General features: G+C 72.7%; 98 protein-coding genes, 2 tRNA genes and 1 pseudogene (1 of these 101 running past the window's edge). 55 read left to right on the top strand and 46 right to left on the bottom strand.

Annotation, left to right across the window (positions count from 1 at the left end; all coding sequences use genetic code 11):
• Positions 1–47: 47 nt before the first annotated feature.
• A tRNA-Ala gene (locus ACFYMO_RS12055) sits at positions 48–120 on the top strand.
• A gap of 144 nt (positions 121–264) precedes the next feature.
• Here the strand turns inward: ACFYMO_RS12055 and ACFYMO_RS12050 are convergent.
• The gene (locus ACFYMO_RS12050) at positions 265–1,890 is read right to left on the bottom strand and encodes a PLP-dependent aminotransferase family protein (protein WP_388545902.1); all 1,626 of its coding nucleotides are present in this window, start codon (positions 1,888–1,890) and stop codon (positions 265–267) included.
• A gap of 46 nt (positions 1,891–1,936) precedes the next feature.
• On the opposite strand from ACFYMO_RS12050, the gene ACFYMO_RS12045 reads away from it, so the two are divergent.
• On the top strand, positions 1,937–2,425 hold the full coding sequence (locus ACFYMO_RS12045) for a carboxymuconolactone decarboxylase family protein (protein WP_366772604.1): 489 nt from the start codon (positions 1,937–1,939) through the stop codon (positions 2,423–2,425).
• Positions 2,422–3,870, top strand: a complete 1,449-nt coding sequence (locus tag ACFYMO_RS12040; protein WP_388545899.1) for an MFS transporter — start codon at positions 2,422–2,424, stop codon at positions 3,868–3,870. The genes ACFYMO_RS12045 and ACFYMO_RS12040 overlap by 4 nt, the downstream gene beginning before the upstream one ends.
• Positions 3,871–4,002: 132 nt before the next feature.
• Here the strand turns inward: ACFYMO_RS12040 and ACFYMO_RS12035 are convergent, their stop codons facing one another.
• Positions 4,003–6,171 carry a regulator gene (locus ACFYMO_RS12035; protein WP_366774316.1) on the bottom strand — a complete coding sequence of 723 codons (2,169 nt, stop codon included), beginning with the start codon at positions 6,169–6,171 and terminating at the stop codon, positions 4,003–4,005.
• A 227-nt stretch (positions 6,172–6,398) separates the two neighbouring features.
• Here ACFYMO_RS12035 and ACFYMO_RS12030 point away from each other — a divergent pair, with 227 nt between their 5' ends.
• Positions 6,399–6,956, top strand: a complete 558-nt coding sequence (locus ACFYMO_RS12030; protein ID WP_366774315.1) for an STAS domain-containing protein — start codon at positions 6,399–6,401, stop codon at positions 6,954–6,956.
• A gap of 265 nt (positions 6,957–7,221) precedes the next feature.
• On the opposite strand, the gene ACFYMO_RS12025 is transcribed toward ACFYMO_RS12030, so the two are convergent.
• A complete protein-coding gene (locus tag ACFYMO_RS12025; protein WP_366774314.1) occupies positions 7,222–7,965 on the bottom strand; it encodes a DUF5324 family protein in 744 nt (247 codons plus the stop codon).
• 203 nt (positions 7,966–8,168) lie between these two features.
• On the opposite strand from ACFYMO_RS12025, the gene ACFYMO_RS12020 reads away from it, so the two are divergent.
• A complete protein-coding gene (locus ACFYMO_RS12020) occupies positions 8,169–8,696 on the top strand; it encodes a peptidylprolyl isomerase (protein ID WP_366774313.1) in 528 nt (175 codons plus the stop codon).
• 154 nt (positions 8,697–8,850) lie between these two features.
• On the top strand, positions 8,851–9,750 hold the full coding sequence (locus ACFYMO_RS12015; RefSeq protein WP_366774312.1) for a rhomboid family intramembrane serine protease: 900 nt from the start codon (positions 8,851–8,853) through the stop codon (positions 9,748–9,750).
• 292 nt (positions 9,751–10,042) lie between these two features.
• Here the strand turns inward: ACFYMO_RS12015 and crgA are convergent, their stop codons facing one another.
• A complete protein-coding gene (gene crgA, locus ACFYMO_RS12010; RefSeq protein ID WP_276476333.1) occupies positions 10,043–10,303 on the bottom strand; it encodes a cell division protein CrgA in 261 nt (86 codons plus the stop codon).
• A 102-nt stretch (positions 10,304–10,405) separates the two neighbouring features.
• Here crgA and ACFYMO_RS12005 point away from each other — a divergent pair, with 102 nt between their 5' ends.
• From ACFYMO_RS12005 to ACFYMO_RS11985, 5 genes are all read left to right on the top strand, one after another.
• The gene (locus ACFYMO_RS12005) at positions 10,406–11,143 is read left to right on the top strand and encodes a DUF881 domain-containing protein (RefSeq protein WP_366774311.1); all 738 of its coding nucleotides are present in this window, start codon (positions 10,406–10,408) and stop codon (positions 11,141–11,143) included.
• A gap of 232 nt (positions 11,144–11,375) precedes the next feature.
• Positions 11,376–11,585, top strand: a complete 210-nt coding sequence (locus ACFYMO_RS12000; RefSeq protein ID WP_366774310.1) for a hypothetical protein — start codon at positions 11,376–11,378, stop codon at positions 11,583–11,585.
• Complete coding sequence (locus tag ACFYMO_RS11995) at positions 11,582–12,277, top strand: aminodeoxychorismate/anthranilate synthase component II (protein WP_019356778.1); 696 nt, start codon at positions 11,582–11,584, stop codon at positions 12,275–12,277. Before ACFYMO_RS12000 ends, ACFYMO_RS11995 begins: the two co-directional genes overlap by 4 nt.
• Complete coding sequence (locus ACFYMO_RS11990; RefSeq protein WP_388545892.1) at positions 12,274–13,662, top strand: class E sortase; 1,389 nt, start codon at positions 12,274–12,276, stop codon at positions 13,660–13,662. Before ACFYMO_RS11995 ends, ACFYMO_RS11990 begins: the two co-directional genes overlap by 4 nt.
• 380 nt (positions 13,663–14,042) lie before the next feature.
• Complete coding sequence (locus tag ACFYMO_RS11985; RefSeq protein ID WP_366774319.1) at positions 14,043–14,702, top strand: class E sortase; 660 nt, start codon at positions 14,043–14,045, stop codon at positions 14,700–14,702.
• A gap of 257 nt (positions 14,703–14,959) precedes the next feature.
• Here the strand turns inward: ACFYMO_RS11985 and pknB are convergent, their stop codons facing one another.
• The 6 genes from pknB to ACFYMO_RS11955 all read right to left on the bottom strand — a co-directional run bounded on the left by pknB (position 14,960) and on the right by ACFYMO_RS11955 (position 23,082).
• Entirely contained in the window at positions 14,960–16,921 is a 1,962-nt protein-coding gene (gene pknB / locus ACFYMO_RS11980; RefSeq protein ID WP_388545889.1) for a Stk1 family PASTA domain-containing Ser/Thr kinase, read from the bottom strand.
• A 180-nt stretch (positions 16,922–17,101) separates the two neighbouring features.
• Positions 17,102–18,586, bottom strand: a complete 1,485-nt coding sequence (locus tag ACFYMO_RS11975) for a penicillin-binding protein 2 (RefSeq protein ID WP_366774306.1) — start codon at positions 18,584–18,586, stop codon at positions 17,102–17,104.
• The gene (locus ACFYMO_RS11970; protein WP_366774305.1) at positions 18,583–20,019 is read right to left on the bottom strand and encodes an FtsW/RodA/SpoVE family cell cycle protein; all 1,437 of its coding nucleotides are present in this window, start codon (positions 20,017–20,019) and stop codon (positions 18,583–18,585) included. The genes ACFYMO_RS11975 and ACFYMO_RS11970 overlap by 4 nt, the downstream gene beginning before the upstream one ends.
• Positions 20,020–20,033: 14 nt before the next feature.
• Complete coding sequence (locus ACFYMO_RS11965) at positions 20,034–21,719, bottom strand: Stp1/IreP family PP2C-type Ser/Thr phosphatase (protein WP_366774304.1); 1,686 nt, start codon at positions 21,717–21,719, stop codon at positions 20,034–20,036.
• Between the two features lie 21 nt (positions 21,720–21,740).
• Positions 21,741–22,253, bottom strand: coding sequence for an FHA domain-containing protein (locus ACFYMO_RS11960; RefSeq protein WP_366774303.1), 513 nt, complete (start codon positions 22,251–22,253; stop codon positions 21,741–21,743).
• 10 nt (positions 22,254–22,263) lie between these two features.
• The gene (locus ACFYMO_RS11955; RefSeq protein ID WP_366774302.1) at positions 22,264–23,082 is read right to left on the bottom strand and encodes a DUF3662 and FHA domain-containing protein; all 819 of its coding nucleotides are present in this window, start codon (positions 23,080–23,082) and stop codon (positions 22,264–22,266) included.
• A 435-nt stretch (positions 23,083–23,517) separates the two neighbouring features.
• Between ACFYMO_RS11955 and ACFYMO_RS11950 the strand changes: the two genes are divergently transcribed.
• Positions 23,518–23,601, top strand: a tRNA-Leu gene (locus ACFYMO_RS11950).
• 246 nt (positions 23,602–23,847) lie between these two features.
• Here ACFYMO_RS11950 and ACFYMO_RS11945 read toward each other — a convergent pair.
• Entirely contained in the window at positions 23,848–24,504 is a 657-nt protein-coding gene (locus tag ACFYMO_RS11945; protein ID WP_366774301.1) for an NAD(P)H-dependent oxidoreductase, read from the bottom strand.
• 108 nt (positions 24,505–24,612) lie between these two features.
• Between ACFYMO_RS11945 and ACFYMO_RS11940 the strand changes: the two genes are divergently transcribed.
• The 3 genes from ACFYMO_RS11940 to ACFYMO_RS11930 all read left to right on the top strand — a co-directional run bounded on the left by ACFYMO_RS11940 (position 24,613) and on the right by ACFYMO_RS11930 (position 26,406).
• Positions 24,613–25,011, top strand: a complete 399-nt coding sequence (locus ACFYMO_RS11940) for a helix-turn-helix domain-containing protein (RefSeq protein ID WP_366774300.1) — start codon at positions 24,613–24,615, stop codon at positions 25,009–25,011.
• A gap of 145 nt (positions 25,012–25,156) precedes the next feature.
• Positions 25,157–26,062 (top strand): J domain-containing protein, encoded by a 906-nt coding sequence (locus ACFYMO_RS11935; RefSeq protein WP_366774299.1) that lies wholly within the window; start codon positions 25,157–25,159, stop codon positions 26,060–26,062.
• On the top strand, positions 26,059–26,406 hold the full coding sequence (locus ACFYMO_RS11930) for a rhodanese-like domain-containing protein (RefSeq protein ID WP_019356790.1): 348 nt from the start codon (positions 26,059–26,061) through the stop codon (positions 26,404–26,406). The genes ACFYMO_RS11935 and ACFYMO_RS11930 overlap by 4 nt, the downstream gene beginning before the upstream one ends.
• A gap of 231 nt (positions 26,407–26,637) precedes the next feature.
• Here the strand turns inward: ACFYMO_RS11930 and ACFYMO_RS11925 are convergent, their stop codons facing one another.
• Genes ACFYMO_RS11925 through paaA form a run of 5 tightly spaced genes read right to left on the bottom strand, consistent with a single transcriptional unit; the run spans position 26,638 to position 30,293 of the window.
• Positions 26,638–27,747, bottom strand: coding sequence for a 2Fe-2S iron-sulfur cluster-binding protein (locus ACFYMO_RS11925; protein ID WP_388545881.1), 1,110 nt, complete (start codon positions 27,745–27,747; stop codon positions 26,638–26,640).
• Positions 27,711–28,262, bottom strand: coding sequence for a 1,2-phenylacetyl-CoA epoxidase subunit PaaD (paaD, locus tag ACFYMO_RS11920; RefSeq protein ID WP_366774297.1), 552 nt, complete (start codon positions 28,260–28,262; stop codon positions 27,711–27,713). Before paaD ends, ACFYMO_RS11925 begins: the two co-directional genes overlap by 37 nt.
• Entirely contained in the window at positions 28,256–28,978 is a 723-nt protein-coding gene (paaC, locus tag ACFYMO_RS11915) for a 1,2-phenylacetyl-CoA epoxidase subunit PaaC (RefSeq protein WP_366774296.1), read from the bottom strand. Before paaC ends, paaD begins: the two co-directional genes overlap by 7 nt.
• Positions 28,975–29,259 (bottom strand): 1,2-phenylacetyl-CoA epoxidase subunit PaaB, encoded by a 285-nt coding sequence (gene paaB / locus ACFYMO_RS11910; protein WP_360295143.1) that lies wholly within the window; start codon positions 29,257–29,259, stop codon positions 28,975–28,977. Before paaB ends, paaC begins: the two co-directional genes overlap by 4 nt.
• Complete coding sequence (gene paaA, locus ACFYMO_RS11905) at positions 29,256–30,293, bottom strand: 1,2-phenylacetyl-CoA epoxidase subunit PaaA (protein ID WP_366774295.1); 1,038 nt, start codon at positions 30,291–30,293, stop codon at positions 29,256–29,258. The genes paaB and paaA overlap by 4 nt, the downstream gene beginning before the upstream one ends.
• A 235-nt stretch (positions 30,294–30,528) precedes the next feature.
• Between paaA and ACFYMO_RS11900 the strand changes: the two genes are divergently transcribed.
• From ACFYMO_RS11900 to ACFYMO_RS11890, 3 genes are all read left to right on the top strand, one after another.
• Positions 30,529–31,164, top strand: coding sequence for a DUF5819 family protein (locus ACFYMO_RS11900; protein ID WP_366774294.1), 636 nt, complete (start codon positions 30,529–30,531; stop codon positions 31,162–31,164).
• Between the two features lie 17 nt (positions 31,165–31,181).
• Complete coding sequence (locus ACFYMO_RS11895; RefSeq protein ID WP_366774318.1) at positions 31,182–32,633, top strand: HTTM domain-containing protein; 1,452 nt, start codon at positions 31,182–31,184, stop codon at positions 32,631–32,633.
• 102 nt (positions 32,634–32,735) lie between these two features.
• A complete protein-coding gene (locus tag ACFYMO_RS11890; RefSeq protein ID WP_366774293.1) occupies positions 32,736–33,479 on the top strand; it encodes a TrmH family RNA methyltransferase in 744 nt (247 codons plus the stop codon).
• A 153-nt stretch (positions 33,480–33,632) separates the two neighbouring features.
• On the opposite strand, the gene ACFYMO_RS11885 is transcribed toward ACFYMO_RS11890, so the two are convergent.
• The 10 genes from ACFYMO_RS11885 to pdhA (ACFYMO_RS11840) all read right to left on the bottom strand — a co-directional run bounded on the left by ACFYMO_RS11885 (position 33,633) and on the right by pdhA (ACFYMO_RS11840) (position 44,693).
• Positions 33,633–34,199 (bottom strand): bacterial proteasome activator family protein, encoded by a 567-nt coding sequence (locus tag ACFYMO_RS11885; protein WP_366774292.1) that lies wholly within the window; start codon positions 34,197–34,199, stop codon positions 33,633–33,635.
• Positions 34,200–34,340: 141 nt separating this feature from the next.
• A complete protein-coding gene (locus tag ACFYMO_RS11880) occupies positions 34,341–35,441 on the bottom strand; it encodes a hypothetical protein (RefSeq protein WP_388545873.1) in 1,101 nt (366 codons plus the stop codon).
• A gap of 232 nt (positions 35,442–35,673) precedes the next feature.
• Complete coding sequence (locus ACFYMO_RS11875) at positions 35,674–36,657, bottom strand: NAD(P)H-quinone oxidoreductase (RefSeq protein ID WP_388545870.1); 984 nt, start codon at positions 36,655–36,657, stop codon at positions 35,674–35,676.
• A 114-nt stretch (positions 36,658–36,771) separates the two neighbouring features.
• Positions 36,772–36,939, bottom strand: a complete 168-nt coding sequence (locus ACFYMO_RS11870) for a hypothetical protein (protein WP_019356801.1) — start codon at positions 36,937–36,939, stop codon at positions 36,772–36,774.
• Positions 36,940–37,023: 84 nt separating this feature from the next.
• Positions 37,024–38,106: an NAD-binding protein gene (locus tag ACFYMO_RS11865; protein ID WP_366774289.1), complete on the bottom strand. Its 1,083-nt coding sequence runs from the start codon at positions 38,104–38,106 to the stop codon at positions 37,024–37,026.
• Positions 38,100–39,782, bottom strand: coding sequence for a molybdopterin molybdotransferase MoeA (locus ACFYMO_RS11860; RefSeq protein WP_388545867.1), 1,683 nt, complete (start codon positions 39,780–39,782; stop codon positions 38,100–38,102). The genes ACFYMO_RS11865 and ACFYMO_RS11860 overlap by 7 nt, the downstream gene beginning before the upstream one ends.
• Positions 39,779–40,927, bottom strand: a complete 1,149-nt coding sequence (locus ACFYMO_RS11855; RefSeq protein ID WP_388545864.1) for a DUF6457 domain-containing protein — start codon at positions 40,925–40,927, stop codon at positions 39,779–39,781. Before ACFYMO_RS11855 ends, ACFYMO_RS11860 begins: the two co-directional genes overlap by 4 nt.
• A 3-nt stretch (positions 40,928–40,930) precedes the next feature.
• Positions 40,931–42,430: a dihydrolipoamide acetyltransferase family protein gene (locus tag ACFYMO_RS11850; protein WP_388545861.1), complete on the bottom strand. Its 1,500-nt coding sequence runs from the start codon at positions 42,428–42,430 to the stop codon at positions 40,931–40,933.
• On the bottom strand, positions 42,430–43,512 hold the full coding sequence (locus ACFYMO_RS11845; protein WP_366774286.1) for an alpha-ketoacid dehydrogenase subunit beta: 1,083 nt from the start codon (positions 43,510–43,512) through the stop codon (positions 42,430–42,432). Before ACFYMO_RS11845 ends, ACFYMO_RS11850 begins: the two co-directional genes overlap by 1 nt.
• The gene (gene pdhA / locus ACFYMO_RS11840) at positions 43,509–44,693 is read right to left on the bottom strand and encodes a pyruvate dehydrogenase (acetyl-transferring) E1 component subunit alpha (RefSeq protein ID WP_366774285.1); all 1,185 of its coding nucleotides are present in this window, start codon (positions 44,691–44,693) and stop codon (positions 43,509–43,511) included. Before pdhA (ACFYMO_RS11840) ends, ACFYMO_RS11845 begins: the two co-directional genes overlap by 4 nt.
• A gap of 268 nt (positions 44,694–44,961) precedes the next feature.
• On the opposite strand from pdhA (ACFYMO_RS11840), the gene ACFYMO_RS11835 reads away from it, so the two are divergent.
• Positions 44,962–45,459 (top strand): Lrp/AsnC family transcriptional regulator, encoded by a 498-nt coding sequence (locus ACFYMO_RS11835; RefSeq protein ID WP_360300639.1) that lies wholly within the window; start codon positions 44,962–44,964, stop codon positions 45,457–45,459.
• A gap of 12 nt (positions 45,460–45,471) precedes the next feature.
• Here the strand turns inward: ACFYMO_RS11835 and ACFYMO_RS11830 are convergent, their stop codons facing one another.
• A complete protein-coding gene (locus tag ACFYMO_RS11830; RefSeq protein ID WP_366774283.1) occupies positions 45,472–46,107 on the bottom strand; it encodes a TetR/AcrR family transcriptional regulator in 636 nt (211 codons plus the stop codon).
• Positions 46,108–46,336: 229 nt separating this feature from the next.
• On the opposite strand from ACFYMO_RS11830, the gene paaN reads away from it, so the two are divergent.
• On the top strand, positions 46,337–48,043 hold the full coding sequence (gene paaN, locus ACFYMO_RS11825) for a phenylacetic acid degradation protein PaaN (protein WP_366774282.1): 1,707 nt from the start codon (positions 46,337–46,339) through the stop codon (positions 48,041–48,043).
• Between the two features lie 105 nt (positions 48,044–48,148).
• Here paaN and ACFYMO_RS11820 read toward each other — a convergent pair whose 3' ends face one another.
• Positions 48,149–49,888: a protein kinase gene (locus ACFYMO_RS11820; protein WP_366774281.1), complete on the bottom strand. Its 1,740-nt coding sequence runs from the start codon at positions 49,886–49,888 to the stop codon at positions 48,149–48,151.
• A gap of 392 nt (positions 49,889–50,280) precedes the next feature.
• Here ACFYMO_RS11820 and ACFYMO_RS11815 point away from each other — a divergent pair, with 392 nt between their 5' ends.
• Positions 50,281–51,900, top strand: coding sequence for a protein kinase (locus ACFYMO_RS11815; protein WP_366774280.1), 1,620 nt, complete (start codon positions 50,281–50,283; stop codon positions 51,898–51,900).
• 102 nt (positions 51,901–52,002) lie between these two features.
• Complete coding sequence (locus ACFYMO_RS11810; protein WP_366774279.1) at positions 52,003–53,034, top strand: phosphotransferase; 1,032 nt, start codon at positions 52,003–52,005, stop codon at positions 53,032–53,034.
• Between the two features lie 355 nt (positions 53,035–53,389).
• Here the strand turns inward: ACFYMO_RS11810 and ACFYMO_RS11805 are convergent, their stop codons facing one another.
• Positions 53,390–54,055: a response regulator transcription factor gene (locus ACFYMO_RS11805; RefSeq protein ID WP_366774278.1), complete on the bottom strand. Its 666-nt coding sequence runs from the start codon at positions 54,053–54,055 to the stop codon at positions 53,390–53,392.
• Between the two features lie 608 nt (positions 54,056–54,663).
• Here ACFYMO_RS11805 and pdhA (ACFYMO_RS11800) point away from each other — a divergent pair.
• The 5 genes from pdhA (ACFYMO_RS11800) (at position 54,664) to ACFYMO_RS11780 (ending at position 60,802) form a co-directional block, all read left to right on the top strand.
• Positions 54,664–55,998, top strand: a complete 1,335-nt coding sequence (gene pdhA, locus ACFYMO_RS11800; RefSeq protein WP_388546183.1) for a pyruvate dehydrogenase (acetyl-transferring) E1 component subunit alpha — start codon at positions 54,664–54,666, stop codon at positions 55,996–55,998.
• Entirely contained in the window at positions 55,998–57,002 is a 1,005-nt protein-coding gene (locus tag ACFYMO_RS11795; RefSeq protein WP_074999001.1) for an alpha-ketoacid dehydrogenase subunit beta, read from the top strand. Before pdhA (ACFYMO_RS11800) ends, ACFYMO_RS11795 begins: the two co-directional genes overlap by 1 nt.
• 13 nt (positions 57,003–57,015) lie before the next feature.
• Positions 57,016–58,542 carry a dihydrolipoamide acetyltransferase family protein gene (locus ACFYMO_RS11790; RefSeq protein WP_366774276.1) on the top strand — a complete coding sequence of 509 codons (1,527 nt, stop codon included), beginning with the start codon at positions 57,016–57,018 and terminating at the stop codon, positions 58,540–58,542.
• Positions 58,543–58,775: 233 nt separating this feature from the next.
• The gene (locus tag ACFYMO_RS11785; protein WP_366773051.1) at positions 58,776–59,483 is read left to right on the top strand and encodes a GntR family transcriptional regulator; all 708 of its coding nucleotides are present in this window, start codon (positions 58,776–58,778) and stop codon (positions 59,481–59,483) included.
• Positions 59,480–60,802 (top strand): MFS transporter, encoded by a 1,323-nt coding sequence (locus tag ACFYMO_RS11780; protein WP_366773050.1) that lies wholly within the window; start codon positions 59,480–59,482, stop codon positions 60,800–60,802. The genes ACFYMO_RS11785 and ACFYMO_RS11780 overlap by 4 nt, the downstream gene beginning before the upstream one ends.
• Positions 60,803–60,973: 171 nt before the next feature.
• On the opposite strand, the gene ACFYMO_RS11775 is transcribed toward ACFYMO_RS11780, so the two are convergent.
• Positions 60,974–61,807 carry a maleylpyruvate isomerase family mycothiol-dependent enzyme gene (locus tag ACFYMO_RS11775; RefSeq protein WP_366773049.1) on the bottom strand — a complete coding sequence of 278 codons (834 nt, stop codon included), beginning with the start codon at positions 61,805–61,807 and terminating at the stop codon, positions 60,974–60,976.
• Between the two features lie 156 nt (positions 61,808–61,963).
• On the opposite strand from ACFYMO_RS11775, the gene ACFYMO_RS11770 reads away from it, so the two are divergent.
• On the top strand, positions 61,964–62,761 hold the full coding sequence (locus ACFYMO_RS11770; protein ID WP_366773048.1) for a carbon-nitrogen family hydrolase: 798 nt from the start codon (positions 61,964–61,966) through the stop codon (positions 62,759–62,761).
• A gap of 75 nt (positions 62,762–62,836) precedes the next feature.
• On the opposite strand, the gene ACFYMO_RS11765 is transcribed toward ACFYMO_RS11770, so the two are convergent.
• A complete protein-coding gene (locus ACFYMO_RS11765) occupies positions 62,837–64,348 on the bottom strand; it encodes an FAD-dependent monooxygenase (RefSeq protein WP_388545847.1) in 1,512 nt (503 codons plus the stop codon).
• Between the two features lie 76 nt (positions 64,349–64,424).
• A complete protein-coding gene (locus ACFYMO_RS11760) occupies positions 64,425–65,036 on the bottom strand; it encodes a TetR family transcriptional regulator (protein ID WP_276476377.1) in 612 nt (203 codons plus the stop codon).
• 199 nt (positions 65,037–65,235) lie between these two features.
• On the opposite strand from ACFYMO_RS11760, the gene ACFYMO_RS11755 reads away from it, so the two are divergent.
• Together ACFYMO_RS11755 and ACFYMO_RS11750 are read left to right on the top strand one after the other, a co-directional pair.
• On the top strand, positions 65,236–67,206 hold the full coding sequence (locus ACFYMO_RS11755) for an NHL domain-containing thioredoxin family protein (protein ID WP_388545845.1): 1,971 nt from the start codon (positions 65,236–65,238) through the stop codon (positions 67,204–67,206).
• A 25-nt stretch (positions 67,207–67,231) separates the two neighbouring features.
• On the top strand, positions 67,232–68,194 hold the full coding sequence (locus ACFYMO_RS11750) for an aminoglycoside phosphotransferase family protein (protein WP_366773045.1): 963 nt from the start codon (positions 67,232–67,234) through the stop codon (positions 68,192–68,194).
• A 79-nt stretch (positions 68,195–68,273) separates the two neighbouring features.
• Here ACFYMO_RS11750 and ACFYMO_RS11745 read toward each other — a convergent pair whose 3' ends face one another.
• The 3 genes from ACFYMO_RS11745 to ACFYMO_RS11735 all read right to left on the bottom strand — a co-directional run bounded on the left by ACFYMO_RS11745 (position 68,274) and on the right by ACFYMO_RS11735 (position 71,955).
• Positions 68,274–68,501, bottom strand: a complete 228-nt coding sequence (locus tag ACFYMO_RS11745) for a hypothetical protein (RefSeq protein ID WP_019356826.1) — start codon at positions 68,499–68,501, stop codon at positions 68,274–68,276.
• A 189-nt stretch (positions 68,502–68,690) separates the two neighbouring features.
• On the bottom strand, positions 68,691–69,989 hold the full coding sequence (locus ACFYMO_RS11740; RefSeq protein WP_366773044.1) for a M18 family aminopeptidase: 1,299 nt from the start codon (positions 69,987–69,989) through the stop codon (positions 68,691–68,693).
• Positions 69,990–70,128: 139 nt separating this feature from the next.
• On the bottom strand, positions 70,129–71,955 hold the full coding sequence (locus ACFYMO_RS11735) for an acyl-CoA dehydrogenase (protein WP_366773043.1): 1,827 nt from the start codon (positions 71,953–71,955) through the stop codon (positions 70,129–70,131).
• A 117-nt stretch (positions 71,956–72,072) separates the two neighbouring features.
• Between ACFYMO_RS11735 and ACFYMO_RS11730 the strand changes: the two genes are divergently transcribed.
• Entirely contained in the window at positions 72,073–72,648 is a 576-nt protein-coding gene (locus tag ACFYMO_RS11730; protein ID WP_366773042.1) for an SseB family protein, read from the top strand.
• Positions 72,649–72,702: 54 nt separating this feature from the next.
• Here ACFYMO_RS11730 and ACFYMO_RS11725 read toward each other — a convergent pair whose 3' ends face one another.
• Positions 72,703–75,246: a SpoIIE family protein phosphatase gene (locus ACFYMO_RS11725; protein ID WP_366773041.1), complete on the bottom strand. Its 2,544-nt coding sequence runs from the start codon at positions 75,244–75,246 to the stop codon at positions 72,703–72,705.
• Between the two features lie 117 nt (positions 75,247–75,363).
• On the opposite strand from ACFYMO_RS11725, the gene aspS reads away from it, so the two are divergent.
• From aspS to ACFYMO_RS11675, 10 genes are all read left to right on the top strand, one after another.
• A complete protein-coding gene (gene aspS / locus ACFYMO_RS11720; RefSeq protein ID WP_366773057.1) occupies positions 75,364–77,160 on the top strand; it encodes an aspartate--tRNA ligase in 1,797 nt (598 codons plus the stop codon).
• A gap of 408 nt (positions 77,161–77,568) precedes the next feature.
• On the top strand, positions 77,569–77,829 hold the full coding sequence (locus tag ACFYMO_RS11715; protein ID WP_388545839.1) for a hypothetical protein: 261 nt from the start codon (positions 77,569–77,571) through the stop codon (positions 77,827–77,829).
• 165 nt (positions 77,830–77,994) lie between these two features.
• On the top strand, positions 77,995–80,100 hold the full coding sequence (locus ACFYMO_RS11710; RefSeq protein ID WP_366773039.1) for a PhoX family phosphatase: 2,106 nt from the start codon (positions 77,995–77,997) through the stop codon (positions 80,098–80,100).
• 242 nt (positions 80,101–80,342) lie between these two features.
• Positions 80,343–81,683 carry an NAD(P)/FAD-dependent oxidoreductase gene (locus ACFYMO_RS11705; protein WP_366773038.1) on the top strand — a complete coding sequence of 447 codons (1,341 nt, stop codon included), beginning with the start codon at positions 80,343–80,345 and terminating at the stop codon, positions 81,681–81,683.
• A 134-nt stretch (positions 81,684–81,817) separates the two neighbouring features.
• Complete coding sequence (locus ACFYMO_RS11700; RefSeq protein WP_366773056.1) at positions 81,818–82,807, top strand: zinc-binding dehydrogenase; 990 nt, start codon at positions 81,818–81,820, stop codon at positions 82,805–82,807.
• Positions 82,808–82,994: 187 nt separating this feature from the next.
• A complete protein-coding gene (locus tag ACFYMO_RS11695; protein WP_366773037.1) occupies positions 82,995–84,170 on the top strand; it encodes a magnesium and cobalt transport protein CorA in 1,176 nt (391 codons plus the stop codon).
• 116 nt (positions 84,171–84,286) lie between these two features.
• Positions 84,287–85,243, top strand: a complete 957-nt coding sequence (locus tag ACFYMO_RS11690; RefSeq protein WP_388545834.1) for an ABC transporter ATP-binding protein — start codon at positions 84,287–84,289, stop codon at positions 85,241–85,243.
• On the top strand, positions 85,240–86,571 hold the full coding sequence (locus ACFYMO_RS11685; RefSeq protein WP_388545831.1) for an FtsX-like permease family protein: 1,332 nt from the start codon (positions 85,240–85,242) through the stop codon (positions 86,569–86,571). Before ACFYMO_RS11690 ends, ACFYMO_RS11685 begins: the two co-directional genes overlap by 4 nt.
• A gap of 140 nt (positions 86,572–86,711) precedes the next feature.
• A complete protein-coding gene (locus tag ACFYMO_RS11680) occupies positions 86,712–88,037 on the top strand; it encodes a sensor domain-containing protein (protein ID WP_366773035.1) in 1,326 nt (441 codons plus the stop codon).
• On the top strand, positions 88,034–88,711 hold the full coding sequence (locus tag ACFYMO_RS11675; protein WP_366773034.1) for a response regulator transcription factor: 678 nt from the start codon (positions 88,034–88,036) through the stop codon (positions 88,709–88,711). The genes ACFYMO_RS11680 and ACFYMO_RS11675 overlap by 4 nt, the downstream gene beginning before the upstream one ends.
• Before the next feature lie 33 nt (positions 88,712–88,744).
• Here the strand turns inward: ACFYMO_RS11675 and ACFYMO_RS11670 are convergent, their stop codons facing one another.
• The gene (locus ACFYMO_RS11670; RefSeq protein ID WP_074999272.1) at positions 88,745–90,127 is read right to left on the bottom strand and encodes a gluconate:H+ symporter; all 1,383 of its coding nucleotides are present in this window, start codon (positions 90,125–90,127) and stop codon (positions 88,745–88,747) included.
• Positions 90,128–90,202: 75 nt separating this feature from the next.
• Positions 90,203–90,715 (bottom strand): gluconokinase, encoded by a 513-nt coding sequence (locus ACFYMO_RS11665; RefSeq protein ID WP_366773054.1) that lies wholly within the window; start codon positions 90,713–90,715, stop codon positions 90,203–90,205.
• Between the two features lie 486 nt (positions 90,716–91,201).
• Between ACFYMO_RS11665 and ACFYMO_RS11660 the strand changes: the two genes are divergently transcribed.
• The 3 genes from ACFYMO_RS11660 (at position 91,202) to ACFYMO_RS11650 (ending at position 93,345) form a co-directional block, all read left to right on the top strand.
• Positions 91,202–91,870: an FCD domain-containing protein gene (locus ACFYMO_RS11660; protein ID WP_360290027.1), complete on the top strand. Its 669-nt coding sequence runs from the start codon at positions 91,202–91,204 to the stop codon at positions 91,868–91,870.
• A 274-nt stretch (positions 91,871–92,144) separates the two neighbouring features.
• Positions 92,145–92,648 carry a MarR family transcriptional regulator gene (locus ACFYMO_RS11655; protein ID WP_366773033.1) on the top strand — a complete coding sequence of 168 codons (504 nt, stop codon included), beginning with the start codon at positions 92,145–92,147 and terminating at the stop codon, positions 92,646–92,648.
• Positions 92,649–92,727: 79 nt separating this feature from the next.
• On the top strand, positions 92,728–93,345 hold the full coding sequence (locus ACFYMO_RS11650) for a potassium channel family protein (RefSeq protein ID WP_366773032.1): 618 nt from the start codon (positions 92,728–92,730) through the stop codon (positions 93,343–93,345).
• A 1-nt stretch (position 93,346) separates the two neighbouring features.
• On the opposite strand, the gene ACFYMO_RS11645 is transcribed toward ACFYMO_RS11650, so the two are convergent.
• The 3 genes from ACFYMO_RS11645 to ACFYMO_RS11635 form a co-directional block, all read right to left on the bottom strand.
• Complete coding sequence (locus ACFYMO_RS11645; RefSeq protein ID WP_388545826.1) at positions 93,347–93,550, bottom strand: hypothetical protein; 204 nt, start codon at positions 93,548–93,550, stop codon at positions 93,347–93,349.
• Entirely contained in the window at positions 93,547–93,945 is a 399-nt protein-coding gene (locus ACFYMO_RS11640; protein ID WP_027759846.1) for a hypothetical protein, read from the bottom strand. Before ACFYMO_RS11640 ends, ACFYMO_RS11645 begins: the two co-directional genes overlap by 4 nt.
• A gap of 105 nt (positions 93,946–94,050) precedes the next feature.
• Positions 94,051–95,301, bottom strand: coding sequence for a helix-turn-helix transcriptional regulator (locus tag ACFYMO_RS11635; protein WP_366773030.1), 1,251 nt, complete (start codon positions 95,299–95,301; stop codon positions 94,051–94,053).
• Positions 95,302–95,492: 191 nt separating this feature from the next.
• On the opposite strand from ACFYMO_RS11635, the gene ACFYMO_RS11630 reads away from it, so the two are divergent.
• From ACFYMO_RS11630 to ACFYMO_RS11605, 6 genes and pseudogenes are all read left to right on the top strand, one after another.
• A complete protein-coding gene (locus ACFYMO_RS11630) occupies positions 95,493–95,942 on the top strand; it encodes a hypothetical protein (protein WP_366773029.1) in 450 nt (149 codons plus the stop codon).
• A 149-nt stretch (positions 95,943–96,091) separates the two neighbouring features.
• Positions 96,092–96,259 (top strand): DUF5670 family protein, encoded by a 168-nt coding sequence (locus tag ACFYMO_RS11625; protein ID WP_026004365.1) that lies wholly within the window; start codon positions 96,092–96,094, stop codon positions 96,257–96,259.
• A 162-nt stretch (positions 96,260–96,421) separates the two neighbouring features.
• Positions 96,422–96,931, top strand: a complete 510-nt coding sequence (locus ACFYMO_RS11620; RefSeq protein ID WP_366773028.1) for a DUF664 domain-containing protein — start codon at positions 96,422–96,424, stop codon at positions 96,929–96,931.
• A gap of 81 nt (positions 96,932–97,012) precedes the next feature.
• Positions 97,013–97,549: pseudogene (locus ACFYMO_RS11615) on the top strand (2Fe-2S iron-sulfur cluster-binding protein); the annotation flags it as partial.
• 155 nt (positions 97,550–97,704) lie between these two features.
• Entirely contained in the window at positions 97,705–98,724 is a 1,020-nt protein-coding gene (locus ACFYMO_RS11610; RefSeq protein ID WP_388545821.1) for an FAD binding domain-containing protein, read from the top strand.
• A 55-nt stretch (positions 98,725–98,779) separates the two neighbouring features.
• On the top strand, positions 98,780–100,915 hold the full coding sequence (locus ACFYMO_RS11605; protein ID WP_366773025.1) for a xanthine dehydrogenase family protein molybdopterin-binding subunit: 2,136 nt from the start codon (positions 98,780–98,782) through the stop codon (positions 100,913–100,915).
• Between the two features lie 59 nt (positions 100,916–100,974).
• Here the strand turns inward: ACFYMO_RS11605 and ACFYMO_RS11600 are convergent, their stop codons facing one another.
• From ACFYMO_RS11600 to ACFYMO_RS11585, 4 genes are all read right to left on the bottom strand, one after another.
• Positions 100,975–103,314, bottom strand: a complete 2,340-nt coding sequence (locus ACFYMO_RS11600; protein WP_388545818.1) for a hypothetical protein — start codon at positions 103,312–103,314, stop codon at positions 100,975–100,977.
• A 13-nt stretch (positions 103,315–103,327) separates the two neighbouring features.
• On the bottom strand, positions 103,328–103,912 hold the full coding sequence (locus tag ACFYMO_RS11595) for a WXG100 family type VII secretion target (RefSeq protein WP_388545815.1): 585 nt from the start codon (positions 103,910–103,912) through the stop codon (positions 103,328–103,330).
• Between the two features lie 261 nt (positions 103,913–104,173).
• Positions 104,174–106,465 carry a hypothetical protein gene (locus tag ACFYMO_RS11590; protein ID WP_388545812.1) on the bottom strand — a complete coding sequence of 764 codons (2,292 nt, stop codon included), beginning with the start codon at positions 106,463–106,465 and terminating at the stop codon, positions 104,174–104,176.
• 45 nt (positions 106,466–106,510) lie between these two features.
• Positions 106,511–107,092, bottom strand: a complete 582-nt coding sequence (locus ACFYMO_RS11585) for a type VII secretion target (protein ID WP_366773021.1) — start codon at positions 107,090–107,092, stop codon at positions 106,511–106,513.
• Between the two features lie 515 nt (positions 107,093–107,607).
• On the opposite strand from ACFYMO_RS11585, the gene ACFYMO_RS11580 reads away from it, so the two are divergent.
• Complete coding sequence (locus tag ACFYMO_RS11580; RefSeq protein WP_388545809.1) at positions 107,608–108,408, top strand: Fpg/Nei family DNA glycosylase; 801 nt, start codon at positions 107,608–107,610, stop codon at positions 108,406–108,408.
• A gap of 154 nt (positions 108,409–108,562) precedes the next feature.
• On the opposite strand, the gene ACFYMO_RS11575 is transcribed toward ACFYMO_RS11580, so the two are convergent.
• On the bottom strand, positions 108,563–109,126 hold the full coding sequence (locus ACFYMO_RS11575) for a CGNR zinc finger domain-containing protein (protein ID WP_366773019.1): 564 nt from the start codon (positions 109,124–109,126) through the stop codon (positions 108,563–108,565).
• Between the two features lie 123 nt (positions 109,127–109,249).
• Between ACFYMO_RS11575 and ACFYMO_RS11570 the strand changes: the two genes are divergently transcribed.
• The 4 genes from ACFYMO_RS11570 to ACFYMO_RS11555 form a co-directional block, all read left to right on the top strand.
• Positions 109,250–110,155, top strand: a complete 906-nt coding sequence (locus ACFYMO_RS11570) for an alpha/beta fold hydrolase (protein WP_388545806.1) — start codon at positions 109,250–109,252, stop codon at positions 110,153–110,155.
• Between the two features lie 243 nt (positions 110,156–110,398).
• On the top strand, positions 110,399–110,965 hold the full coding sequence (locus ACFYMO_RS11565; protein ID WP_366773017.1) for a GNAT family N-acetyltransferase: 567 nt from the start codon (positions 110,399–110,401) through the stop codon (positions 110,963–110,965).
• 198 nt (positions 110,966–111,163) lie between these two features.
• Complete coding sequence (locus ACFYMO_RS11560; RefSeq protein ID WP_366773016.1) at positions 111,164–111,655, top strand: hypothetical protein; 492 nt, start codon at positions 111,164–111,166, stop codon at positions 111,653–111,655.
• A 52-nt stretch (positions 111,656–111,707) separates the two neighbouring features.
• On the top strand, positions 111,708–112,201 hold the 5' portion of the coding sequence (locus ACFYMO_RS11555; RefSeq protein ID WP_366773015.1) for a hypothetical protein. It continues 304 nt past the right edge of the window; only the first 494 of its 798 coding nucleotides appear in the window; its start codon is at positions 111,708–111,710; the stop codon falls past the right edge of the window.

The following is a 112,201-nucleotide window of genomic DNA, read 5'->3' as shown; positions in this document are numbered from 1 at the left end:
TACCCGGTCGGAATTCGTCTCCCGGAGCCGGTACCCTGGTGCGCGACGGGGCCATAGCTCAGTTGGTAGAGCGCTGTCTTTGCATGGCAGATGTCAGGGGTTCGACTCCCCTTGGCTCCACCCGGAAATGCCCTCTGTCCTGCGAAAACGCGGGGCGGAGGGCATTTTTCGTGCCCCGGCCGACCCCGGGCCCCGGCACCGCTGTCCGCGCCAGGCCCCGGAGCTCCGGCGCGGGCGGCGGTGTGCGACGTCACCCGTGCTCGGTCACCTGCGAACGTCCGGCTCTGCGTCTGCGTCTGCGTCTGCGTCTGCGTCGGGGGCGTCGGTGTCCGCGTCCGCGTCTGCGGTGTCGGCGACGGTGTCAGTGGCAGCGGCCTGCGGGCCGGACGGTGCGAGTGGCGGTGGCAGCGCGCGCACGAGCGCCTCGAGAGCCGGGGTCCAGGCGTGGTCGGAGGGGGTGGCGTAGCCGACGACCAGGCCGTCCGGTGCGGCCATGGTCGCCGCCGGGTGGCGGAAGGAGGCCAGCCCGTCCAGCGCGACGCCCTGCCAGGTCGCCGCCTTGACCGCCGAGCGCTCGGTGCCCGGGGGCAGCCGCAGCACGGCGTGCAGCCCCGCCGAGATGCCGGTGGCGTGCACATGCGGGGCGTGCCGCTCCAGTGCGGTGAGGAGTTGGTCGCGGCGCCGCCGGTACCGCTGGCGCATACGGCGGATATGGCGGTCGTAGCCCCCGGAGGTGATCAGGTCGGCCAGGGTCAGTTGGTCCAGCACACCGGTCCAGCCCTCCCGTTCGCCCTTGACGGCGAGCACGTCGTCGACGAGATGGTCGGGCAGCACCATCCAGCCCAGCCGCACGGCGGGAGACAGGCTCTTGCTGGCCGAGCCGAGATAGAGCACCCGGTCGGGATCGAGCCCCTGCACCGCGCCCACCGGCCGGCGGTCGTAGCGGAACTCCCCGTCGTAGTCGTCCTCCAGCAGGAGCCCGCCGACGGCGCGGGCCCAGTCGACGACCGCCGTGCGCCGCTCCGGCTCCAGCGGTCCCCCGGTGGGGAACTGGTGTGCCGGGGTGAGCAGCGCGGTCCGCACCTGCGGGAGATCCGCCAACTCCACGACGCGGGCACCGCTTTCGTCGAGTGACAGGGGCGTCGTGGCCACCGGCGCGGCGGCCAGCAGTGCGCGGTGGAAGGGCAGGCCGTAGGACTCCACGGCGATCGGGCCCGGCAGCACCGCGCCGGCGAGCAGCCGCAGCGCGTGCGCGAACCCGGAGCAGATGACGATGCGTTCGGGGCTCGTGCGTACGCCGCGCGCGCGGGCCAGGTAGTCGGTCAGGGCCCGGCGCAACTCGACGCGGCCCTGCGGGTCGCCCGGCCCGAACGCCTCGTTGGGTGCGGCGCTCACCGCCCGCCGCGCCGAGGCCAGCCAGGGGCCGCGCGGGAAGGAGGCGTCCTCCGGCTGGCCCTGCCGGAGGTTGTGCGTGGGAGGGGCGGGTTCCGCCGGTCCCGGCGGCTGCCGTCTGGGGCGGCGGGGCGTGAGCGGCTCCGCCCGGCGGGCCACCCGGGTACCGGAACCCTGCCGGGCGGTGAGCCAGCCTTCGGCGACCAGTTCGCCGTACGCCTCGGCGACGGTGTTGCGCGCGATGCCGAGGTCGGCGGCGAGGGAGCGGTAGGGCGGCAGGCGGGTCCCGGGGGCGAGCCGGCCGGACCGCACCGCCTCCCGCAGGGCGGCCATGAGCACGGTGCGGCGCCCACCCGCGGCCGCCAGTTCCACATGCAGGTCCTGCCCGAGCACCTCCGCCGCCCCGGACGCCGTCGGCTCCGCGTCCGGGTCCGGGTCCGGGTCCGGGTGTGCGGCCGGGTTGCCCGGGTCCGGCAAATTGACCCGCGATTCTCCCATGAAATTGCACCCTACAGCCGGTCATTCGGACTTCTAGATTCGAGGCATGACAACGAACGAGAACACCGCTCCCACCACCCCGCGACTGAACTTCGCCAAGAGCGCCCCGAAGGCGTTCAAGGCCCTGATCGGCCTCGACGCCGCCGCACGTGAGCACCTCGACCCGGCGCTGGTCGAACTGGTCCAGATCCGCGCCTCGCAGCTCAACGGCTGCGCGTACTGCCTCCACATGCACACCTCGGACGCCCGCAAGGCGGGCGAGAGCGAGGAGCGGCTGCACATGGTCGCCGTGTGGCGGGAGGCCGCGCACTTCTTCACCGCGCGGGAGCAGGCGGCCCTGGCCCTCGCCGAGGCGGTCACCCGGGTCTCCGACGCCGGGGTGCCGGACGCAGCCTACGACGGCGCGGCCGGCCACTTCGACGAGCCGGAGCTGGCCGCGCTGCTGGCGCTCACCTTCGCCATCAACACCTGGAACCGGGTCGCGCTCGCCACCGCCAAGGTCGCCGGCACGGACGAGCGGGCGGCGCGCCGATGAACCCCGTCGCGGCACGGGCGGGCCGGCAGGGCCGCATCCTGGCTCTGCTGGCCCTCGCCCAGCTCATCGTCGCCTTGGACTACAACATCGTGTACATGGCGCTGCCGCGGATCGGCACCGGCCTGGGGTTCACGCCAGGCGGCCTGCAATGGGTGGTGAGCGCCTACGCCGTCGCCTTCGGCGGGTTCCTGCTGCTCGGCGGCCGGGCCTGCGACCTGTTCGGCCCCCGGCGGATGTTCGTCCTCGGCCTCCTGCTCTACGGTGCCGCGTCCCTGGCCGGGGGGCTGGCGGGCGGTCCGGGCCTGCTGCTCGCGGCCCGCGCGGGGCAGGGGATCGGGGGCGCGTTCCTCTTCCCCGCGACCCTCACCCTGGTCGGCACGCTCTTCGCCGAGGGCAGGGAACGCAACCGGGCGTTCTCGGTCTGGGGAGCGGCGGGCGGCAGTGGCCTGATCCTGGGCGCCCTGCTGGGCGGACTGCTCACCGAGGTCCTCGGCTGGCGTGCGGTGTTCTACGTCAACGTCCCGCTCGCCGCGGCGGCGCTGGTCGCCGCGTACCGGCTCATCGTGCCGGACCCGGCGGGTGCCGGGCGCGGCGGTCGGCTGGACGTGCCCGGCGCCCTCACCTCGACCCTCGGCGTCACCGCGGTGGTACTCGCCCTCGTGCAGGGCCCGGAGTCGGGCTGGTCCGCGCCACCGGTGCCGGCCGCCGCAGCCCTCGGCGCCGTTCTGCTCGCCGGGTTCCTCCTCCTCCAGTGGCGCGGCCGTGCCCCGCTGATGCCGCTGCACCTGCTGCGCGACCGCGACCTGAGCACCGGGGTGGCCGTCACCTTCCTCTTCATGGGGACGATCGGCAGCCTGGTCTACTTCCTGACCGTCTACTTCCAGGAGGTGCACGGATACGGCCCGCTGAGGACGGCGCTGGCCTATCTCGTGCCCATGGTGGCCGTCGCGGCCGGTTCGCTGCTGGCCGGGCGGATCGCCACCCGGTTCGGGATGCGGGCCGCGATGGTGGGAGGGCTCGCGGTGGCCGCCGCAGGGGCGGCGGCGGTCGGGCTGACGATGGCGGAGGACGCCTCGTACGCGGCGACGGTGCCGGGGCTGGTGGTGCTGGGCCTCGGGCAGGGCGCGAGCTACACCCTGATGTTCGGCGCCGCTGCCGCCGGGGTGGACGGGCGGAACGTGGGCGTCGCCTCCGGGATGGCGTCCACCACCCAGCAGGTGGGCGCCGCCGTCGGGCTGGCCTTGCTGATCGCGGTGGCCGCGGGCTCGGGAGTGTCCCGGGCCGACGGCCTGCGCCATGCCGTGCTGCTGGCCGCGCTGGGTGCGGGCAGCACCGCCCTGATCGCCCTGCGCTTCCGCCGCCCCCGCGCGGCCGGTGCGGGGTCCGCGGGCGCTGCGGGGTCCGCCCGCGCGGAGCGGCCCCAGGCGGAACCGGTGGGCGGGTGACCCGGGCCCACCGATGCTCCTCGCCGCGGACGGTCCTGCCGGTCGTTCGGAGTCCGTCAGCCGCGCGAGGCGGCGCCCGGCGCCGGGCGCCGCCTCGCGCGGCCGCTGTCCCGCGCTGTCCCGCGCCGCCCCTCAGCGGTGGCTCTCCGGGGCCGGGCGGGTCGCCCGGGCCAGCACCTCGTCGCGGTCGGCGTGCAGGGCCTCGCGGAAGAGCGCCTCGTATCCCGCGTCGCCGAGCCGGGCCCGGGCCGCGGCCTGCCCCTCGTCCCGCAGCGGGGCCACCTCGGGGGTGCCGCGCTGCGGGTGGCCCACGATCTCCCAGTGCTGCGCGGCGGCGCCGTACGCGAGCGCGGCCCGCTCCGGCTCGCCCTCCCGCGCCTGGGCGGCGGCCAGCAACTCCAGTCCGAGGGCGATGCCGAAGCGGTCCCCGATGCGGCGCTTCGCGTCGAGCATGTCCCGCGCGTGGGCGCCCGCCGGGCCCGGCCGGTCCTCGAAGAGCGCGATCAGCGCCAACTGGTAGTCGGTGTACGAGCGGGTCCAGTACTCCCCGAGCCGTACACACTCCCGGCGCAGGGCCTCGGCCTCCCGGCGGGCCTCCTTCAGCCGGCCGGCGCCGGTGAGCGCGAACAGCCGGGCCAACCGGCACAGGGTGCTGCCGAAGGCGGGCTCCGGCGCCCGGCCGGTGTCGCGCAGCGCCGCGTCGGCCGTCGCCAGGGCCGCCAGCGGGCGTCCGGCCATCAGCGCGGCGAGCGCCTCCAGATAGGCGGCCCCGCGCAGCCCTTCCTCGTTCCGTGCGAGGGCGGCCTCCTGCCGGGTCAGCTCGGCGAGGGAGCGGCCCGCCTCGTGGTCCCCGTGCAGCACGCGCGCCAGGCCCAGCGACCACAGGCCGCGCGTCCGGGCCTCGCTCGACCCCTCGGTGCAGGCCAGCGCCAGCTCCAGGTAGTGGTGGGTCTCGTAGAGGTGGCCGCAGCACACCCAGAAGAAGGCCACGTTCCCGGCCAGCTCCAGGGCCGCGGCCGGGTCGGTGCCCAGCAGGAACCGCAGCGCCTCGCGCACGTCGTGGTACAGCTCCTCGATCCGCTCGTACCACGCCTGCTGGCGCGCCCCGGGCCACTCGGTGCGGGCCTGCCGCGACAGCTCCACCAGCGCGGCGGCGTGCCGGGCGGCCAGCTGTTCGGTCTCGCCCAGTTCCCGCAGCCACATCCGGCCGTACTCGCGGATGCTGTCCAGCAGCCGGTAGCGGCCCCCCTCGACGGTGACGACCGACTTGTTCACCAGGCCGGCCAGGCAGGAGCGCAGCTCTCCGGGGGTCAAGGGGCCACCGCTGCACACCTGTTCGGCGAGCCCGCCGTCGAACCCGGCGGGGAAGACCGTCAGCCGGGCCCACAGCAGGCGCTCGGTGGGGCGGCACAGTTCGTGGCTCCAGCCGACTGCCGTCCGCACGGCGCTGTGCCGTGCGGGGCGCCGGAGTTCCTCGCCGGGTACGGACGGTCCGGGTACGGACGGTCCGGACCCGGTGCCGCTCGACGGAAGGCCGCCGGGCGGGCTGCCGCCGCCCGGCCCCGAACCGGCGCCGGGCGGCCCGGGCTCCGCCTCTCCCGGGCCGGATCGGCCGGGGTCGTCGAGCAGATCCAGCCCGGAGCGGATCCGGTCCGAGGTCTCGGCCAGCGTGTGGTGGCGCAACTGCGCCGCCGCCAGCTCCAAGGCGAGCGGCACGCCGTCCAGCCGGGCGCACAGCCCCGCGGCCAACCGCTGCTCGGAGATCTCGCGCAGCGGTCTGCCGACCGCCTCGGCGCGCTGTCGGAAGAGGGCGACGGCCTCCGTACCGGGCGCCAGCGGCGGTACGGGCAGCACGGCCTCGCGGATGGCGCCCAGCGGCTCCCTGCTGGTGGTCAGCACGGTCAGATTCGGGCAGGCGGTCAGCAGTTCGCCGACCAGATGGCGGCAGGACGGGACGAGGTGCTCGCACGAGTCGAGGACGAGCAGCACCGCGCGGTCCGCCACCCAGCCGCACAGGGCGTCCAGCGGCATTCGGGGCGTGTGGTCGGAGAGGCCGAGCGCGTCGGCCACGGTGGCGGCGAGGAGTTCATCGCTCCGCAGCGGCCACAGGTCGGCCCAGTAGATGCTCCCGGCTCCAGGAGGTGCGGTGCCCAGTGCGTGCAGGGCGAGCCGGGACTTCCCCACTCCGGCGCCGCCGACGAGGGTCACCAGTCGCTGCTCCCTGAGCGCTTCGGCCAGCCGCGCCAGCTCGGCGGCCCTGCCGACGAAGGAGGTGGTCTCCTCGGGGATGTTCTGCTGCACGGGGCCAGTCTTCCTGCCGACCGGCCGGTAGTCCGCCACTTCGGACATTCTCCCGGATGCGGAGGACTCGTGAGAGTGAAGCGTCAACTCGCAAGCAGAATTGGGTTTTTACACTCGTTCGAGTGACGATGCAGGGGTGGCGCAGCGCCACCCCCAGGGGCCCTGCCTATGCTTACGGGCCGATTTCCTGGACTCCTACGGTCACAAGGTCATACGTGAGGGCACCGATGGCACCGCACCCGGACGCGAGCGGCAGCAGGCTGTCCTCCACCGCACCAGAGCAGCCCTGGGCCACCGCCGAACTGCCCCGGACGGACGGGGCCGACAGCTCGGGCGAGGGCGAGGAGGCACCGGCGGGCACGGTGCTGACCCGCGCCGAGCACGGCCGCAGCGTGGTGGAACTGCACGGGGAGATCGACCTGGCCGTGGTGCTGGCCACCACGCCCCGGCTCTACGCGCTCACCGCCGCCCCCGCCCCGCAGCTCGTCGCCGATCTGCGGCCGGTCACCTTCATCGACTGCAGCGGACTCGCCCTCCTCGTGGACATCCGCGCCCGGGCACTGGCGAGCGGCGGCGCCTTCACCCTGGTGTGCACCGACCCGCGGGTCCTGCGGCTGCTGCGGATCACCGGACTGGAGGACGTCCTGGTACCCGAGCCGGCACCGCAGGCGCTGCCGGAGCAGCCGGACCGGAACACGGTGAACGCAGCGGACACGGACGGCGGCGGGGTGGACGGCGCGGCCGACCCGGGCGGCGCGGACCCGGCCGGCGGACGGGAGAGCTGACTCCCCCGCCCCTCACCCGACCGGAGTACCCGCGCGCCCGGCGGCGAGGGCCCGGCCGCACGGGGACCACGCCGCCAAGGCGCCCGCGCCACCGACACTCCGCGCGCCGACGAGCCGGCGCGGCGAGACGGGTCGGCCGGGTCCGGGTCGGCGAACTCCGCGTCGGCGCGGAGCCGCACCTTGTCGGCAGCCCGCGCCGTCGACGGTGCGCGCACAGCCGAGGGCGGCGCCACCGACGGTCGCGGCGCCGGCCCTCGGAGGCGGGCTACTGCTTGTCGCGGCCCTCGGACTCCGCGTCGTCCTGCTTGGCCCGGACCTCCGGGTCCAGCTCGCTCCCGTCGCTTCCGCTGCTCTCGGCGGGAGAGCCGTTCACGCTGGAGAGCGCGCTGCGGTCGCCGACCTCGGTCGCGGCCGGCGGCTCCACCAGCCAGTCCGGGTTCGCCTGCCGGTCCCACCAGCGCCAGGCGGCATAGGCGCCGCCCGCCAGCAGCCCGATCAGACCGGCGCGCCGCACGAACCGACCGGCGCGCGAGCGCCTGCGGCGGCGACGGGTGAGCTTCTCGATCTCCTCGACCGTCACCTGGCCGCGCAGCGCGGCCACCGCGGCGGCCCCGCGCTGCGCCGCTTCCTCGCGGGCCGGCCCGGCGGCGGCGCGGGCCTCCGTCATCGCCGTCTCCAGGCGCGGACCCGCGTAGGCGGCCGCCCGGCGGGCCGCCTCCCGGGTGTGCTCTGCCGCGCGGCCCGCGGTCCTGTCGACCTCGGGAGGGAGGGCGTCCAGAGCCTGTGCGACCCGGGGGCCGACGTAGTGCTCGTATCCTTCGCGGGCGGAGTGGCGAGCCTGCTCGGCGGCCTTGGAGACCTTCGGCCCGAGCCGCGCACTCGCCTCATGGGCATAGCGCGCCGCGGTGTCCTTGGCTTGGCCCGCGTGGGGCTTCACCACTTCCGCGGCGTGGCGCACGCTCTCCTTGGCCGTGCCGGTCGCAGCGCGCACGCTCTTCTTGGCGGTCACGGTTCCTCCTCCTCGGTGGCTCATGACTCACGTGGCAGTCTCTCCGACAACGGAGGACAGGAAGTCGTTTTCCACCTGTTTCGAAGATCATGCCTGCCGGTGCGCCGCCCCGCTCCCTCGGTCGGGCATCCGGGTCAGCCACCGTTCCGCGGCGTCCGTGGGAGGATCGGGGCGAGACAATGCAGGCAGATGGAAGGTAGACCGTGGCCGAGCAACTCCACGCCACCCTGAAGACCAACCACGGCGACATCCGCGTTCAGCTCTTCCCGAACCATGCGCCCAAGACGGTCAAGAACTTCGTCGAGCTCGCCGAGGGCTCCCGCGAATGGACGCATCCCGAGACGGGTGAGAAGACCACAGCGAAGCTGTACGACGGCACCGTCTTCCACCGGGTGATCAGCGGCTTCATGATCCAGGGCGGGGACCCGCTGGGCAACGGGACCGGCGGCCCCGGATACGAGTTCGGCGACGAGATCCACCCCGACCTCGCTTTCACCAAGCCGTACCTGTTGGCCATGGCCAACGCGGGCCCGGGCACCAACGGCTCGCAGTTCTTCGTCACCGTCGGTGCCACGACCTGGCTGACGGGCAAGCACACCATCTTCGGCGAGGTCGCGGACCAGGCGAGCCGGGAGGTCGTGGACAAGATCAGCGGTACGCAGACCAACCCCCGCACCGACCGTCCGCTGCAGGACGTCGTGCTGGAGTCCGTCGTCCTCGAGCGGCAGTAGCTCGCGGCAGGCGGCAGCGGCCGGCAGTCGGCACCCGACGGCACCCGAGGGCACCCGTCGGCGGGTCGGCGGCGCGAGCGGCCGCGGGAACCACACGCCCCACCCGTCCGTATGTCAGGGCGGGTGGGGCTGGTGCGTACGGGACACTGGAGGGGTGAGCGTGGAGCAGGACGGACAACCCGGGGGCGGGGCCGCACAGCCGGCGCCGAAGTACTGCTACCGGCATCCCGACCGGGAGACGGGCATCTCGTGTACGCGGTGCGAGCGGCCCATCTGCCCGGAATGCATGGTGGCCGCCTCCGTCGGATTCCAGTGCCCGGAGTGCGTACGGTCGGGCTCCGGGACCGGACACCGGCCGGGCGCCGACCGGCCCAGGACAGTGGCGGGCGGGCGCGTCACGGGCGATCCGCGGCTGGTCACCAAGGTGCTGCTGGGCATCAACGTGGCCGTCTTCATCGCGGTGCAGGCGGGTGGCGACCAGCTGCTGGATCGGCTGCTGCTGTTCGGGCGGGCGGTCACCGAGCCGTACGGCCCGGTGGAGGGCGTCGCGGAGGGGCAGTGGTACCGGCTGCTGACCTCGATGTTCCTGCACCAGGAGATCTGGCACATTGCGATGAACATGCTCGGTCTGTGGTTCCTGGGCCCGCCCCTGGAGGCGGCGCTGGGCCGGTTGCGCTTCGCGGGACTGTATCTGCTCTCCGGGCTGGGCGGCGGGGCGCTCACCTTCCTGCTGGCCGTGCCGCAGCAGGCGTCACTGGGCGCCTCCGGCGCGATCTTCGGCCTGTTCGGCGCGATGGCCGTGCTGATGCGGCGGATGCGCTACGACATGCGGCCGATCCTGATCCTGCTGGCCATCAACCTGGTCTTCACCTTCACCTGGAAGAACATCGCCTGGGAGGCGCACGTCGGCGGCCTGGTCACGGGTGTGCTGCTGGCCTACGCGATGGTGCACGCGCCGCGCGAGCGGCGGACCCTGGTGCAGGTCGGCGCCTTCGTGCTGCTGCTGGCGGTGGTCGTGGTGCTGCTGGTGGTACGGACACTCCAGCTCACCTGACCTGACCTGACCCCGGTCGGCCCCGGACTCCGGTGGACAACCCGGGGCCGGGACCTTCGTACGGTCCTCGAAAGCGGGCTCGACCCCCGGTTGTCCACAGCGGGTGCGGAATCTTGTGCACGGTGTGGTCCACCCGGGGGCGTCTTCGCTCAGGTGTGCGCATCCCTTGCTATTGCAGGGGCGACCTGGACTCTTCCCGCCGCCCGTGCAGTCACATCGGCGTCAACACCCAGAAAGTTATCCACAGATCTTGTGAGTTATCCAAGGCTGTGGATCAGCTTGTGGATAACTCTTATTTCCACTGGGTGGAGACGACGAAGCCGGTCGCGATGAAGCCGAAGCCGACCACGATGTTCCAGTTGCCCAGCGACTCGACCGGAAGCGAGTTGTTGGTGACGTAGAACACCACGATCCAGGCGAGGCCGATGCCGAACAGCGCCAGCATCAGCGGCGCCACCCACCGGCGTCCGCCACCACGCAGGTCGATGTTGGTGGCCTTCTTCTCCGGCGGGGGCGTGAAGTCCGCTTTCTTTCGGGTACGTGACTTCGGCACGAGAGACTCTCCTGTCGATGCTCTGCTGACCGCCGTACGGCCCATAGGGACGGTGGTCCGTTAGCGTAGTGCTTTCCCAGGGCGGAGGGAGACAAGGGTACGGTGACCAGATCGTTGATCCGGCCTGCACGGCTGGCTGCCATAGGTGTCTTCGCCCTCGCGGGCCTCATCTTCTGGGTCAGCTTCAACACGGCGCAAGGGACGAACATCCGCAGCGACAGCTCGATGCTGCGGCTCTCCGACCTCATCCAGGAGCGCAGCAGGCAGAACGCGGAGCTGGACCGCCAGGCGGCCGGACTCCGCCGCCAGGTCGACAAGCTCGCCCGCCGCGACGACGGCAGCACCCGCGACCAGGACCGCAGGCTCGACGACCTGGAGAAGCGCGCGGGACTCAAGAAGCTGTCCGGCCAGGGGCTGACCGTCACCCTGGACGACGCCCCCAGCAACGCCACGGCCAAGGTGCCCGGCCTCCCCGACCCCGAGCCCAACGACCTGGTCATCCACCAGCAGGACCTGCAGGCGGTCGTCAACGCCCTGTGGCAGGGCGGCGCCAAGGGCATCAAGGTGATGGACCAGCGGCTCATCTCCACCAGCGCCGTGCGCTGCGTCGGCAACACCCTCATCCTGCAGGGCCGCGTCTACTCCCCGCCCTACGAGGTCAGCGCCGTCGGGGACCGGGAGAAGCTGCGCACCGCGCTCGACGAGGCCCCCGCGATCCGCAACTACCTCGAGTACGTGGACGCCTACGGACTCGGCTGGAAAGTCGACGAGCACAAGGCGATGACCCTTCCCGGCTACTCCGGCACAGTGGATCTCCAGCAGGCCGAGCCCGTGCGGTGAGCGTGCCCGCACCGGGCCCGTCCGGGGTCGAGCACGGCCGCGCCGCACAGGTCCGCGGCGCGGCCGTCCACCGGCCGATCGCCCGGGCGCGGCCGGACGCCACCCGGTCGGCCGACGCGGGGAAGCCGGACGCGCTCACGCGCTGAGGCCGTACTCTGACGCCGTACTCTTGGGTGGGCCGAACGGCATGCGTGCCCGACGGGCGCGGGAGGAGAGAGGACGGCATCGCGGGATGTACGGCTGGATCTGGCGGCATCTGCCGGGCAACGTGTATGTACGCGCACTGATTTCGGCGGTACTGGTGACCGGGGTCGTCTTTCTGCTGTTCCAGTACGTCTTCCCGTGGGCGGAGCCGCTGCTGCCCTTCAACGACGTGACCGTGGACGGTGCCGCCGGCCGGGTCACCGGGATCGCGGGCGCGGTCGCGGGAGGCACGCCGTGAGCGCCCGGATCCTGGTCGTGGACAACTACGACAGCTTCGTCTTCAACCTCGTCCAGTACCTCTACCAGCTCGGCGCCACCTGTGAGGTGGTCCGCAACGACGAGGTCGAGCCGGAGCACGCCGAGGCGGGCTTCGACGGCGTACTCCTCTCCCCCGGACCGGGCGCACCCGAGGAGGCCGGGGTCTGCATCGGCATGGTGCGGCACTGCGCGGCCCGCGGGATCCCCGTCTTCGGGGTCTGCCTGGGCATGCAGTCGATGGCCGTCGCCTACGGCGGTGTCGTCGGCCGGGCACCCGAGCTGCTGCACGGAAAGACCTCCGTCGTCTCGCACGAGGGCGCCGGCGTGTTCGCCGGACTGCCCTCGCCCTTCACCGCGACCCGCTACCACTCGCTGGCCGTCCGCGGCGCGCTCCCGGACGCGCTGGAGCTCACGGCCTGGACGGCGCCGGGCGGCGCGGATGCCGCCCCCGCCCGGGAGGGCGGGGCCGACGGAGCCGGTCTGGTGATGGGGCTGCGCCACCGGGAGCTGCCCGTCGAGGGCGTCCAGTTCCACCCCGAGTCGGTCCTCACCGAAGGCGGCCACCGGATGCTGGCCAACTGGCTGGTGCGCTGCGGGGACACCGGCGCCGTGGAGCGCTCCGCGGGGCTGGAGGTGCCGCGCGGCGCCGGTCTGGGGACGGTCACCGGGTGACGCCGGGCCATCGCGGTGGCGAGGAGGCGGACAGCCAACGGTACGGGTCCGGGAACGACCCCGAGTACGACCGCTACCGTGCGGCCGTCGACGCCCTCGCGGACCCGCTCAACGACCCGCTCCCGAGCCAGCGTCCGCCGGAGGCGGAGCCGGAGCCGGAGCCGCCCCACGCGCGGCCGGGGCCGGAGCACCACTCGCACGCGCGGCCGGAGCCGCCGCCGTCCGGGTCCTCGCCGTCGTCCGGGTCCCCTGGGCCGTCCGGGCCGCGGGCCAGCCACGGGGTGGCGCAGCCGCCGCCGGGGCCGCAGACGGCGGCTGGAAGCCCGTACGCGGCCGACGCGGGCCAGGAGGCCGCCTGGTACGCGGCAGCACCGTACGAGCCGCACACGGGGCCCGCACGGCCGCAGCGGCCGCAGTCGCCCGGGGGACAGCGGCCGCCGGGGGGACAGCAGCCGCCAGGGCGGCAGGCGCCGACGGCCGAGCCCGAGCCGCGGTTCGTCCGGGGGCCCGTACCGCCCGCGGGACCGGAGAACGGCCGGTACGACGGCGGAGGGCAGCACGACCGCGACGACCGCAGCACGGTGGGGCTGCGGCGGCCGCGCGCCGAGGAGTTCCCTCCCCGGTCGCGCACGGAACGTCCGCCCGGGCCGACCCGGTTGGAGGCCCGCAGGGCCGCCCGCGCGCTGCGGCCGGGCCCCGGCATCATCGCCAGCCGGGCCATCGGCGAGGTGTTCATCACCTGCGGTGTGCTGATGCTGCTGTTCGTCGCCTACCAGCTGTGGTGGACCAACGTCCGTGCCGACCAGCAGGCGAACGGTGCCACCGACAAGCTCCAGCAGCAGTGGGACGACCGCGATCCCGAGGACGGTGTCGACCCCGAACGCAAAGCCGGTGCCTTCAAGCCCGGCGAGGGCTTCGCGATCATCCATATCCCGAAGCTCGACATCACCCGGCCCGTCGCCCAGGGCGTCTCCAAGGAGAAGGTGCTGGACAAGGGCATGGTCGGGCACTACGACAAGAAGCCCCTCAAGACCGCCATGCCCTGGGACGAGAAGGGCAACTTCGCCCTCGCGGGGCACCGCAATACCCACGGTGAACCGTTCCGCTACATCAACAAGTTGCAGTCCGGCGACGAAGTCGTGGTCGAGACCCGGTCGAAGTACTACACGTACAAGGTGACGCGGCAGCTACCGTCCACCTCCCCGTCCGATACGGGGGTGATCGACCCGGTTCCGCCCAAGTCGGGTTTCGCGGAGCCCGGTCGTTACATCACGCTCACCACCTGCACACCGGAATTCACATCCAAGTACCGTCTGATCGTCTGGGGCAAAATGGTGGACGAACGTCCGCGCAGCAAGGGCAAGCCGGACGCGCTCGTCGACTGACACCCGGCGGGCGGAGCCCGGTGGGGTGACCAGCGAAACGGCGGCGGAGGCGGCAGCAGGTGAGCAAGGGCAAGCGGGAGACCGCCCGAACGACGGAAACCCCGGACCCGGACGAGACCGCCGCCCCGGAGCCGAACAACCCCGCTGAGTCCGACCCCGCGGAGCCGGACGCCCCCGCGGAGGGCGCGGAGTCCGCGGACAGCGAGAAGCCCGCGGACAGCGAGAAGCCCGCGGAGTCCAGCAACTCCGCGGAGCCCAGCGATCCCGCGGAGCCCGACGACTCCGCGGAGAGCGAGAAGCCCGCGGAGCCCGACGACTCCGCCGAGCCCAGCGATCCCGCCGAGCCCAGCGACCCCGCGGCGCATCCGCGGCGCGGGGCGATGGCGGTGGCCGTCGCGGTGTTCGGCGAACTGCTCATCACCGCCGGACTGGTGCTCGCACTGTTCGTCGTCTACTCGCTGTGGTGGACGAACGTGCTCGCCGACCGGCAGGCCGCGAAGGAGAGCAACCGGGTGCGCGAGCACTGGGCGGCCGACCGCGGCCCCGGCGATCTCGACACCCGGGACGGCATCGGCTTCCTGCACGTGCCGTCGATGTCCTCGGACGACATCCTGGTCAAGAAGGGCACCGATCCGAAGGAGCTGAACCAGGGCATCGCGGGTTACTACACCGAGCCCGTCAAGTCCGGGCTGCCGCAGGACCAGTCGGGCAACTTCGCGCTCGCCGCGCACCGCGACGGGCACGGGGCCAAGTTCCACAACATCGACAAGATAGACGAGGGCGACGCGGTCGTCTTCGAGACCAAGAACACCTGGTTCGTCTACAAGGTGTTCGCGACGCTGCCGCAGACCTCGAAGTACAACGTCGACGTGGTGGACCCGATCCCGAAGGAGTCGGGCAAGAAGCGGCGCGGCCGCTACATCACCCTCACCACCTGCACACCCGTCTACACGTCCAAGTACCGCTACGTGGTGTGGGGCGAACTCGTGCGCACCGAGGACGTCGACGAGGACCGCACGCCCCCGGCCGAACTCCGCTGAGCCGCACGCGCCCCCGGGCGACCGCCCGCACCCTCCGCGGACACCCACTCCCTCCGCAGGCGCCTCTCCGCCCCCGCGGACCGCGCCCCCGACGGAACGCACTCGGCTCCGCGGAACCGCGCCCCGCCCCCCGCGCACGCGAACGGCGGGCGCCGTCCGGAGCCGGTACCACCGGCGCGCGGTCGGTGCCCGCCGTCGGAGCGGGTCCGCGAAGCCCGGCGGGCCGTCGGCCGGCCCGGCCCGGTGCGGAGCACGGGTCAGTCGGAGCCCCATCCGCCGCCGAAGAAGCCGTCGTCCCCGCCACCGCCGTTGCCGTCGCCCGGGCCGCCGGGCCGGGTCACGATGGTGACCTTGTCGCCCTTCTTGCCTTGGGTGTTGGGCGGCGGGTTGGTGGTCATGACGATGGCCTTGCCGTCCTGCGGGCCCTGGACGCCGCCGATCTGGAAGCCGGCTTCCTGGAGCGCCTTCTTGGCGTCCTTGAGCTTCTGGTTGGTGACGTCCGGCACGGTGGCGGGCTGGTCGGCGGGGGCCTTGGCGACGGTCAGTGTGACGGTGCTGCCCTCCGGCTGCTTGCCGGTGCCCGGGTCCTGCTTGAGCACGGTGCCGGCGGGCTTGTCCCCGTTCTCCTGCTCGGTCTTGGAGACCTTGAAGCCGAGCGCTTCGAGCTGGCTCTTGGCCTGGTCGAAGGGCTTGTCGACGACGTTGGGCACGGTCGGCCGGGACTCGGTGGCGACGGTCAGCGTGACCTTGGAGCCCTTCTTGGCCTTCTGGCCGACGCCGGGGTCCTGGCTGAGCACGGTCCCGGCCTGCTGGTCCTCGGACTCCTGCTGCTTCTTGACGACCTTGAAGCCCGCCTCGTTGAGCTTCTGCTTGGCGTCCGCGTAGACATCGCCGGTGACGTCGGGCACGCTGCGGGGGGCCTCGTCCCGCGGTCCCTTGGACATGATCAGGCTGACGGTGCTGTCGGGTTCGACGCTCTCGCCGATGCCCGGGTCCGTCTTGCAGACGGTGTCCTTCTTCTCGTCGCAGTAGACGCTGTCGCCCTTGGCCCCCTTCAGCCCGGAGTTGCCGAGCTGCTCCTCGGCCTCGGACGCGGACAGCCCGGTCACGTTGGGCACATCGATGTTGTCGCTCGGCGAGTCGAGCAGTGCCTTGCCGACGAAGATCGCGCCGACCAGCACCAGGATCACGGCGAGCGCCAGCAGGATCGTCGAGAGCGGGTTCTTGCCCTTGCGGCGGCTGCGCTGCTCGTCGTAGAAGCCGCCGTCGTCCGAGCGCATCGGCGGCAGCATGGAGGTCTGCGGCTCCTGGGCGCGCAGCGCCGCGGTGGGCTGGTCCTCGGGGTAGCCGCCCGCGCCCATGGCCGCGGCGGCGACGGGCTGGCCGTCCAGGCACGCCTCGATGTCGGCGCGCATCTCGTCCGCGCTCTGGTACCGGTAGTCCGGGTCCTTGACGAGCGCTTTCATCACGATCGCGTCCATGGCGGGTGCGATCTCGGGGTCGAAGGCGCTGGGCGGCTGCGGCTCCTCGCGGACGTGCTGGTAGGCGACGGCGACCGGGGAGTCGCCGACGAACGGCGGCCGGACGGTCAGCAGTTCGTACAGCAGGCAGCCGGTGGAATACAGGTCGGAGCGGGAGTCGACGGTCTCGCCCTTGGCCTGCTCGGGGGAGAGGTACTGCGCCGTGCCGATCACGGCGGCCGTCTGCGTCATGGTCATGCCGGAGTCGCCCATGGCGCGCGCGATGCCGAAGTCCATGACCTTCACCTGGCCGGTGCGGGTCAGCATGACGTTCGCGGGTTTGATGTCGCGGTGGACGATGCCGTTGCGGTGGCTGTACTCCAGCGCCTGGAGGATGCCCACGCACATCTCCATGGACCGCTCGGGCAGCAGCTTGCGCCCGGAGTGCAGCAGTTCACGCAGCGTGGAGCCGTCCACGTACTCCATGACGATGTACGGGATGGAGACCCCGTCGACGTAGTCCTCGCCCGTGTCGTAGACCGCGACGATCGCCGGATGGTTGAGCGAGGCGGCCGACTGGGCCTCGCGGCGGAAGCGGGCCTGGAACGACGGATCGCGGGCGAGGTCGACGCGGAGCGTCTTGACCGCGACCGTGCGGCCCAGCCGGGTGTCCTGGGCGACGTAGACCTCGGCCATGCCTCCGCGGCCGAGCACCGAGCCCAGCTCGTACCGGCCGCCTAGGCGACGCGGCTCTTCCATAGTCTCCAGCCCTCTCCGGTCTTCCGTGCCACCGGGCGCGGAGCTCCTCCAGCCTCGGGCTGGGAGGTACCCCCACGCTTGCGGCACGGCGGTGTGCTGCTCGGCCATACGGTACCCGCCACAGGGTGCGTGCCCGGTGCGGCCGTGGTGACCGGCCTCACCCGATGCTGCCGGCGGGTGTCAGTGCTTGCCGTCGAGGACGGCCTCCATCACGCCCTTGGCGATCGGGGCCGCCAGCTTGCCGCCCGCGATGTCGCTGCGGAGTGTGTCGGAACTCTCCACCACGACGGCGACCGCGACGGGAGACCCGTCACTGGTCTTCGCGTACGAGATGAACCACGCGTACGGGTTGTCCTTGTTGTTCTCGCCGTGCTGCGCGGTACCGGTCTTGCCGCCCACTGTGACGCCGGGGATCTTGCCCGAGGTTCCGGTGCCCTTCTCCACGACCGTCTCCATGGCCGACTGGAGCTTCTGCGCGTTCTCCGGCGAGACCGGCCGGCTCAGCTCCTCCGGCTTGGTCTGCTCGACCACGTTGAGGTTCGGCGCGACGAGCTGATCGACCATGTAGGGCTTCATCAGCTTGCCGTCGTTGGCGACGGCCGAGGCGACCATGGCCATCTGGAGCGGGGTGGCGCGGTTGGACGCCTGGCCGATGCCCGCCATCGCGTTCTGCGGCCGGTTGTCCTTCGGGTAGATGCTCTTCGCGGGCCGCACCGGGGTGTCCAGGTCGGGGTCCAGCGTGCCGCCCTTGACGTCCTTCTCGAAGCCGAACTTCTCGGCTTCCTCGATCATCTTGTCGTTGCCCAGCTGGTCGCTCATCTTCGCGAAGACGGTGTTGCACGACCACTGGAGCGCGACCCGGATCGAGGCGTTCTTGCACGCCGGGTTGTTGCCCTCGTTGCCCAGGTCGGTGGACGAGTTCGGCAGCCGGTACGGGTCCTCGGAGTCCGTCTTGGAGTCGATGTCGTAGTCACCGCTCTCCAGTCCCGCCGCCGCGGTGACGACCTTGAAGGTGGAGCCGGGCGGGTACGTCTGCCGCAGCGCCCGGTTGAGCATCGGCTGGTCCTCGTCGTCGTCCAGCTTCTTGAACTTCTCCCCGTCCTCGCCGCTGACGCCCGCGAAGGTGGACGGGTCGTAGGAGGGCTTGTTGGCCAGCGCGAGGATGGCGCCGGTCTTCGGGTTGATCGCCGCGACGGCGCCCTTCTTGTCGCCGAGCCCGTCGTAGGCCGCCTTCTGCGCCTTGGCGTTCAGCGTCGTGACGACGTTGCCGCCCTTCTGCGGCTTCCCGGTGATCATGTCGATGGTGCGGTTGAAGAACAGCCGGTCGTCGTCGCCCGTCAGGAACGAGTCGTAGAGCTTCTCCAGCTGGTTGGCACCGATCCGCTGGGAGGCGTACCCCGTGACCGGCGACCACAGCTTGCCGTTCTTGTAGGTGCGCTTGTACTTGAAGTCGGTGCCGTTGACGACCGTCGAGCCGGTGACCGCCTTGCCGTCCACGATGATGTTGCCGCGGGGCTGGGCGTAGCGCGCGATGTCCACGCGCCGGTTCTTCGGGTCCGTCTTGAGCTCGTCCGCCTGCACGAACTGGAGCCAGTTGGTCCGTACGAGCAGGGCCAGGACCAGCAGACCGCAGAAGATCGCGATGCGGCGCAGGGGCTTGTTCACGGTCGGACCACCTGGGTCATCTCGGCGTCGGGTGACGGTGCGGGTGCGGGCGCCGGGCGGCGGGCGGTGTCGCTGATCCTGATCAGGATGCCGATCAGCGCCCAGTTGGCGAGCACCGAGGAGCCGCCGGAGGCCAGGAACGGCATCGTCATACCGGTCAGCGGGATCAGGCCCATCACGCCGCCCGCGACGACGAAGACCTGGAGCCCGAAGGCGCCGGAGAGGCCGACGGCGAGCAGCTTGCCGAACGGGTCGCGGGCGGCGAGCGAGATGCGCACACCGCGCTCGACGATCAGCCCGTAGATGATCAGGACCGCCATCATGCCGGTCAGTCCGAGTTCCTCGCCGACCGTGGCGAGGATGAAGTCGGAGTTGGCGGCGAAGCCGATCAGGTCGGAGTTGCCCTGGCCCCAGCCGGTGCCGAGCACCCCGCCCGAGCCGAAGGCCCACAGGGCTTGCATGGCCTGCTCGGAGTAACCGGGGACGCCCTGCTTGCTCTTGAGGTATGTGGCCATCGGGTCGAGCCATGCCTGGACACGCTGCTGCACGTGCGGCTCGAACGTGGCCACGACCGTGGCGCCGCCGGCCGACAGCAGCAGGCCGAAGACGATCCAACTGGTGCGCTCGGTGGCGACGTACAGCATGATCACGAAGAGGCCGAAGAAGAGCAGCGAGGTGCCCAGGTCCGTCTCGAAGACCAGGATCATCAGGCTCAGCGCCCAGATGACGAGGATCGGGCCGAGGTCCCGGCCGCGCGGCAGGTACAGCCCCATGAAGCGGCGGGACGCAAGGGCCAGCGCGTCCCGTTTGACCATCAGGTAGCCCGCGAAGAACACCGCGATGATGATCTTCACGAATTCACCCGGCTGCAGGTTGATGAAGCCCAGCTTCACCCAGATCCGGGCGCCGTTGACCGGCGGGAAGAACACCGGAAGCACCAGCAGCACCAGGCCGACGGCCATGGAGATGTAGGTATAGCGCTGCAGGACGCGATGGTCCTTCAGCAGCAGCAGGATCGCCACGAACAGCGCCAGCCCGACCGCCGAGTAGAGCAGTTGCTTGGGGGCATCCGGGCTGAAGGCACCGAAGGCGTCCTCGGCGCGTAGCTGCAGCCGCTCGGACTGGTCCAGCCGCCAGATCAGCACCAGCCCGAGCCCGTTGAGCAGCGTGGCCAGCGGCAGCAGCAGCGGGTCCGCATACGGCGCGTACCGGCGCACCACCAGGTGCCCGACCCCCGCCAGCAGCACCATCCCGAAGCCGTAGCCGAGCATGCCGGAGGGCAGCTCGTCGTTGATCGCCAGCCCCACGTTGGCGTACGCGAAGACCGGGACGAGCACCGCGAAGACGAGCATCGCCAGCTCGGTGTTGCGGCGGCTGGGCAGTCCGCCCGAGGACACGGTGGTGTTGCTGCCCGTGTTGGTGAGGTTGCTCATGCCTGTGCCGCCCCCTACGGCCCGGTGCACTGCTTGGCCAGCTCCTGCTGCTTCTCCGAAAGCTCGGGGCTCGGCGAGGGCGTGCTGGAGGCGGCGTCAGTGGTGTCGTTGGTGGAGCCGGAGGTGAAGGCGGTGTGTGCGACGGTGCCCACACCGTTGCCGGCCTCGCCGACACCCGCGGTACCCGTGCCGGTGCCGCCGGTGGTCGCGTCGCCGGGTGCGTTCTGCTCGTCCTTGCGCTTCTTCTCGGAGTCGTCCGCCCCGCCGCCGGAGTCCTTGCCCTTGTCGCCCTTGTCCTTGTCCCCGGAGTCGGGGTTCTTCTTCCGCTCGGCGACGATCTTGCAGACTTCGGACTGCGCGCTCAGCTCGTCCAGCTTGGCGCGGGCCTCGTCGCGGCTGTTCATCGCGATGGTCTCGCGGAGTTCCTTGCGCTGGAAACCGGCGAGGTACTTGAGTTCGATCTCGGGGTGGTCCTGGTCGACCTTGTGCAGCTTGACGCCGGCCAGCTCCTGGTTGATGCCCCGGAAGAGGGCGACGTGGTCCTCGTTGGCGCCGACGTAGTACTGCGTCTGCGTCCACCGGTAGCCGCCGTACAGGCCGCCGCCCGCGACGGCCAGCGCCAGCGCGATCCACAGCGAGCGCTTGAGCCAGCGGCCCTTGCGCTTGCCGGGCTTGGCGAAGTCCTCGTCGGTGTAGGGGCCGAACTCGCCGGCCGGCGGGGCCGGGTCGGCGTTCGGCGGACCGAAGCCCTCGGGGGCCGCCGAGCCGCCCTGCTGGGGCACTCCCCCGCCGCGTCCGAGCTCGGCCGCACGGGCCGCAGGGGTGCCGGCCGCGCCGTCGTTGCCCGGTGCCTGCTGGCTCTCGGCGACGGCGCCCACGATGACGGGGGTGTCGTTGAGCCGGCCGTGCACGGTGTCCTCGGGGCTGAGGGCGTCCACGTCCAGCACGTCGGCGACGATGCAGGTGATGTTGTCGGGTCCGCCGCCGCGCAGCGCGAGCTGGATCAGCTCCTGCACGGTGTCCTGCGGGCCGTGGTAGCCGGCCAGCGTCTCCTCGATGGTCTGGTGCGAGACCACCGCCGAGAGCCCGTCCGAGCACAGCAGGTAGCGGTCACCGGCCCGCACCTCACGGATCGAGAGGTCCGGCTCCACATGGTCGCCGCTGCCCAGGGCCCGCATCAGCAGCGAGCGCTGCGGGTGCGTGGTGGCCTCTTCCTCGGTGATCCGGCCCTCGTCCACCAGCCGCTGCACCCAGGTGTGGTCCTGGGTGATCTGGGTGAGCTGGCCGTCCCGCAGCAGATAGGCGCGCGAGTCGCCGACGTGCACCAGGCCGAGCCGCCGGCCCGTCCACAGCAGCGCGGTCAGCGTGGTGCCCATGCCCTCGAGCTGCGGGTCCTCCTCGACCATGACGCGCAACTGGTCGTTGGCGCGCTGCACCGTCGTCCCGAGGGAGGTGAGGATGTCCGAGCCGGGGATGTCCTCGTCGAGCTGGACCATGGCGGAGATCACCTCGGAGGAGGCGACCTCTCCGGCGGCCTGGCCGCCCATGCCGTCGGCGACCGCGAGCAGCCGGGGACCGGCGTAGCCCGAGTCCTCGTTGTGCTCGCGGATCATGCCGTCGTGTGATCCGGCGGCGAAGTGCAGTGACAGGCTCATGCGCACCTCGCCCGTCGGCTCCGGGTACATCCGCACGGTGCCCACCCTCCGGTCGTCATGTCGGTACTACTTCCGCAGCTCGATGACCGTCTTGCCGATACGGATCGGCGCTTCGAGCGGGATCGGCGTCGGTGTGGTGAGCCGGGTCCGGTCGAGATACGTGCCGTTGGTCGACCCGAGGTCCTCGACGATCCACTTGCCGTCACGGTCCGGGTAGATCCTGGCATGCCGGCTGGACGCGTAGTCGTCGTCCAGCACGATCGTGGAGTCGTGTGCGCGGCCCAGGGTGATGGTCTGCCCCTGGAGGGCCACGGTGGTGCCGGTGAGCGACCCCTCCGTGACGACCAGTTTGCTCGGGGCGTTCCGGCCGCGGCCGCGCCTGCCGCCGCCTCCGCCCTGGGGGGCCTGCTGCGGCTGGGGGCGCTGCGCGGGGCGCTGGGCCTCGGCGCGCCGGGCGGTGCGCTGCGTCACCCTGGTGCCGAACAGGTCGCTCCTGATGACCTGGATGGACACGATGACGAACAGCCACAGTACGGCGAGAAACCCCAACCGCATGACCGTGAGGGTCAGCTCTGACATTGCCCCCGCTTCACCCTTCGGCTTGCCGGTAAATGATCGTGGTACTGCCCACGACGACGCGTGAGCCGTCGCGGAGCGTAGCGCGCGTGGTGTGCTGTCCGTCTACCACGATCCCGTTCGTGGAGCCCAGATCCTGGATCGAGGAGGGGTTTCCGGCCCGGATCTCGCAGTGCCGGCGGGAGACTCCGGGGTCGTCGATCCGTACGTCGGCCTCCGTGCTGCGGCCGAGTACCAGGGTCGGGCCGGAGATCTGGTGGCGGTTGCCGTTGATCTCGACCCAGCGCCGTGTCTCGGTGCCCGGCAGCGGCCCGGCCGAGCCGGAGGGACCCGGCGCGTAGGACGGCGGGGAGGCGGGCACGGGCGGCGCCGAGGCGGGGCGCGGCGGGTATCCGCCGCCGCCGTCGGCGCCTGCGGCCGGGGCCGCGCCGCCGTGCTGCGGGGCCTGCTGGGAGGTGCTGGAGGCGAGGGTGCGGCTGCGCACCCGGTAGAGGCCGGTGTCGAGATCGTCGGCCTTCTCCAGATGGACCTTGATCGGACCCATGAACGTGTAGCGCTGCTGCTTGGCGTAATCCCGCACCATGCTGGCGAGTTCGTCCCCGAGCTGGCCCGAGTAGGGGCTGAGCCGCTCGTAGTCGGGCGGGCTGAGTTCCACGACGAAGTCGTTGGGGACGACCGTGCGCTCGCGATTCCAGATCGTTGCGTTGTTGTCGCACTCGCGCTGGAGGGCGCCCGCGATCTCCACAGGCTGCACCTCGGATTTGAACACCTTCGCGAAGGTGCCGTTCACGAGTCCTTCGAGCCGCTGCTCGAACCGCTTCAGTACTCCCACGACGCACCTCCTTCCCAGCTGTTCTCCGGCCTAGTGCCCGCTTCGTCCCTGGCGCCTGTCTCGATGTCTCCGTCCCAGTGTCCCCGGCTTTCGGGCACGACGCTTCCGCGGTACTGCTTACTGATCGTATCCACGCGCGGAGGGAACGACTGGTTCCCCATCGGGACCCGGTGCTCAAGTGTTGCCCCTCACAGGGTTCCGCGCGTGCCCCCGCCCGCAGTCGCCGGTACCGCCCTACACCCTTGCATGGATAGTAGAGCGCCCGCGCTGGGTCCCGCACCGAGTGTCCGGCCGGGTGCGGTGGCCCCGCGGACGGTGCCCGGCGGAAGGCTCCGAGGTGGCGGGTGGAATACGGATGTGAGTCCACCCCCGGCAGCGTGCTAATCTTCTGGATGTCGGCAGGCGCCCGCACCGGGCGAGCCGGCAACACCCAATGCGCGGGTGGCGGAATAGGCAGACGCGCTGGATTCAGGTTCCAGTGTCCGAAAGGACGTGGGGGTTCAACTCCCCCCTCGCGCACAGCGACGAAGGCCCCCACCGGGTTCCGGTGGGGGCCTTCGTCATGTCCTGCGGGATGCGCGGGTCCCCGGCTTCCGTTTCTCCGCGGCTTCCGCTTCTCCGCGGCCGCCGCTCGACCGCGCGTGCCGTGTTTCCGCGGTGTGCCCGTGTCGCGGCCCCGGAGCCGGGCTCGGGCCGGTCTCGGGGCCGGGGCCGGCTCCGGGACGGCAGCGCGGGGGCCGGCGGCTGTCGGTCCGGGGGCGGCGCTCAGGCGGCGAGCCGGGCCGCCAGTTCCTTGCCACGGCTCTCGGCGGCCTCGTGCGCCCGGGCACGGGAGGCCCTGGACGGCTCCACGAGGTGCTCCATGCCCGGCGTCGTCTCGGCCAGCGTGAGCTCCGGCACGATGAACTCGACGTCCAGTCCGAAGCCCTCGGGGCCCAGCACCGTCTCCAGGTAGGGCAGGACGAACTCGAAGTTCTCGCGCGGGGTGCCGGGGCCGTAACCGCCGCCCCGGCTGGCGACCACGGTGGCGGGCTTCCCGGCGGCCGTGCGGGCCTCGGCTGCGGTGGTCCGCCCCATCAGGATCACGTGGTCCAGCCATGCCTTGAGAGTCGAGGGGATCGCGTAGTTGTACATCGGGGCGCCGATCAGCACGGCGTCCGCCGTCTCCAGTTCCGCGATCAGCTGCTCGCGCAGCGCGAAGGCGGCGGCCTGCTCGGCGGTGCGGTCCGCGGGGGCCGTGAAGCCCGCGCCGGCGCCGAGGCTCTCCAGGTGCGGGACCGGGTCCGCGTTCAGGTCGCGGTAGATCACCTGCCCGTCGGGGTGCTGGGCCTGCCACGCCTCGCGGAAGGAGGCGGTGACGGAGCGGGAGACCGAGGCGCCGTCGGGGAAGACCGAGGCGTCGAGGTGCAGGAGGGTGGCCATGCGTAGCTCCTAGTGATTCGTAAGCTGTCGAGTTTTCCGACGTAACTAGGTATAACACAGGTACTTACTTTTCTGCATCCACTTGCGGTGGCGCAGTATCCTGGAGCCATGTCAGAGCTTGGAGAGGTGCGCGATCAGTCGCAGGAGGGCGTCACGGCCGCGGTCTGCACCGAGCCGGAGAGCGCCGTCACCCGCGTCTTCCACGTGCTCGGCAAGCGGTGGACGGGGCTGATCCTGGCCGCCCTGATGAGTGGCCCGGGCCACTTCGCCGAGCTGCGCCGCGCCGTTCCGGGCATCAGCGAGCGGATGCTCTCCGACCGGCTGACCGAGCTGGCGACACTCGGCCTGGTGTTCCGCTCCGTAGAGGAGGGCCCGCCGCTGCGGGTCAGCTACCGCCTCACCGACTCCGGGCACGCGCTGAAGCCCGCCATGGTCGAGCTCACCCGCTGGGCCGACGGCCACCTCCCCGCCTCCGCGGGGTCCTGTCCGGAGGCCTTCCGGCGCTGAACGGGGAAGCTCCCCGCGGCCCACCCGGCGCCGCGCTGGGCCCTGCTGTCCGAGTCCTGGGGGCCTGTCCGAGTTCTGTCGGCCTGTCCGAGGCGGCGGCCCTTCCGGCCACGGGGCAGTGCGCGGCGGTCGTAGGGTGGTCCCGATGAACCCCAACTCCCCCGCCCAGGCGAGCGAAGATCCCCCCGCGAGCGGCGCCCCGGAGCCCCCTGCTTCCGGGGCGGAGGCTCCGGAGGCGAACCGGTCTCCGGAGGCGAGCGCGGAGCCCGGCACCGAGCGCCTGGAGAAGGCGGTACGGGCCGCGGAGGCCGCGCTGATCGAGTACGAGATCGCGGTCGAGACGTTCCGGGTAGAGGTCGAGAACTTCTCGCGCCTCCACCACCAGCGGCTGGGCCCCGTCTACGCGCGGCTCGACGAGCTGGAGGCGCAGATCGCGGAGACCATCGCGGCCCGCACCGGCGATCCCGAGGACATCCGGAAGGCCGACGCGGCACGCGGCGCCGTCCTGCCCATGCCCCAGGTCGAGGAGCTCTTCTTCGGCTGGATCGACTCGACCGGCATGCTCCCCGAGGCCCAGGCGATGCTCAACGAGCAGCCCGTCAGCCCCCCGGGCCGGGTGCGGCCCAGCGAGGAGGCCCGCAAGGCGTACCGGGACCTGGTGCGCAAGGCCCACCCCGACCTCGCGCAGGACGATGCCGAGCGCGAGCGGCGGGAGGCGTTCCTCGTGCGGGTGAACAAGGCGTACGCGGACGGTGACGCCTCGGCACTCGCCGCGCTCGCCGAGGAGTGGAAGGCGGGCCCGCTGCCCGGTCCCGTGGCCGAACTGCTGCGCAGCGAGGAGCTGTACGCCCGGCTGGAGTGGCTGGCGCGGCGTAAGGAGATGCTCGCCGAGATGGCCGCGGAGCTTGAGGAGAGCGCCATCGGGGCCATGCTGAAGCTGGCGCCCGACGACCCCGACGCACTGCTGGACGAGATCGCCGAGCAACTGCTCGGACAGGTGGCCGAGCGCGAGCAGGAGCTCGCCCGGCTGAGAGAGGGAGAGCAGGAATGAACCCCGTTCCCGGGCAGGTACGGCAGACCGACGCCGCCTCCGTGCCGGCCGACGCACTGCTGCTGGACGTCCGCGAGGACGACGAATGGGCCGCCGGACGCGCTCCCGGCGCGCTGCACATCCCGATGAGCGAGTTCGTCGCCCGGCAGGGCGAGCTGACCGAACGCCTCGGCGACGGCGGTCCGGTGTACGTCGTCTGCCGTGTCGGCGGCCGCTCGGCGCAGGTCGCGGGCTACCTCTCCCAGCAGGGCGTGGACGCGGTCAACGTCGACGGCGGGATGCTGGCCTGGCAGAGCGCGGGCCGCCCGCTGGAGGGCGACGCGGACCCGGCGTTCGTGCAGTGACGCCCCGCCGGTGACTCCCGCCACCGGGTGCCTTTCCGGGCTCGGGTGACCTTGCGGGACCGCGTCGGTTGCCCGCTGCGACTGTCGGTCGGTCGCCCTTCGGCCCGCCCCGGTGGGTCCTTGGGTGCGGCCCGGGAGGCAGTCGGAGGCGGGGCGGCGGCGCGCCGCCGTGCGTACCGCATGGCGTCGGGCGGGCCCCGCGCCGGCCGGCGGCGGTCCGCGACGGAGGCGTCACGCGTCGAAGTCCACCTCCACCTCCTCCGTGAGGGGGTGGGACTGGCAGGCCAGGACATAGCCCACCGACAACTCCTCCTCCTCCAAGGCGAAGTTGCGGTCCATATGCACCTCACCGCCCAGCAGCCGGGCGCGGCAGGTGCCGCACACCCCGCCCTTGCAGGCGTACGGGGCATCGGTCCGGTTCCGCAGCACCGCCTCCAGCAGGGTCTCGCCCTCCCGCACCGGCCAACTGCCGCTGCGTCCGGCGAGGGTGGCGCGCACCGTGGCGGATCCGGGCACCGTCCGGGCGGGTGGTGGCGGAGCGGCGGCGGCCGCCTCAGCGTGAAAGATCTCCTGGTGGACGCGGTTCGCGGGTACCTCCAGCGTCCGCAGCGCCTTGGCCGCGCCCTCCACCAGCCCCAGCGGGCCGCACAGGAACCAGCCGTCCGTCTCGCGGACTCCGGGGGCGGACAGCAGCGCGGGCAGCAACGCTGCCAGCCGCTCCTCGTCCAGCCGCCCGGAGGGCAGTCCGCTGTGCTGCTCCTCGCGGGAGAGCGCCGTCACCAGATGGAAGCGCCCGGGGTAGCGGTCCTTGAGGTCGGCCACCTCTTCCAGGAACATCGTGGAGCCCGTGCTGCGGTCGCTGCGTATCAGACAGAAGCGGGCCTCCGGCTCGCGTGCCAGCAGTGTGCCCGCGATGGACAGCACCGGAGTGATGCCGCTGCCGCCCACCACGGCGGCGAACCGGCCCGCACGGGGCTCCAGTACGAACCGGCCCATCGGCGGCAGCGCCTCGACGGTGCCGCCCGCGGTCAGCTCCTTGAGCGCGTACGTCGAGAACTCGCCGCCCTCCACGAGCCGGATACCCACCCGGAGGGTCTCGGGCCGGGGCGTCGCCGGGTCGCACAGCGAGTAGGTGCGGCGGATCTCCTCGCCCCGCTCGTTCATCCGGCGCAGGGTGAGGTGCTGGCCCGGGGTGTAGCCGAAGGTCTCCCGCAATTCGGGCGGCACCTCGAGGGTGAGTGCGGCCGCGTCGTCGGTCAGCGGCTCGACGGAACGGACCCGCAGCGGGTGGAAGGCGGGCACCCTCACACCTCCTTGAAGTGGTCGAACGGCTCCTGGCATGCGGTGCAGCGCCGCAGCGCCTTGCAGGCCGTGGACGAGAACCGGCTGAGCAACTCGGTGTCCGCCGCGCCGCAGTGCGGGCAGTGGACCGGCTCCGGAGCGGGGGGCCGGGGGTGCTCCGCCGGGTGCCGGGTGGGGGAGAGGCCGACCAGGACCGGCCCCGGGGCGGCGCTGCGGGCCCCGGCGCGCGGCGGGGCGACGCCGTGCTCGGCGAGCTTGCGGCGGCCCTCCGCGCTGATGTCGTCGCTCGACCAGGGCGGCACCAGCACCGTGCGGACCTCGACCTGTGCGGCACCGGCGGCCCGCAGCACCTGTTCGATGTCCGCGGCCATCGCCTCGACCGCCGGGCAGCCGGTGTAGGTCGGGGTCAGCTCGACCAGCACGTGCCCCGGCTCCTCCTCCTCCACCCGGCGCAGCACGCCCAGTTCGGCCAGGGTGATCACCGGCAGCTCCGGGTCGGGGACCGCTCCGGCCAGCGCGGCGAAGGAGTCCGGCCGGGCCGAGGCGGTCACCATGCCGCCCCCGGATGGCTGCGGTGCAGATGCTGCATCTCGGCCAGCAGCAGTCCGAACGGCTCGGTGTGCAGTCCCTGGCGTCCCGCACCGGCCGACCAGGCACCCTCGCTCGGGCCCTCCGGGACGGTGAGTCCGGCGCGGGCGAAGACGTCGCCGATGGAGGCGTGCCACTCCTCCGCCAGCGCCGGCCAGTCCACCTCCAGCCCTTCGACCGGTTGGAGGAGTTCGCCCGTGTACCGCCACAGCGTGTCGGCGGCGCGCTGGGTGCGGGCGTGGCTCTCCTCGGTGCCGTCGCCCAGCCGCAGGGTCCACTGCTCGGCGTGGTCGCGGTGGTAGGCCGTCTCGCGGACGGCCTTGGCCGCCAGCGGAAGCACCGGGGACAGCCGGGCGAAGAGCGGCTGCTGGTAGGTGGAGAAGAAGAGCTGCCGGATGATGGTGTGGGCGAAATCCCCGTTGGGCTGCTCGGTCAACTGGCAGTTGCGGAAGGCGCGTTCCTCCCGGAGGAAGGCGATCTCGTCTTCGCTGCCCAGGATGTCGGAGAGCCCGGCGTAGAGGGCGCGGGCCTGGCCCAGCAGGTCCAGTGCGATGTTGGCCAGCGCCACCTCCTCCTCCAGGACCGGCGCGTGCCCGGCCCACTCGCCGAGGCGGTGGGAGAGGATCAGCGCGTCGTCGCCGAGCGGGAGGGTGGCCAGGGCCGGGGGCGCGGGGGCGGTCACAGGTTCCGCACCCCCTCGGGCACCTCGTAGAAGGTCGGATGGCGGTAGGGCTTGTCGGCGGCGGGTGCGAAGAAGGGATCCTTCTCGTCGGGCGAGGACGCGGTGATCTCGTGGGAGGGGACCACCCACAGGGAGACGCCCTCGGAGCGGCGGGTGAACAGGTCACGCGCGTTGCGGAGCGCCATCTGGGCGTCCGGGGCGTGCAGGCTGCCCGCGTGGGTGTGCGAGAGGCCGCGCCTGCTGCGGACGAAGACCTCCCACAGGGGCCATTCGGCGCTCATGCTCGACTCCTCGTGTCACGGGTGGCGGACGGTGTGGCGGCGTGCTTGGTGGCGTGTGCCGCGGCCGCCTCCCGGACCCAGGTGCCGTTCTCGTGCGCCGCTCGGCGGCGGTGGAGCCGCTGTTCGTTGCAGGGGCCGTTGCCCTTGAGCACCTCGTGGAACTCCTGCCAGTCGATGGCGCCGAAGTCCCAGTGGCCGCGCTCCTCGTTCCAGCGCAGTTCGGAGTCGGGCAGGGTCACGCCCAGCGCCTCGGCCTGGGGCACGCAGATGTCCACGAAGCGCTGCCGCAGCTCGTCGTTGGAGTGCCGCTTGATCTTCCAGGCCATGGACTGCGCGCTGTGCGACGACTCGTCGTCCGGCGGGCCGAACATCATCAGCGAGGGCCACCACCAGCGGTCCACCGCGTCCTGCGCCATCGCACGCTGGGCCTCGGTGCCGCGGGTCAGGGCCAGCAGCAGTTCGTAGCCCTGGCGCTGGTGGAAGGACTCCTCCTTGCAGACGCGCACCATGGCGCGGGCGTAGGGGCCGTACGAGCAGCGGCACAGCGGTACCTGGTTGGTGATGGCCGCGCCGTCCACCAGCCAGCCGATGGCGCCGACGTCCGCCCAGGTGAGCGTGGGGTAGTTGAAGATCGAGGAATACTTCTGGCGGCCCGCGTGCAGTTTGTCGAGCAGTTCGTCGCGGCTCGTGCCCAGTGTCTCGGCGGCGCCGTAGAGGTACAGGCCGTGGCCCGCCTCGTCCTGCACCTTGGCCATCAGGATCGCCTTGCGGCGCAGCGAGGGCGCGCGGGTGATCCAGTTGGCCTCCGGCTGCATGCCGATGATCTCGGAGTGCGCGTGCTGGGCGATCTGGCGCACGAGGGTGGAGCGGTAGGTGTCCGGCATCCAGTCCCGCGGCTCGATGCGCTCGTCGGCGGCGACCGCGGCGTCGAAGGCGGCCTGCGCGGCCTCGGCCGCCGGTCCGGCACCTGCACCGTCCGGCTGCCCGCCCGCTCCTGTCGCGCGGCCGCGCGACGGCGATGTCACCGGTGTCATAGAGCCCCCTGATCCCTCGGTTTCCAGCCGACCGACCGATCGTTCGGTTCAAGGATGAGTGCGGGCCGAGGGGCTGTCAAGAGCGAATGCCGCCGACCGGCGGGGCCGAGCGGCTCCGTCCCAGTACCCTCTGAGAGTCTCTGAGGCGGACCAGCCCGGTCATGGGCATGAAGAACATGGGGAGCAGGGGTAGGGCATGGAGCCAGCGGCGCACCAGGCGCCCGGGGGGGAAGGCATGCGCGGGATCGCCGCGCTCTCGCTGCCCGCGCGGATCTTCGTCGCGATAGCCGTGGCCGTCGTCACGGTCGGAATCGCGTTCCACGTGGCGATGGTCTTCCTGCAGACAGCCCCGGACAACACGATCAGCAAGCGGCACGGCGAACTCGTCGACTCCTACGTCTACCCGGAGTTCGAGCGCAACTGGAAACTGTTCGCGCCCAATCCCCTCCAGCAGAACGTCGCCGTGCACGCCCGCGCCACCGTCGCCAAGGACGGCACCACGGAGACCACCGGCTGGGTCGACCTGAGCGCCATGGACGGCGCGGCCATCCACGGCAACCCGGCCCCCAGCCACACCCAGCAGAACGAACTGCGCCGCGCCTGGGAGTTCTACGTCGACAACCACGACGACAAGGGCAAGCCCGTCGGGCTCCGCGGCGCGCTCTCCGAGCAGTACGTCAAGCGCATCGTGATGCGGCGCTTCGGCCCCGAACTCAACGGCGGCAGCGTCGAGCGCATCCAGGTGCGCTCCGCCGTCACCCCGGTCGCCCCGCCCGACTGGAGCGACGAGCGCACCGAAGTGAAGACCAGGTACACCGTGCAGCCCTGGTGGCGTGTCACCAGTGCCGACCTGCCGGGAGGCGGCAAGTGAGCGACCAGGGGCGGTACATGGGGGTGCACGGCCTGCGCGTGCGGATCGAGCGGTGCGTCTCGCGCGGTCTGACCCGGATCACCGCGCAGGCGCTCGGCCCCTACCAGACGGCGATCGTCCGGATCGGGTTCGGCGCGGCGTGGTTCTTCTTCCTGCTGCGCGAGTGGCCGCACCGGCAGGAGCTCTACGGGCCCGACAGCCCCTGGTCGTGGGGGCTGGCAGAGCGGCTCATCGAGACCAACGACGCCTTCTCGGTCCTGATGTGGTCCAGCAGCGACAACTGGTTCCAACTCGTCTACGTCGTCGCCCTGGCCGCGGCCGCCGCAGTGCTGCTCGGCTGGCACACCCGGGCCGCCACCGTGCTGTTCATGGTCGGGGTGCTCTCGCTGCAGAACCGCAGCGTCTTCATGGGGGACGGCGGCGACAACGTCATCCATCTGATGTCGATGTACCTCGTCTTCACCCGCTGCGCGCAGGTGTGGTCCCTGGACGCCCGGCGCGCGGCCCGCGCCCGGCGGCGCCTGGAGGCCTCGGCGGAACACCCGTGGGATCCCCGGGCCGCGGACCCGGGAGCGGCCGCCGGGGCGCCGCCCGGTGGCCTGTCGGCCGGCGCGTCGTCGTCCGGTGCGACCGCCGGAGCCGGGGGCGGCGCCACTGCCCAGGCGGCGTTGCCCTCCGACGCGGGTGCCGGTGCCGGAGCGGGCGCGGGTTCCGGGGCGGCGTCCGGCGCCGGGGCGCGTCCGGCCGGGGCGGACGCCGGGGTCGGCGGCGTGGTGCTGTGGACCGTGTTCGGCGCGGTGCTGCTGGGCAGCACCGTCGCGGGCGGGTTCACCGTCGGCTGGGCCCTCTTCTACTGGGGGCTGTGGGCCGTGCACGGACTGTGGTGGTCCGTCCAGCGGGCCGCCGCGCGCGGCGGTGCGACGGTACGCGAGATGCGCGACGTGTGCGACATCCTCGCCAACCTGGTGCACAACGGCGTGCTGTTCGTCATCATGATCGAGGTCTGCCTGGTCTACTCGACGGCCGGCTGGTTCAAGATCCAGGGCACGCGCTGGCAGGACGGTACGGCCGTCTACTACCCGATGAACCTGGACTACTTCACGCCCTGGCCCGATCTGAGCCATCTGCTGGCGGCCAACGGTGTCATGGTCTTCCTGGTCACCTACGGCACCGTCGCCACCCAGGTCGCCTTCCCGTTCACCCTCCTCAACCGGCGCGCGAAGAACGTCCTGCTGGCCTTCATGATCGCGGAGCACGTCAGCATCGCCGTGCTGCTCGGGCTGCCGTTCTTCTCGCTGGCGATGATCGCCGCCGACGCCGTCTTCCTGCCGACCGTCTTCCTGATCTGGCTCGGCCGGAGCACGACCGCACTGGGCGGCCGGGCACGCGGCCTGCTGCCGGGCCGCGGCCGCCGCTCGCCTCAGCCGGACCCGGAACCCGCGGCGGAGGCCCCGAAGGTGTCCGTCTGAGGGTCCGGGCCGTCCACGGGTCCCGGGCCACGGGCCCGGGGGGCCTGCCGGAGCGCCGGAGGTCCGGACGCGTGGTCAGGGGCTCCGCGTAGGGTGGGCCGGATGACGGCGGAGACAGCTGAGCGCCGGTGGGCGTGCCACGCGCCCGAGGGCGTGCTGCTGGACGGGTTCCACGCGCTCAAACACGCGCTGCGGTTCGGTGCGCGGGTTCCGGTCGCGCTCGCCACCGACCGCCGCGCCGCGCTCGCCCTCGCCGAGGAGCTCGCCCCCGATCTGACCGGCACGCTCGACGCACTGCTGTGGGAGGTGCCCGGTGCGACACTGAGCGCTCTGGTGCCACGCGCGCACCCCACCGGGGTGGCGGCGCTCGCGCTCCGGGACCCGGCCGCGGATCCGGCGGCCGTCGGGCCGGGGGACGGGACCGCGCCGTTCGTCGTCCTCGACAACCCGCGCAACCTCGGCAACGTGGGCGCGGTCGTACGGCTGGCGGCGGGTGCGGGGGCCGGCGGGGTGCTCACCACCGGCGACCTCGACCCCTGGCACCCCGCCGTGGTACGGGCGGGTGCCGGACTGCACTTCGCCACCCGGGTCGCGCGGCGCCAGGTTTCCGAGCTCCCGGACGGTCCGCTGCTCGCCTTCGACCCGGAGGGCGCCGATCTGCGCTCCGTGGCCGTTCCCGGCGGGGCGATGCTGGCCTTCGGCTCGGAGCGGCACGGCCTCTCGGCCGGGATGCGTGCCCGCGCCGACCGCTTGGTGGCCCTTCCGATGCGCCCGCAGGTCTCCAGCTACAACCTGGCCACCAGCGTGGCGATGGCGCTCTACCACTGGATGGCCGCACCGCGCTGACGGACGGCGGCACGGCGTCGCCGGTCGCACGGCACGAACGACCGCACCGCGCCGGCAGGACCGGCCTGCGCGAGGCTGGACCGGCCCTGCCGACTCTCGACTCCGTCTCGATTCCGTGAGCCCTGCGGGCCCGGCCGGCGCGCTCCAGCCGGACTACAGGTACGGGCCGCCCGTGCGGTGCTGCGCCTCGCCGGGCTGTCCCGCGGCCTCCTCGGGCAGCACACCCGGCGGCAGCGCCCGGCGCATCTGCTCCAACTGCGCACGCGCCGCCATCTGCTGGGCGAACAACGCGGTCTGGATGCCGTGGAAGAGGCCCTCCAGCCAGCCCACCAACTGGGCCTGCGCGATGCGCAGCTCGGCATCGGTGGGGGTGGACTCCTCCGTGAACGGGAGGGAGAGCCGCTCCAGCTCCTCGATCAGCTCGGGCGCGAGCCCGTCCTCCAGCTCCTTGATCGAGCTGGTGTGGATCTCCTTGAGCCGCGCCCGGCTGGCCTCGTCCAGCGGAGCCGCCTTCACCTCTTCCAGAAGCTGCTTGATCATGCTGCCGATCCGCATGACCTTCGCGGGCTGTTCCACCATCTCCGTCAGGGGGACCTCAGCCTGCTCATCGCCCTCGCCGTCGCCGCCCTTGGGGCTGGGACTGCCGAGAGCCATTCCGTCCGGGCCCACGACCAGAACCTGGGGGCTCTCCTGCGACTTCTCGTTGCTCGGCTGCGTCATGCCCCCATTCTGCATCCGAGGGGAGACCGACGCCGAGCGAGGGCGGGAACGTCCCGGAGCCGCCCGTGCCGCGCCGCGCCGCCCGGGGCCCGCTCCCGGCAGCACCCCTCCGGGGCGCCGACTCCGGCACGCGCGCCCAGGTCAGCCCCCGCGCCGGACGCGCAGGGCCAGAAAGGCGAGTCCCAGGCCCATCAGCGTCAGACCGGTGCCGAGCGGCAGGACGGGCAGCACCTGCCCGGACGGCTGCGCGGCGAGCCGGCCGCCCCGCCCCTCGTCGCTCCGCAGACCGGCGTCGTCCGCCGCGTACAGGTCGTGCTTGCCGATGGCCTGGCCGGACGGACGGGGAGCGGTGGCGTTTCCGAAAGAGGCGGGGGGCCGCAGCGCAGCCCGATGGTTCGGCGGATTGATGCGGTGCTCCTGCTGCCGCTGCTGCCGCCGGTCGCCCTCTCCGTGCGCGGGCGGCTGTTCCCGCCCGCGCTCCCTGGGGTCCCGCTCCCGGTGCGCCGTGCGCTGCCCGGCCGCGTCCCGCCGGCGCCGGTCCCGCTTCGCGGGGCGCTTCTTCTGCTTCTCCGCGCGCTCGCCGCTGAGCTGCTCGTCGCGTGGCCGAGGTTGCCGCTGCTCTCTCCCGTGCTGCCGGGCCCCGCGCTCGTCCTGCGCCCCCTGCCCGTCCTCTTCGACGTGCCGCGTCCCGTCCCTGCTGTTCCCCTCGTCGTGCCTTTCGGCCTCGCCGTTGTTCCACCGCACCGGGTGCCCCCTCCGGTCGGCGGGCGTCCGGGCGTTCGGGTGGCCGGCGAAAGCCGGGAAGGCGGGGGAATCGGGGGAATCGGGGGAATCGGAGAACCGGGGGGCCGCTTCCGGCAGCACCGGGGGCTGTCCGGGGGCGCCGGGCAGCGGGGACGGGGATTCCGCACCGGGAAGGCGCGGAGGCTCGGGCGCCTGCGGGAACCGGGGCAGCTTCGGAAGGTCCGGCAGCCGCGGCATCCGGGGAGCCTGCGGGCGGGGCGCCCAGGTGCGTGGCGGCGCGGCGGGCGGCAGCAGGCTGGGTGCCGCACCGGAGGCCGCCGCACCCGGAGCGCCACCGGTGGCGGCGGCACCGGGAGCGGGGCCGCTGGGTGTGCCCCCGGACGGGGGAGCGGCGGGGGCCGTGACGGCCCCGGGCGCGGTGCGGTCCCCGCCGGGGACCGCGGGCTCCCCCGCGGCGGCGACTGGCGCGGGGAGCGCCAGGAATGCGCAGGTCAGCAAGGTGACCGCGCTGCTCCGTCGCTGAGTGTGCCGCACGAACGTGACCCCTCCGCACTGGATGGTCCGCAGACCGTTCCAGCGTCACATGAAGGGAGAAGATCGGCATTTCGGACAGACGGAACGGGTGACGGCTCGCGCCGTGACCGGACTCGCGCCCCGCTTCCGCCCCCCCCACGCACTCCGCCCCGCGCACCGTGGCGCGGGGCGGGACGCCATCGGCGGGTGCGGCTCCTCAGCCTGTGGTGACCAGCAGGATCTTGCCGACGTGGCCGCTCTCGTCCAGGAGCTGGTGGGCGCGGGCCGCTTCGCGCATCGGCACCGTGCTGTCCACGACGGGGCGCACCCGGCCGTCCGACAGCAGGGGCCACACGTGTTCGCGTACGGCGGCCACGATGGCCGCCTTCTCGTCCGCCGGGCGGGCCCGCAGCGACGTGGCCGTCACGGCGCCGCGCTTGGCCAGCAGCGCACCCAGGTTCAGCTCCCCCTTGGTGCCGCCCTGCATGCCGATGACGGCCAGTCGGCCGTTCACCGCGAGCGCCTTGACGTTCCGCTCGAGGTATTTGGCGCCCATGTTGTCCAGGATCACGTCGGCGCCCGCGCCGTCGGTGGCCGCGCGCAACTCCTCGACGAAGTCCTGCTCGCGGTAGTTGATCAGGATGTCGGCCCCCAGCTCGGCGCACCGCCGCAGCTTCTCCGCCGTGCCCGCCGTCACCGCGACCCGGGCACCCACCGACTTGGCGAGCTGAATGGCCATCGTGCCGATGCCGCTGGAGCCGCCGTGCACCAACAGGGTCTCGCCCGGGCGCAGGTGCGCCACCATGAAGACGTTCGACCAGACCGTGCAGGTGACCTCCGGGAGACCGGCCGCCGTCGTGACGTCGACTCCTTCGGGTACGGGCAGGAGCTGTCCGGACGGCACCACGACCCGCTCGGCGTAGCCGCCGCCGCCGAGCAGCGCGCACACCCGGTCGCCGACCGACCAGCCGGACACTCCGGGACCGAGGGCCGCGATGCGTCCCGCGCACTCCAGACCGGGATAGGGGCTGGCGCCGGGCGGCGGATCGTAGAAGCCCTGGCGCTGCAGGACGTCCGCGCGGTTGACGGCGCTCGCCGCGACATCGACGAGGACTTCGCCCTCCCCGGGCTCCGGGTCGGGGACCTCCGCCCAGACCAGGGCCTCGGGGCCGCCGGGTTCGGGAATCGTGATCGCATGCATACGGCCGACGCTACCCGCACCTCCGGACGCCGGGAGGGCCCCGGTCCGGCACCGGTGCACGGTCGCCCACGTCCACCTCCCGATATCCCGGCGTCCCGCGTGCCGCCCCTGCGCTCAGGCCGCATAGGTGAAGCGGAGCTTCTGATCCGGAGTGGGCACGTACGCCTGATGGCAGCCGGTGCAGAACCAGAACCAGGAGTCCTCCTTGCCCGGCCCCGTCTCACGCGTGTCCTTCCACAGCAGGCGCTCCGGGCAGTTGGGGCAGGTCGGTGGCGGGTCCATCGGGTCATCGTCACGCCTGCGCCCGGCAGCGGTCCGCCGGGCGCCGCACAGTCACCTGAAGGGATGAGGAGCGGGGGTGTGGTGCTACCGCAGGTCGCCGCGCGGTATGTCCGCCTGGGGGCCCTTCCGGGAGGCGCGATGGATGACGACCAACCGGTCGGTCAGCTCCAGCTCCGCGGCCTCCGGGTCGTCGAAGGCCAGTATCCGGTGCCCGCGCACGATGGAGACGACCAGGTCCGGGCAGTCGCGCGGGGAGCCTCCCGCCTCCGCCTTGGTGACCGGGCGCTCCTTCAGATCGAGGCCGGTGCCCTGCTGGATGAGGTTCTCTATCACCGAGCTGGCGTTCGGGCTGAGCATCGCCAGCCCGAGCAGCCGGCCGGCCGCGCTGGCACTGGTGATCACCTGGTCCGCGCCCGACTGCCGCAGCAGCGGGGCGTTCTCCTCCTCGCGCACCGCTGCGACGATGTTTATCCGCGGGTTGAGCTGCCGGGCCGTCAGCGTCACCAGCACCGAGGTGTCGTCCCGCTGCGGGGCGATCACGATCTGCTTGGCCCGCTGCACCTCGGCCCGGATCAGTACCTCGCTTCGGGTGGCGTCGCCCTCGACTCCGGCGAACCCCTCCGCGTTGGCGGTCTTGACGGCATGCCCGTGCGGATCGATGACGACGACCTGGTTGCGGCCCAGCCCCGTCGACAGCAGGGTCTGGACGGCGGAGCGGCCCTTGGTGCCGAATCCGACGACGACGGTGTGGTCGCGCAACGCGGACCTCCAGCGGTTCAGGCGCCACTGCTGCCGGGTGCGGTCCGTCAGTGCCTCGAGGGTGGTGCCGATGAGGATGATCAGGAACAGCACGCGGAGCGGCGTGATGATGAGAATGTTGACGAGCCGCGCGCTGTCGGACGCGGGGGTGATGTCGCCGTAGCCGGTCGTGGAGAGCGTGACGGTGGTGTAGTAGAGGCAGTCCAGGAACGTCACGTCGCTGTCGGTGTTGTCCACGTAGCCGCCCCGGTCCAGGTAGACCAGCAGCACCGTGATCCACAGCACGGCGAGCGCGGCGAGCAGCCGGCGGGCGACCTGCCGCTGCGGGCTGATGTCCGGACGCGGCAGCAGTACCGAGCCCAGCCGCTCGGTGGTCTCGCGGGTCTCCTCCGGGGGCCGCCTCACCACGGCAGGTCCAGTACGGGCACGTCCGTGCCGGGGGCGCCACCGCCGGGCGGCACCACCGCCAGCGTGTCGCAGGAGGCCACGCCGCGGAGCATCGCCGGACCCGCGTAGCGCAGCGGCCGGATGCGCGCCCGGAGGCCCGAGCCCTCGCACCGCACGGGTACCAGCCGGGTGTCGTGCGGGTGTCCGGACACTTCGGCGCCCAAGGTGGCCTCGCGGAGTTCGGGCGCGGCGCGCCCGGCCAGTGCGCGCAGCAGCGGCCCGGCCAGGGTGACGAGACCGGAGAGCGCGGCCAGCGGATTGCCGGGCAGTCCCACCAGGAACCGGTGGCGCGGCTGTCCGCCCGTGCTCTGCCGGTCCTCCGGTGCGAGCGCGGCCAGCAGCATGGGATGCCCGGGGCGGACGCGCACCCCGTGCACCAGGAGTCGCGCGTCGAGGCGGCGCAGTGTCGGCCGGAGGTGGTCCAGCGGTCCGGCGGCCGTGCTGCCGGTGGTGACGAGCACATCGGCCGTCGAACCGGCCAGCGCCTCGTGCAGGGCCTCCGCGTCGTCGCCCAGCAGCCGGGTGACGGTCACCTCGGCCCCCAGGGCCGTCAGCCACGGCTCGATCATCGGCCCGAGTGCGTCCCGGATCCGGCCGTCCCGGGGCAGGCCGCGGTGCAGCAGTTCGTCGCCCAGGACGAGCACTTCGGCCCGCGGCCGGGGCACGGTCGCCAGGTCGTCGTACCCGGCCGCCGCGGCCAGCCCCAGCACGGCAGGGGTGACGGCCGCGCCCGTCGGCAGCAACTCGTCGCCCGTACGGCACTCCTGGCCGCGCGGGCGGATGTCGGTACCGGGCTGCGGGGGTGTGGCAGTACGCACCCGGGCGCCCGTGTGCTGGGCCGCCTCCCGGCGGAGCACGGCGCTGGTGCCGGACGGGACGCGGGCGCCGGTCGCGATCCGGACCGCCTCCCCGTCGGCGAGCTGTGGAGGCTCCGCGCGGGCGCCCGCCAGCAGGCCGGGGCGCTCGGTGCCGTCCGCCGCGCGGGCGGGCTCCCACGGGCCGGGGCCGGACACGGCCCAGCCGTCCATCGCGGAGGTGTCGAACGGCGGCAGGTCGGTGAGGGCCCGCAGCGGCGCGGCGAGCGTGCGGCCCAGCGCGTGTGCGAGGGGGACGGTCTCCCGCGGCAGCGCGGTGGCGGCCGAGGACGCCAGCGCCACGGCCTCGGACCAAGGGACCGCCGGCTGCCGGGCTGCGGCGCCGTTCGGGTCCTGCGGGTGCTGCCGCGGCCGCCCCCGCCCGTGCGAGTCCCCACCGGTACCTTCCGCGGTGCCGGTGCCGGTGCCGGTGCCGGTGCCGGTGCCCGTCGGCTGCCGGTCTCCGTCCGCCGAGGCGTTCCCGGGGTGCCCGGCCGGCCCGTGGCCGCCGTCTCCGGGCCGCCCCCCGCCTGCCGCGGCCCCCTCGGACGGGTGCGCGCCGCCGGGGACGGCGCCGCGGCCCGCCTCGCCCGTGGTGGCCCGGGCTCCGCCGGGGTCCGCGGCGGAGCCGGGGACGCCGCCGCTGTCGGGGTCCTCGGCGCCGTCGGCGCTCCATTGGATCCGCCGGATGCGTTTGAGACGCGGTGCGGGGGGCGGGTCCTGGCGGATCCGGCCGCTGTTGGCCAGGGCGATGGCCTCGTCCAGTTCGTCGGCGTCGCTCATCGGTCGTCTGTCCGCTCGGAGGGGCTGCCGGGGCCGTCCGCGGCGGGCGGTCCGGAGGTGGTACCGGGGCCGTCCGCTCCGGGGGTGCCCCCGTCCGACTCGTCGGCCCAGCGCCGGGCGAGCCGGGCGGCCGCCTCCGTCGCCCGCGCGACGTCCTGCGGTGAACTGCCCGCCTGCGCCGCCGCGTAGCCCACCAGGAAGGTGGTCAGCGGCGCCGCGGGGCGCGCGACGCCGTGCGCCGCGTCCCGGGCGAGAGCCAGCAGCGCTGAGGTGTCGACGTCGAGCTCGATGCCCAGCTCGGCCTTGACCGCGGAGATCCATTCGTCCAGCACGGTTTCATGCTCCCTGATGCGGGCCCTCGCTGTGGCGATGTCGTCCCAGGTGTCGCAGTCGAGGGCGGCGGCGGTGACGGAGGGCGCGGTCACCCGGTGCAGCATCAGCCCTTGGAGCACCATCCGCAACGGCAGTCCCGGCAAAGAACCGTATTCGGTTCGCAACAGCGCCAGTTCGCGGCGCAGCGGGTCCATCCGGTAGGCGGCCAGCAGCGGTTGCTCGCGGCCGTCGTATCCGACGGCGGCCTCCGCCCCGTCCGGAACGGACACCAGGGTGCGCACCGCTCGCGGCGAGAGGAACGGCAGGTCGGCGGAGACGACGAGCACCGGGCCCTCTGCCCCGGCCGTACCGCCCCCGGGCTGTCCGGCCGCCGCGTGCTCCGGGCCGGTTCGCGTCGAGCCGGTGCCCGTGCGCGTGCCCGCCCGCAGCGCGCCGGACCCCGCAGGCGCGTCGCGACCTGCCGCCAGCGCGTCCAGACCCGCCTGCAGCGCCGCGAGCGGGCCGCCGCCGGGCGGCTCCTCGCGGGCCCACAGCACCGGGCGGCACGTCGGACGGCGCGGGCCCACCACCACGGTGGCCGCCGCGTCGCCGCACGCCGCGAGGACCCGGTCGAGCAGCGGGCGGCCGCCGACCGTGACCGCGGGTTTGTCGGCCCCGTCCAGCCGCCGCGCGCCGCCGCCCGCGAGGACGAGGGCCGTGTACGGGCGGCCGGCGGTGTCCGGTGCGGGGCGCTCGCGGCCGGCACCGCCCGCCGCGTGGTGCGGGTGGTCGGGTGGTCCGGCTGCGGAGGAAGATCCTGGGGCCTGCGTCACGCCTCAGAGCGTACGGAGTAGCCTCGCCGGACGCTCCACGCAGTCCGCGACATGGCGCAGGAATCCGCCCGCGGTGCCGCCGTCGCACACCCGGTGGTCGAAGGTGAGGGACAACTGCACGACGCTGCGGACGGCCGGCGCGTCCCCGACCACCCACGGTTTGCGGGCGATACGGCCGACGCCGAGCATCGCCGCCTCCGGATGGTTGATGATCGGAGTGGAGCCGTCCACGCCGAACACACCGTAGTTGTTCAGCGTGAACGTGCCGCCGGTCAGCTCGCCGGGGGTGAGGGTCCCGGCGCGGGCCGCCTCGGTCAGCCGGGCCAGCTCCGCGGTGAGCTGCTCGGCGCTCAGCGTGTGCGCGTCGCGCACCACCGGGACGACGAGGCCCCGGTCCGTCTGCGCGGCGAAGCCCAGATGCACCTCGGGCAGTACGACGACCTCGCGCGCCTGGGTGTCCACCGTCGAGTTCAGCTCCGGGAAGCGCGCCAGCGCCGCCGTGCACAGCCGGCCGAGCAGGGCCAGCAGCGAGATCGGCGCCGCGTCCGGGTCGCCCTCGGCGGCGGCGTTCATCTCCTTGCGCGCGGCGAGCAGTTCGGTGGCGTCGGCGTCCACCCAGCAACTGGCGTCCGGGATCTCCGCACGGCTGCGCGCGAGCCGGTCGGCCGCCGTGCCGCGCATACCGCGCAGCGGAATCCGCCGCTCCTGCCGCGCCGCCGCGGCCCGGACCCCGCCGGGCTGCGCGGTGCCCTGCGGCGCGGGTGTCCCGGGCGCGGCGTGCACCGCGCGTTCCACGTCCGCGCGCAGGATGAGCCCGTCCGGACCGCTGCCCGTCATCGCGTGCAGATCCAGGCCGTGTTCGCGGGCCAGCCGGCGGACCAGCGGAGAGATCACCGGGACGGGCCCGGCAGCGGCCCGTTCGCCCCGGGTGGGGTGCTCCGGCGCCGTACGGCCCGCACCGCGGGCGGGGGCGTCCCGGCCGGCTCCGGACCGGGACTCCTCCCCTGCCCCCGCTTCGGGCGCCGCCGCGATTCCGCCGGGACCCGCGCCGGGCGTTCCCCCGTCGGCCGGGCCGGACAGTCCGGACAGCCGCAGCGCCGCCCGGGGCCGCCGCGCCGGCGCCTGCGCCGTCCCGTAGCCGACCAGCACATTGCCCGAGCCGCCGACGTGTTCCCCCTCGCCGGCCTGTTCCGCTGCGCCGCCCTGTGCCGTCTCGCCGCCGATGGCCCCGCCGCCCGGGCCGACCGCACCGCCGTCCGGGCTCACCGCGACGGTGACCAGCGGCGCTCCCACCGCCACCTCGGCTCCCTCGTCGGCCGCGTGCGAGGTGACCACGCCCGCGAAGGGGCAGGGGACTTCCACGAGTGCCTTGGCCGTCTCGACCTCGACGACCGGCTCGTCGACCCGCACGGTGTCGCCCACCGGGACCAGCCAGCGGACGATCGTCGCCTCGGTCAGCCCCTCGCCCAGGTCCGGCAGCGCGAATTCGCGCACCTCACCCATCAGAGCGCACCCCCGCCCCGGACCTCGGCGCCGCCCCCGCCGGTGAAGCCGCTCTCCCACTGGAGCCGTGCGACGGCGTCCAGCACCCGGTCGACACCCGGCAGGTGGTGCCGCTCCAGCATCGGCGGCGGATAGGGGATGTCGAACCCGGCGACACGCAGCACCGGCGCCTCCAGGTGGTGGAAACAGCGCTCGGTGATCCGGGCCGCGATCTCACCGCCCGGGCCGGCGAAGCCGGGGGACTCGTGCACGACGACGGCCCGCCCGGTGCGCTTCACCGAAGCGGCGACAGTCTCCTCGTCGAACGGGGACAGCGTGCGCAGGTCGACCACCTCCAGATCCCAGCCCTCGGCGCCGTCCTCGCGTGCCGCCTCGGCGGCTTCCAGGCAGACCGGTACGGACGGGCCGTAGGTGATCAGCGTCGCGGAGCTGCCCCGGCGGCGTACGACGGCCTTGCCGATGCCGGGCACCGCGTCCGGCTCCTCCGGGTCCCAGTCGGCCTTCGACCAGTACAGCCGCTTCGGTTCGAGGAAGACCACCGGGTCGTCGGAGGCGATGGCGGCCCGCAGCAGCCCGTAGGAGTCGGCGACCGTGGCCGGGGTGACGACGTGCAGCCCCGGTGTGGCCAGGTAGTACGCCTCGGAGGAGTCGCTGTGGTGCTCCACCCCGCCGATCCCGCCGCCGTAGGGGATGCGCACCGTCAGCGGCATGGGCAGCCTGCCGCGGGTGCGGTTGCGCATCCGGGAGACGTGCGAGACGAGCTGCTCGAACCCGGGGTAGGCGAAGGCGTCGAACTGCATCTCCACCACCGGCCGCAGCCCGTACATCGCCATCCCGACCGCCGTGCCGAGGATGCCCGCCTCCGCCAGCGGGGTGTCGGCGCACCGGTCGGGGCCGAACTCCGCGGTCAGCCCGTCCGTCACCCGGAAGACGCCGCCGAGCGTGCCGACGTCCTCGCCGAGGACGTGCACCGCCGGGTCGTCGGCCAGAGCGTCGCGCAGGGCCCGGCGCAGTGCCTGCCCCATGGTGGCGGGCCTGCGGTCGGTGCGTGCGGCGGTGGGCTGCCGTACCGCGGTGCTCATCGGGTCTCCTTCCCCGCGGCCGGGTTCCCGGCTGCCGCCTCCTGCTCCGCGGCCAGCTCGGCCCGCAACTGCGCCTCCTGCTCGCGCAGTTGCGGTGTCGGTTCCGCGTAGACGTGCGCGAACAGCTCCATCGGGTCCGGCTGCGGGTCCTGGTGCATCCGCTCGCGCAGCTCCGCCGCCTGCCGCTCGGCCGCCTCCTCGGCCTCCCGCACGGTCTCCTCGTCCAGCAGCCCGCGGTCGCGCAGCTCGCGCTCCAGCAGCGTCACCGGGTCGTGCGCCCGCCACGCCTCGACCTCGCCGTCGGCCCGGTAGCGGGTCGCGTCGTCGGCGTTGGTGTGTGCCTCCAGCCGGTAGGTGACCGCCTCGACAAGGGTGGGGCCGCCGCCCGACCGGGCCCGGTCCAGCGCCTCGGTCAGCACCTCGTGCACCGCGACCGCGTCGTTGCCGTCGACCAGTCGCCCCGGGACGCCGTAGCCGACCGCCTTGTGGGCCAGCGAGGGCGCAGCGGTCTGCTTGGCCAGCGGTACGGAGATCGCGAAGCCGTTGTTCTGCACCAGGAAGACGGCGGGCGCCTGCCATACGGCGGCGAAGTTGAGCGCCTCGTGGAAGTCGCCCTCGCTGGTGCCGCCGTCGCCGACCAGCGCGAGCGCGGCCACCTCGTCGCCCTTCAGCCGGGCGGCGTGCGCCAGCCCGACCGCGTGCGGAAGCTGGGTGGCCAGCGGGGTGCACAGCGGGGCGACCCGGGTGCCGGGTGAGTCGTAGCCGTGGTGCCAGTCACCGCGCAGCAGCGACAGCACCTCGACCGGGTCCAGGCCGCGGGCCACCGCGGCGAGGGTGTCGCGGTAGCTGGGGAAGAGCCAGTCCTCCGCACGCAGTGCCAGCGCCGCGGCCACCTGGCACGCCTCCTGCCCCCGCGAGGAGGGATAGACCGCCAGCCGGCCCTGCCGGGTCAGCGCGGTCGCCTGCTCGTTGAACCGCCGCCCCCGCACGACGGCGGCGTACAGCCGGCGCAGCAGGTCCGCGTCCGGACCGGTGTGCTTCCCGCCCTCGCGTTCCGCCGTCCGGGTGCCCAGGACGCGGTAGGGCTCGGCCTCGGGGAGGAGCGGCGCGGCCTCGGTACGGGGGCGCCACGAGGGGGGAGGGGCGGGGGCGTAGGTTCCTGGCTGCTCTAGGACCGTCATGACGAGCACCTCCTCGTGGGCGGGCTGCGGCGCGTGCGGGCTGCGGGTACGCCCGGTGCGCGCCGGCCTTCTGGCGCGCCGGCCTGCCGATGGCCGTACCACCGGCAGGCCGGGCCGGTGGCCGAGTGGGCCACCCCTACCGATTGTTCGGTCGACGGCACATTTTGGCTACGGGTGGCCTCTGCCTGTGGACAACTGGCCCGCAAAACCGTTCGATGTCCGCAGAGTGTCCATGCGGGGGAGGCGAAGGACCGTGCGGGGTGAACATATGGCCAACGGCTCCGGGGAAACGGACCCGCCGGCCGGGCACCGGCTGCCCGCCCGGCCGCTGGACTCCGTCGACCGGGACATCCTGCGGCTGCTGCGTGCGGACGGCCGGGCGTCCGTGCGGTCGGTCGCCGAGCGGGTGCACGTATCGCGCGCCAACGCGTACGCGCGCATCAACCGGCTGATCGACGACGGGGTGATACGGGGCTTCAGCGCCCGCGTCGACCAGGAGCGCGCGGGCCACGGAGCCTCGGCCTACATCACCCTCAAGATCGTCCAGGACTCCTGGCGCAGCGTCCGCGAGAAGCTCCGGGAGCTGCCGGGCGCCGCCCACATCGCGCTGGTCAGCGGGGACTTCGACGTGCTGCTGCTGGTGCACACCCCGGACAACCGGGCCCTGCGGGACCTGGTGCTGACCCGCATCCAGTCCATGCCGGAGGTGCTGAGCACCCGCACGCTGCTGGTGTTCGAGGAGACCGACCTGGAGCCGGGCCCGTAGCCCCGCGGGCTCTCAGCCGGTGCGCAGGCCCGCGAAGGCGGTGCGGACGACGGCCTCGGCCACCTCGGCGCTGCTGGTACCGGCGCCGCCCGCCTCGGACGGCGTGCCGTCCGCTGCGCCCGGGTGCCCCGCGCGTTCGGGGCGGTACCACTCGGCGATCGAGTTGATCATGCCGAACAGCAGCCGGGTCGCGAGCCGGGCGTCGACGTCGGCACGCAGGTCCCCGTCCGCCGCCGCCTGCTTGACCAGCTCGGCCACCCGCTGGTCGAACTCCCGGCGCCGGGACATCGCCCAGATCTCCGTCTCGGTGTTCCCCCGCACCCGCAACAGCAGCGTCACGTACGGCAGCTCGGCCAGCAGCACCTCCACCGTGCGGCGGGTGACGTGCTCCAGCCGCTCCACCGCCCGGCCCTCGCGCGCCCGGGGCTCCTCCAGCACCGCGAACAGTTCGTCGAGCGCCCGGCTTATCCCCCTGCGCAGCAGCTCTTCCTTGCCGCGCACGTGGTGGTAGATGGACGACTTGGAGATCCCGGCCGCCTGGGACAGGTGCTCCATCGAGGTGCCGTCGTAGCCCCGCTCGTTGAACACCCGCACGGCGACGGAGAGCAGCGAGTCGGGCGTGTAGGTGTCGCGCTTGACCGTGGGCATGCGGCCGATGCTAGCCGGGCCGTCCCCCGGTGCCGCCGGGCGTCGGGAGGCGGGACGCGCGGCCCGCGGCGCCGGGCCCCGCGCGTGGTGCCGAGCGGAGTTTTCCACAGCTTCCCGGGCCCCCTTGCACCGACCGATCGTTCGGTAGCAGTATCTACCAGGTGAGCGGCTCCGGCAACGCCGTGCCCACCCCGCATTCCGTCCCAGCTCAGCGAGGAGTTGGTCCTGCGTGACCACCGGTATCGGAACGACCACTGCCCAGCTCGTCGACACCCACCGCCCCACCCTGGACCGTGCGCTGGAGGCCATCGCGGGCCGGGAGTTCTGGACCCCGCACCCCGAGCACCCGAAGGCGTACGGAGAGGGTGCGGCCGAGCAGGGCAAGGCGGCCTTCGACGCGCTGTGCGGCAGCCGCTTCGAGCTGCCCGGCCAGCCGGTCTCCGGCGAATGGGTGGCCACCGAGGTGTCGCCGTACGGGCCCGAGCTGGGTATCTCCTACCCTCGGATGGACGAAGGAGCCGTCGACGCCCTGCTGCCGGTCATGCGCGGCGCGCTGCCCGCCTGGCGGAAGGCCGGGGCCGAGGTGCGCGCCGCGGTGTGCCTGGAGATCCTGGCGCGGATCAGCGCCCGCACCCCGGAGTTCGCGCAGGCCGTGATGCACACCAGCGGCCAGGCGTTCATGATGGCCTTCCAGGCGGGCGGGCCGCACGCACAGGACCGCGGTATGGAGGCGGTGGCCTACGCCTATGCGGAGCAGGTGCGCACTCCCGCGCGGGTCAGCTGGGAGAAGCCGCAGGGCAAGCGCGACCCGCTGCGCGTCACCAAGGAGTTCACCCCGGCCGGGCGCGGTGTGGCGCTGCTGATCGGCTGCAACACCTTCCCCACCTGGAACGGCTTCCCCGGATTCTTCGCCTCGCTCGCGACCGGGAACGCCGTGCTGGTCAAGCCGCACCCGCGGGCCGTGCTCCCGCTCGCGCTGACGGTGCGGATCGCCCGCGAGGTCCTCGCGGAGGCGGGGTTCGACGCCGATCTGGTGGCGCTGGCGGCCGAGGCGGAGGGCGACGGCATCGCCAGGGACCTGGCCGTCCGGCCCGAGATCCGGGTGATCGACTACACCGGGGGCTCGGCGTTCGGCGAGTGGCTGGAGGCCCATGCCCGCCAGGCGCGGGTCCACACGGAGAAGGCCGGTGTCAACACGGTCGTCATCGACTCCACCGACGACTACCAGGGCATGCTGGCCAACCTCGCCTTCTCGCTGTCGCTCTACAGCGGCCAGATGTGCACCACGCCGCAGAATCTGTTGATCCCGGCGGCCGGCATCGCCACCGAGTCCGGACCCAGGAGCTATGACGAGGTGGTGGCCGACCTGGCCGCCGCGGTGGACAAGCTGCTCGGCGACGACGCGCGGGCCAACGCGCTGCTGGGCGCCCTGGTCAACGAGCAGGTGCGTACGCGGCTGGAGGCGGCGCCCTCGCTGGGCGAGGTGGCCCTGGCCCCCCGTACCGTGCAGAACCCGGAGTTCCCCGACGCCACGGTGCGTACCCCCGCGATCGTCAAGCTGGACGCCACCGAGCCGGAGTCCGAGGGCGCGTATCAGGACGAGTGCTTCGGCCCGGTCTCCTTCGCGGTGGCCGTCGGCTCCACGGAGGACGCGCTGGAGCTGCTGCGGCACACCCTCCAGGCGAAGGGCGCCATGACGGTCGCCGGATACACCACTTCCTCCGAGGTGGCGCGGCAACTGGAGGAGGTGTGCTTCGACGAGCCCGCGCAGCTCTCCCTCAATCTCACGGGTGGCGTCTACGTCAACCAGACGGCCGCCTTCAGCGACTTCCACGGCTCGGGTGGCAACCCGGCGGCCAACTGCACGCTGTGCGACGGTGACTTCGTCTCGGGCCGGTTCCGGGTGGTGGAGGTGCGGCGGATGGCGGAGGACTGACGAGCATGCCCCCGGGTGCGGACACCCGGGGGCATGGGAAGGCGCTGCGTCCATGCGGACCGCGGACCCTGGTCGCCGTACGGACCCCGGCCCTTCGGCCGGACCTCAGTCCGCGGGCTGGCCCGTGGAGACGGTCAGGTCGATCTTGTCCTTGTCCGGGTCGAAGTCGTCGAGGTAATCCGGGGTCTGCTCCAGGACCGTGTTCTTGCCCCACACGTTCTCGTCCTCGGTGGTCACCTCGCCGAGCTTCCACCCGGCGGCGCGCAGGCACGCCTTGACCGAGGTGAGGTCCTTGTAGGTCAGCTCGGGGACCATGACCTTGCTCTTGTCGCTGTAGGACTTCGTGGCGTCGGTGCACCGGGTGGAGTCGATGGTGCGGCTGGTGTCCGGACCCTTGTAGCCGCCCGAGTCCGAGCCGCCGTCGTCGCCGCTGTCCCCGGAGCTGCCTGCGGGGTCGGCGCTCTGGGTGGGCCTCGGCTTGGCGGTGGGCTTGGGGTCGGGGTCGTCCCCGCCGCTGTCGGTGAGCCCGATGATCACGAAGACCAGGGCGACGATGACGGCGACGGCGGCCAGACCGTACCCGGCCATGGCGCCGGCCGACGGCTTCTTGCCCGAGCCGCCGTTGCCCGGGCCGGAGCCGGTTGCGTTCATCGTGTAGGGCGGCGGGGTGGCCGGGCCGCCGCTGCCGTAGGACGACTGCGGGTATCCGTAGCCGGGCGCGGGGGAGGTCTGGGTGGGGGGCGGGGGGGTGGAGGGCCCGAAGCCCCCGCTGTTGTACGGTCCCGGCTGCTGCCCTGCCTGCTGTCCCGGTTGCCCCTGCGGCTGGTAGGGCGTCTGCACGCCGCCCTGCTGGGGCTGGGAGGCCGCGTCGACCGGCGGGAAGACGGCCTGTCCGACCCCCGCACCGCTGTTGGCGGGCGGTCCGCCGCTGATGATGATCGGCGAGGCGCCGGAGGCGACCCCGGAGCCGCCGATCCGGTTGGCCTCGTCGTGCATGGCCTCGGCGGAGGGGAAGCGCTCGTTGGGGTTCTTCTTCAGGGTCCGGGCGACCAGCGCGTCCACGGCCGGGGGGATGGACTGGTTGATGGAGGAGGGCGTGGGCGGCTCCTCCTGGACGTGCGCGTAGGCGATGGCCAGTGGTGAGTCCGCGTCGAACGGCAGCCGACCGGTGAGCAGCTCGAAGAGCATGATGCCGACCGAGTACAGGTCGGAGCGGGCGTCCACCCCGCGGCCGAGGGCCTGCTCGGGGGAGAGGTACTGCGGGGTACCGACGACCATGCCGGTCTGTGTCATGGAGGTCACACCGGACTGCATGGCCCGGGCGATGCCGAAGTCCATGACCTTGACCACACCACGCTTGGTGAGCATCACGTTGCCGGGCTTGATGTCCCGGTGCACGAGGCCCATCTCGTGGCTGACCTCGAGGGCCGCCAGTACATCGCCGGTGATCTTCAGGGCCTTCTCGGCGGGCATCGCGCCGTACTGCGCGATGTCCTCGTCCAGGACCGTGCGCAGCGGCTTGCCCTCGACGTACTCCATGACGATGTACGGCACCAGCGCGCCGTCGATCTCGTCCTCGCCGGAGTCGAAGACGGAGACGATGTTGGTGTGGGTCAGCTTGGCGACCGACTGCGCCTCGCGGCGGAAGCGCTCGCGGAAGGACTGTTCCCGGCCGAGCTCGGTGTGCAGGGTCTTGACGGCCACCTGCCGGTCGAGCACGGAGTCGTAGGCGAGATATACGGAGGCCATCCCACCGGCGCCGAGCAGTGAACGGAGCTGGAAGCGCCCCCCGCCGACCATGCGGCCCAAGTAGTTGCCGGCCGCCTGTGCGCCGTCGTCGCTCATCTGACTGCTTCCCCCTCGGCGGCGCTGCCCCCGTGCAGGTACGTTGAGTGATCCTTGACCCTGATACTGGCCCAAGTTTGCCCGGGGGTTCGGTCACGTCAAGTTGGTTGCCCGTTCCGTGACCGAATGCGCATAAGCCCTTCGCGAGCGCCGCCCCGAACGGTTCCACGAGCCTAGAGGGTGCCTCTCAGCAGGCGCGGACAGGGTGTGTGCGGGGCGGTCCGGGGTGATTCCGAGACCGACTTGCGGGGGCGCTTCCGAGCTTGTTGGATGACCGCTCGTTGGCTTCGGTACTCCGTCCCACCCATTGCACCCCCCGCGTGCCTGTAGCCTCCTCGGGGGGAGTGTCCACCGCGTGAAAGTCCGCGGATTCCAATCTACGGCGAGGACTCATGGCACAGACGCAAGCCGCTGGGGGCCCTTCGGACCCCGACGCGACGGGCGGCGGCTCCCTGCCCGATTCGCCGGAGTTGTGGGGAAACAACGGTCTGGTGGGTGACGGCAGGTACCGCCTGACGCACCGCCTCGGCCGCGGCGGCATGGCCGAGGTGTTCGGCGCCGAGGACGTGCGGCTCGGCCGCACGGTCGCGGTCAAGCTGCTGCGCTCCGACCTCGCCGAGGACCCCGTCTCCAAGGCCCGCTTCACGCGCGAGGCCCAGTCGGTCGCGGGCCTCAACCACCACTCGGTCGTCGCCGTCTACGACTCCGGTGAGGAGCTGATCGGCGGCAACATCACCCCCTACATCGTGATGGAGCTGGTCGAGGGCAGCACCATCCGCGATCTGCTGCTGAACGCCGACGCACCGCCGCCGGACCAGGCGCTGATCATCGTCTCGGGGGTGCTGGAGGCGCTGGCCTACAGCCACCAGCACGGGATCGTGCACCGCGACATCAAGCCCGCGAACGTGATCATCACGCGGGGCGGCGCGGTCAAGGTGATGGACTTCGGTATCGCCCGAGCTCTGCACGGCGCCTCCAACACCATGACCCAGACCGGCATGGTGATGGGCACCCCGCAGTACCTCTCCCCCGAGCAGGCGCTCGGCAAGACCGTCGACACCCGTTCCGACCTCTACGCCACCGGCTGCCTGCTGTACGAGCTGCTGACCCGGCGGCCCCCGTTCACCGGGGAGACGCCGCTGTCGGTGGTCTACCAGCACGTCCAGGACGACCCGGTGCTGCCCTCGCAGGTCTCGGACAGCACCCCGCCGGAGCTGGACGGTCTGGTGATGCGGGCGCTGGCCAAGGAGCCGGACGACCGGTTCCAGTCCGCCGAGGAGATGCGCGGGCTGACGCAGTACGCGCTCCAGATGCTGAACGAGCAGGGCGGCCACACCGGCGGCCTGTGGAACACCGGTCCGACGGCGCACCAGGGGGCCGCCACCCAGGTGATGGGCGCTGCGGGGGCAGGCGCCCGGCCGCACCCCTCGCACTCCGACACCTCTCAGATGGGCGCTCCGCTGCTGGCGGGTGCCCGGGAGGACGACGGCGGCTTCGACGGCGGGCCCAGGCGCGGCGGCCGGGGCGGTGGCGGCGGCAAGGGCGTCCGGTACGCGCTGGTCGCCTTCCTCGCGGTGATCGCCATAGCGGGCGGGATCTTCTTCGCCCTCAACGGGAACGACGCCAAGGACAACAAGCAGGACAAGCCGAACCCGAATACGTCCCAGTCGGAGACCGACAAGCCCACCAAGAAGCCCTCGCCCACTCCGACGGAGACCGAGGAGGACCAGCCGGGCACCAACGAGGGCAACGGCGACTGGACTCCGACCGACCGGCCCTCCGAGTCGTATCCGAGCAACACGCAGCCGAGTGAGACGCAGCCCTCCGAGACCGGCGACCCGAGCCAGACCGGCAGCGGCAGCAACGGCGGCGGTTCCGGGAACGGCGGCAGCGGCGGCAAGCCGACCAAGAGCCAGTCGCCGCCTACCGGGGACGCCGACGGCGGCGGGGCCAACGACGGCGGCAGCGCCGGCGACGGCGACACGAGTACCGACAGCGGAACCGAGCAGTAGGGCCGACGGAACCGCGCCCGCTGGTCAACTCGGGTTTGACGCCTCGTCCACCGCGGGTTGACGAGGCGGCGCGCGGCCCCCTGGTGGCTCTACGATGCGGCCGTGCAGCCGTCTTCCCCCGCCCTCACGGAGGGCACGCTCCACTCTCTGCTGCGGCAGTACGACGGTGTCGGGGAGCCCCTCTCGTGCACACCGGTCTCGCACGGACTGCTCAACAGGGGTTACCGCCTGACGACCGCCCGCGGCGGCTATTTCCTCAAACACCATCTCGACGGACCGGGCTCGCTCGACCGGATCGAGCGCCAGCACCGTGCCACGGACCGGCTGGGCGAACTGGGGCTGCCGGTCGTGCCGGTGGTGCCGGGATCCGGCGGCGGGACCGTCACCGTGGCCGAGGGGCGCTGCTTCGCGCTGCATCCGTGGATCGAGGGCACCCACCGGCACGGCACCGAGCTGACCGCGGGGCAGTCCCGGCAACTGGGCGCCCTGCTGGGGCGGGTCCACGTCCGGCTCGCCCGAGCGCTGCCCGAGTCGCCGGGCGCCGAGCACGAGAGCGCCGATCCGGCCGCCACGTACGACATGATCGGCGAGCTGCTGGAGCGGGTCCGCAGCCGCCGCAACCGGGACAGTTTCGACGAGCTGGCCGAGCACCGGCTCACCGAGCGCCGCGAGCTGCTGCGCCGTCATGCGGACGCCCGGCCCGGCGCGGTCCCGGACCGGTTCACCGGCTGGGTGCACGGGGACTTCCATCCGCTCAACCTGCTCTATGCGCCCCCGGGCCGCAGCCCCCGCCCGGTGGCGATCCTGGACTGGGACCGACTGGGTGTGCATCCGCGGGCCGAGGAGGCGGTCCGCGGGGCGGCGATCTTCTTCCTGCGTCCCGGCGGCACCCTCGATCTGCGGAAGGTGCGCGCCTTCGCCCGCGCCTACCGGGGAGCTGCGGGAGCCTCCCGCGCGGAGCTGGCCGCCGCCGTGCACCGGGTGTGGTGGGAGCGGCTGAACGACTTCTGGATGCTGCGCTGGCGCTACCAGCTGTGCGATGTGCGGACCGATCCGCAGTTCCCGGCGGCGGCCGCGCTGGTCGTCTGGTGGACCGGCCACTACCCGGCCGTACGATCCGCCTTCTGCGACTGAGACAGTGCTCCCCTACACGGCGCGCCCCCCTCGCGGGAGGCGTCTCCGCGGAGTCGGTTCCCCCTCCGCGGGTGGCCGTGCGCCGTGGCGGCACGCCCCTGGCTCCTTCGGCTGTCCACTTCGCGGGGTGCGTTGCGTTGTGGCGGCACGCCCCCGTTGTCCTTCGGCTGCCGCCGAGCGGTCGTGTCGGGGGGCGCTGCCCCGACGCCCGTCCGGCGAGGGCGACGGGGGCTCGGGGGCGAGGCCCCCCGACAACGGCGCCGCACCCGGCGAACAACGGGAGGGGGACCGCACCCCGCGAAGGGGACCGCACCTCCCGCGAAAGGGAGACGGCGCCCCCGCGAAGCGGCGCCGCTCAGTCATCGTGGGCCGCGCGGATCCGCGCGATGTACGCGGCGGCCTGAGAACGCCGCTCCATGCCCAGCTTCCCCAGCAGCCCGGAGACATAGTTCTTCACCGTCTTCTCGGCGAGGTGGAGCCGTTCCCCGATGGCCCGGTTGGTCAGTCCTTCTCCGATCAGTTCGAGGATGGTGCGTTCCTGGGCGGAGAGCGCGCCGAGCCGTTCGTCCCGGGGGCCGCCGGTGCCCCGGTCGCGCAGCCGGTCCAGGACGCGCCGGGTGTCGGCCGGGTCGAGCAGCGAGACGCCGTTGGCGACCTGGTGCACGGCGTGCAGGAGTTCGCCGCCGGTCAGCCCTTTGAGCACGTATCCGGAGGCACCGGCCACCACGGAGGCGAGCAGCGCCTCGTCGTCGGCGTAGGAAGTGAGCATCAGGCAGCGCACGCTCTCGTCGCGGGAGCGCACCTCGCGGCAGACTTCGATGCCGCTGCCGTCGGGGAGCCGTACGTCGAGGATGGCGACGTGCGGCCGGGTGGCGGCGATCCCGGTGACCGCGTCGGCTGCTGTGCCGGCTTCTCCGGCGATCTCGATGCCGGGGTCGGCCGCGAGCATGTCGCGCACGCCTCTGCGGACGATCTCGTGATCGTCGACCAGGTATACCCGGGTTCGTCCATTTTCGGGCATTTTCTCAGTCTCACATATTGATCGGCTCTCCACTCTTCCCGGGCTCCCGCACCCCGGGTTACCGTGCGGAGGTCCGCGGCTCGCGAAGCCGTGACCAGTGATGTCCCGATTCTTCGCACAATTGCTCGGGGTTCCTCGTTCTTACTTGGATATCCGAGCAAAGTTGCAGGTCAGGGCCGCCTCGTGCGTCTATGGAGATGCCAGCCATGGCTGGGGTGTCCCGGCCGGGGTCGGGACAGCGTGGCCGCGACCGGGACAGCAGTCACCGCCCGGTGCCGACCGCGACGCTCCCACCCCGTGCGCCGCACGGGACCGGGCGAGCCTCCCCCCGCCAGTGGGTGGGGGAGCCCCAGGTCACCGGCAATCCCGGCGGCCGGACAGACGGAGGAGCACACGTGACCGTGGAGAGCACTGCCGCGCGGAGCGACGCGCGCCGCAGCGGCACCGGAGGAAAGCGCGCCACCCAGGCCGCCACCGGCAAGGCCGCCGGGAACGGCAAGGCCGAGGCCCCGGAGGGCACGGCCGCCGCGGGTACGCCCCGCAAGGCGGCGGCGAAGACGTCCCGCAAGCCGGCCGCCAAGAGCACCGGCACCGGCACCGAGAGTGCCGTGAAGACCACCCGGAAGGCCCCCGCCAAGAGCGCCGCGAAGGCCCCCGCCAAGAGCGCCGCGAAGGCCGCTGCCAAGGCCCCCGCGAAGGGCAAGGCCCCCGCGAAGGGCAAGGCCCCCGCGAAGGGCAAGGCCCCCGCGAAGGGCAAGGCCCCCGCGAAGGCCAAGGCCCCCGCGAAGGGCAAGGCCTCCGCGAAGGGCAAGGGCTCGGCGAAGGCCCGCACCCGCGCCCCCGGCGACGGCCCCGGGCAGCCCGAGCCGGAGCTGGTCCAGCTGCTGACCCCCGAGGGCGAGCGGGTCACCCATCCGGACTATGACGTGGATCTGAGTGCCGAGGAGATCCAGGGGCTCTACCGCGACATGGTGCTGACCCGGCGGTTCGACGCCGAGGCCACGGCGCTGCAGCGGCAGGGCGAGCTGGGGCTGTGGGCGTCGCTGCTGGGCCAGGAGGCCGCGCAGATCGGTTCCGGTCGCGCGCTGCGCCCGGACGACTACGTCTTCCCCACCTACCGCGAGCACGGCGTCGCCTGGTGCCGCGACGTGGATCCGACGATGCTGCTGGGCATGTTCCGCGGGGTGAACAACGGTGGCTGGGATCCGAACAGCAACAATTTCCACCTCTACACGATCGTCATCGGCTCCCAGGTGCTGCACGCGACCGGGTACGCGATGGGCGTGGCCAAGGACGGCGCCGACTCGGCGGTGATCGCCTACTTCGGTGACGGCGCCTCCAGCCAGGGCGACGTCGCCGAGGCGTTCACGTTCTCCGCGGTCTACAACGCTCCGGTGGTCTTCTTCTGCCAGAACAACCAGTGGGCGATCTCGGAGCCCACCGAGCGCCAGTCGCGGGTGCCGATCTACCAGCGTGCCCAGGGTTTCGGTTTCCCCGGAGTGCGGGTGGACGGCAACGACGTGCTGGCCTGCCTCGCGGTGACCAAGGCCGCCGTGGAGCGGGCCCGGGCGGGTGAGGGTCCGATGCTGATCGAGGCGTTCACCTACCGGATGGGTGCCCACACCACCTCCGACGACCCCACGCGCTACCGCTCCGACGAGGAGCGCACCGAGTGGGAGGCCAAGGACCCGATCCAGCGGCTGCGGGTCCATCTGGAGAGTGCGGGCCTGGCCGACGACGCCTTCTTCGCCGGTGTGGAGGAGGAGAGCGAGGCCATGGGGCGGCATGTGCGCGAGGCGATCCGCACCATGCCCGACCCCGACACCATGGCGATCTTCGAGAACGCCTACGCGGACGGGCATGCGCTGGTCGACGAGGAGCGCGCCCAGTTCGCCTCGTATCTCGCCTCGTTCGCCGACTCGGATTCCCAGGAGGGCCGCTGATGGCCGCCACCGGCACGGCCCCTGCGGCCGCCCAGAAGCTCCCCGTCGCCAAGGCGATCAACTCCTCGCTGCGCACGGCGCTGGAGAACGACCCCAAGGTCCTCGTCATGGGCGAGGACGTCGGCAAGCTCGGCGGGGTCTTCCGGGTCACCGACGGGCTCCAGAAGGACTTCGGCGAGGACCGGGTCATCGACACGCCGCTGGCCGAGTCCGGCATCGTCGGCACCGCGATCGGGCTGGCGCTGCGCGGGTACCGTCCCGTGGTCGAGATCCAGTTCGACGGTTTCGTCTTCCCCGCCTACGACCAGATCGTCACCCAGCTCGCCAAGATGCACGCCCGGGCGCTGGGCAAGATCAAGCTGCCGGTCGTCATCCGTATCCCCTACGGCGGCGGCATCGGTGCGGTGGAGCACCACAGCGAGTCGCCGGAAGCGCTGTTCGCGCATGTGGCGGGGCTCAAGTGTGTCTCGCCCTCGAACGCCTCGGACGCCTACTGGATGATGCAGCAGGCCATCGAGAGCGACGACCCGGTGATCTTCTTCGAGCCGAAGCGCCGCTACTGGGACAAGGGCGAGGTCGACCCGTCCGCCATCCCGGCGCCGCTGCACTCCGCGCAGGTGGCCCGGCAGGGCAGTGCGGTGACCGTCGCCGCTTACGGCCCGATGGTGAAGGTCTGCCTGGAGGCGGCGGCCGCCGCCGAGGAGGAGGGCAACTCGCTGGAGGTCGTGGACCTGCGTTCGATGTCGCCCATCGACTTCGACACGGTACAGCGCTCGGTCGAGAAGACGGGCCGTCTCGTGCTCGTCCACGAGGCCCCGGTCTTCCTCGGTACGGGAGCGGAGATCGCCGCCCGCATCACCGAGCGGTGCTTCTACCATCTTGAAGCACCGGTACTGCGGGTGGGCGGTTTCCACGCGCCGTACCCACCGGCCCGGCTGGAGGACGAGTACCTGCCGAACCTGGACCGGGTGCTCGATGCCGTCGACCGCGCGCTGGCGTACTGAGGAGAGCGTGACGATGACCAACAGCGCACAGACCGGACAGGCGGCCGCCGGAGTCCGCGAGTTCAAGATGCCCGACGTGGGCGAGGGGCTCACCGAGGCGGAGATCCTCAAGTGGTACGTCCAGCCCGGTGACACGGTCACCGACGGGCAGGTCGTCTGCGAGGTGGAGACGGCCAAGGCCGCGGTGGAACTGCCCATCCCCTTCAACGGGCTGGTGCACGAGCTGCGGTTCGACGAGGGCACGACGGTCGACGTCGGTACGCCGATCATCACCGTCGACACCGGTGGCCCGGCCACCGGTACCGGCGGCGGGGACGCCTCGGCCGCCCAGCCCGCGATGGAGACCGGGCCCGCGGCGGCTGCCGAGGTCGCGGGTGAGGCGGAGGCCGCGCAGGCCGGCGGCGAGGAGGCCGAGCCGGAGGGGCGGCAGCCCGTGCTGGTCGGGTACGGCGTCGGCGCCAGCTCGACCAAGCGCCGCCCGCGCAAGCCGGCGGCCGGTGCGGCGGACGCGGCGGCACCTGCTCCGGCTCCGGCCGCGGAGCGGGCCACCGCTCCGGCGCCCGCTCCGGTACCGGCGAGCAACGGGAGCGGGGCGACGGCTCCGGTCGCGCCCGGCGGGCCGCGGCCGCTCGCCAAGCCCCCGGTGCGCAAGCTCGCCAAGGATCTGGGTGTCGATCTGAGTACTGTCACACCGACCGGCCCGGACGGCATCGTCACCCGCGACGATGTGCACGCGGCCGCGGCACCAGCCCGGACCCCCGCTCCGGCGGCTCCCGCACCCGTCGCCGCGGCGGCGGAACCGGCGGCGGAGGCGGTACCGGAGCCCGCGGCCCCCGGCGTGCGGGAGACCCGCATCCCGGTGAAGGGGGTGCGGAAGGCCACGGCGCAGGCGATGGTCGGCAGCGCGTTCACGGCGCCGCATGTCACCGAGTTCGTGACGGTGGACGTCACGCGCACGATGAAGCTGATCGGGCAGCTCAAGCAGGATCCCGAGCTGGCCGGGGTCCGGGTCAATCCGCTGCTTCTCGTCGCCAAGGCGTTCCTGCTGGCGATCCGGCGCAATCCGGACGTCAACGCGTCCTGGGACGAGGAGCACCAGGAGATCGTGCGCAAGCACTACGTCAACCTGGGGATCGCGGCGGCCACGCCGCGCGGGCTGATCGTGCCCAACGTCAAGGACGCGCAGGACAAGACCCTGCCCGAACTGGCGTCCGCGCTCGGTGAGCTGGTCGGTACGGCACGTGAGGGGAAGACCAGCCCTGCCGCGATGAGCGGGGGCACGGTGACGATCACCAATGTCGGCGTCTTCGGTGTGGACACCGGTACGCCGATCCTCAACCCGGGTGAGTCCGCCATTCTGGCCTTCGGCCGGATCCGCGAGCAGCCCTGGGTGCACAAGGGCAAGGTCAAGCCGCGGCATGTCACCACGCTGGCGCTCTCCTTCGACCACCGGCTGGTGGACGGGGAACTGGGCTCCAAGGTGCTGGCGGACACCGCGGCGGTGCTGGAGCGGCCCAAGCGGCTCATGACGTGGTCCTGACGGATTCGCTGATGGCGTGCGCCTGACCGGACGACCCGTGATGTGGTCCTGACAGGCGGCGGCCGCGAGCCGTGACCGGACGCACCGGGGGTGCGGGGCGCTGCCCCGCACCCCCGTTCGCGTGCCCGCGCCCGCACCCCCGCGTCCCTCGGGCCCGGGCGGGCGTGGTCCGCTCCGTCCCACATGGCGGATGGCGTCTGCGCAGGCATGCGTGTTGTATCTAAGGTGTGCGCATGACTTCCCCCGCGCCCGCCTCGGCCGCCAAGGACGCCCGGCGTACGCCCGCTGCCGAGCGGGTGTACGCGCATGTCAAGCAAGCCGTCCTCGAACGGCGCTACGAGGGCGGGGTGCTGCTGACGGAGGGCGAACTCGCGGAGGCGGTCGGGGTGTCCCGGACCCCCGTGCGCGAGGGGCTCCTCCGGCTGGAGGTCGAGGGCCTCATCCGGCTCTACCCGAAGAAGGGTGCCCTGGTCCTGCCGGTCTCCGCGCAGGAGATCGAGGACGTGGTGGAGACCCGCCTGCTGGTGGAGCAGCACGCGGTGCGCCGCGCGGTGCCCGTCTCGCGTCCGCTGGTCGACCGGCTGGAGGAGACCCTGGCCGAGCAGATCGCGCGCGCGGAGACCGGCGACCTGGCCGCCGTCTCGGCCGCCGACCGCTGCTTCCACGCCACGATCGTCGAGGCCACCGGGAATCAGATCCTCACCCGCCTCTACGACCAGCTCCGGGACCGCCAACTCCGGATGGGGGTCGCGGTGATGCACGCGCACCCGGACCGGGTGGCCAAGAACATCGCCGAGCACGCGGACATCCTGCGCACCCTGCGCGAGGGCGACAGCGAGGCAGCGGCGCTCGCGGTGCACCAGCACGTGAGCCGGGTGCGGCATCTGGTGCGCGGCGAGGACCTGTGCAGGTACGGCCTCGCCCAGGGCGGTCCGCGATGACCACGACGCCGTCCGCCGGGGTCCGGCTGCCGGGGGATCCGCCGGGCGGCCCGCGTGCGATGTGGGTGTGGGGCATCGGCGTCGCGGTCTACTTCGTCGCGGTCACCTTCCGTACGAGCCTCGGCGTGGCCGGCATCGACGCGGCGCAGCGCTTCGACATCAACGCCTCGGCGCTCTCCAGCTTCTCGATCCTCCAACTGCTGGTGTACGCGGGAATGCAGATACCCGTGGGCCTGCTGGTGGACCGCTGGGGGACGCGCCGCGTCCTGCTGCTGGGCATCCTGCTGTTCACCGCGGGCCAGTTCGGCTTCGCGCTCGCGTCCGGCTACGGCACGGCGCTGGCCTTCCGCGCGCTGCTGGGCTGCGGTGACGCGATGACCTTCATCGCCGTACTGCGCCTGGGGGCGCGCTGGTTCCCCGCGCGCCGGGGGCCGGTGATCGCGCAGGTCGCGGCGCTGATCGGGATGTCGGGCAACCTCGTCACCACGCTGGTGCTGGCCCGGGTGCTGGACACCTTCGGCTGGCGGCCGACGTTCGCCGGGAGCGCGGCGGGCGGGCTGGTCATCCTGCTGCTGGTGTTCTTCTGCCTGCGGGACCACCCGGAGGGGTACGAACCGCCATCGGTCCCCAGGACCGGCGACGGCGCGCCGGGACCGGGCTTCGTGCGGCGGCAGATCGGCGCGGCCTGGCGGGAGCCGGGCACCAGGGCGGGGATGTGGGTGCACTTCACCTGCCAGTTCCCCGGGATGGTCTTCCTGCTGCTGTGGGGGATGCCGTTCCTGGTCGAGGCCCAGGGCCTGGACAAGGGGACGGCGGGCGAGCTGCTGACCCTGGTCGTGGTCTCCAACATGTGCTGCGGCCTGGTGTACGGCCAGGTCATCGCACGCCACCACGCGGCCCGTACGCCGTTGGTGCTGGGCACCGTGGCCGCCACCGCGACGGCCTGGGCGACGGTCCTCGCCTGGCCGGGGCAGGCCCCGATGTGGCTGCTGGTGCTGCTGTGCGTGGTGCTCGGCGCCTGCGGGCCCGGCTCGATGATCGGCTTCGACTTCTCGCGGCCGGCCAATCCGCCCGAACGGCACGGCACCGCCTCCGGCATCGTCAACATGGGCGGCTTCACGGCGTCCATGACGACGCTGTTCGCTGTGGGCGTACTGCTCGATCTGACCGGTGACAACTTCCGGATCGCCTTCGCCTGCGTCTTCGTCCTGCAGGCCCTCGGCCTGGCGCAGTTCGCCCGGCTGCGGGTGCGTGCGGTCCGGCGGGAGCGGGAGCGCGTGGTGGCCAGCCGGGTGGAGGCGGTGCACGTCCCCGTGTGAGCGGACGGGCTCCACGGGTCCGGCACGGCCGGCGGGCCAGGACGGCGGACGGCAGGCGCGGGCGGTGACGCACCAGGCGCCCGGGCGACCGGCGAACAGGCGGGGCCCGGAACGCCGGGGCCCGGGGTCAGGCTCCGGCGGGGCCGCACCCCACCCGCACGGGGACCGGCGTCACGGCGTCACGGCGAAGTGCTTGAGCACGGCCTCGGCCAGGTCGGCGTCCCCGTCGGTCTTCACGCGGTCCGCGACGGCCTCCGGCCGCACCCGGCCCGCGGCGAGCCGGGAGTAGGTCTCCCAGTCCATGGCCAGGGTGACGGCGGGGCCCAGCGAGACGCTGCTGTCCACGGTCCCGCGGCCGTCCTGGTCCACCCGCACCGTGCGCATGAACTCGACCGGGCCGCTGACGTCGAAGACGACGGCGCAGTTCGGCGGTGCCCCGGCGTCCTTGGCGACGACCTTCGGCAGCCCGGCGAGGAACACGTCCCGGGCCACGTGCGCACCCGGTGAGTCCAGGTTGCCGGGCTTGTCCAGGGCGCGCCGCAGGTCCTGTTCGTGCACCCACACGTCGAACGCCCGCAGCATCAGTTGCCGTTCCAGCGGCAGCTTGCGCGGCCCGAACGGCACCACGCTGTTGACCTCGGCCTCCGCGCTGCGCTTCTCGTTGCGCAACTGGCGCGCGCGGCGGATGAGGGTGTACTCGAACTCGCTGGTCATCTCCGGCCCGGTGTGGTGCCGTCGCACGTCCACCTGCACTTCCATGTGCCGGCTCACCTCGTCGCGGACGTGGTAGATGTCGCGGGGGAGGGAGTGGATCGGCCGGGGATCGCCCAGCAGTTCGCATTCGACACCGATGATGTGGGAGACCACATCGCGGACCGACCACCCCGGGCACTCGGTCCGCCCGTTCCACTCCCCTTCCACAAGGGAAGTGACCAGCTCGGATATCGCTTCCATGGACTGCGTCCAGGCGTCAACGTAGGGCTGAAGGCTTGGGTGGTCGGTCACGGGACCCCTCGGCGTTGCGGTTCGTTCGCGGGCTTGTGCAGGGCAGGGTGCTCATGATGGGTGCTCTCAAGTTACGCTGCGCCCGGGCACCCCGGCAGTGGTTTCGGGACGATGCTAGGCCCAATCGCCCCCCTCGATCGCATGGACGGTGGTACGGTGCGCGCTTCGCTTCTGCAGATTCAGGTCGACCCGGACGAGTCGGTGGCTTCCCGGCGCGAGCGGGTGGCTTCTCTGGTACGGGCCCAGGCCGGGGCCGACCTGGTGGTGCTGCCCGAGCTGTGGCCCGTCGGCGCCTTCGCGTACGAGCGCTTCGCGGCCGAGGCCGAGGAGGCGGATCCGGCCACCGGGCCGACGGCGCTGGCCATGTCGGCGGCGGCGCGGGACGCGGGCGTGTGGCTGCACGCGGGCTCCATCGTGGAGAAGGGGACGGCGGGCGGCGCCCTCTACAACACCTCGCTGGTGTTCTCACCCTCCGGCGAGCTCGCCGCCACCTACCGCAAGATCCACCGCTTCGGTTTCGACCGGGGCGAGGCCACCATGATGTCCGCGGGCACCGCCCCGGTCACCGTGCCGCACCCGGAGACCGTATTCGGCCTGGCCACCTGCTACGACCTGCGCTTCCCCGAGCTCTTCCGGGCCCTGGTCGACGCCGAACCCGCGGGCGCGCAGGTGCTGGTCGTCCCGGCCGGCTGGCCCGCCAAGCGGGCCGACCACTGGACGCTCTTCGCCCGCACCCGCGCCGTGGAGAACCAGTGCTTCGTCCTGGCCTGCGGCACGGCGGGCAGCCACGCGGGCGTCGCGCAGGCCGGCCGCAGCGCCGTCATCGACCCCTGGGGCGAGGTCCTGGCGCAGACCGACAGCACCGAGGAGACCATCGTCACCGCCGATCTCGACCTCTCCCAGGTGGCGAAGGTGCGCGAGTCCTTCCCGGTGCTCAAGGACCGGGTGCTCTGAGCTCCGGGCGTTCCGAGTCCCGGGCCCCGGAACGCCGCAGGGCCGGGGGCTCGGGCTGCGAGGGTCGCCGCCCGCTCAGCGGTCGTCGGCCTGGTCCGGCTCCCGGGCGTCGCCCAGCGGTGCGCCGAACCACTGGTGCAGTGCGGCGCGCAGCCCCCTGACGTCGTCCGGTGCGTGTCCGGTCCATGCCACGTGGCAGTCGGGGCGCAGGAGCAGCCCGGTCGCGCTCGTGCCCTCCGCCGCGGTGCCGCTGACGACGTCGACCCGGTCCTGCCAGGGCTTCGCGGCCGCCGCGAAGCCGCCGCACAGGTCCAGCAACAAGGGCCGTGCGGTGCGCGTCAGGTCGGCCAGCCGGCGGGTGCCCGCACCGTTGTGCACCACGAGGTCGGGCACGAAGCCCTCGGTGGTGCCGGCGAGCAGGTGGGCCATGCGCGCGGTGCCGCCGGGTGCGGCCAGCAGGTCGCCGAAGACGGTCCGCAGGGCACTGACTTCCGGTCCCGGCCGCATCAGCGCCGCCTGGGCCAGAGTCGAGGCCATGACACGTTCGGCGACGGGCCGGCGTTCCTCGTCGTAGGTGTCGAGCAGCCCTTCGGGAGCCCGCCCCCGCACTGTCGCGGCCAGCTTCCAGCCCAGGTTGACCGCGTCCTGCAGACCGAGATTGAGGCCCGGGCCGCCGATCGCCGAGTGCACGTGGGCCGCGTCGCCCAGGAGCAGGATCCGCCGGTCCCGGTAGCGTTCCGCCAGCCGGGTGTTGCCGCCGACCAGCCGCCGCAGCAGGTGCGGCCCGGCTCCCTCCGGCGGATCCAGCGGGACGGGGACGCCCAGTACGCGTTCGGCGCTCGCCCTCATCTCTTCGAAGGTCATCGGGGTGGTCGGGTCGAGCGGCGCACCGGTCTCGGTGGTGTGGAACGTGGGCGCACGGCCGGGCAGCAGCCCCCACACGGCAGTGCCGCGCTCCGTGCGCACGTACAGCGAGGGCGGCAGGCTGCCGTAGCCGGGGACGAGCAGTTCGCTGTCCGGGCTCAGACACGTGTCCGCCACGGACACGTTGGCGGAGCGGAGCACGAAGTCGTCGGTCGTCACTCCGGGAAAGCCGATGCCGGACAGCCGCCGCACGGTGCTGCGGCCCCCGTCGGCACCGACGAGGTAGCGGGTGGTGAGGGTCCCGCCGTCCGCGAGGGCGACCCGGACGTGGTCGCCGTCCTGGTCGAGCCCGGTCACCTCCTGCTCCCTGCGCAGGTCGACGCCGAGTTCCAGGGCGCGTTCGGTGAGGACCTGCTCGATCCGCTCCTGCGGTGCGGGGAGCAGGTACAGGGGGTTCTCGTCGAGGCCGGTGAGGTCCAGCGTCAACGCGCCGAACATGTAGCGGGACGCGGGCCGGGGCGGCTCGCCGGATCCGCTGACGCGCGCGTGGAGCCCCCGTCGGTCGAGCATGAGCACCACCTGGCCGACCAGGCCGTTGGCCCGGGGCTCGGTCTTCGGGCCGGCGAGGCGTTCCAGCACGGTCGGCCGCACCCCGGCCAGTGCCAGCTCACAGGCCAGCATCAGTCCGTTCGGGCCGCCGCCGACTATGACCACATCAAGCATGATATTTCTCCTCTTCGGGGCATGGAGGGGCGGAGGCCGCGGCCGGCAGCCTCGGTGCGGGGTGGAGCGAGTGGACCTAAGGGGTGGGGAGTCCGGTGGCCACCATGCGCAGTGCCCGGGACAGCAGGGTCTCCATCGACTCGTCCGTGTCGCCCTGCACGAACAGTTCGAGGGCGACGTTGTTGGCGGCCAGCACGCTCGCCGCCATCAGGCGGGGATGCAGTTCGGCGCCCGAGTCCGCGCCCGTGCGCTCGGCGATCGCCGCGGCGAGTTCCTTCTCCGCGGTCTTGCTCGCGCGCAGCATCTCGGCTTCCAGCGCGGGTTCGGCCAGCATCACCCGCAGGCCGGCCGCCCAGGTGTCGGGTTCCTGGGGCGGCATGCGTGCCACTTCGGGGCCGGGCTCCAGCTGCCGCATCGCCGCACGTGTGATGGCCTCCCACAGCGGTTCGCCGGGCGGCCCGGCACGGAGTTCGGCCGCGAGCCCCAGAGCGCGTTCGAGGTAGCGGAACGCGATGGCCTCGGCCTTGCTGGAGAAGTAGTTGTTGTAGGTGCGCGGTGAGACGCCGACCGCCGCGGCGATGTCCTCGACCTTGACCCCGCCCCACCCGTGCTCGACGGTGAGCCGGACCGCGGCCCAGCTCAGCGCTGCGCGCGTGGCCTCCTTCTTCCGTTCCCGCAGACCGCTCATGGCACCCACGCTAACAAATATTGCGTGCCACGCAAATATACGTGGCACGCAATCTCGCTGGGCCGGGCTCCGCCGCGCCGCCGCCCAGGACAGGACGTGGGCGCTGTCGGCCGCCGCCGGTCGCCGACGGACCCGTGCGGCACCGCCCGCTGTCCACAGCCCCGGCCGCGCGTCCGGGGGGAATGGCAAGCTTGAACCCATGAACGATGCCGCCCCGGCGCCCACCTCCGCGTCCTCCCCCGAGCCCCGCAGCCGTGCCCGTGTCCGCGCCCCCGAACTGCGCGGACGCTCCTGGATCAACACCGGCGGCGAGGAGCTGTCCCTGGCCGACCTCCGGGGCCGGACGGTGATCCTGGACTTCTGGACCTTCTGCTGCATCAACTGCCTGCACGTCATCGACGAGCTGCGGGAGTTGGAGGAGCGGCACAAGGACACGGTGGTCGTCGTCGGGGTGCATTCGCCCAAGTTCGTGCACGAGGCCGAGCACGCCGCCGTGGTGGACGCCGTGGAGCGGTACGGGGTGGCGCACCCGGTGCTGGACGACCCGGAGCTGGCCACGTGGAAGCAGTACGCGGTGCGGGCGTGGCCGACGCTGGTGGTGATCGACCCCGAGGGGTACGTCGTCGCGCAGCACGCCGGTGAGGGGCATGTGCACGCGATCGAGCGGCGGGTGACCGAGTTGGCGGCCGAGCACGAGGCGAAGGGGACGCTGCGGCGCGGTCTCGCACCGTTCACCCCGCCGGAGCCGGTCGCCGGTGAGCTGCGCTTCCCGGGGAAGGTGCTGGCCCTGCCCGGCGGGACCTTCCTCGTCTCCGACACCACGCGGCACCAGGTGGTGGAGCTCGCCGCGGACGGCGAGACGGTGCTGCGCCGGATCGGTTCCGGGGAGCGCGGGCTGGCCGACGGCGCTGCGGAGGCCGCGCGGTTCAACGAGCCGCAGGGGCTGGCGCTGCTGCCGGGCGGCGAGGTGCTGGTCGCCGACACCGTCAACCACGCGCTGCGCCGCCTCGATCCGGCCACCGGCGCGGTGGTGACCGTCGCGGGCACCGGCGCGCAGTGGTGGCAGGGCGCGCCGACCGAGGGGGCCGCGCGGGAGGTGGCGCTCTCCTCGCCGTGGGACGTGGCCTGGTTCGAGGGGCGCGTATGGGTCGCGATGGCCGGGGTGCACCAATTGTGGACGTACGACCCGGAGATCGGCACCGTCGCCGCTGCCGCGGGTACGACGAACGAGGGGCTGGTGGACGGCCCGGCCGCCGAGGCGTGGTTCGCGCAGCCGTCCGGGCTGGCGGTCGCCGCGGACGGCAGCAGGCTGTGGGTCGCCGACTCCGAGACGAGCGCCCTGCGCTGGATCGAACGGGAGCGCGCGCACGGCGCCGAGGCCGCCGGGAGTCCCGGGGCCGACGGGCGCTCCGGCGAAGCCGACGGCCCCGCCAGTGCCGGCGAAGGCGGCGGGTTCGTGGTGCGGACCGCGGTCGGCGCCGGCCTCTTCGACTTCGGCCACCGCGACGGCGCGGCCGGCCAGGCGCTGCTCCAGCACCCGCTGGGGGTCACGGCGCTGCCGGACGGGTCGGTCGCCGTCTGCGACACCTACAACCACGCGCTGCGCCGGTACGACCCCGCCACCGGTGAGGTGAGCACCCTGGCCACCGAGCTGCGGGAGCCTTCGGGCGCGGTCCTGGCGCCCGGCGCCTCGGGGGAGGCGGAGGACGCACCGGAGATCGTCGTCGTCGAGTCGGCGCGGCACCGGCTGACCAGGCTGCGGCTTCCCGAGGACGCGGTGCGGGTCGAGGGCGTGGCACACCGCACCCAGCGGGCGGCCACCGAGGTGGCGCCCGGCGCCCTGCGGCTGGATGTGGTCTTCCAGGCCCCGGCGGGGCAGAAGCTCGACACCCGGTACGGTCCCGCGACCCGGCTGGTCGTCAGCTCGACCCCGCCCGAGCTGCTCGCCGAGGGCGGGGGCACCGGCACCGAGCTGCACCGCGAGGTCCGGCTGGCGGGAACGGAGGGCATCGCGGGGGTGCTGCACGTCTCGGCGATGGCCGCGTCCTGCGACGAGGAGGGCGAGTACCCCGCCTGCCATATGCACCAACAGGACTGGGGCGTCCCGGTGCGGCTGACCGACGGAGGCGCGGACCGGCTGCCGCTGGTGCTGGCGGGGCTGGACGGTTGACGACCGCACCGACCGGGGCGGCACGGTGACCGGCCACCAGGCGGCCGCCTATGTCGACCCGTTGACCCTGGCGTGGGTCGGCCGGCATCTGGAGCGCGGCGAACGGGTCGTCAGGGCCGAGGCGCTGCACGGTGGCATCACCGCCGCCATGCGGCGGCTGACCATCGGCACGGCCGACGGCGGCACCCGTGACCTGGTGCTGCGGAGCTTCGTCGACCCGCTCTCCGTGAGCCGTGCCGAGGACTGGCTGAACCGGGAGACCGACGCCCTGGCCCTGCTCCAGGGGACGGGTGTGCCGGCTCCGGAGCTGGTCGCGGCGGATCCGACCGCCGCGCACTGCGCGTACCCGTCGCTGCTGATGACGCATGTGGCCGGCCGGACGGTCCTCGACGACGAGGGAGTGGAGGCACGTGTCCCTCTGCTGGCCCGCCAACTCGTGGCGGTCCACGCGGTGCGGCCCGCCGTGCGGCCCCGGGTGTACGAGGCGCTGACGACGGCCGACACCGTCGTGGTGCCGGAGGGCGCCGACCCGGTGGCATGGGCCGCGGCGATCGACGTGATCCGCAGCCCCCCGCCGCCTTGTGAAGGCCGCTTCCTGCACCGGGACTTCCAGCCCGGCAACGTGCTGTTCGACGTACCGCCCGGACGTGGGGCAGCCGCCCGGCTCACCGGCGTCGTCGACTGGGCGGCGGCCTCCTGGGGCCCGGCGGACCTCGATGTGGCGCACTGCTCCACCGTCCTCGCGCTCCTGCACGGCCCGGCGTGGGGTCTGCGGTTCACCGGGGCGTACCAGGAGGCCGGCGGGGTGCTGGCGGCGACGCCGGGCGAGCGGCTGTACTGGCAGGTGCGGGACGGCCTGGCGTGCTCGGAGGAAGTGCGGGCGGTCGCCCGGCCATGGCGGGAAGCAGGCAGGACGGAGCTGACGACACGAGCCGTGGAGGAGCGGCTGGACGCCTATCTCACGGCGCTGATGGACGCGTCGGGCTGACGGGGGTGTACGCCCGGCCGGCAGGGACGGAGGGGCGGCACCCTCCCGGAGAAGAGTGCGGGCCGCGGGGCCGCCCGGCTCACTCCAGGTGGTGGCGGTTGTACTCCTCGACGACCGGGGCGCCGGGGGACGGGGGCTGCACCCGGCGGCGCTTGAGGATGCTGATGTAGGCGCACAGTCCGATCGTGCCGACGATCAGCAGGATGATGCCCATCAGGTCGACGTTGATCCCGCTGATGTCGATGTCGACCGCCAGGGTCAGAATCGCCCCCAGGGCCATCATGCCGATGCAGATGACGATGCCCATGAGTTGCCTCCAAGCACGGTTGAGCCGTCTCGGCTCGTTCGGGCCGAACTGGCTCTTCGGCCGGGCGGATTCGCTTGCCGCGCGCGGGTACCCGGTTCTGTCGGAGGCAATCACCGTCCCGCGCGGTCCCGGACCCCGCTGCCGCGCGGGGTCCGGAACCGGCGGCCGGTCACCGGGTCGGGGGGCGGGTCACTCGCCGAGGAACGCCGTGAGGCAGTTGGCCAGCAGGTAGGGGTCGTCGGCGCCGCACAGCTCCCGGGCCGAGTGCATGGAGAGGATCGCGACGCCGATGTCGACGGTGGTGATGCCGTGGCGTGCGGCGGTGATCGGGCCGATGGTGGTGCCGCACGGCACGTCGTTGTTGGAGACGAAGCTCTGCCACGGGACGCCCGCGCGTTCGCAGGCCGCGGCGAAGACGGCGCGTCCGGAGCCGTCGGTGGAGTACCGCTGGTTGACGTTGACCTTGAGGATCGGGCCGCCGTTGGGCAGCGGGTGGTGGCCGGGCTCGTGCCGCTCGGGGTAGTTGGGGTGCACGGCGTGCCCGGTGTCGGAGGAGAGGCAGACGGTGCCCGCCCAGGCGCGGGCCCGGTCCTCGTAGGAGCCGCCGCGGGCGAAGACGGAGCGCTCCAGCACCGAGCCCAGCAGCGGTCCGTCGGCGCCGGTGTCGGACTGGCTGCCGTTCTCCTCGTGGTCGAAGGCGGCGAGCACGGGGATCGCGCCGGGCTCGGCGTCGGCGCCGCGGCCCGCCGCGGCGGTCAGCGCGGCGACCCCGGCGTGCACCGACAGCAGGTTGTCCATCCGCGGACCGGCCACGAGTTCGCGGTCCCGCCCCAGGTAGGCGGGGGGCTCCACGCTGTGCGTCATCAGGTCCCAGCCGGCGATGTCCTCCACCGGCAGTCCGCTCTCCTCGGCGAGGAAGCGCAGCAGGTCGCCCTCCTCGGTCCTGCCGAGGCCCCACACGGGTGTCATGTGGCGCTGGCGGTTCAGCTTGAGGCCGTCGTTGACCTGCCGGTCGAGGTGGATGGCGAGTTGCGGTACGCGCAGCAGGGGGCGGTCCACGTGCACGAGGTGGGTGGAGCGGTCGCGCAGGGTCAGCCGGCCGCTGAGGCCCAGGTCGCGGTCGAGCCAGGTGTTGAGCAGGGCGCCGCCGTAGATCTCGACGGCGATCTGCCGCCAGTTGTGGCCGCCGGTGTCGGGCACGGGCTTGACCCGCAGGTTGGGCGAGTCGGTGTGGGCGCCGACGATCCGGAAGGGGGTGCCCGGCAGGGCGCCTTCGGGGACGTACCAGGCGATGAGCGCGCCGCCGCGCAGGACGTACTTGCCGCCCGGGGTGGCGTCCCACGTCTCGGTCTCCCGTACCTGTCGGAAGCCGGCCTTCTCCAGTTGCGCGGCCGCGTTCGCCACCGCGTGGTAGGGGGAGGGGCTGGCGGCGAGGAAGGACAGCAGACCGTCGGTGTGATCGCGGTCGAACGGCGTGGCGTTGCTCATGGGCCCACCTTACGGCGCGGTGTCCGGGCGCCGGGTGAGTGGTCGTCCCCGCTCGGGACGGGCAGCACCCCGCTCCCAGGGCGGCGGGAGCGGGGCGCGGGGGCCGGGTGGCGGCCCGGCATCGGGGTGGCGGGAGGGCTCAGAACGCCTTCTCGTCGAGCTCCATGATCGAGAGGTCCACCGCGTCGGCCAGCTCGCGCTGGACGGCGACCTGCGGCAGCACGTTCGCGGCGAAGAACTTCGCCGCGGCGATCTTGCCCTGGTAGAACGGCACGTCCTTGGCGGCGGCGCCCGCCAGTTTCTCGGCGGCCACGGCGGCGCCGCGCAGCAGCAGGTAGCCGATGACGACGTCGCCCGCGGTCAGCAGGAAGCGGGTGGTGTTGAGGCCCACCTTGTAGATGGACTTCACGTCCTTCTCGGTGGCGGCCAGGTCGGTCAGCATGGTGCCGACGATGGCCTCCAGTTCTCCGGCGGCCTTGGCGAGGTGGTCGCGGGAGGCGGCCAGCTCCTCGCCGCCCTGCGCCTCGGCGAGGAACTTCTTGATCTCCTCGGACAGCGCGGTCAGCGCCTGGCCCTGGTCGCGGACGACCTTGCGGAAGAAGAAGTCCTGGCCCTGGATGGCGGTGGTGCCCTCGTAGAGGGTGTCGATCTTGGCGTCCCGGATGTACTGCTCGATCGGGTACTCCTGCAGGTAGCCGGAGCCGCCCAGGGTCTGCAGGGACTGCGCGAGCTGCTCGTAGGACTTCTCCGAGCCGTAGCCCTTCACGATCGGCAGCAGCAGGTCGTTGAGGCGGTGGGCCGTGGCGGCGTCCTCGCCGTTGTGCTCCTTGAGCAGGATCTCGTCCTGCACCGTGGCGGTGTAGAGGACGAGGGCGCGCATGCCCTCGGCGTACGCCTTCTGGGTCAGCAGCGCGCGGCGTACGTCCGGGTGGTGGGTGATGGTGACCCGGGGCGCGGTCTTGTCCGTGAACTGGGCCAGGTCGGCGCCCTGCACCCGCTCCTTGGCGTACTCCAGCGCGTTCAGGTAGCCGGTGGAGAGGGTGGCGATCGCCTTGGTGCCGACCATCATCCGGGCGAACTCGATGATCTTGAACATCTGCCGGATGCCGTCGTGCTTCTCGCCGAGCAGCCAGCCCTTGGCGGGCTGGTTGGCGCCGAAGGTCATCTCGCAGGTGTTGGAGACCTTCAGGCCCATCTTGTGCTCGACGTTGGTGGCGTGGACGCCGTTGCGCTCGCCCAGCTCGCCGGTCTCCCAGTCGAAGTCGTACTTGGGCACGATGAACAGCGACAGGCCCTTGGTGCCGGGGCCGTGGCCCTCCGGGCGGGCCAGCACGAAGTGCACGATGTTCTCGGACATGTCGTGCTCACCGGAGGTGATGAAGCGCTTCACGCCCTCGATGTGCCAGGTGCCGTCGGCCTGCTCGGTGGCCTTGGTGCGGCCGGCGCCGACGTCCGAGCCGGCGTCCGGCTCGGTGAGCACCATCGTGGAGCCCCACTGCTTCTCGGCCATCAGCGCGGCGATCTTGTGCTGCTCCTCGGTGCCCTCCTCGTGCAGCACGCCCGCGAAGGCCGGGCCCGAGGCGTACATCCACACGGCCGGGTTGGAGCCCAGGATCGTCTCGGCGAAGCCCCACAGCAGCGAGCGCGGCGCCGTGGTGCCGCCGATCTCCTCCGGGATGCCCAGGCGCCACCACTCGGCGTCCATGTATGCCTGGTAGCTCTTCCTGAAGGCGGCGGGTACCGGTGCGGTGTTGGTGTCCGGGTCGAAGACCGGCGGGTTGCGGTCGCCCTCCTCGTAGGAGGCGGCCAGCTCGTTCTCGGCCAGCCGTGCGATCTCGGACAGCACGTTCTTGGCGGTCTCGACGTCCATCTCCGCGAACGGTCCGGTGCCGTACACCGTGTCGCGCCCGAGCACCTCGAAGAGGTTGAACTCGATGTCGCGGAGATTCGACTTGTAATGCCCCATGGCGACGGCTCCGTAGTGGCTCGCTCGTACTTGTCGGTAGTCCCATAGATGATGCTACCCGTCGGTAATAAGAAGCAACCCCTCACCACCCCTCTGTGACTCGTTACTCTTTTCGCTATGTACGGTTACGACCAGACCGGCGCTCCCCCCGGACAGGGCCACGGGCCGCAGCCCGGGCAGGGCCATGGCGGGCACGGCTACCAGCACGCCGGGCACGGCCCGCATCCCGGTCAGCAGGGTCACCAGGCGCCGCCGCCGTACGGAGCGCACCAGGGGCCGCCGCAGTACGGCCAGCCGGGAGGGCAGCAACAGCAGCCGCTCTACCCCGAGCCGTCGCCGCCCTCCCTCCAGGAGTCGATCCGCGCCTTCACGACGGGCTCGATGAGCGCCGAGGACTTCCAGGGCATCTTCTCCACCTCCAAGGTGTACTGCCCGCGCGGCGACACCCCGGGCTTTCTCGCGCTGCACAACACCCAGCAGCCGGTCATCCCGATGTTCAGCACCCTCAAGGAACTGCGCGCCTACGCCGGCAAGGAGTCGAAGTACTTCGTCATCACCGGTGCCGAGGTCCTCGACCTGCTGCCGTCGGGCTACGGCTTCGTGCTCGACATGGAGGGTGAGCACCGCGTGGTCTTCGACGCCAAGGCCGTCGAGGAGATGGTCGACTTCGCGATGCGGCGGATGTACGGCTGAGCCGACGGATGTACGACTGAGCCGACAGGCGCGCGCCCGCCCTCCCGCGCGCCCTCAGTCCTCGGGTGGCAGCGGGACCTCCGCGTCCAGGTCCCCCCACCGGTCCAAGGAGGGCTCCCCGGCGCTCTCCCGGGCGCCCCCGGCGGAGCGCGCGGTTTCCCCGCCCGCGGGGACGGCCGGGTCCCGCTCGTGGATCTCGAACCAGGTGCGCTTGCCCTCCCCGCGCGGGTCCACGCCCCACCGGTCGGCGAGCATGCCCAGCAGCATCAGCCCCCGCCCCGAGGAGGCGAGCTCCCCCGGGCTGCGGCGGTGCGGCAGCTCGTCGCTGGGGTCGGAGACCCCGACCCACAAGGTGCGGCCCTCGCCCTGCAGCGCCACGGTGATCTCCGCCACCAGCACCGCGTCCCCGTCCGTGTGCACGAGGACATTCGTCAGCATCTCCGAGAGCATCAGCACGGCGCCGTCCACCTGGTCCGGATCGCACCAGTCGTGCAGCAGGTCGTGGAGCTGGTGGCGGGCGTCGGCGATCCGGTCGGGCTGGGCCTGCGCGACGGTCAGCACCGTGCGCCGGGTGGTGACCGGTGCCCCGGCCGCCGGGGCACCCGCGCCGGTGGCGCTCCGGGAGAGCAGGAGCAGCGCGATGTCGTCCTCGCGCCGGTCGGCGGGCGCACCTGTCGGGCCCGAGGAGGTGCCGTGGCCGCCCTGCACGGCCTGGACGAGGGCGTCGGCGAGCCGTTCCAGTGCCGGGCTCCCGGTCGTCTGGCCCTCCTGCCCGGCCAGCTCCTCGGCGACCCGGCTGATCCGCTCCCAGCCCGTCCCCAGGTCGTGGCCGCCCGCCTCGATCAGCCCGTCGGTGCACATCAGCAGCCGCTCCCCCGGCTCCAGCACCAGCCGGCTGACCGGGTACTCCGCGTCGGGTTCGATGCCCAGCGGCAGGCCCCCCGCGGTGGCGCGGACCAGCAGCGGGCCGTCCGGAAGCTGCACCGCGGGGTCCGGGTGCCCGGCGCGGGCGACGTCCAGCGCCCCGGTCTCCTGATCCACCTCGACGTAGAGGCAGGTGGCGAACCGCGGCTCGGGGTGGTCGGCGGGTTCGGGCCCGGCCGCGCCGGGCGCGGGGTCCGCCGTCTCCTCGGCCGGGGCGGTGGGGGGCGGCGCGTTGACGCCTTCGCCGGCGCCCATCCCGTGCAGGAAGCGGGAGGCGCGGGAGAGCACCGCGTCCGGGTGATGCCCCTCGGAGGCGTAGGCGCGTACCGCCACCCGCAGCTGGCCCATGATGCCGGCCGCGCGGACGTCGTGGCCCTGGACGTCGCCGATGACCAGCGCGGTGCGGCCGGAGGGCAGCGGGATGACGTCGTACCAGTCGCCGCCGATCTGCAGCCCGCCCCCGGTCGGCACGTACCGCGCCGCCAGGTCCATGCCGGGGACGGCCGGGCTGTGCGCGGGCCGCATGACACGCTGCAGCCGGGCCGACAGCTCCCGCTCGGACTCGTTCAGCATGGCCCGCGAGAGGGACTGCGCCAGCATCCGGGCCACCGTGGTCAGCAGGGCGCGCTCGTCCGGGTTGAAGGCGACGGGCCGGGCGAAGGCGGCCATCCAGGCGCCGATGGTGCGCCCGGCGACGGTCATCGGAAGAAATGCCCACGCGGCGTGCCCGGGCTGGGACTCGGCGGGGCGGGCGGCGGGGAACCGGCCGGCGTACTCGGCGGGGTCGTGCAGGTAGACGGCGCGGCCGGTGCGTACCGCCTCGGCCGCCGGGTCCTCGTCCGAGAGGTGCAGCCGGGAGCCGCTGCCGCGCGGCCCGTAGCCGCCGCCGGGCACGGACGGGTGGCCGGGCCGCGGGGGTGCGCCGGGGGAGGCGCCGTAGACGGTGAGCCGGTCACCGCTGACGACGAAGACGGCCAGTGCCTCGGGAGAGAAGCCCGGCATGGCCAGCGACGAGGCGACCCGCAGCACGTCGGCCGTGGTGTACGCCTCGGCCAGCGCCCGCCCGGTGTCCAGCAGGAACGCCTCGCGGCTGCGCCGCCGGTCCCACTCGGCCGCCGGTCGCGTCCGACGGGCGGTCCCGGCGGCGGGGCGCGGAGAGGGCCGCGCTCGGGCGGCTTCCGCACCCGGTGTGCGGTCGCCGGAGTCGCGGGCCGCCGCCGAGGGGTGTCCCGGCTCCTCCGGCCGGGCCGCGCTCTCCGGCTCGGGCACCTCGTAGAGCAGCCCGGTCAGCGCGGCGGCGGTCTCGGGCGCCCCGGAGCCGCGCGCCGGGGCGACAGAGGCGGCCGGGGGCAGGGGACGCAGCACGACGCGGACGGTCCGCCGTACCTGCCCGTCGGTGTCCACCACCCGCAGCAGTGTCTCGGCGGTGGTGTTCTCGGCCAGCGCGAGGGTGACGATGCCCTGGAAGCCGACGTAGTCGACGGCGTGCAGGTGGGAGCGGACGGCGCTGCCGGAGAGTGTGTGGGCGTGGTGGGTGCCGGTCTGCGCTTCCGGCGGCTCCTCGGCGATCCCCAGGAGGCGGGCCGCGCGGGCGTCGAGGGTCACCAGACCGGTGGCGTTGTCCCAGGTCCAGAGCCCGGCGCCCAGGACAGCCAGGGCGTCGTCGGTGCGCATTGCACCACTTTATGCAGAGTCGTCGGGTTGGGGAAACGGGGCGAGGCGGGGTGGCCCAGGGCGGTACTCTGAGGGGCACTCCACTGTGACCCCTGAGCCGAACGACTTGGATGAATGATGCATCGGTACCGGTCCCACACCTGCGGCGAGCTTCGCGCCTCGGACGTCGGCACTGACGTCCGGCTGAGCGGCTGGCTGCACAATCGCCGGAACCTTGGCGGCATCCTCTTCATCGATCTGCGCGACCACCACGGCATCGTCCAGCTCGTGGTCCGGGACGAGGCCGGCGAGATCGACGAGCAGCTCGGCTCGCTGGCCAAGGAGACCGTCCTGCGGGTGGACGGCAAGGTCACGGCGCGCGGTGCGGAGAACGTCAACCCCGAGCTGCCCACCGGCGAGATCGAGGTGGAGGTCACCGAGGTCGAGGTGCTGGGCGGGGCCGAGCAGATCCCGTTCACCATCAACGCCGAGGACGGTGTGAACGAGGAGCGGCGGTTGGAGTACCGCTTCCTCGACCTGCGCCGGGAGCGCATGCACCGCAATGTGATGCTGCGCAGCAAGGTGATCGCCGCCATCCGCGCGAAGATGGTCGCCCAGGGCTTCAACGAGATGGCGACGCCCATCCTCTCGGCCACCTCTCCCGAGGGGGCCCGTGACTTCCTCGTCCCCTCCCGGCTGCATGCGGGCAGGTTCTACGCGCTGCCGCAGGCGCCGCAGCAGTTCAAGCAGCTGCTGATGATCGCCGGGTTCGACCGCTACTTCCAGATCGCGCCCTGCTTCCGCGACGAGGATGCGCGCGCCGACCGCTCGCCGGGCGAGTTCTACCAGCTCGACATGGAGATGAGCTTCGTCGAGCAGGAGGACGTGTTCCAGGTCATCGAGACGGTGATGACCGAGCTGTTCCAGGAGCTGGGCGAGGGCCGCGAGGTCACCTCCCCGTTCCCGCGCATCCCGTTCCGCGAGGCGATGGTCAAGTACGGCTCGGACAAGCCGGATCTGCGCGCCCGGCTGGAGCTGACCGATGTCTCCGCGCTCTTCGCGGGCTCCGGCTTCAAGGCGTTCGCCGACAAGCACGTACGGGCGCTGGCGGTGCCGGACACCGCGGACCAGCCGCGCAAGTTCTTCGACTCGCTGGGCGACTTCGCCGTCGAGCAGGGCGCCAAGGGCCTGGCCTGGGTCCGGGTCGGCGAGGACGGTTCGCTGGCGGGCCCGATCGCCAAGTTCCTCACCGAGGACGACGTCAAGGCGCTCACCGACACGCTGGGCCTCGTCCCCGGCCACGCGGTCTTCTTCGGTGCCGGTGAGTTCGACGAGGTCTCCAAGATCATGGGCGCGGTCCGCGTCGAGGCCGCCAGGCGCGCCGGGCACTTCGAGGAGAACGTCTTCCGGTTCTGCTGGATCGTGGACTTCCCGATGTTCGAGAAGGACGAGGAGACCGGCGAGATCGAGTTCTCGCACAACCCGTTCTCCATGCCCCAGGGCGGTCTGGAGGCGCTGCGCACCAAGGACCCGCTGGATGTGCTGGCCTGGCAGTACGACATCGTCTGCAACGGGGTCGAGCTGTCCTCCGGGGCGATCCGGAATCACGAACCGGAGATCATGTTCGAGGCGTTCGGCATCGCGGGTTACTCCGAGGAGGACGTCGAGCGCGAGTTCGGCGGCATGCTGCGCGCCTTCCGCTTCGGCGCCCCGCCGCACGGTGGGATCGCGCCGGGCATCGACCGCATCGTCATGCTGCTCGCGGACGAGCCCAACATCCGCGAGACCATCGCGTTCCCGCTCAACAACAACGCGCTCGACCTGATGATGGGCGCCCCGAGCGAGGTCGACGAGGCGCGGCTGCGCGAACTGCATCTCTCGCTGCGCAAGCCCCCGCAGGTCAAGCAGGCCGAGAAGGCCAAGCCGGCCGAGTAGGCCGAGTAGGCCGAGCAGGGCACAGCAGGCCGCCCGGTCCGGGTGGGCCCGCGGGTGCTCCGTCCGCGTCCGACACGGTCCCCTCCGTACACATACGGAGGGGACCGTGTCGTTTTCTGCACCTGGGCGTCAAGCGGCCGATCGAGCGGTCACTCTTGGTGGGGAGCGTGGCAAAGGAAGAACAACAGTCATCGATCGGCTACATATGTGCACGGAGATGACGACGAGCGCTCCAATCCGGACACATCCCGGGCACGATGCAACAGGGGCGGCGGTCCGCCCGCGTGCCGGGACGTGTGCCGCCGCGCACGGCGCCCCGCCGAGGGCGTCACGCACGGTGATACACCGCAGGTGTCGTGTGCAATGTGGCGGTCGAGCGACGAGAGTGACGGCGAAGGAGGTGGCGGCGTGCACGCCGAGGGCCCCAACCCGGGCACGTGTTGCCGCTGCGGTCTGCCGGTGCGGCACCGGGCCCTGATCGCGAACATCGAGACGGGTTCCGGACCCGGCGGCAGCGCGTACGCGTGCCTGCCCTGCGCCCGCGACTACGCCAAGACCTCGCTGGCCCCCGAGTGGATCGGCGAGACGATCGCCCATGCGGAGGCGATGCGGCTGGCCTGGGACGAGGAGCACGAGAACGGCACCCGCCGCGGGCGGCCCCCCGTCTGACCGCCACAACAGCATCCTCCCGTCCGGTCGGCGGCGGATACGGGTGACGGCGCCGTATTCACCCGCGGTTCATTCCGCGGTCGCCCTGCCGCGTATCCGCGCCCATAGCGTCACGGCGGCGTACGGCGTACAAGCGCATACCGCGCCCGGACCGGAGGAACGACCATGCGAAAGCCGCTGCCGCTGCTCACCGCGCACCCGACGGGAAGGTCGGCGATGACCTGCCGCTACCGCTGCGGCGACGCCTGCTTCCACGAGGTGCCCAACACCAGCACCAACGAGTACGCGGGTGACGTCATCGCCCGGGCCCTTACGCGCCGCTCGGTGCTGCGCGCCGGTGCCGTCGTCGGGGTCGCCGCCGCGGCAGCGGGCGCCGGGATCGCCGGTCCCGGCGCCGGGAGTGCCGCCGCCGCGCCGCAGGGCAGCGGGCACCACCCGCACGGCGGGCCGCACGGCAAGCCGGCCAAGGGCCTGCGGTACGAGCCCGTCGCTCCCAACACCGCGGACACGGTGACCGTTCCGGAGGGCTACGGGCAGAACGTCGTCATCCGCTGGGGCGAACCGATCCTGCGCGGGGCGCCGGACTTCGACCCGGCGCGGCAGAGCGCGAAGGCCCAGGCGGGGCAGTTCGGCTACAACAACGACTTCCTCACGCTGCTCCCGCTGCACTCCCGGCACCACGGCCACAGCCACGGTCACGGCGCCGACCAGCTCCTGGTGGCCAACCACGAGTACACCGACGAGGAGCTGATGTTCGCCGGGTACGACCCGGAGCAGCCCACTCGCGAGCAGGTCGAGATCGCCTGGGCGGCGCACGGCCTGTCCGTCGTCGCGGTCGCCGGTGAGCGGCGTACCGGAGCGCTGCACGCCGTGCCCCGCCACCCGCTCAACCGCCGCGTCACCGCCACCACCGAGTTCCAGCTCACCGGCCCGGCCGCGGGCAGCACGCTGCTGCGTACGGAGGCCGACCCCAGCGGGCGCCGGGTGCTGGGGACGCTCAACAACTGCTCGGGCGGCACCACGCCGTGGGGCACGGTGCTCTCCGGCGAGGAGAACTTCAACCAGTACTTCGCCAACGCGGAGCGGGTGACCGACCCCGAACGCGCCACGGCCCTCAAGCGGTACGGCATCTCGGGTGGCGCCAGCCAGCGGCGCTGGGAGGAGTTCGACCAGCGGTTCGACCTGACCGCGGAGCCGAACGAGGTGCACCGCTTCGGTTGGGTGGTGGAGCTGGACCCGTACGACCCCGACTCCACCCCCCGCAAGCACACGGCGCTCGGCCGGTTCAAGCACGAGGCGGCCCAGCCGCGGCTGTCCCGGGACGGGCACGCCGTCGTCTACATGGGCGACGACGAGCGCTTCGACTATTTCTACAAGTTCGTCTCCAAGAACCGGATGCGCCGAGGGAAGAGCGCCGAGGACCGGCGGCACAACCTGTCCCTGCTGGACGAGGGCACGCTCTACGTCGCCAAGCTGACCGGCGACAGCCCGGCGGACGAGATCGACGGCGCGGGCACCCTGCCCGAGGACGGCGAGTTCGACGGCACCGGCCGGTGGATCCCGCTGGCCGCCGGGGACCGGTCGTTCGTGCCGGGGATGAGCGCCGAGGAGGTGTACGTCTTCACCCGGCTGGCCGCCGACAAGGCCGGTGCCACGAAGATGGACCGCCCCGAGGACATCGAGCCCAGCCCCCGCACCGGCCGGGTGTACGTGGCGCTGACCAACAACACCGACCGCGGCAAGGACGGCAAGCCGGGGCCCGACGAGGCCAACCCGCGCAACGCCAACAAGCACGGCCAGGTGCTGGAGTTCGCCGAGCGCCGCAACGACCCGACGGCTCGGACCTTCTCCTGGCGGCTCTTCCTGGTCTGCGGCGACCCGGAGGACCCGGGTACCTACTTCGGCGGCTTCCCCAAGGAGCAGGTCAGCCCGATCTCCTGCCCGGACAACGTCACCTTCGACGACTACGGCAACTTGTGGATCTCCACGGACGGCAACAAGCTCGGTTCGCACGACGGGCTGCACGGTGTCGCCACGGCCGGGCCGCGGCGCGGTGAGGTACGGCAGTTCCTGACCGTCCCGACCGGCGCGGAGACCTGCGGGCCGCTGGTGCAGGACCGCCGGGTGCTCGTCGCGGTCCAGCACCCGGGCGAGGTGGACGGCGCCTCGGTGGAGAAGCCCGCCTCCACCTGGCCGGACGGACCGGGCCACTATGTGCGCCCGGCGGTGGTGGCCGTCTGGCCCGAGGACGGCTCCCCCGTCGGACGCTGACCCCGGCCGCCCGCGCGGACGGGTGGCCGGAGCCGGACAGCAGGAGCGCGGGCCCTGTCGGTGACGTCCGGCGGGGCCCGGCCCGGTCCCGCATCCCGGGCGGGCGAGGGCTGTGGGAGCGTGCGCGGTGGCGGGGCCCGCGTACCCGTGCGAGGGTGACGGCGGGGCATCTGCGACAGAGATGTCGAAATCAGGCGGAACGCCCCGCCCATCACGCCAACCTCGCGGGTGCAGGTGCAGCCATGGAGCGAACCAGGATTCTGATCGTCGGCGGCGGCTTCGCCGGAGTCGAGTGCGCACGCGGACTGGAGCGGGGACTGCGGCCCGAAGAGGCGGAGATCAGCCTGGTCACGCCCGCCAGCTACCAGCTGTACCTCCCGCTGCTCCCGCAGGTCGCCGCCGGGGTGCTCACCCCGCAGTCGGTCGCGCCGCCGCTGCGCAGGCTGGTGCACCGGACCTCCATCGTCCCCGGCATGGTCATCGGGATCGATCCGCACGCCCGGATGTGCGTGGTCCGCCTCATCAGCGGCGAGACCGTCAACCAGCCCTACGACCGGCTGATCCTCACCCCGGGCAGCGTCACCCGCAGCTTCGACATCCCGGGTCTGAACGAGCAGGCGCGCGGGATGAAGACGCTCGCCGAGGCCGCCTATGTGCGTGACCACGTGATCGCCCAGCTCGACCTGGCGGCGGCCAGCACCAACGAGCAGGAGCGGGCCGAGCGGCTGCAGTTCGTGGTGGTCGGCGGCGGCTACGCCGGCACCGAGACCGTCGCCTGCCTGCAACGGCTGACCAACTCCGCCGCCAAGCGCTATCCGCGGCTCGACCCCGACCTGATCAAGTGGCACCTGCTGGACGTCGCCCCCAAGCTGATGCCGGAGCTGGGCGAGAAGCTGGGGCGGCGCGCCCAGCAGATCCTGCGCGAGCGGGGGACGGACGTGTCGCTGGGGGTCTCGGTCGCCAAGGCGAACGAGCGGCGGATCACGCTGACCGACAACCGGGTGCTGCCCTCCCGCACCCTGATCTGGACGGCGGGTGTCGCCGCCAGTCCGCTGATCAGCACCCTGGACGCGGAGACGATCAAGGGGCGGCTCGCGGTCAACGCGGATTTCACGGTGCCCGGCCATCCCGGCGTGTACGCGCTGGGCGACGCGGCGGCGGTGCCGGATCTGACGAAGGTCGGCGGCGCGGTGTGCCCGCCCACCGCGCAGCACGCCGGGCGCCAGGGCAAGCACATGGCCCGCAATCTGATCGCCGCGCTGCGGGGCGAGCCCATGACGCCCTACCGGCACAAGGATCTCGGGCTGGTCGTGGACCTCGGCGGGACCAACGCGGTGGCCCGGCCGCTGGGGTACGAGTTCTCCGGGTTCCCCGCGCAGGTCATCACCCGCGGCTACCACCTGATGGCGCTGCCCACCTTCACGGCGAAGGTCCGCACGGTGGCGAACTGGAACCTCAACGCGCTGATGGGCGACGACTTCCTGCGCACCGGCTTCCTCTCCCGCCGCCCCGCGACCCTCCAGGACATGGAGGCCACGGACGCCTACCTCACCCAGGAGCGGGCGCGCGAGCTGACCCCGTGAGACGGGGCGCTGAGGCGAGGTCGGAGCGGACAGCGCGCACCTCGGCGGGCACGACACTTTGACTTGAAGTGAAGTTCAAGTTGCAGGGTGGAGGTCTCGCAGCCAGCGAGAGTCCCCAGCCGGAAGGCATCGCCATGCACGCCGTCGTCCTGCACTCCTTCGGCCCCGCCGAGAACCTCCGCCACGAGACGCTGCCCGACCCCGAACCCGGACCGGGCCAGGTCCGGATCGCCGTCCGCGCGGCCGGGGTCCACGCCGTCGAGACCGTGATGCGCGCCGGGGTGACCGAGGGCCTCGTACCGCCGCTCCCCGAGCTGCCCGCCGTGTTCGGCGGCGAGGTCTCCGGGCGTGTCGACGCGGTCGGCCCCGGCGTCGGTCCCGAATGGCTGGGCCGCGACGTGGTCACCGCGAAGGGCTCCCCCGGCGGCTACGCGGAGCTCGCCGTCGCGGACCTCGCCGAGGTGCTGGAGCGCCCCGCCGGGCTCGACCACGAGGCCGCGGTCGCCGCGATCGTCACCGGCGGGACGACGGTCGCGGTGCTCGCCCAGGCCGGTCTCGACGAGGGCGACGTGGTGCTGGTCAACTCGGCGGCGGGCGGCATGGGACGGCTGCTGGTCCAGCACGCCCGCACGCTGGGCGCCGTGGTGATCGGCGCCGCCGGGGGCCCGGAGAAGACCGCGGCCGTCCGGGAACTCGGCGCGGACCTCGCCGTCGACTACACCCTTCCCGACTGGCGGGGGACGGTCGCCGACTGGCTCGCCGGTCCGGGCGGCGGCCGGTCCGTCACCGCCGTACTCGACGGAGTCGGCGGCGCGCAGGCCCGCACCGCCTTCGGTCTGCTCGGCACCGGCGGCCGCTTCGTGACCTACGGTGCGATCTCCGGCGCCGAGTTCACCCCGGACCCCGACGAACTGGCGGCCCGCGGCGTCACCCGCATCGACGCCCTGCGGAGCATGCTCGCCCACCCCGAGCGCCTCGCGGACCACCGGGCCGAGGCACTCCGCCGCACCGCCGCGGGCGACTTCACCCACACCACCCACCCGTTCCCGCTCGCCGAGGCCGCCCGCGCCCACAAGGCCCTGGAACAGCGCGAGACCACCGGCAAGGTCGTCCTGATCCCCTGACGATGCCCCGGCCGCGGGGAGGCCGGCACCGCGGCGTCCCCGGGCGGTCGGCGCCGGTTCCGGCCGCAGGCTCCCGCGTGCGGTGCCGGCCGGGTGGGATGCCGACCGCGTGGGGGCACGCATTCGGCGGGGGAATCCGGGCACAGTTGGGGGAGAGCAAGGAACGACGAGCAGTCCGAGGAGCCCCATGCCCACGGTCCCGGTGGTGCGCAGCCTGCGCAGGGTGGTGCGGCCCCGCGTGCCGCGTCCCGTGGTGGACCTCTCCCACCCGGTGCGCTCCCCGCTGGGCACCTCCGTGGTGAGCTGCGTGGCCTACGACCGCGAGGGCACGCGGCTGATGGCGGAGTGCGGCGTCGCGGAGGCGCTGGCCTGCGTCCGCAAGGGCGGCGCCGCGGACGGCAGGGGCGACGGCGACGGTGCCGGCACGGGTGACGGCGGCTTCGTGTGGATCGGGCTGCACGAGCCGGGAGAGGCCGAGTTCGAGGGCATCACCGAGCTGTTCGGGCTGCATCCGCTCGCGGTGGAGAACGCACTCGAACCCCACCAGCGGCCGAAGGCGGAGTGGTACGGCGGCGAGATGATGTTCGCCGTCTTCAAGACGGTCAGCTATGTGGAGCACGAGAAGGTGTCCACCACCAGCGAGGTGGTGGACACCGGCGAGATCGTCGTCTTCACCGGTGCCGACTTCGTGATCACCGTCCGGCACGGTCGGCACGGCTCCCTCGGCCCGCTCCGCGAGGAGTTGGAGTCCGACCCGGAGCGGCTGGCGCAGGGCCCGGCCGCGGTGCTGCACGCGATCGCCGACCGGGTCGTGGACGACTATCTGCTGGTCGCCGACGAGGTGCAGACCGACATCGACGAGCTGGAGAGCCAGGTCTTCGCCTCCGCGGCGCCCTTCGGCGGCAGCGGCAGCGGAGGCGGCTCCGGCACCAGCCGGGTCTACCAGATCAAGCGCGAGCTGCTGGAGCTCAAGCGCGCCACCCTCCCGCTGGCCCGGCCGCTGGAGCTGCTCTCCGACCGCCCCAACCGGCTCATCGACCCCGAGATACGCAAGTACTTCCGGGACGTCGCCGACCACCTCGCGCGGGTCACCGAGCAGATCGCCTCCTTCGACGCGCTGCTCGACTCGATCCTCCAGGCCCATCTGGCGCAGGTCTCCACCGCCCAGAACGAGGGCATGCGCAAGATCAGCGCCTGGGTCGCCATCGTCGCCGTCCCGACGATGGTCTGCGGCGTCTACGGGATGAACTTCGACCGCATGCCCGAGCTGCACTGGCGCCTCGGCTATCCGCTGGTCCTCGCCGTCATCGCCGTGACCTGCGTGGCCATGTACCGGGCGTTCCGCAGGAACGGCTGGCTGTGACCCGGGGGACCCGCGGATGATCCGCGGAGTACCGCCGCCGGTTCGGTGATTCCGAACCCCGGACCGGGGTGCCTGCTCCCTCGTGGGCCGATCCGGGGCTCCGTAGCGTCGCGGCCATGATGAACGTGGACGACGAGACGTACGGGCCCGCAGGCCGCGCAGCCGGGGGCGGTCCGCCCGCCGCCCTCGACATGACCGGTGTGACCCGGCGCTACGGGCGGCGCAGCGCGGCCGTGGACGCGCTGCGCGGTGTCGGGGTGGAGCTGCCGCGGGGAAGCTTCACCGCGGTGATGGGCCCCTCCGGCTCCGGCAAGAGCACCCTGTTGCAGTGCGCCGTCGGCCTGGACCGGCCGACGGGCGGCAGCGTGCGGCTCGGCGGCCAGGAGCTGACCCGGATGGGCAGCCGGGCCCTCACCCGGCTGCGCCGGGAGCGGGTCGGCTTCGTCTTCCAGTCCTTCAACCTGCTCCCGGCGCTGACGGCGGAGCAGAACGTGGGGCTGCCGCTGCGGCTGGCGGGCACCGGCGGCCGCCGGGCCCGCGTGCTGGCCCGGGAGGCGCTGGACCGGGTGGGCCTCGCCGCACGTGCCGGGCGGCGCCCGGCGGAGCTCTCCGGCGGCCAGCAGCAGCGGGTCGCGCTGGCCCGGGCACTGGTGACCGCACCGGAGATCGTGTGCGCCGACGAGCCCACCGGCGCCCTCGACCCCGCGACGGCGGAGGAGATGCTGGGGCTGCTGCGCGGGTCGGTGGACATGCTGGGCGCCACGGTGCTGATGGTCACCCACGACCCCGCGGCGGCCGCGCACGCCGACCGGGTGCTGTTCCTGGCCGACGGGTTGCTGGTGGACACCTACGTGTGCGCGGGCGGCGCGGACGGTGCCGACGGCGCGGGGGACCGCAGCGGGGACGGCGCCCGGACCGGTGCCGCCGCCGCGCACATCGCCCGGCGGATGCGTGCGCTGGCCGGACGACCCCGATCCGGACCCGGTCCGGGCGCGGGGCCGGACCCCGCATCCGCTCCCGGTTCCGCCTCCCCGGCGGACGGCGGCCGTGCCGCGGCGGGCAGGGCCGCATGACCACCGGACTCGCCCGGGCCTCGGTCCGGGCCCGGCCCACCGCCTTCGCCGGGGTCTTCTCGGTGCTGGTCCTCTCCGCGACGGTCGTCACCGCCTCGGTCGCGATGCTGCGGACCGCGGGGCCGCTGCCGGCCGGGCCGCAGCGCGAGGCGGTCACGGCCATGGGAGCCGGCTTCACCGTGGTGACGTGCTACCTCTCCGTCTTCGTCATCGCGCAGGTCATGGCCCTGACCGTGGCCGCGCGGGCGCGGGAGAACGCGGTGCTGCGGGCGGTGGGGGCGCTGCCGTGGCAGATCCGGCGGGCGGTCGCCGTCGAGGCGCTGTGCACCGCGCTGCCCGCCGGGTACGGGCTCGGCTGCGTGCTGGCGTACGGCTGGCGGGACGGGATGGCCGCCCACGGCCTGCTGCCCTCCGGGGTTCCGCTCGCCGTCGGATGGCCGCCCGCCCTGGCGGCGGGGGGCGTGCTGCTCGTCACCTCGCAGCTCGGCGGTCTGCTGGCCGCGCACCGCGCCGCGCGGGCCCGGCCGGCGGATGCGCTCGGCGAGGCGGCGGGCGCCCGCTCCCCCGGGCCGTCCGGACGGCTTCGCGGGCCGACGCTCGCCGGTGCCGTACGGGGGCTCGGTGCGGTACTGGCCGTGTCCGGCGCCGTGACCCTCACCGCCGTCACCGCGGCGGGACCGCGCGAGGAGGTGGGGGAGCATCTGCCGCTGGTGCTGCTGGCCTACCTGGTCGGGGTGGGCTGCGCCGGGCCTGTGATCGGCAGGGCGGTCGCCCTGCTGCTGGCCGTGCCGGTGCGGCTGCTGACCGCGCGCCCCGCGCTGGGTGGCGGCGCCGCGGCGGAACTGGCCTTCGCGCAGGCGCGGGCCGCCGCCCGGCGGCTGTCGGCCGCTGTCACGCCGGTCGCGCTGGTCGTGGCGTTCTCGCTGGTCAAGCTGTCGGCGCTGGCCGCGGTCGCCGAGCCCTCGTGGATCGACCTGTTCGCGACGGCCCTCTACGCCGCGTTCGCCGCCTGCGCCGCCGCCAACACCATGGTGCTGCTCAGCGCCGAACGGCGGCACGAGGTCGCGCTGCTGCGCGCAATCGGCGCCGCCCCCGGCCAGGTGGCGCGGATGCGAGTGGTGGAGGCGCTGACGGTCGCCTGCGCGGGGTTCGGCGCGGGTGCCGCTGTCGCCCTCGCCGTGACCCTCCCGCTGGGTGACGCCGCGGGAGCTTCCCTCTCCGCGTTGCCGCCGATCGGTTGGGCCGCGGCGGCGGGCGGTGTGCTCGTCCTGGCACTCGCCGCGACGCTCGCTCCGCTGCCCGGACAGCTGCGGCGGGCTCCCGGATGAGGCCGCGGCACGAGGGGCGGGTCCGGGCCCGGACGGTGACGGCGGAGGATGAACGCCTGCGCGCACCGCGGCAGCTTCCCGGCGGAGAAGCCGACCCGGCGAAGAACCCAGCCGACAGCCGACGGAGAACCCGAGCGTCCATGCCCCGAGCCCTTGCCCTCGTCGGCCTGCCCGCGACGCGTCCGGCGTGCCGCGCCGCGGTGTACGCGGCTGCCGCCCTCGTCCCCGCGCTGCTGGGTGTGCCGGCCCTGGCGCTGCTCGCCGTCGGCGGCGCGCTGTGCGTGACCCGGATCGGACTGCCCTTCCTCTCCCTCGCCCTGACGGCCGTGCAGCGGCTCGCGGCCGTCCACCGGGGGCTGGTACGCGGACTGCTCGGCCAGCAGGTGCCCGCACCCCCGGCACCCCGTCCGCTGCGTGCCGCCCGCGATGCGGCGGCGTGGCGGTGCGCGGCCTTCGTCGTGCTCGACGCGCCCCTCGGGGTGCTCCTCTTCGCCGTCCAACTGCCCCTGCGGCTGTACGGGCTGGCGCTGCTGTCCTATCCGCTGTGGTTCCGCGCGGTCCGGCAGAACGGGCACACCGGTCTCGAACTCACCGGCACCGTCCCGCTCGACAGTGCGCCCCGGGTGCTGGCCGTGGCCGCCGCGGGGCTGCTGCTGCTCGTGGCGGCCGACTGGGCGGGGCGCAGACTGGCCGCCCTCGTCCGGCTGCTGGCACGCACTCTTCTCGGCCCGCCGTCCGGCGCGCTCGCCGACCGGGTGCACGACCTGGAGGAGACGCGTGCGCTGGCCGTACGGGACTCCGCCGCCACCCTCCGCCGGATCGAACGCGATCTGCACGACGGGGCGCAGGCCCGGCTGATCTCCCTGGCGATGGCGCTCACCCGGGCGGCCGAGGCGCTCCGCGCGTCCGAACCGTCGCCGGCGGACACCGCCAAGGCCCGCGACCTGGTCGAGCAGTCCCTCGACTCGGCCCGCACCGCGCTGGGCGAGCTGCGCGACCTGGTGCGCGGCATCCATCCGCCCGTCCTCGACAACGGCCTCGCGCCCGCTCTCGCCTCGCTCCGCTCGGACGTCGAGTCCCCGGCGCTGCGTGTGGAGTTGCGGGCCGAGCTGTCGAGTGCGCCGCGCCCGCCGGAGGCGGTGGAGACCATCGCCTACTTCTGCGCGGCCGAACTGCTGGCCAACGCGGTCCGGCACGCGGGCGCGCACCGCGTCGGGGTCGCCGTGCGGGTCGAGCGGGCGGCCGGCGGGGGCGGGGACGTCCTGATGCTGGAGGTCGAGGACGACGGCCGGGGCGGGGCGGCGTCGGCCCCGCCCCGGCCGGGTGGTCCGTCGGGGCTGCGGGGGCTGGCCGAGCGGGTACGCACCGTGGACGGCACACTGTCCCTCGACAGCCCGCCCGGCGGCCCGACCAGAGCGCTGGTCCGGCTGCCGTTCGCCGCAGCACAGGGGGAGACGACCAGGTGACGAACCGGACGGGTCCGGTGCTCCGGCTGGTGATCGCGGAGGACGCGGCCCTGGTGCGGGAGGGGTTGGTGGGCCTGCTCACCGACCGGGGGCTGGAGGTCGCCGCCGCGGTGGGCGATCCGGCGGCCCTGCTGTCGGCCGTGGACCGCACCCGCCCGGACGCCGTGGTGGCCGACATCCGGATGCCGCCCACACAGCGCGACGAGGGGCTGCGTGCGGCCGCGGAGCTGCGCCGTCGGCATCCCCGCCTGGGCATCCTGCTGTTCTCGCAGTACATCGAGACCAGCTACGCGCACACACTGCTCGCCGACGGCCCGGCGGGCATCGGGTACCTCCTCAAGGACCGGGTGCTGGACGTCGACGACTTCGTCGAGGCGCTCCACCGGGTGGTCGACGGCGGTACCGCGCTCGACCCGGATGTCGTCTCCCGGCTGCTGGGCGCCCGTCCCGCGCTGGACGCGCTCACCCCGCGCGAGCACGAGACCCTCTCCCACATGGCCGCCGGGCTCACCAACGCGGCCATCGGCGCCCGGATGGGAATCTCGCAGCGGGCCGTCGAGAAGCACTCGGCCACGATCTTCGAGAAGCTGGACATCCCGCGGACGACCGCCGCCCACCGCCGGGTCCGGGCGGTGCTCCGCTATCTGGAAGGCCGGGAGGGCGCCCCGCGCTGAGGGGCGCCCTCCCGGGCGGGTGGGGACGCGGCGTCAGAGCACCAGCGACAGCAGCAGCAACAGCACCAGTCCGACGACGGAGATGATCGTCTCCATCACCGACCAGGACTTCAGGGTCTGCCCGACGTTCATCCCGAAGTACTCCTTGACCAGCCAGAACCCGGCGTCGTTGACGTGGCTGAAGAAGAGCGAGCCGGCGCCTACCGCGAGCACGACCAGTGCGGTCTGGGGCGTGGACATGTCGGCGGTGAGGGGGCCGACGAGCCCGGCCGCCGAGACGGTGGCCACGGTCGCGGAGCCGGTCGCCAGCCGGATGCAGACGGCGATGAGCCAGCCGAGCAGCAGTGCCGGGATCGACCAGTTCTCGGACAGGTCCAGGATCATCTGCCCGATGCCGACGTCCACCAGGGTCTGCTTGAAGCCGCCGCCCGCGCCGACGATCAGCAGGATGCCCGCGATCGGACCGAGCGAGCTCGCCACGGTGGAGGACATCCGGTCCTTGGTGAAGCCCGCGGGGCGTCCCAGGGTGAACATCGCGACCAGTACCGCCACCAGGAGCGCCGTCATCGGGTCGCCGATCACGTCCATGACCCGCTGCACGGTGTCCTCGGGGTCGTCGACGACGATGTCGGCGAGCGCCTTGGCGAGCATCAGCACGACGGGCAGCAGCACCGTGGCCAGCGTGCCGCCGAAGCCGGGCCGCCGGTCCAGCTCGGCGTCGGCCCGCTCGGGCACGACTCCTTCGGGTGGTGTGGTCTCGACCCAGCGTGCGGCCACCTTGCCGAACAGCGGACCGGCCACGATCAGGGTGGGGATGCCGACGACGAGGCCGAGGGCCAGCGTCACGCCCAGGTTGGCGTCCATCGCGTCGATGGCGACGAGCGGGCCGGGGTGCGGGGGCACCAGCCCGTGCATCACCGACAGTCCGGCGAGCGCGGGGATGCCGACGCGCATCACCGAGTAGTTGCCGCGCTTGGCCACCAGCAGCACCACCGGGATCAGCAGTACCAGCCCGACCTCGAAGAACATCGGCAGCCCGACGATGCCCGCGATCAGCGCCATCGCCCACGGGATGCTGCGCCTGCTCGCCCTGGCCAGGATCGTGTCCACGATCTGGTCGGCACCGCCGGAGTCGGCGAGCAGTTTGCCGAGGATGGCGCCCAGCGCGATGAGCACCCCGACGCCGGAGACGGTGTCTCCGAGGCCGGTGCTGAAGCTGGCTATCACCTTGTCGAGCGGCGCGGCGGCCGCGGCGCCCAGCGCGAGGGTGCCGACGGTCAGCGCCAGGAAGGCGTGCAGCTTGAACCGGGTGATGAGGACGACGATGACGGCGATGCCGACGAGGGCGGCGATCCCCAACTGGACGTTGCCGGCGGAGGTGATGGGGTCCGGTTGCTGCGACCCCGCGGCCAGCATCTCGGCATTGAGATGGCGCACGGCTCTACCTTCTTCGTGGGTGGTGATGTGTGACGGGAGCGGATCGGGAACGGGTCAGGGGTTGCTGACCAACTGGTCGGTATGAGCGGGGGAGAGGCGGTCCAGCGCGGCCAGGGCGTGCCGGGTGACCGCGGGGGGTCCCGGCGCGACGTCGACGGCGGCGCCCGGTTCGTCCGGTGCCAGCGGTTCGAGCGTGGCGAACTGCGAGTCCAGGAGTGTGACGGGCATGAAGTGGTCCGACCGCCCGGCCATCCGCTCGGCGATCAGCGCGCGGTCGCCGGTCAGATGCAGGAAGACGACGCCGGGCGCCGCGGCCCGCAGCCGGTCGCGGTAGCCGCGCTTGAGCGCCGAGCAGCTCACGACCCCGCCGCGCGCCTGGTGGCGGTGCGCCCAGGCGCCGATGGCGTCGAGCCAGGGTGCCCGGTCGGCGTCGTCGAGCGGGGTCCCGGCGGACATCTTGGCGACGTTGGCGGGCGGGTGGAAGGCGTCGGCCTCGGCGTAGGGCACGTCGAGAGCTTCGGCGAGCAGGCGTCCCACGGTGGTCTTGCCGGTGCCCGCCACTCCCATGACGACGATCACGGCACCGGCGACGGGGTGCACCGCCGGGTCGGCCGTCGGGCCGGCCGGCCCCTCGACCGACTCCACCGCCGGTCCGGATGCCGCGTCGGCCACCGGGTCGAGCCCCGTGTCCTGCTCGGGCTTTGTGCTGCGCACCGCTCTCACCGTCCTTGTCGACCTCGCTCGGCGCGCAGGACACTCAACCCCATAGGTCACATGTATTCAATAGCTGGAAGCGATGTAGTCATACTTATTCGCCGTGACGAGAAGCACGTAGGCTGAGCGTCCCGGGCGCTCGCCGAGTGCGCGGGGAGGGGTGGAGAACAAGTCGGGAGAGGCATGACCAGCCAGGACGACGGCGCCGACCGGGGGTACGGCCCGGTGGGCCCGCACCGCGGGGACGGCGGGGACGCTGCGGACGGCCCGGACCCCGTGGACTCGGACGGTGCGAAGCGCGGTCGGGGGGTGCGTCGCGAGCGCGGGCTGCACGCGCGGATGCTCGCCTCGCTCGGCCCGGCGATCACGGCCGGTGAGTACCCGCCCGGCACGGTGCTGCTCACCGAGGAGCTGGCCGCCCGCTACGAGGTCTCCCGCACGGTGGCGCGGGAGGCGGTGCGGGTGCTGGAGTCCATGCACCTGGTCGAGTCACGCCGCAGAGTCGGGGTCACCGTGCTGCCGACCGAGCAGTGGAACGTCTACGACCCGCAGGTGATCACCTGGCGGCTGGCCGGTGCCGACCAGGGGCGCCAGTTGCGCTCCCTCACGGTGCTGCGGTCCGCCGTCGAGCCGGTCGCGGCCCGCCTCGCCGCCGAGCAGGCCACTCCGGAGGAGTGCGCCGCGCTGACCGAGCACGCGCTGGGCATGGTCGCCACTTCGCGCGGGCGGCAGCTGGACAACTACCTGGTGCACGACATCGCCTTCCACCGCGCCGTGCTGCGGGCCTCCCGCAACGAGATGTTCGCGCGGCTCGGCGACGTCGTCGCGGCCGTCCTCACCGGCCGGACCCGGCACGAGGTGATGTTCAGCGACCCCCGCCAGGAGGCCGTCACCCTGCACGTCCAGGTCGCGGAGGCCGTCCGGGAGCGCGACGGCGCCCGCGCGGAGCGCGTGATGCGCACCATCACCGAGGACGCGATGGCCGAGCTGGACGTGCTGGCGCCCTGACCGCCCGCTCGCCGGGGCCCGTCCCCGGTGCCGGTCCTGGTCCCGGCCCCTGTCCCCCGCCGCCGGTCCGGGCCCGGCCGTCCCGCCGGACCGCGGGATGCGGGCATCCTGTCGCCTCCGGGCATCGTCGGGCGTGTGTGCGGCGTCCGTCTCGGTGACGGCGGTCGGCGCGTTCCCCGGGGTGGTCCGGCCGCCGCCCACTGGTTAAGCTCACACAGAAGTTCTCTTGCGGATATCTTCATAGAAGCAGAGAAAACGGGAGGGGTTGGCTGCGATGGCCGACGACGACGCGTCCACCGACGCACACCTGGTCTTCCGCCAGTACCTGGACGCGGTCGGGCTGCACGGCATGGCGGGTGCCGAAGCGGTGGGACTGCAGGCCACCGAGTGGTACGCGCTGAGCGTGATCTCCGTGGAGGGCCCGCTCACGCCCGGCGAACTGGCCGTCCGCACCGGGCTGACCACGGGTGCCACCACCCGGCTGATCGACCGCCTGGAAGGCGCCGGATACGTCCGCCGCGCCGCGGACCCGGCCGACCGGCGCCGGCTGCGCGTCGAGCCCGCGGCCGACTCCTTCCCCGCGCTGGAGGAGACCGCCGCGCCCGCCCACCGCCGCATCTCCGAGCTGCTGGAGGGCTACACACCCGAGCAGCGGGCCCTCCTCTTCGACTACTTCAGCCGTGCGGCGCCCGCCTACCGTGCCGCGGCCGAGGAGGTCCGCGCCGCCGCCACCCCGCCGCATCGCCGCCCCGGCCGCAAGCCGTCCTCGGCGCGCTGACCCGCCACCCGGGACACCCGCCCCTCCGACCGGCCCCCTCCACAGCGCGCCCGGCGGGGCCGGAGCCGACGATGGCCCCATGGCCCAGCCCTCCGACGAGCCGCCCGACGAGCCGCCCGACCCGGCGACCGGCGAGCGGTCCGGCTCCCCGTCCGGCGACGGCTCCGGCCGCCGGCCGCTGTGGTCCGGCCACGGGTGGCCGCTGCTGGGCCCGGTGACCGCGGCCCTGTTCCTGGCCTACTTCCTGGTGCCCGAGCACACCCTGGGCCCGGAGCGGCCGGTACTGAGCTGGACCGTGTTCGGCATCGGGCTGACAGCCATCGCCGTCCTGCTGGTCAAACACATGCGCGACGCCCTCTTCGACCGGCCCGGCACGGTCGTCGCGCTGGTCTCGCTGATGTGCCTGTCCGTGCTGCTGTTCTCCTCCGCGTACTTCGTGATGTCCCATCACCCCGGCGAGTTCACCGGTCTGCGCACCCGGCTGGACGCCCTGTACTTCGCGCTGCTGACGCTCGCCACCCTCAGCTACGGCGACATCACCCCGCACGGCCAGTCCGTGCGGCTCGTCATCCTGCTCCAGATCGTCTACACGCTGGTCTTCCTCACCGCCGCCGCGACCTCGCTGACCGGAAAGCTGCGCCGCAACGCCGCGAGCCGGCCGCCCCGCGGCCGGGACCGGAAGCGGGACCCGGACTGAGTCAGCCGCCCGCGTCCAGCACTGCGAGATCGTCCCGCAGCCACTGCGGGGCCTGGGGAGCCGCCGCGTACTCCCGCGCGTGCGGCAGACACGCCTCGACGGCCCCGCCCGGCCCCGAGTTCGCGTGCACGAGCGCCACCACCACGGTCTCCGCGCGCCGCTCCCCGCACGGCAGGCAGTACCCGGCACCGACCACGCCGCTCACCGGGCGGCCTCCCCGTCCGCGAGGGCCGCCCGCAGCCGCAGCGGATCCGTCAGCCCGCGCCCGTCCGCGCCGCCGTAGGGCACGGCCCAGTACGGACCGGGCGGCTCCGTCCGCGTCCGCGCCGGAACGGGCAGCCAGCAGGCGACCGACAGCCGCACCACCTCGCCCTCCCGGGCCGGGAGGCCGCCGCCCCCGGGCGGGACCAGCCAGTACAGCCACGACCGGTGCGGGTCCCCGATCACGGCCCCGCACGCCTCCCCCAGCGTGCGGACGACGCCCCACCCCCGCGCGTACGGAACCCGCACGGCGTCCCACCACACCCCCACGGGCAGCAGCGCGAACGGCGCGTGGACCGGCGGGGACCAGTCGGGATTCGCTGCGGACGTAGCGTGCATGCATCGGCTCCTTCCAGTGAGGCCAGGAGCCGTTCACGCTAAGGCGGCCGAAGCGGAAGCAGAGGGACGGCCCGTCCCCCTGACCCGCGATGTCCCCCTGCCCGTTCAGGCGACCGCGACGCCGAGGGACGCGGCCAGTTCACCCGCCTCGGCACGCAGGGCACGGGGCGCGCGGCGCCACAACTCGGCTGTGGCCTTCCGTGCCGACGGTGTGTACCTGACGGTCTCCACGCCGACCGTCCGTGCCCGCTGCATGACGTGCAGCGCGGCGGTCGCGTCCCCACGCTGGAGGTGGCCGCGCGCGACCTCGACCCAGAGCCGTGCCCGGCGCTCCCTGGACGGCATCGCGTCGGGGTCGATGTCGTCGGCGAGAGACAGTGCCCGGCCCGAGGTCCGCAGGTCCGTAGCCACCGACACGGCGTGGAAGTCCACGTTGGCGCGGCTGAAGACGGTGGAGGGGTGCGTGTATCCGGTGGGCAGCGACCGCGCGATCTGGTCACCGGCGTCCCAGTGGCGCCAGGCGTCGCCCTCTCGCCCTTCGCGGGCGCAGGTGACAGCTGCGTGCAGTTGGAGCGCGCCGTACAGCCCGCGCCGCCGTTCGTTCGCTCCGCTGTCGTCCAAGGAGGGCCGCAGCAGCTCGGCGGCTTCGGAGACTGTTCGCAGCGCCTCCTCGGGGTAGGAGGTCTCGCGCAGAATGTTGCCCATGTTCCATGCCGCAGCCGCTATGGCGAGAGGGTCGTCCGCCTGCTGTGCCGCAGTCAGCGCACGGTCGGCCACCACCCAGGCCAGCTCGGCGGGTGCCACATAGGCCGTCGCCTGGCCGGTCAGCCGGTAAGTGTCGGACAGCGCGACCAACGCGGCCCGGCGCTCCGCCCCCTCCAGGCTTCCGGCCGCGTCCTCGGCTTCACGGATCAGTGCGGGCAGCAGCGCGCCGACCTCTGTCCGGTTGCTTCGCGATGTGTGCCAGAGACGCCACGTCTGGTCCACACGTCCCTGCAGTACGCCGACATCGGCGCCATCCCGCGTGGTGGAGGAACCGAGGCCCCGCATCATCACGGCCGCCCAGATCTCCGGCATCGCGGGATGGTTGAGGCGTCCCAGCGGGACCGGCTGGGACAGTTCCTCCTCGCCGGTGAGTGCCGACAGGTCGGAGAGCTGGAGAGCGGCGGCGAGGCGGAGCAGCAGTGAGTAGGAGTCCAGCTCCCGCTCTCCGGACTCGATCTTCTTCAGCCAGTCGGGCCCTCGCCCGCACAGCCCGGCGAGCACCGCCCGCGTCATCCCCCGGGATGTGCGAAGCGCTCGCACCCGCTCGCCTACGTTGAGGCTCCCTGCGAACTCGGGCTGATGGGACGGCATATGGCCTCCATTCACTCGATACCGGCACGGTACGCCTCCCGATCCGTCCTGGCTGCCCCCATGGTGCGGTACGGCCCGCTTCCCGCCGGGGTGTCGGTCCCGCGTGCGAGGATGCGAAGCGGCCTAGCGAGCGATCGCGCACGGGTGGATGGCCGTCCGAAGCCACCGAGTCAGGGACTGGGGCACTGACGATGCGTACCGTGACCATCACCGGAAGCCGTACGGCGGGACACCACGACGCCGCCCACTATGCGCAGCTCTTCACGGCGTACCTGGCGCCGTTCGCGGCCGACGCGCACTTCCACCTCGGCGGCGGCCGCGGCATCGACAGCCTGGCGCTCAGATGGCTGGCGGAGCAGACCGACGCCTGGCTCACCGTCGCGGTGCCCGGCACCCTGGACCAGCAGCCGCCGGAGGCCAGAAACGCCGTCAACCGCACCTGGGACCGCATCGCGGAGATCGTCGAGCTGGCCGCCGACCCGCTGGACGACGCCGCCTACATGGCCCGGAACCGGTGGATGGTGGACCGCTCGGCCATGGTGATCGGCTTCCCGGTCGGCACCAGCACCCAGTCGGGCACCTGGCAGACCCTCGACTACGCCTCCCAGCAGGGGAAGGCGCGGCTGGTCGTCCCCACCTGACCTGACCCGTGCGCGTTGCGGCGCGGGCGCGCAGCGGCTCGTCCGGGTTGCGATCCGTCCGCCTCCCGTCCGCTTTCTGACCCGTGCTCGTCAAGTTGTGCGGTTGCAGTCGGGAAACGAGGGCACTCGGGCCGCGGAGGTGAACGATTGTGGGTCCTTTGCTGCTCGTCCTGCTGCTCGCGCTGATCCTGTTCGGCGCGGGGTTCGCACTGAAGGCGCTGTGGTGGATCGCGGTGATCGTGCTGGTCGTCTGGCTGCTCGGTTTCCTCGTCCGGCCGTCGGTCGGCGGTCGGCGCGGTCGCTGGTACCGCTGGTAGCCGAGCCGACCGCACCCCTTCGGCACGCCGCCGTCGGGGGCAACGCCCCCGCCCGCCCGCTCCGCTCCCGGAGCCGGCGGGCGGGGGTTCGCGTACGTCCGGAACCGGCCGGGGGCCGGCGGAAGCGACTCCGGTGCACTTCCGGGTCGTAAGGTCACGAACATGGACACAACCACCCTCCTCGCGGACGCCTTCACCCGGGTGAACGACGAGGTCCACGCCGCGCTCGGCGGCATCCGCAGGAAGCACCTCGACGAGCCGCCCGACCCGGGCGGCAACAGCGTCTGCTGGCTGATCTGGCACCTCACCCGGGTGCAGGACGACCATCTCGCCGACGCCGCGGGCACGGAACAGGTCTGGCACGCACAGGGGTTCGAGGAGCGCTTCGGGCTGCCCCTCCCGGCCGACGACACCGGATTCGGCCACACGCCCGAGGAGGTGGCCGCCGTCCGGGTGGATTCCCCGAGACCGCTGCTGGACTACCACGACGCGGTGCACGAGGAGACTCTCACCTATCTGGGCACCCTCGGCCCCCGATCCTTCGACCGCATCGTCGACGACGCGTGGGATCCGCCCGTCTCGCTCGGGGTACGTCTCGTCAGCGTCCTCGGCGACACCCTGCAGCACGTCGGCCAGGCCGCCTTCCTGCGCGGCGTGCTGGAGCGCCGCTGACCGCAGCCCCCGCCCCGCCCCCAGGCCCCGCCGTCCCCACCAGTCCGCACCAGCCGCAAGAGCCGACGAGAGGCGCGCCCCGTGATCCCCCAGCGCACCGCCACCAGCTCGACCCTCACCCTGCACGTCAACGACACCGCGCACACCGTGACCGTCGACCACCGGACCACCGTCCTCGACGTACTGCGCGAACAGCTCGACCTCACCGGCAGCAAGAAGGGCTGCGACCACGGCCAGTGCGGCGCCTGCACGGTGCTGCTGGAGGGGCGCCGCGCCAACAGTTGCCTGCTGCTCGCGGTGGCGCACGACGGCGCGCACCTGACCACCGTCGAGGGGCTCGGCGACGCGGAGGAGCCGCATCCGCTGCAGCGCGCCTTCCAGGAGCGGGACGCCTTCCAGTGCGGCTACTGCACGCCGGGCCAGATCGTCTCCGGGGTCGGCATGCTGTGCGAGGCCGCCGAGGGGCACCCCTCGCACGCCACTCCGGGCGAGGTGCTGCAGCGGTCCACCGGGGAGCCGGCCGAACTGAGCCGCCCGGAGATCCGGGAGCGGATGAGCGGCAACCTCTGCCGGTGTGGCGCCTACCCGCACATCGTGGCGGCCCTGGAGGACGCGAGCGGCCACGTCGGTCCGCGCTCCGGCACTGCGCACCCCGCCTCCGGCCCCGTGTCCGGCGGCGGTCCCGCGACCGACCGCGGTCCCGCGTCCGGCGGCGGTCCCGCAGCCGACCGCGACTCCGCCTCCGACGCCGCACCGGCGAGGTGACCCGCACCATGAAACCCTTCACCTTCGAACGCGCCACCAGCCCCGAGCAGGCCGTCTCCGCCTTCGCCGCGCAGCCGCACGCGTACTTCCTGGCGGGCGGCACCAACCTCGTCGACCTGATGAAACTCGGCGTGGAAGCCCCCGGGCACCTCATCGACGTCTCGCGGCTGCCCCTGGACACCGTCGAGACCGCACCCGGCGGCGGCCTGCGGGTGGGCGCCAACGTCCGCAACAGCGACCTGGCCGCGCACCCCGCCGTCCGCGGCGACTACCCGGCGCTGGCCCAGGCCCTGCTGGCCGGCGCCTCCGGGCAGCTCCGCAACCTGGCCACCACCGGCGGCAACCTCCTGCAGCGCACCCGCTGCCCCTACTTCCAGGACCTCTCCGTGCCCTGCAACAAGCGCGAGCCCGGCTCGGGCTGCTCCGCCCGCGAGGGCGCAACCAGGGACATGGCGGTCCTGGGCCACTCGGAGCACTGCGTGGCCACCCACCCCTCCGACATGGCCGTCGCGCTGGCCGCCTACGACGCGGAGGTCGAACTGCTCGGCCCCGAGGGGACCAGGACGGTACCGGCCGCCGCGTTCCACCGGCTGCCGGGCGACACCCCGGAGCGGGACACCGTGCTCCGGCCCGGCGAACTCGTCGCGCACCTCACCCTGCCCGCACCGCCCGCCGGAGCCCGCGCGGGCTACCGCAAGGCCCGCGACCGCGCCTCCTACGCCTTCGCGCTGGCCTCGGCCGCCGCCGTGCTCGCGCTCGACGAGGACGGCACCGTGCGGCACGCCGCGCTCGCGTTCGGCGCACTGGCACACCGGCCGTGGCGGGCCCGCACCGCCGAGGAGCTGTTGGTCGGGACCCGCGCCGACGCCGACACCTTCGCCCGCGCCGTGGACGCCGAACTGGCGGCGGCCGAACCACTGGCGGACAACGCCTTCAAGGTGCCGCTGGCCCGCGGCGTGGCCGTACGGTTGCTGACCGGCCTCGCCGAGCCCCCGCAGCCCGCCGCGAACCGTCCTTCAGGGGCCTGAGGATCCGAGGACGACGACCAGGACGACGACCAGGACGACGACCAGGACGAGGACGATGGCTGTGGACGACACCACCTCCCAGGACCGCACCACCTCCCCCGACCGCGCCGGTTCCCGGGACCGCGCAGGCGAACCCGTGCTGGGCTCCCCCGCCGCCCGCCGCGAAGGGCACGCCAAGGTCACCGGCGCGGCCCGCTACGCGGCCGAACACACCCCGCCCGCCTGCGTGTACGCCCGGCCGGTGGCCGCGACCGTTTCGCACGGCAGCGTCACCGGCATCGACGACAGCGAGGCCATGGCCCTGCCCGGCGCACTCGCCGTCCTCACCCACGAGAACGCGCCCCGGCTCGGCGAACCCGACGATCCCATCCTCGCCCTGCTCCAGACCCCGCAGGTGCCGCACCGGGGCTGGTACGTGGCGCTCGCCGTCGCCGAGACCCCCGAAACGGCGCGCGAGATGGCGCAGTCCCTCCGGATCGACTACGCCCAGGAGCCGCACGACGTGCTGCTCCGCGCCGACCACCCCGGGCTCTACCACCCCGAGGAGGCCAACGGCGGCTACCCGGCCGACCAGGAGACCGGCGACTTCGACGCCGAGTACGCCGCGGCGCCGCACCGCTTCGACGCCACCTACACCCTCGGTCCGCTGCACAACCACCCCATGGAGCCGCACGCCGCCACCGCCGTGTGGGAGGGCGGCCATCTGATCGCCTACGACTCCAGCCAGGGCGCCACCCTCGTCGGCACCACACTCGCGGCGCTGTTCGGCCTCGAACCGGCACAGGTCACGGTCGTCTCCGAGCACGTCGGCGGCGGGTTCGGGTCCAAGGGCACCCCGCGCCCGCAGGTCGTGCTCGCCGCCATGGCCGCCCGGCACACCGGACGCGCCGTCAAGGTCGTCCTGCCCCGGCGCGAACTTCCCGCCGTCGTCGGCCACCGCGCCCCCACCATCCAGCGGCTGCGCCTCGGCACCCGCGACGACGGCACCCTGACCGCGCTCGGACACGACGTGCTCACCCACACCGCCACGTTCAAGGAGTTCGTGGAGCAGGCGGCCGTGCCCTCGCGCGTCATGTACGGCGCCGCCGGGCTCCGCACCGGCCACCAGGTGGTCCCGCTGGACGTCCCCGCACCCTCCTGGATGCGGGCCCCCGGCGAAGCACCCGGCATGTACGCGCTCGAATCCGCGATGGACGAGGTGGCCACGGCCCTCGGCATCGACCCGGTCGAACTGCGGCTGCGCAACATCCCCGACCGGGAGCCCGAGAGCGGCAAGCCGTTCAGCAGCCACCACCTGGCCGACTGCCTGCGCGAGGGCGCCCGCCGGTTCGGCTGGGAGCGCCGCGACCCGCGCCCGGGCACCCGCCGCGACGGCGACCTGCTGCTGGGCACGGGCGTGGCCGCGGCCACCTACCCGGTCTACGTCTCCCCGTCCACCGCGTCCGTCCAGGTGCTGGGCGACGGCTCCCGGCCCGGCTACCAGGTGCGCATCAACGCCACCGACATCGGCACCGGAGCCCGTACCGTGCTCGCCCAGATCGCCGCCGAGGAGCTCGGCGTGGAACTGGACGCCGTCCGCGTCGACATCGGCAGCAGCGACCTGCCCACCGCGTCGCTGGCCGGTGGCTCCTCCGGCACCGCGTCCTGGGGCTGGGCCGTGCACAAGGCGTGCCGGGAGCTGCGCGAGTCCGGCGGCAGCATCGTCACCGTGGACACCGCCACCGACGTGCGCTCCCAGGAGGACTACGCACGGCACGCCTTCGGCGCCGTCTTCGCCGAGGTCGCGGTCGACACCGTCACCGGGGAGGTGCGCACCCGCCGGCTGCTCGGTGTCTTCGCCGCGGGCCGGATCCTCAACGCGCGCACAGCCCGCTCCCAGTTCATCGGCGGGATGACGATGGGCCTGGGCATGGCGCTGACCGAGCAGAGCACGCTGGACGCCCGGCTCGGCGGCTTCGTCGAACGCGACCTGGCCGCCTACCACGTCCCCGCGCACGCGGACGTCCCCGACATCGACGCGCACTGGATCGAGGAGCACGACCCGCACCTCAACCCCGTCGGCGGCAAGGGCATCGGCGAGATCGGCATCGTCGGCACCCCCGCGGCCCTCGCCAACGCCGTCCACCACGCCACCGGCACCCGCCACCGCACCCTGCCCCTCACCCCGGACCGGGTGGGGGCGTGGGAGTGAGGCGGCGGGCAGCGGCGAGGGGCCGTCGCGGCAGCGGCCGCGGGGGGCGTGCGGGCCGGTCAGTCGGACCGTTCCACGGGAAGGCTCTTCACCTGGTCCATGGAGTCGAGGAAGGGCGCGGTGCGGTTCACCCGGGTGACAGCCTCGTCAAAGCCTTGCTTGGAGAAGACCTCTGACCAGGAGTCGGAGGTGTCGACGCCGTAGTACTGCTCGAGCTTGTCCAAGGCGTCCTCGTTCCTCTTGATGTCCTCCTTCTGCGCCCGCTCGTACATGCGCGAGGCGATGTCGGCCTTGTCGATGCTCTCGCTGCGGGAGATCTGGGCGTCGATGTCGTAGGCCCCGGCGCCGGCCGCGCCGGTCACGATCGTGCCGACGGCCGCGCCGGCCACCGGGCTCATCCATTTGACGGTGGCCGGGATCACGCCGGTGGCGAAGCCTGTGGTTCCCCACAGCCGGGCGCTGAGTGTGGCGCTCTCGAACTGCGCGTCCCGCACCACGGCCGTCCCGACGACTGCCTCCTGGCGTCCGATGGCCAGGGTGCCGGCCACCTCTCCGGAGGCGCGGAGGATCTCCTGCACGGTCTCCTTCGGGCTGGCGTCGTACCTCTGACCGGCGGGCAGGTCGCCGGTCAGATGGTGTTCGAGGACCTCACCCATGTACATCTTCTGAGCGAACATCAGCTTCCCGTGGGCGTCCGGGTCCTGGCCGAGCTTCGCGAGGAAGCGGGTCGCCGCCGTGTGGGTCACCTCGTCGGCATCGATCGGGGTGCCCTGAACGGGGAACAGCAGGTCGTCGTCCGACCCGTCCTTCAGGGCGCGGAAGAGATCCGGTGTGTACTCGCCCGCCGCTCTGCCCAGCCCCTCGTGCATGCCGGGGGCGAGCTCGATGCCGTCCTTCTCCGCGATGCCCTTGATCAGCTCCGTCATGATGCGGGCCTGGTCCTCGGTGTGGGACGGGGGATGTGGCAGCGGTGCGTCCCAGTCGTGGCCGGTGGTGGCGGAGGCCAGGGCGTGCCCCAGGGCGACACGGGGACCGGTCGCGCCGTTGTCCGAACCGCCCTCGGGGGGCAGGCCGTCCGCCGCCCAGTGGCGCTTCCTGGTCAGATACTCGAAGGTGTCGTCGTCGTTGAAGAACGCGGTGGACGCCTCCGCGTTGTGTCCCAGTGCTTCCAGGTAGCCGGTGAACGGGTCCTTGCCCTGGTCGTACGCGGGACCGAAATTGAGATAGTTCGGCGGATTGATCCCGTAGTTGCCCCATTTCCGTGCGCCGATCTGCTCCTCGCGGTTGTCGACGCCGACCGGTGGAATGAAGGCCTTCTTGTCCGTCTTGAGCAGGGCTTCGCCGTAGTCGTGCAGGAACCTGGTGTCCCACTTCCCGGTGCGCATCAGGTTGCTCATCACCTGGAACCCGTAGGGCGGCGGCGCAAGGGAAGTGCCCATGCTCACGTCGGGTGCCTGCCTACCCATGCGCTGGTAGCCGAGGTCGATGACGTCCTGCTTCCACTTCCCCATGGCCGGCGAGTCCGAATGGCTGGCCAGGGCCAAGGTGCTGCCGAGATTGTCCTGAAGGGCGGCAAGCTGCTTGTCCACCCCTTTCGGACGGTCCATCGGGTCCGGCGGCAAGGCGTCCTCGTAATCCGGCTGAGCGGCCTTGTACCAGAACTGAAGCACCCCCTTTGCGCCTTTGCGTGTGGCGAACTCCTCCGCGAAGTCGGCGTTGCCGGCGTTCATCGCGAAGATACCGTTGGCCTTGGATATCAGCTTCGGGTCCCGCTTGAAATCTTCGTCGCCTGCCAGCTTGTACAGGGCATCGACATCCTTCTTCGCCTGCATCTCCGGGCTGTCGCGGTTGAAGCCGTCGCCGCGCGGGTCGTAAGTCAGCGCCTTCTTCAGGTCCGTGTCGGCCTCGGTCGCGTCGCGGAGGGCCTTCTCGATCTGCTCATTGAGGTTCGCACGGCTCTCTTCGGCCTTCTTGACGTCTTTCCTGTCCGCGTCGTCGGGCAAGTCGACATGCACACGGCCGTCCTTGGAGTCCAGCCTCAGAAAGCTGTCCCCGCCACTCTCGGGCTTCTCGGCGATCGTGGACTCGACTTCCGTCAGGTCCTTCTTCGCGCTCTCGAACACCTTCAGGCAGCGGGACATCTCCTTCCCGAGCCACTCGGCCTGACCGGCGGCCTCCGTGACCTGATTCTGGACGACCGTGAAGTGCTTGACCGCCGCCTTCTGGGAGTCGCCGTGCCAGCCGCTCCGTTCGGTGCTCATCGGTTTGGTCACCGTGCGGTCGAAAGACGTGTGGACTTCCCTGAAGTCCTCGGGGAGCTTGTTCCACGCCTTCACCACCGCTTGCAGCGCGGTCAGGTCGACGTGGCGCACCGTCCGGTAGTCGAGAGTGTCGCTCATCAGTCGGCTCCCCCTAGGACTTCGGCTCGGTCGAGGGCACTGTCGGCAGCGGGGGGCCGTACACCGGCTTCTGCGACGGCGGCGGCTTCAGCAGCGGATACTGGTCCGTGGAGAACGGGTACCGCGGTGTCGGGGAGAGCAGCGGCTTCTGGTTCGGGTCCAGGAGGTACTTGAGCGGGTGTTCCTTCCGGTCCCGGTCCTCGGCGATCTTGTCCACCTGCTCCTTGGTGTACACGTCCCCCTCCAACGTCTTCGCCGTGACGTTGCGGAGCGCCGTGGCCGTGCTCTCGAACTGCTTGCGCAGATGCTTCATCTGGCCGCGCCACATCTCCTGGAACGTCTTGAAGGCGTCGTCGCTGGCGAACCCCTTCATCGACCCGGGTACCTGTTCCATCTCCCGCATCGCGGTGTTGTCCACCTTTTGGAAGGCGGTGTCGACCTTCTCCACCTTCTTGGCCGTTGCGTCGAGTACGGACGGCGTCACTTGGAGCCATTTGCCGTCGTCCTTGCCGTCGGCGCCGTTCAACTGCATGGCAGGGGAGGCCTGCTTGTCCCGTGCTCCGGCCACCAAGCCAGCCCATTCCTGTGTGAAAGACATGAATCCCCGCTTTCACCGGTGAACATCACCGATCTTCTGAGAAATCTATAGGAGTCTCCGAGGGAGGGTCAGCCAAGTACCCCTCGAATAGCGCTGCTTGGCGGGACTCGCCGCAGCGGTGCGCTGCGGGGCAGTCCCGCCGGTGCTCCTCCGTGCTCACGGATCCGTGAACCTGCCACTGACCCGCACCGGTGTGCGGTGCGGAAGGCACCCCTCGCGTCGCGACGGGGCGAAAGGGCTGTGCCGCGAAAGCGGTCCGGATCAGGAGTCGGGCCGCTCCACGGTGAGGCTCTTCACCTGGTCGATGGAGTCGAGGAAGGGTGCGGTGCGGCTCACCCGGGTGAACGCATCGTCGAAGCCGTCCTTGGAGAAGACCTCCGACCAGGTGCTGGAGGTGTCGACGTGGTGGGTCTGCTCGAGCTTCTCGAGGATCTCCTCGTTGCGCCGAATATCGTCCTTCTGGGCCCGGTCGTAGTTCTGGGAGGCGATGTCGGCCTTGTCGATGCTCTCGCTGCGGGAGATCTGGGCGTCGATGTCGTAGGCCCCGGCCCCGGCCGCGCCCGTCACGACGGAGCCGAAAGCGGCGCCGGCCACCGGGCTCATCCATTTCACGGTGGCCGGGATCACGCCGGTGCCGAAGGCGGCGTTGCCCCACAACCGGGCGCTGAGTGTGGCGCTCTCGAACTCCGCGTCCCGTACCACGGCGGGCCCGATGAGCGCCTCCTGGCGCCCGATGGCCAGGGTTCCGGCGATCTCCCCGGAGGTGCCGATGATCTCCTGCGCGGTCTCCTTCGGGCCGGCGTCGTACTTCTGGTCGGCGGGCAGGTCGCCGGCCAGGTGATGTTCGAGCGTATCCGCCATGTACACCTTCTGAGCCGCGGTCAACGTCCCGTTGGCGTCCGGATCCTGGGAGAGCCGGAGCATGAACCGGGTGGCCTCGTAGTGCCCCATGTCCGCCGTGGCACCTTCCACGGGGAAGAGCTGCTCCTTGTGCGACCCGTCCTTCAGCGCGCGGAAGATGTCGGGTACGTACTCACCGGCCGCCTCGCCCAGCGGCTTGTGCATGCCGGGCTCCAGCGTGATGTGGTCGCCCTTGGCGGCGATTCCCTCGATCAGCTTCGACATGACGTCGGCCTGGTCCTGGGTGTGGGACGGGCGGTGTGCCAGCTCTGCTCCGTACTCATGACCGGTGGTCGCCGCGGTCAGTGCTTCGGCCAGAGCTTGCGAACCGCCCATGACGTCCTTCAGGCCGCCCTTTTCGGCGATCTCGCCATCCGCCGGCCACTCCCGCTCCTTGGTGAGGTAGTCGAAGTTGCCATCGTTCTTGAAGAACTCGGTGGAGGCGTCGGGGTTGTGGTTCAGCGCCTTCATGAGACCTGTGACGGGGTCCTCGCCCGCGTCGTTCTTCGGGCCGAAATTGAGAAACGAGGAGTCGGTGAGGCCGCCGCTGATCCATTTGCTCGGAGGGTCGTACACATGACCCTTGACGGCCTTCTCCCGGTCTTTTTCCAGGAGTTTTTCGCCATAGTCGTTGAGGAAGTCCGAATCCCATGTGCCCGTACGCATGAGGTTGCTGAGCACCTGAGCGTTGTAGACGCCCCCGCTCGCGTACGGCTTCCCCTTCGCCTCGGCTGCGTGTATGCGGTCCATGCTGATGTCCAGCATGTCCTTCTTCCACGTCTCCATGGCAGGTGATTCGGAACGGCTGGCCAGTCCCAGCACCACTCCGAGGTTGTCCTGGAGAGCCGCGCGCCGAGCGGCCTCCGACGTGCTCCAGGGGATGGTGGCGGAGCCGGCCATACCTCGCTGTTCCGTCTTGGGCTTTGCCATGCCGTGCCAGAAGTCGATCGTGCCCTTCGGGCCCATGCCGAGGGCGAACTGTTCGGCGAAGTCGGCGTTCTTGGCATTCTTGGCGAGCAGGCCGTTGAACTTGGACAGTTCCTTCTCGCTCATCCCCGGGCCCTTTTCCCGGGCCAGTTTCAGAGCGGCGTCGATGTCATCCTTCGTCTCCTTGTCGACGTCTTCGAGGTGACTGACGATGTCGTCGTTGAAGCCCTTGCCCGCAGGGTCGATCTGGAGTGCTGTCTTGAGGCGATGGTCGGCGAGGCTCGCGTTCTCTATGTGTTCTCGGATGGTCTTGTTGTAGTCGGCTATTATTTCTTCGGTCGCGGGACTGGTCTGGCCGTCGGGCAGGTCGAGGCGGACCACGCCTTCCGCGGCGTCGATCTTGAGGTAGCTCTTCGTGCCGCCCTCGGGTCTGCTGACCTTGTCCTCGATGCTCTTGAGACCTTCTTTGGCCTCTTCGAAAACATGCAGGGCTTCGGACATGACGGTGCCCATTTTTCGGGCCTGGCCCTCGGCTTCGTTCATCTGGCTTCTGACACGGCGGAACTTTCCGAAGGCCGCGTCGGCGGTCTCGCCCATCCAGCCGGAGGTCTCCAGGGGGCCGGACACGCTGCGGCCGAAGGTGGTGGTGACCGTTTCCAGTGCTTTGGGGAGTTTGCCCCATTCGGTCACTGCTTTGCGGAGCGCCGAGAGGTCGACGTTGCGCACGGTCGAATACGAGAGAGAGGGGACTTCGGGCACGGTTCTGCTCCCCTATGACTTCTGCTGGGACGCGGGCGGCGTCTCGGGTGCGAACGGTCCGTAGAGCGGCTTCCTCGGTGCGTACGGCCCGTAGAGCGGCTTGTCGGGCGGGTACGGCCCGTAGAGCGGCTTCCTGGGTACGAACTGTCCGTAGGGCGGCTTTTCCTGGTCCGGTACTGCTGCGTCGATGTCCTGTTTGCGGCGGATGTCCTCGGCTTTGAAGGTGGTGGCCGCGGCACGGAGAGCCTTGGCGACACCGGTGTAGAGACCGCCGAGATACTTCATCTGGCTGCGCCAGAGCTCCTGGAAGTCCTTGAACGCATCGTCGCTGGCGAATCCCTTCATGGTGCCGGGGACCAGTGCCGTCTCGCGCATGGCCGCGTTGTCGGCCTTGGCGAAGGAGGTGCTCACCTCCTCGGACTTGCCCGCGAACTTGCGAAGGACGGAGGCGGTCACGTTGAGCGTCTTGCCGTCCCCCGCCCCGCCGCTCTTCCCGCCCGGGTCTCCCTTCCCCGTACCGTTCAACTGCATCGAAGTCGACTGCCTGGCGTGTGCGTCGGCTACCAGCCCCGCCCATTCCTGCTCGAAAGACATGAATCCCTGCTTTCATCGATGAACACCACCGATCTGCTGGGAAATCTACAAGAGAAGCGGAGGTGCGTCTCCCAAGAAGCCGTGAAGAACGCGGAGTTACCGATCGGTGATCGTCGGTGGATCGTCGGCGGACGGGTTCGGGGCGCTACGCGGAGTGTCGGTTCCGTGTCACCGTGAGAGGAACGGAGTCGGTGCGGGTCGGCAATCCGGCGGCCCTCCGCTCTGCTCGCCCCGGCCCCACCGCGTTCCCGTCCCGAGTGCGGCTGTGTCCGGATACTCGTAGGCTGATGGGGGCCGCAGCCGAATGCTTCGCTTGTGCAATGGAACAGCGACCGCGAGTCGCTGGTCGGCGACACAGGAAGCCGTGATCCACGGCGCCCGGAAGTCGGCCTGCGGCAACTGCTCGTGGCCGGCCACCTGTGCCCGCCCTCCGGTCACAGGGCGCCGGAGGACGGTCGTCGGCCGCACGGCGGATGGGGGAGGAACCGGTATGACCACGGGACGAGGTGGCGGACATGCCCGAACTCCCGGATGTCGAGAGCTTCCGCGAGATCCTGGCCGACTGCGCCCAGGGCCGGACGATCCGGCGGGTCGAGGTACGCGACTCCGGCGTCCTGCACGGCACCAGCGCACGGCGGCTCAGCCGGGACCTGGCGGGGCGCGAGGTGCGGGAGCCCGAGCGGCACGGCAAGTGGCTCCTCGTGCACACCGACGGCCCCACTCTCCTGCTCCACTTCGGCATGACAGGCCGCCTCGTCTGCGCGGACGCGGACGATCCCCCGCACCGCCACGACCGGATCCTGTTCACCCTCGGCGGCACCCGCCGACCCCGTCAGCTCCGCTACCGGGACCAGCGCAAGCTCAAGGGGCTCTGGTACGCGGACGACCCGGAGGCCGCCCGCCGCCTCGACGAGCAGGGCCCCGACGCACTGACCGTCTCCCGGGCGGCCCTGGACGCGGCCCTCGCCGCTCGCCGTGGCCGGCTCAAGGCCGCGTTCCTCGACCAGTCCTTCCTGGCCGGGCTCGGCAACCTGCTCACCGACGAGATCCTGTGGCAGGCCCGGCTGCACCCCGCACGCACCACCCGCTCCCTCACCGAGGACGAGCGCGCGGCCCTGCACCGGGCGCTCCGCCGCGTGCTGCGCACCTCCGTCCGCGCCGGGCACGTCCCGCCCCGTGACACCTGGCTGACCGGCTGCCGCGACGCCCCCGGCGGAGCCCCCTGCCCCCGCTGCGGCACCCGGCTCTGCTCCGCCACGGTCGCCGGCCGGACCACACGCTGGTGCCCGCACTGCCAGCCCGCGCCGTCCCCGTAGCGGGCTGCGGCTCGGCCAGGTGCGTCGGGGTGCGGGGGTGGTCGCGCGGTCGGGTGCGGTGCTGCCGACCGCCGTCAGGGCGCGGCTGCGCAACCGGCCGGGCGCCGTCGAGCGGGTGCGGAACCGGCCGGGCGCCGCACCGGCCGCGAGGCCGTCATGAGGTCTCCAGCCCCGTCCCCAGTCCCGTCCCTGTCCCTGTCTCTGTCCCCGGCTCTGTCTCTGTCTCCGTCTCCCGGGTGCGGGCCTGGTGCCGACGGGCTTTGAGGCGGTTCCCGCAGGTCTTCATCGAGCACCACCGTGCGGTGTTGGCGCGGCTGCGGTCCAGGAGGAAGAGGCGGCAGTCGGGGTTTCCGCACGGCCGCAGCCGGCCGGGCAGGCGCTCTTTGACGTCCGCCCAGGCGAGCACGAGCTCCACGGCCGGCCGGCGCTCCGGCGGCATCTCCACGTGCCACTCGATCCCGGAGGCGCCGGGCCGCGGGACTTTGCGGACGCCGGCCAGGATCCGGCGCAGCCGCGGCTCCGCGGGCGCGCCGGACTCCACCGCCTGGAGCGCGTCCCGCGCGGTGCGCAGCCATCGGCGCTCCGCGGCGCCGCCGTGGCCCCCGTACGCCCGCGCACACCTGTCCAGCTCGTGGTCGTCACGCCACAGGTCGCGGCGTCGGCCGTCCACGACAGGGGTGCTGTTCAGTGCCTGCATCAGGGCTTGGTCGTCCAGCACGGCGCCCACCTTCTCACTCGACACTCGGCTCACATAACCCCATCAAGTCGTTTGACAGGTTACTCCATGGGCGGTGTACTGGCGCTCAACGGTAACCCTCATAAGGCATCGAAGGGGTTAGAAATGGTTGAGATCCGCCACCACTACGCGACCGTCCGGGGACACCGGCTCTTCTACCGGGAAGCGGGACCGCGCGAGGCGCCCACGCTCGTCCTCCTGCACGGCTTCCCCACCAGTTCGCGCATGTTCCGCCACCTCATCCCGGCGCTGGCCGACCGGTTCCACGTCATCGCCCCCGACCACCTCGGCTTCGGCAACTCCGACGCCCCGCCCGCCGACGCGTTCACCTACACCTTCGACTCCCTGACCGACCTCACCGAAGCGCTCCTGGCCCAGCTCGGCGTCACCCGCTACGCCGTCTACGTCCAGGACTACGGCGCCCCCATCGGCTGGCGGCTGGCCCTGCGCACCCCGGACGCGGTCACTGCCGTGATCACGCAGAACGGAAACGCCTACGACGACGGCTTCGTACCGGACTTCTGGGAGCCCGTCTGGGCGTACTGCGAGGATCCGGGCCCCCGCACCGAACCCGCCGTCCGCGGCGCGCTCTCCCTCGACGCCATCCGCTGGCAGTACCTGCACGGAGTGGACCGCCCCGAGCTGGTCGACCCCGACACCTGGGCCGCCGACCACCGCGAGATCGACCGACCGGGCCTCGACCTCGTACAGCTCGCCCTGTTCCGCGACTACGCGAGCAACCCGCCCCTCTACCCCCGCGTGCACGCCTACTTCCGGGAACGGCACGTCCCCCTGCTGGCCGTCTGGGGCGCCGGTGACGAGATCTTCGGCCCGGACGGCGCCCGCGCCTTCGCCCGGGACCTGCCGGACGCGGAGATCCATCTGATCCCCGGCGGCGGACACTTCCTCCTCGAGAGCCACCTGGACACCGTGGCCGGATACATCCGCGCCTTCCTCACCGGCCCGGCCGGGGCGGCGCTGAGGCGCGCGGAGTCCTCCGCGGACGGATGACCGCGGAACGGACACCAGGGCCGGAGCCGGTGGGACGGACCAGGGAGGCGCGAAGAGGCGCCGGGGCCCTGGCCGACACGTCGCTCGCCAGCTCCTCGCGGTGATCGACGGCTGGCCCGCACCGGAGAGTCCGGCCCCGACGGTCAACTGGTCCATGGAGGCCGTGCGCGTCCGAACGGAACGGTGACGGGCCGGGAATCGTCGGGGCCGTGGGGGCGGAACACCTCCGCATACGATCGGCAGGTGAACGACAACGCCATCCTGCACGCGGGCGCGACGCCCTCCGCTCCCGCACTCGTACTTCGTCCCTGGCGCGGGGAGGACGCTGCTGCTCTCGTCGAGGTGTTCCGGGATCCCGTACTGCGCCACTGGACCGGCTCGGCCGTTGAGAACGAGGGCGAGGCGATGCAGTGGGTGCGAAGCCAGGAGCGATGCTGGACAGCGGGGAACCGGTTCGGGTTCGCGGTTCTCGAAGTGCGACCCGATGCACCACAAGGCCGGCTGGCGGGCCAGGTGGTCCTCAAGGAGGTGGCGTCCGGCAAACCGTCGGCCGAGGTGGGCTACTGGACCGCGGCGCACGCCCGCGGGCACGGAGTGGCGCCGCGCGCTGTGGAGGCGCTCACCGGCTGGGCCTTCGACGTCGTGGGAGCCGGCGCGCTGGAGCACCTGGAACTCCTGCACCAGGTGGACAACCCGGCATCGTGCCGCGTCGCGGACAAGAGCGGGTACGGCCTCGACGCAGTCCTGCCCGCGGCGCCGCCGTCCTTTCCCCGCCAGGGGCATCTGCACATACGGCGCAGGGATTCCTGAGATCCCCTCGGCAAGGCCGCGCGAGCCGCGGGGCCTCGGGGCCTCGGGGCGTTCGACGAAGCGACCCCGTTCTCGAGGGCGTCGGCGCGGACCAGGGCGACGAGACGGGGTGCAGTGATCACGCGCCAGTGGTCCGGCGCGGACGAGCGGTCACAGGGGCCAACCGGACAGCGGAACAGGGGAATCGTGCGGAGACGGTTGCGGAAGCTGTCCGTGGACGGGCGGGAGTTCACCTGGTCGGGCCGCATTCTCCAGGTGGCCGGTGAGCGCGACTGCCACAGATGTGTCCGGCTCCGCGTCTGGGGCGCAGGAAAGAACAGCCGGGCCCTCCAGGCGGATCTGTTGTCCAGGGCTGTCCTGCCGTGGGGCTGTGCGACCGACTCCCAGTACCCCCACCCAGCCGACGTACGAAAGGTCATCGAGTATGCGCTGTCGCGCGGTTGGGCCCCCGTCCCAGCCGGTGGAACATTCTTCCTGAGCGAGGCCGAACACGGATCGGCGTTCGAGTCGGACCGCTTCCTGCTCACCGACCGCCTCCGGGACGCGGCAGCACCGGACCCGACCACCCGGGTGCTGCGCGCCCTCGACGAAAGCCGCACCGGAGCTCCCGGCACCGGCGCCCAGCTGTCATCCGAGGACCGGCCTGGCTCCACGGCTCCGGCTCAAGACCGCGGAAGCCCGGAGCTGTAGAGTGCTCTCTTCGCCAGGCCCCCTGCGCGGAGTCCCACCGGCAGGTCGCTTCATGTCCCTCTCTCCTGACTCCGATCCGTACACCGTGTGGCGGCACGCGTTGGCGGAGGCCGACCGGGTCTTCGCCTCGCCTCCCGAGCTCGACCGTCCGGTGGACGGCTGTACGTACTGCACCCCGGAATCGGAGCTGCACATCCTCGGCGGCGAGCCCGCTGCCGTGCCGGACGATCTCCTCGGGCATTTCCTGCGTGAGGTCCCCAGCCACTGGGAGGCGGACCAGTACCCCGTCCTGTGGCGTCGCCTCATGCCCCGCGCACTGCGCTACTGGGGACCGGACGGGCACGGCGCAGATCCCTCCCAGGAGCTCGGTCATCTCGGCCGACTCGGTGCCGGATTCGCCGACTGGCCGGCGTCCGAACGTGCCGCTGCAGAGCGGGCCTTCCGCGCACTGCTGGCCCTCGCGCTGGTCGACGGCCGTCCCCCTGCGGACCTCACCGAACTCATCGAGGGAATCGCCCATGCGACGGAGAGTGTGGAGCCGTGGTT

The sequence above is a fragment of the Streptomyces sp. NPDC007025 genome (assembly GCF_042869455.1).
In the GTDB taxonomy this organism is placed as follows: Bacteria; Actinomycetota; Actinomycetes; order Streptomycetales; family Streptomycetaceae; genus Streptomyces.
The sequence above is the reverse complement of the archived record's forward strand: the minus strand, read 5'-3'. Positions and strand labels throughout refer to the sequence as shown.

Coding starts and splice junctions, on each gene's coding strand:
- ACFYMO_RS12050 (WP_388545902.1), bottom strand. CDS start 1,890: ATGGGAGAATCGCGGGTCAATTTGCCGGACCCGGGCAACCCGGCCGCA.
- ACFYMO_RS12045 (WP_366772604.1), top strand. CDS start 1,937: ATGACAACGAACGAGAACACCGCTCCCACCACCCCGCGACTGAACTTC.
- ACFYMO_RS12040 (WP_388545899.1), top strand. CDS start 2,422: ATGAACCCCGTCGCGGCACGGGCGGGCCGGCAGGGCCGCATCCTGGCT.
- ACFYMO_RS12030 (WP_366774315.1), top strand. CDS start 6,399: ATGGCACCGCACCCGGACGCGAGCGGCAGCAGGCTGTCCTCCACCGCA.
- ACFYMO_RS12000 (WP_366774310.1), top strand. CDS start 11,376: ATGTACGGCTGGATCTGGCGGCATCTGCCGGGCAACGTGTATGTACGC.
- ACFYMO_RS11985 (WP_366774319.1), top strand. CDS start 14,043: ATGGCGGTGGCCGTCGCGGTGTTCGGCGAACTGCTCATCACCGCCGGA.
- pknB (WP_388545889.1), bottom strand. CDS start 16,921: ATGGAAGAGCCGCGTCGCCTAGGCGGCCGGTACGAGCTGGGCTCGGTG.
- ACFYMO_RS11970 (WP_366774305.1), bottom strand. CDS start 20,019: ATGAGCAACCTCACCAACACGGGCAGCAACACCACCGTGTCCTCGGGC.
- ACFYMO_RS11960 (WP_366774303.1), bottom strand. CDS start 22,253: ATGTCAGAGCTGACCCTCACGGTCATGCGGTTGGGGTTTCTCGCCGTA.
- ACFYMO_RS11945 (WP_366774301.1), bottom strand. CDS start 24,504: ATGGCCACCCTCCTGCACCTCGACGCCTCGGTCTTCCCCGACGGCGCC.
- ACFYMO_RS11940 (WP_366774300.1), top strand. CDS start 24,613: ATGTCAGAGCTTGGAGAGGTGCGCGATCAGTCGCAGGAGGGCGTCACG.
- ACFYMO_RS11935 (WP_366774299.1), top strand. CDS start 25,157: ATGAACCCCAACTCCCCCGCCCAGGCGAGCGAAGATCCCCCCGCGAGC.
- ACFYMO_RS11930 (WP_019356790.1), top strand. CDS start 26,059: ATGAACCCCGTTCCCGGGCAGGTACGGCAGACCGACGCCGCCTCCGTG.
- ACFYMO_RS11925 (WP_388545881.1), bottom strand. CDS start 27,747: ATGCCAGGAGCCGTTCGACCACTTCAAGGAGGTGTGAGGGTGCCCGCC.
- paaD (WP_366774297.1), bottom strand. CDS start 28,262: ATGGTGACCGCCTCGGCCCGGCCGGACTCCTTCGCCGCGCTGGCCGGA.
- paaB (WP_360295143.1), bottom strand. CDS start 29,259: ATGAGCGCCGAATGGCCCCTGTGGGAGGTCTTCGTCCGCAGCAGGCGC.
- paaA (WP_366774295.1), bottom strand. CDS start 30,293: ATGACACCGGTGACATCGCCGTCGCGCGGCCGCGCGACAGGAGCGGGC.
- ACFYMO_RS11900 (WP_366774294.1), top strand. CDS start 30,529: ATGCGCGGGATCGCCGCGCTCTCGCTGCCCGCGCGGATCTTCGTCGCG.
- ACFYMO_RS11895 (WP_366774318.1), top strand. CDS start 31,182: ATGGGGGTGCACGGCCTGCGCGTGCGGATCGAGCGGTGCGTCTCGCGC.
- ACFYMO_RS11890 (WP_366774293.1), top strand. CDS start 32,736: ATGACGGCGGAGACAGCTGAGCGCCGGTGGGCGTGCCACGCGCCCGAG.
- ACFYMO_RS11885 (WP_366774292.1), bottom strand. CDS start 34,199: ATGACGCAGCCGAGCAACGAGAAGTCGCAGGAGAGCCCCCAGGTTCTG.
- ACFYMO_RS11875 (WP_388545870.1), bottom strand. CDS start 36,657: ATGCATGCGATCACGATTCCCGAACCCGGCGGCCCCGAGGCCCTGGTC.
- ACFYMO_RS11870 (WP_019356801.1), bottom strand. CDS start 36,939: ATGGACCCGCCACCGACCTGCCCCAACTGCCCGGAGCGCCTGCTGTGG.
- ACFYMO_RS11860 (WP_388545867.1), bottom strand. CDS start 39,782: ATGAGCGACGCCGACGAACTGGACGAGGCCATCGCCCTGGCCAACAGC.
- ACFYMO_RS11850 (WP_388545861.1), bottom strand. CDS start 42,430: ATGGGTGAGGTGCGCGAATTCGCGCTGCCGGACCTGGGCGAGGGGCTG.
- ACFYMO_RS11845 (WP_366774286.1), bottom strand. CDS start 43,512: ATGAGCACCGCGGTACGGCAGCCCACCGCCGCACGCACCGACCGCAGG.
- pdhA (WP_366774285.1), bottom strand. CDS start 44,693: ATGACGGTCCTAGAGCAGCCAGGAACCTACGCCCCCGCCCCTCCCCCC.
- ACFYMO_RS11835 (WP_360300639.1), top strand. CDS start 44,962: ATGGCCAACGGCTCCGGGGAAACGGACCCGCCGGCCGGGCACCGGCTG.
- ACFYMO_RS11830 (WP_366774283.1), bottom strand. CDS start 46,107: ATGCCCACGGTCAAGCGCGACACCTACACGCCCGACTCGCTGCTCTCC.
- ACFYMO_RS11820 (WP_366774281.1), bottom strand. CDS start 49,888: ATGAGCGACGACGGCGCACAGGCGGCCGGCAACTACTTGGGCCGCATG.
- ACFYMO_RS11815 (WP_366774280.1), top strand. CDS start 50,281: ATGGCACAGACGCAAGCCGCTGGGGGCCCTTCGGACCCCGACGCGACG.
- ACFYMO_RS11805 (WP_366774278.1), bottom strand. CDS start 54,055: ATGCCCGAAAATGGACGAACCCGGGTATACCTGGTCGACGATCACGAG.
- ACFYMO_RS11795 (WP_074999001.1), top strand. CDS start 55,998: ATGGCCGCCACCGGCACGGCCCCTGCGGCCGCCCAGAAGCTCCCCGTC.
- ACFYMO_RS11790 (WP_366774276.1), top strand. CDS start 57,016: ATGACCAACAGCGCACAGACCGGACAGGCGGCCGCCGGAGTCCGCGAG.
- ACFYMO_RS11785 (WP_366773051.1), top strand. CDS start 58,776: ATGACTTCCCCCGCGCCCGCCTCGGCCGCCAAGGACGCCCGGCGTACG.
- ACFYMO_RS11780 (WP_366773050.1), top strand. CDS start 59,480: ATGACCACGACGCCGTCCGCCGGGGTCCGGCTGCCGGGGGATCCGCCG.
- ACFYMO_RS11765 (WP_388545847.1), bottom strand. CDS start 64,348: ATGCTTGATGTGGTCATAGTCGGCGGCGGCCCGAACGGACTGATGCTG.
- ACFYMO_RS11760 (WP_276476377.1), bottom strand. CDS start 65,036: ATGAGCGGTCTGCGGGAACGGAAGAAGGAGGCCACGCGCGCAGCGCTG.
- ACFYMO_RS11755 (WP_388545845.1), top strand. CDS start 65,236: ATGAACGATGCCGCCCCGGCGCCCACCTCCGCGTCCTCCCCCGAGCCC.
- ACFYMO_RS11745 (WP_019356826.1), bottom strand. CDS start 68,501: ATGGGCATCGTCATCTGCATCGGCATGATGGCCCTGGGGGCGATTCTG.
- ACFYMO_RS11740 (WP_366773044.1), bottom strand. CDS start 69,989: ATGAGCAACGCCACGCCGTTCGACCGCGATCACACCGACGGTCTGCTG.
- ACFYMO_RS11735 (WP_366773043.1), bottom strand. CDS start 71,955: ATGGGGCATTACAAGTCGAATCTCCGCGACATCGAGTTCAACCTCTTC.
- ACFYMO_RS11730 (WP_366773042.1), top strand. CDS start 72,073: ATGTACGGTTACGACCAGACCGGCGCTCCCCCCGGACAGGGCCACGGG.
- ACFYMO_RS11725 (WP_366773041.1), bottom strand. CDS start 75,246: ATGCGCACCGACGACGCCCTGGCTGTCCTGGGCGCCGGGCTCTGGACC.
- aspS (WP_366773057.1), top strand. CDS start 75,364: ATGCATCGGTACCGGTCCCACACCTGCGGCGAGCTTCGCGCCTCGGAC.
- ACFYMO_RS11710 (WP_366773039.1), top strand. CDS start 77,995: ATGCGAAAGCCGCTGCCGCTGCTCACCGCGCACCCGACGGGAAGGTCG.
- ACFYMO_RS11705 (WP_366773038.1), top strand. CDS start 80,343: ATGGAGCGAACCAGGATTCTGATCGTCGGCGGCGGCTTCGCCGGAGTC.
- ACFYMO_RS11700 (WP_366773056.1), top strand. CDS start 81,818: ATGCACGCCGTCGTCCTGCACTCCTTCGGCCCCGCCGAGAACCTCCGC.
- ACFYMO_RS11695 (WP_366773037.1), top strand. CDS start 82,995: ATGCCCACGGTCCCGGTGGTGCGCAGCCTGCGCAGGGTGGTGCGGCCC.
- ACFYMO_RS11690 (WP_388545834.1), top strand. CDS start 84,287: ATGATGAACGTGGACGACGAGACGTACGGGCCCGCAGGCCGCGCAGCC.
- ACFYMO_RS11685 (WP_388545831.1), top strand. CDS start 85,240: ATGACCACCGGACTCGCCCGGGCCTCGGTCCGGGCCCGGCCCACCGCC.
- ACFYMO_RS11680 (WP_366773035.1), top strand. CDS start 86,712: ATGCCCCGAGCCCTTGCCCTCGTCGGCCTGCCCGCGACGCGTCCGGCG.
- ACFYMO_RS11670 (WP_074999272.1), bottom strand. CDS start 90,127: ATGCTGGCCGCGGGGTCGCAGCAACCGGACCCCATCACCTCCGCCGGC.
- ACFYMO_RS11665 (WP_366773054.1), bottom strand. CDS start 90,715: ATGGGAGTGGCGGGCACCGGCAAGACCACCGTGGGACGCCTGCTCGCC.
- ACFYMO_RS11660 (WP_360290027.1), top strand. CDS start 91,202: ATGCTCGCCTCGCTCGGCCCGGCGATCACGGCCGGTGAGTACCCGCCC.
- ACFYMO_RS11655 (WP_366773033.1), top strand. CDS start 92,145: ATGGCCGACGACGACGCGTCCACCGACGCACACCTGGTCTTCCGCCAG.
- ACFYMO_RS11650 (WP_366773032.1), top strand. CDS start 92,728: ATGGCCCAGCCCTCCGACGAGCCGCCCGACGAGCCGCCCGACCCGGCG.
- ACFYMO_RS11640 (WP_027759846.1), bottom strand. CDS start 93,945: ATGCACGCTACGTCCGCAGCGAATCCCGACTGGTCCCCGCCGGTCCAC.
- ACFYMO_RS11635 (WP_366773030.1), bottom strand. CDS start 95,301: ATGCCGTCCCATCAGCCCGAGTTCGCAGGGAGCCTCAACGTAGGCGAG.
- ACFYMO_RS11630 (WP_366773029.1), top strand. CDS start 95,493: ATGCGTACCGTGACCATCACCGGAAGCCGTACGGCGGGACACCACGAC.
- ACFYMO_RS11620 (WP_366773028.1), top strand. CDS start 96,422: ATGGACACAACCACCCTCCTCGCGGACGCCTTCACCCGGGTGAACGAC.
- ACFYMO_RS11610 (WP_388545821.1), top strand. CDS start 97,705: ATGAAACCCTTCACCTTCGAACGCGCCACCAGCCCCGAGCAGGCCGTC.
- ACFYMO_RS11605 (WP_366773025.1), top strand. CDS start 98,780: ATGGCTGTGGACGACACCACCTCCCAGGACCGCACCACCTCCCCCGAC.
- ACFYMO_RS11600 (WP_388545818.1), bottom strand. CDS start 103,314: ATGAGCGACACTCTCGACTACCGGACGGTGCGCCACGTCGACCTGACC.
- ACFYMO_RS11595 (WP_388545815.1), bottom strand. CDS start 103,912: ATGTCTTTCACACAGGAATGGGCTGGCTTGGTGGCCGGAGCACGGGAC.
- ACFYMO_RS11585 (WP_366773021.1), bottom strand. CDS start 107,092: ATGTCTTTCGAGCAGGAATGGGCGGGGCTGGTAGCCGACGCACACGCC.
- ACFYMO_RS11580 (WP_388545809.1), top strand. CDS start 107,608: ATGCCCGAACTCCCGGATGTCGAGAGCTTCCGCGAGATCCTGGCCGAC.
- ACFYMO_RS11570 (WP_388545806.1), top strand. CDS start 109,250: ATGGTTGAGATCCGCCACCACTACGCGACCGTCCGGGGACACCGGCTC.